The organism is Microbacterium sp. ZW T5_56, assembly GCF_044987425.1.
In the GTDB taxonomy this organism is placed as follows: Bacteria; Actinomycetota; Actinomycetes; order Actinomycetales; family Microbacteriaceae; genus Microbacterium.
Genome location: NZ_JBJDRI010000015.1, coordinates 1 through 90,655, shown reverse-complemented (window position 1 = coordinate 90,655; position 90,655 = coordinate 1). Strand labels below are relative to the sequence as shown.

The window sequence follows — 90,655 nt, the reverse complement described above, 5'->3', positions numbered from 1 at the left end:
GTGCATAAGAGACAGCAACAGCACCAGCACCAGCACCAGCACCAGCACCAGCACCAGCACCAGCACCAGCACCAGCACCAGCACCAGCACCAGCACCAGCACCAGCACCAGCACCAGCACCAGCACCAGCACCAGCACCAGCACCAGCACCAGCATCAGGCGTGCCGACCCAGCACCGATACCTCAGCACCTCAGCCTCAGCACCTCAGCACCTCAGCACCTCAGCACCTCAATAACAGCGACGCCGGCCTCTGCACCCGAGCCACAGCGACGGCGCCCCCGCTTCCGTCGCCGCACCAGCGCAGCACCGGCACCGCGCCTCAGGCACGCCGGCTCAGAGTGTGATGGCGTACTGCACGAATCCCGTGTCTCGTGCGACGCGGTTGTACAGCGACCGAGCCGTGGTGTTCCCCTCAGCCGTGAGCCAGTACACCTTGTGACACGAGTTCGAGCGCGCCCAGGTCGTCACGTGCTCGATCAATGCCGTTCCCACGCCCCCGGCGCGCGCTTCGGGCGAGACGAACAGATCCTCGAGATAGCAGTAAGGACGCACCGACCAGGTCGCAGGGTGCGTGAGCCAGTGGACGAGCCCGACGGCGGTGTCGCCTTCCCAGGCAATCGCGCCGTTGATGTGGCGCCCATCCACAATGCGGGCGAATGTCGACGCCGTGGTAGGTTCATCGATCTCGGTCTCGTAGAACGAGAGGTATCCCGCCCACAGCTCACGCCAGACCGGCTCATCGATCAGAGACACCGCACGGATCTGCACCATGCCCTCAGCATAGGCACCTCAGCGCGTGAGGATGAGCGCTTCGCCCTGTCCCCCGCCGCCGCACAGACCAATGGCGCCGGTGCCCGAGCCGCGCCGCGCGAGTTCGTGCGCGAGGTGAACGACCAGCCGCGCGCCGCTGGCTCCGATCGGGTGTCCGATCGCGATGCCGCCGCCGTGGACGTTCACTCTGTCCTCGTCGACGCCAAGTGCACGCTGCGACGCCGCGACCACGGCACCGAACGCCTCGTTGATCTCGAACAGGTCAACCTCATCCGCCGTGATCCCCTGCTTCGACATCGCCTTCGCGATCGCGTCAGCGGGCTGCAGCTGAAGGGAGTTGTCGGGCCCGGCCGTCTGTCCGCTCGCCCCGACCACAGCGAGGATCGGCCAGCCCTGCGCCGCGGCGTGCTCGCGAGACGTCAGCACGAGAGCCGCGGCTCCGTCGGAGATCGGGGACGAGTTGCCCGCCGTGATCTGCCCGTCCGCGCTGAAAGCGGGACGCAGCCCGCCCAGGGTCTCCATCGTCGTGGCAGGACGAACACCCTCGTCTGCGGTTACCTGCACCGGTTCGCCCTTGCGCTGAGGAACCTCGACGATCACGAGCTCGTCGGCGAGGACACCGGACTCGGCAGCCGCTGCGGCACGCTGGTGCGACAGCATCGCAACGCGATCTTGCGCCTCACGATCCACACCGAAACGTGGGTTGTGGCGCTCGGTCGACAGGCCCATGCTCTCGCGATCGTATGCGTCGGTGAGGCCGTCGAACGCCATGTGGTCCAGCACCTCGACGCTCCCGTACTGCCACCCATCGCGCGAGCCCATCAGCAGGTGCGGCGCACGGGTCATCGACTCCATGCCGCCAGCCACCACAACCGTGGCGTCGCCCGCGCGGATCATGCGAGCAGCATCGATGACCGCCGTGAGGCCCGACAGGCAGACCTTGTTGACGGACGAGGCGTGGACGTTCCAGCCGAGACCTGCACCGACCGCGGCCTGCCGCGCTGCGTTCTGCCCCGATCCGGCGGCGAGAACCTGGCCCATGATCACGGCGTCGACGGCCGCAGCGGGAATGCCGCCCTTCTCCAGCGCGCCCCGGATCGCGTACGACCCGAGCTGCGGAGCGGTGAACGCCGCGAGCTGACCCTTGAGACGCCCCTGCGGGGTGCGTGCGGCGGCGACGATGACGACATCGGTGGGGTTCATGATTCCATCCTCACGGACTCAGGCGAACAGGGATCAGACAGACAGACATTCAGACCAACAGCGATTCAGAGCAACGCGGATTGAGACCAACAGAGTTCAGACCAACACAACTTCAGACCAACAGGCAATCAGACCAACGCGGATTCAGACCAACAGCGATTCAGACCAACACAACTTCAGACCAACACACGTTCAGACCACAGAGACCGCTCACGCACGTGTTCAACCCTCCAGCCCCGCAGGCACGATGAGCCGAGGCTCCGTCGCCGAGACGACGTCCCCCACCGACACCCCCGGCGCCAGCTCCACGAGCACGAGCCCCTCGGCAGTGACGTCGATCACCGCGAGATCCGTGATGATGCGATCCACCACACCTCGACCGGTCAGCGGCAGCGTGCAGGAGTCCACGATCTTGGCCGATCCGTCCTTGGCGACGTGTTCCATCAGCACGATCACCCGTGCGGCACCATGCACCAGATCCATCGCGCCACCGGGGCCCTTGACCATCTTCCCCGGAATCATCCAGTTGGCGAGGTCGCCGGTCGCGGACACCTGCATCGCCCCGAGGATCGCGGCATCGATCTTGCCTCCGCGGATCATCCCGAAGCTCGTGGCCGAGTCGAAGAAGCTCGACCCGGCAAGGACTGTCACCGTCTCCTTCCCGGCGTTGATGAGGTCGGGGTCGACAGCCTCCGCCGTCGGGTAGGGGCCGACGCCGAGGATCCCGTTCTCCGATTGGAGCACCACGGTGACGTCGTCCGGGACGTAGTTCGGCACCAGCGTCGGGAGCCCGATGCCGAGATTCACGTAGGATCCGTCGGCAAGCTCGCGTGCGGCGCGCGCTGCCATCTCCTCGCGTGTGAGCGCCATGTCAGTTCCCTCCTCGGACCGTGCGGCGCTCGATGCGCTTCTCGATGTCGGTGCCCACCTCGAGCACGCGGTGGACGTAGATGCCCGGAAGGTGCACGGCGTCGGGATCGATGTCCCCGGGTTCCGCCAGACGCTCCACCTGCGCGATGCAGATCCGCCCCGCCATGGCGGCCAGCGGATTGAAGTTGCGGGCGGCCTCGTGGAACACGAGGTTTCCGTGGCGGTCGCCGACCAGCGCATGGACGAGAGCGAAGTCCGTTGTGATCGCCTCCTCCAGCACATACTCGCGCTCGACGCCGTTCGGAGCGAACACCCGCACCTCCTTCGCGGGAGATGCCACCGCGATGCTGCCGTCCGCGTTGTAGCGGCGCGGAAGTCCACCTTCCGAGACCTGCGTTCCCACCCCGGTCTGCGTGAAGAATGCCGCGATCCCGGCGCCGCCGGCGCGCAGCTTCTCAGCGAGCGTCCCCTGTGGGGTCAGTTCGAGTTCCAGCTCGCCCGTGAGGAACTGACGCTCGAACTCCTTGTTCTCCCCCACATAGGACGAGGTCATCTTGCGGATGCGGTGCGCGTTCAGCAGCACGCCGAGGCCCCAGTCGTCGACGCCGCAGTTGTTCGACACGACGCTCAACTCGGAGGTCCCCTGATCGAGCAGTGCCTGAATCAGGGCGATCGGATTGCCGGAGAGCCCGAATCCGCCGACCGCGATACTCGCACCGTCCGTGATATCCGCTACCGCTTCCGCGGCCGACGGCACCTGCTTGTCGATCACCGGGCCTCCTTGCCTCACGCCGCCAACCGCGACCCCTCCAGAGTGCGCCCGTGCCAGCCGCGGCGGAAGAGCGCCGCCTGCCATGTGGACGTTTTGGACGCTAATGTCCACATTATGAACACGGAGAGAGTCATCCCCGGAACGCAGGCGATCGCACGAGCGGCACGCCTGCTTCGCCTCGTCACCGCGGCCGGGGACGACGGAATCAGCGTCTCCGACGTGGCGCATGCCGCCGACCTCACTCGATCGACGACGCATCGTCTGCTGTCCGCCCTCCAGGTCGAGGGACTCGTGGACCGTCATGAGCAGACCGGCGCGTGGCTCTCCGGCCCCGAACTCTACCTGATGGGTACCGTCGCAGCCGCTCGATACTCCGTGCCGGCGCTCGCCCGCGACGTCGTGCGATCGCTTGCGGCACGCACCGAAGAGAGCGCGTTCCTCTCCGTCCGCCGAGGCGACGAAAGCGTCTGCCTCGTGCGCGAGGATGGCAGCTTCCCGATCCGCAGCTTCGTGCTGAGCGAGGGCGTCCGCTTCCCGCTCGGCGTCGCATCCGCCGGGCTCGCCATTCTGGCGTTCCTGCCTGCGGACAAATGCGAGGCATATCTCAGCTCGGCGAGCGATCTTCGCGAACGCTACGGCGCCGCGCACAGCATCGCCCAGCTGCGAGCGCGCATCGCCGAGACGCGTGATCGCGGCTACGCCCTGAATCCGGGCCTGATCGTGGAGGGCAGCTACGGGATCGGCGCCGCCGTGTTCGATTCCGAAGGTCGTCCGGCCTGGGCGTTGAGCCTCACGGGCGTGCAGTTCCGGTTCGGAGCTGACCGCCTGCCCATGCTGGGACGCGCGCTGCTGTCCCACGCACACCAGCTCACGGGGATCCTGGCCAGCCGTCCGCGTCCATAATCCATACCTGAGTTATATATCTCTGGTATGATTTAGGCATGAGGAACACGCAGGACATCGTCCGCATCGTCAGTGCGGCCACCGCGCTCGGCCGCATCGCGGCTGTCACGACGAAGAACGAGACGCCCGCCGCACAGTGGCGCACCCTCGCGATCCTCATCAGCGAAGGCCCGCAGCGCATCGGCGAACTGGCCCGTCTCAGCCGCGTCACTCAGCCGGGCATGACCCGGCTCATCGGCACGATGACCGAAGCCGGCCTGTTGGCGCGCGAAGAGGATCCGTCCGACTCCCGCGCGCACCTCATCTCCGTCACCCCCGACGGGCGCAGCGCGCTCGAAGCCTGGCAGACGCAGCTCGGTGAGGCCCTCAGCCCGTTCTTCGCTGATCTCCCCGACGAAGACTGGGAGACGCTTCGCCGCGCCTCCGAGATCCTCGCCTCCCGCATCGCATCAACTCAGGAGTCCCATCGATGAGTACTGCCCACAAGCAGTCCCTCCTCAAACAGCCCGTCACCGTCTGGGCGGTCGCCTTCGCCTCGGTCGTCGCCTTCATGGGCATCGGCCTGGTCGACCCGATCCTCAACTCGATCGCCACAGATCTGCAGGCTAGCCCGGTGCAGACCGAGCTGCTGTTCACCAGCTACCTTGCCGTGACCGGTGTGGTCATGTTCTTCAGCTCCTGGGTGTCCAGCCGCATCGGGGCGAAGATGACGCTGCTGATCGGCCTGGCCGTCATCGTGGCGTTCGCCCTCGCGTGCTCGCTCAGCGGCACGGTGGATCTCGTGATCGGCTTCCGCGCCGGGTGGGGGCTGGGCAACGCCCTGTTCATCTCCACCGCACTCGCCACGATCGTGGGTGCCGCAGCCGGCGGCAGTGAGGCGGCCATCATCCTCTACGAGGCCGCACTGGGCGTCGGCATCGCCATCGGCCCACTGCTCGGCGGACTGCTCGGGCACCTCTACGGATGGCGCGGCCCGTTCGCCGGCGTCGCGATCCTCATGGCGGTCGCCTTCATCGCGATCATCACCATGCTGCGCGGCGATGTGGAGAAGCCGAAACCGGTGAGCATCGGCGCTCCCTTCCGAGCCCTGGCCCAGCCCGCGCTCGGCCTGCTCGCCATCGCCGCCCTGTTCTACAACATGGGCTTCTTCATCCTGCTGGCCTTCTCCCCGCTCGTGCTGAGCGCGCTGGGCATCGAGACGATGCAGATGGGGTACGTGTTCTTCGGCTGGGGTCTGGCGCTCGCCATCACCAGCGTGTGGCTCGCGCCGCGCCTGCTGGAGCGCTTCCGCCGCACCACGGTGCTCATCACCACGTTCGTGCTGCTGGCGATCGATCTGGCCGCCGGAGCGCTGGCCATTCAGAGCTCCACCGGACTCATCGCGGTGATCGTCGTCGGCGGTCTCCTGCTCGGTATCGTCAACACGACCCTCACCGAGGCCGTCATGGAGGCCACCGATCTCCCTCGCGCGGTGGCATCGTCGTCATACTCCGGCGTGCGCTTCCTCGGCGGTGCGGCAGCTCCCCCGCTGGCGGCCGCGCTCGCCGGCGTTGCCGGTGATTGGCTCCCCTACGTGTTCGCCGGAGTCGTGGTGATCATCGCCGCGCTGGTGCTCGTATTCGGACGCTCTCGCCTCACTCGAGTGGACATGCGCGGTGCCGACACCGTCGAGGAGGCGGAGGCTGTCGCCATCGGCGACGCGAACTGAGGCAGGGACGACGCCCCTGGCGGAGTCGCCGTCAGGGGCGTCGTCGGTTCAGAACCGCGCCGCACCGCACCGGCGCGGACGCCGGAGGGCGGCCGATGACAGCATGGAAGCATGATCACCGCGGAGCAGGCCACCGTCACCCTGGACGGGATCACCCTCCTTCCCCCGACCGACCTCGATGTCCCAAGCGGGAGCGTCTGCGTCCTGCGCGGACGCAACGGCTCCGGGAAGACCACACTGCTCACCCTGGTTGCGGGGCGGCGTCGTCCCACGCAGGGATCGGTGCGAGTGGCTCACGAGGAAGCCGACGATCGCTCGCGCGCATTTCGCACACGGGTCGCCGCCCTGCTGGACCCGCCGCCCGTCGCGCGTGATCTCACGGTGCGAGAACAGCTGACCCTCATCGCGCTCACCTGGGCTGCGACCGCCCCGGAGGACGCGGCCGATGCCGAGCTCGCTCGCTGGGGCATCGAGGAGCTGGCCACGCGGTTCCCGCACGAACTCTCCAGCGGGCAGCGACGTCTCTTTCATCTGGCCACCACCTGGATCCGCCCTGCGGAGATCGTGATCTTGGACGAGCCGGAGCAGCGCCTCGATGACGAGCGTCGACGCCGGCTCATCACGAACATCGACGAGCGCCGACGGGCGGGCACAACGTTCCTCATCGCCAGCCACGATGACGACGTCGAGGCGGCCGCAGATGTCGTCGTGAGGATCGCGGCATGAACAGCTCCAGCGCTCATCCGATGACCGCGCGCCTCCGGTCGGTCCTCCGCCGCGCACGGAGCCGCGAGCGGACCGTCGGCGACCACCTCTATTCCGGGTACCTGGGTGTTCTGGTCGTCCTGGTGGTGGCCGCGCCAGCCGTGCGCGCCGTGTGGGTTCTGCTCGTCGATCCGGCCGTGCTGCCGATGCGGGCGGCAGCACAGGTCAGCGCTGTTTCGGCGGCGGGCCTGCTCGCCGTGGGTCTCGCGCTGATCATCGGAGCCACCGCAGGACCAGCCGCTCGAACCCCCCTGCTGACCGCGATCCTCGCGGACTCGCCGTTCTCGCGCGTTGGCGCTTTCGGCGGCCCGGTGCTGCGCGCCTGCGCCGCCGGCGGCGCGATCATCGGCGTGGCTGCCGCCGCCTGGGCCTGGCCGCTCGTGTCCGCCGGCGAACTGCCGCTCGTGCCGGCGATCGCATGGACCGTCGTGGGAGTCTTCCTCGGAGCGACCGCGGGCGTCTCCGCGCTTGCAGGTCAGCGCTTTCCGCGCGCAGCGCCGCTGATCGGTGCTGCGCTGATCAGCGCCGCCGTCGGGATCGGATTCGTTCCCGCGCCGCCGCTCGCTTCCGCGGGCAGCGATCTGTGGATGGCCACGATCGCCGTGGCCGCGGTGGTCGCGATCGTCGCACTGATCACGATCCCGGCGCTGCTGAATTCTCTGCACTCGGCGGCTCTCGTGAGCACGGCTCAACGACGCGAAAGCGCGATCGACGGTGCGGTGATGCTTGACACGGCGATGGTAGCGGATGTTACGCGCGGCCTGCCGTATTCCGGCCGGCGACGGCGCGCTGTGACTGGCGCACCCGGGTGGAGCGGACTGCCATTGCGCTTCCTTCGCCGCGACGTGGTGGGGTGGACGCGCACTCCGGGGCGTCTGGTCGTCGCCGCGGTGGGGCTCGCGTGCGCTGCGGTGCTGGGGATGTTCGCGCTGTCCCTACCAGGGATGGGATGGCTGGCCGTGCCCGGCGCGGTGATCATCTACGCGGCCGCAGGTCCGTTCACCGACGGCGTGCGGCTCGCCGCCGAGGCCTCCGACGCTCCGGCGCTGTACGGGGCATCGCCGCTCGCGCTCCTGGCGCTGCATCTTCTCGCCCCCGCTGCCGTCCTGCTCGCAGCGGTCGTCGTTACCGGAGCGCTGGTAATCGCGGGGATCGTCGCTGTCACGGGGATCCTGGGAGTCGCGATGCTCGGTGCGGCGGCGATCGCCGCGCGGGTGGCGGATGCACGAAAGCCGCCGCTGCCCGTGGCGATGCTCGCACCGATCGTCACGCCGTTCGGCGACATGGCAGCAGCCAACCGCGTGGTCTGGACTCTCGGACCGGTGCTCGCGACGGCAGCTGTCGGGCTGACCGCGACCATTCCCCTGCTCAGTGCCGCGATCTTCGCCGCGGTTGTCCTGCACGCCGCCTCACGCTGGCGCACCGCACGACTGCGCCGGTAGAGGCCGCGCGGGGGCGCGGAATGCCAGCGGTGCCGAAGGGGTTCGGCGCGGCTCGGGTTGCCGGGCGCGTCTGCACGACGACAGTCAACACTTCACGCGTGAGCGCAGTCCGAGCCGTCACTGACGGACGAGCCTCGAATCAGCGGGGCCAGACGACGAGAATCAGAGCCTCACGGGTGTCCGCGAGCCGAACCCATCCCTCACCGAAGAGGTAGCTCATGCCGTAGCCGTCGGCGTCCGTGATGAGGGCGCCGTCGCGGGGTTCGGTGACGAGCACCCCCGAGGGGTCCTCCTCCGTGGTCCACCCCTGGGCCGCGAGGTCGGCCTGCGCCTGTGTCGCCAGCTCGGGCGTCAGCGTCCCGTAGCCGAACACCTGCGCGATGTCGTTACCTTCGCCGGCGTGGTTGCCCCACGTGCACGACATGCCGTCGGGAATCAGCGTCGAGCCGATGTAGAGCGGATTGCTGACGGCGGTCCAGCCCTGCGCGGCGTATCCGGCCACCAGGCCCGCAGAGAGCATGGATTCACATGTCAGCTCGACGGGTTCGGCGGGGGGTTCACTCGATCCCGGCGCCGTCGCGCTCGGGTCGCTCGAAGCCGGAGGGGTCGCGGCGGGCGCGCCGACCGTCGCGGCGGGAGCGCATCCCGCGAGCACCGCAGCGGCGGCCAGCATGACACCGACACGCAGCAACCGCGCCGCCATCAATCGGCGCTTCCGAGGAGGTCGAGGAACGGCTCGTGCAGTGCCCCATTGGTCGCCAGCACGGAACGCGACGAAATGGAGTCGACGCCATCGATGTCGGTGATCCGACCGCCCGCTTCGCGGACGATCGGCACGATCGCCGCGATGTCGTACTCCTTGACATCGAACTCCGCGACGAATTCGAGTCGCCCCTCGGCAAGAAGCATGTAGGGCCAGACGTCGCCGTAGCCACGGTCTCTCCAGACGGCCCGCGTCAGACGCAGCAGGTCGTCGGCGCGACCGACCTCGTCCCACTGTGCGATGCTCTGGAAGCTGACGCTGGCGCGCTCGATGTCCTGGACATCCGAGACGTGGAGCCGGCGATCACCCTCCGCCGTGGCCGTCCACGCGCCGTGACCGGTGGCGGCCCACCACCGTCGCCCGAGCGCGGGCTGGCTGACGACGCCCACCTGCGGCACGCCATCAACCGCGAGCGCGATGAGCACACCCCACATCGGAATGCCCTTGAGGTAGTTGTGGGTGCCGTCGATCGGATCGATGATCCACTGTCGCGACGAGGTTCCGCTGACGCCGAACTCCTCGCCGAGGACGCCGTCCTCCGGCCGCTCCGCGTCGAGGATGCCCCGAATGGCGCGTTCGGTGGCGATGTCCGCATCGGTGACGAAGGTGGCGTCTGGCTTGGCCTGCACGTCCAGATCGGCGGAATCGAACCGCGACATCGCCACGCGATCCGCGGCATCGGCGAGGCGGAGCGCCAGACGAAGGTCGGCGGCGAACGCCTCGGATTCGGACGCGGGTGTGGTGGGGGTCGCAGACGCAGTCACGGTTCTCACCCTACCCGTCAGTGCCGCGCGGATACCCGCCGATCGGCTGTGCAATGCACCAGTGTTCACACAGGATCGACGGGTCTCCGGGCGGTGGCGCACGTGATGGTGCGCGGCTGACCGAACGGGGGTCAGTCGGCGGCGACAGCCAGCTCGTTGGGGGCGTGATCGAGCGTGGTGGTCGCGATCGTCTCACCAGTGGCGAGGTCGACGGCATGCACGGCGCGAGCAGCGGGTTCGGTCACATACGCGATGTCGCCGTCCACCCTGATCGCGGGGTGCGGATCCTGCCACTGCGCCGGGCCCTGCCATGGAGCGACGACGGAGAAGGCGCGTACGATCTCGCCGCTCACCGGGTCGAGCACGTGGATCTGACCATCTGTGCTGAGGATGTACGCCAGATCGTCCGGGCCCCGAGCGATGTCACGGAACGTGTAGCGCACCTCGGCGGGCAGGTCGACGACCCGGAAGCCACCCGTCGCGGTGTCGATCAGCGTCACGGCTTCGAGCAGGTAGCCCTCGGCGTCGGGATCGTTCTTGTAATCGCCGACGACGATGGGACTCGTCTCCGACACGAAGGCGTTGCCCATGCGGCCGTATGCATCCGGCGCCGTCAGCTTCTGGAACGCACCCTGCGAGTAGACCAGCGCGCCGTCCTCGCAGCCGAACACGACGGTCTCATTCTGCGCGGTGCCCTCACCGTGGATACCGGGGCACTGATCAGTGATCGCGATCTGCTCCCAGCTGTCCCCCTTCGGGGCGAGCGCGACGGCACCCGTGCGCCCGCTGTCGTCGCCCACCGTGGTGAGCAGCGTCCCGTCGGAGAGCACGATCGAGACGCCGTGGTGCGCGGCCGGCGCAGTGTGGCCGGTCGACTCCGGAAGCGTGTCGTAGCCGGCGTCGAATGCCGCCGTATCGAACACGGTGGTGGTTCCCGTGCCATCGTCGAACAGCACGGTCTTGCCGTCGTGCACCACCACGTGTCCGGCGGCGGTTGCGGCAACGAGCGGATCGGAGAGCACACCTTCAACTGTGTCGAGGAAGCGGAAGCCTTCGGTGGTGGTGACGGCCACCGTCCGCCCGTCCCCGAAGGAGTTGACCCGTGTGAACGCCTCGGTGGGGATCTCAGCCAGGGTCTCCAGCGTGTGGGGGTCAAGCACCGCGATCCCGTTCTCATACGTAACGACGACCCGACCCGTTGTCTCGTGCGCGTGGTCCGCGTGATCGGTCGCTTCTGTGGCGGCGGGCGTCGCCGTGACGGGCGCGGATTCTGCCGATGCCGTTCCGGCGCAGGCCGTGAGTGCCGTGATCAGGGTTGCTCCGAGCGCCGCGACCGCGACGCGCGTGGAGTGTTTACTGTGCATTTTCTTCTTTCTTGTCAGGCCTCAGCGAGTGAGGCCGTGGGTGATGCGATCGGTGTTGACGCGCATCATCGTGAGGTAGGTTTCGGCTCCGCCACCGGGTTCGGTGAGGGATTCGGTGAACAGCTCGCGCACCTCGATGTCGAGGCCGGCTTCCGACGCGAGCACGTGAGCAAGACGGTCCGGCTGCGACGATTCGGCGAAGATCGTGCGCACGCCGGCGGCGGCGATCGCGCTCGTCAGGTCACGCAGGTCGGCGGCGCTGGGGGCCGCGAGGGTCGTCCCGCCCGGGATGATCGCGCCCACCACACGAAAGTCGAAGCGCTCGGCGAGATATCCGAAGACGTGGTGATTCGTCACCAGCGCACGCCGCTCCGCGGGGATCGTCGCGAACTCGTCCGTCATCGCGGCATCCAGGTCGACGAGCTCGTCACGATAGGACGCGATGTTGGCCGCAACCTCGGCTTCCGGCAGCCCGACGGTGTCAATCAACACCGGTCCCAGTGCATCCACGACGTCGATCACGCGTGCCGGATCGGTCCAGAAATGCGGGTCCGCTTTCCCGGCGCCTGGGCCGTCGCCGGCATAGGCCAGAACGTCGATGACATCGCCCGCAATGAACTGCGGGACGCCGACAGCGATCGATTCCTCCAGGTTGTGCTGCAGCCCCTCCTCCAGCCCGAGACCGTTGGACACGACCAGCTGTGCGTCGTGGAGCATCTCTGCCTCCTGAGCGGAGAGCTCGAACGAGTGCGGGTCGGCGTTCGGCTTCATGAGCACCGCGACCTCGGCCTCGTCCTGCACCAGGTTGCGAACGACATCGCCCAGGATGTTCGTGGTCACCACGATCCGAGGGCGATCCTCCCTCGCCTCCGACGAGCATCCCGTGAGGGCGATGGTCATCGCGGCGAGCGTGATGAGCAGGCGCCTCACCGTCCCACCTCCGCGAAGAAGGTGGGGGCGGTCGGCGTCTCCAGTGCGCGGGCGATCCGCGCGTTGTCGGCGTAGTCGATCTCGTGCACGACACCCGTGGCCGCGTCGTTGAGGTAGGCACGTTGCCCGTCGACGACGAGTGACGAACCCGCGGGATCCGCCGTCAGCGGCTCTGTCACGGCCGCCTCGGCTGAGTCGCGAAACACCCGTACCCGGCCGTCCGCATCGAGGGCGACGACGTGATCGTCCGTATCGTCCACGGCGACCACGCGCACCAGTGCAGTGGGGCTCGGCACGAGCTCCCAGCTGCGCGCGCGGGCATCAAGAAGCCAGAAGCCGACGTCGGGCGCGATCGCTGCCACCGTCGGACGTCCCTTACGCCCGTCGAAATCGGTTAGTGCCGGCGCGCCGCCCGGAAACGGAACGAGTTCCGGCGGTGCGTCCGCCGAGGCGATCACCATCGCTCCCTCGGCGCACCCGATCACGACACCGGCTCGCGTCGAGATGGAGCCTGACGGTGTCCTGCACCCGGTGCCGGTGGTGACTGTCTCGCCGGCGGCACCAACGATGTCCAGGCGTCCGCCTCGGGCGATGGCCGCGCCGTCTCCGAGAGGGGCCACGACGACGGGGGCGGCCGCATCGACGCGAAATCTCTCGACGATCTCTCCGCGTGCGAGGGCTGCGTTATCCAGTACGACCGCCTCGGCACCGCCAGAGAACACGATCGCGGTGGAGCCTGCGGTCGACAGCGGTCCGGTCGTGACCGTCGCGGGGCCGGCTCCGGGAATCAGGCCGATCACTCGCGCGGGGGCGCGGTAGTAGTGGAAGTGGTCGCCATGGTCCCAGCTCCAGACTCCGGAATCCACGATCTGCACCCCGCCCACCGTGGAGATGAAGACGTACCGGCCGTCGGTCGCGAGCGCCTCCGGACGGGCGACGCCGTCGATTCGCGCGGTGGTTCCATCCAGAAGGTCGAGAACCCCCGCTGCGCCGTCGGCATCCACGGTGAGGAGCTGGAGGGGCGGTTCGGCGGCTTCGACTGCTCCCACGATCGCTCCGTGGCCGCTTCCCGGTGTCCCGCTGGGTTCGGCGGATGTGGTGCCCGCTGAGCACGCCGTGATCATCATCGCCAACATGAGCACGGTCGAGGCGAGAACCGCGCGACGCGGCAGCTGCACGAGCCGACGCGTCATGCGATCACCTCGATTCGTGCGTGGACGGGAGCCGCCGGTTGCGTGCGCACGACGATCTGGCTCGTTCCGCGGCGGCGAAGCCTCGCGCGAGCAGCGCCGGAGAGGAACGCCAGCAGCACCGCGGTGAGGGCGATCGACGCTCCCGCGGCCGTTCCGAGGTGCCAGGAGATCAGAAGCCCGACGATCACGGCGAGCATGCCGAAGAGGGCGGCGATGAGCATCGTGGCGGGGATCGTACGGGTCCACGGCCGCGCCGCGACGGCCGGCGCCAGGAGCAGGCCGACCACCAGCAGCGAGCCCACCACCGGGAAGGACGCAACCACGGCCAGCGTGACGAGGCCCACCAGTACGACGTGGGCGAGCGCAGGCCGCAGCCCCAGGACGTGGGCGATCCGAGGATCGAACGCGGTGACCACGAACGACCGATGGAAGACCACCGCGAGCAGGACGGTCGCGGCGGCCGCGATGACGAGCGGGATCAGGTCCGCGATTCCCACGGCGAGGATGTCGCCGAAGAGCAGGGCGGTCGCGTCGGTTGCGAAACTGCGCGAGTGGGAGACGACGATCACGCCAAGTGAGAGCATCCCCACGAACAGCAGGCCGATGCTCGTGTCGTACGAGAGACGTCCCCGGCGCTGCAGCAGACCCACGGCGGCGGTCATGACGGCGGCCGCGAGAGCGGCACCCAGCAGAACCGGAGCCCCGGTGACCGTGGCGATCGCGACGCCCGGCAGCATGCCGTGACCGATCGCCTCTCCGAGGAAGGCCATCCCGCGAATCACCACCCAGGTGCCCACGATGCCACAGACAACCGCCACAAGCGCTCCGCCCAGGAGTGCCCGCTGCAGGAACTGAGCAGACAGGGGATCGAGCAACCAGGCCACGCCACACCGCTTTCGTTGTTGATAATGAGAACCGTTCTCAACAAGCTAGCATGATGCCATGACGCTTCCGAACCGCACCCCCTCCCTGGACCTCCCGCTCGACGCCGCCGTTTCCCTCGATCGCGTCACCTTCGCCTACGACCGCGCGGATACCCTCCGAGACGCCACGCTCGACGTTCTTCCCGGGACCGTCACCGTGCTCCGCGGGCCGAACGGATCCGGGAAGTCGACTCTGCTGGAGATCCTGGCGGGTGTGCGGAGACCTCGGTGCGGAACCGTCCGCCGCAGCGGAAGTGTGGCACTCGTGGTGCAGCGGATCGACGAGCTCGTCGGACTCCCCGTGACCGTCGACGAGGTCGTGCGCATGGGCACCTGGCGCGCGGGCACGCGTATCCGCCGCTCTCACGCGCGGGGCGCGATCGGGGCCGCGCTCACGCAGGTCGGCCTCGAAGGGTGCGAGCGACAGCCGTTCGCGTCGCTGTCAGGCGGCCAGCGCCAGCGGACGCTGCTGGCTCAGGCACTGGTACAGCGCCCGGACGTTCTGCTGCTCGATGAGCCCGACGCCGGCCTCGACAGCGAGAGCACGGAGCACCTGTCGCGACTGCTCGCGGCGGAGGCAGCCCGAGGCGCCGCCGTCGTCTGCATCAGTCACGACAGCAGCGTGATCGCAGCCGCGGACCGCGTCGTCGAGCTCTCGGCGGGTCGGATCGTCTCCGACAGCGGTCACTGACTGCTCGCTACACCGCGCGGGTCATGCAGATGAGCCCGTCCCGCGTCTCCCAGCTCGACGCCTCGATGAAGCCCAGCTTTCGGTAGAGACCGATCGCGTCGACACGCCATTCCCAGACCGAGAGTCGGATGCTGTCAGCGCCCACCACCTCCGCGTGAGCCTCGACTGCCGCCAGCAACCGTGAAGCCACGCGTCGGCCGCGAAACTCCGGCGCAGTCCAGAGGCGCTTGATCTCGAGCTGCCGATCCCCCGCGTCGGTGATGACGACGCAGCCCGCGGGCTGGTCCCCCTGCTGCGCCACCAGCACGACATCATCAGCAAACGCCGTCCCCGGATCGACGACTTCCAGTCGGTATCGCGCAGGCAGCGCACCGATGACATCCACCGCGGCGCCCTTCTCCGCTTCGGTCTGGCGATGGTAGTCGCCGAGGAGCACCGACAGCGCTCGCGACTGCGCGACGCTCCCTCGATCCCAGCGACCGACGATGATCTCCTCCTGCGACGTCATGTCCCGACAGTAACCTCGATGCTCGTTTGAGGAGGCCGCAGTCCGGAGCCGCCCCGGGCGTCGGTCCCCTGACCTCCGAGTCCCCCGTCGCTCGTATCGATGACACTCCCGAGGCGATACGGATTTCACGTTGGAGGCGAGGGCCTGGTAATGTTTTCTCTGTTGCCGCGAGGCACAAAACACCAAGCACCTCTAGCTCAATCGGCAGAGCAACTGACTCTTAATCAGTGGGTTCTGGGTTCAAGTCCCAGGGGGTGCACCAGCAAGGGCCTGAGTATTTCACGATACTCAGGCCCTTTGTCGTGAGGGCCGATCCGGCGGGCTCGCAGCCCAGCGCTAGTCGGCTTCGACACTGCTGGTGTGATGCGGCACCCCCACCGGTTTGGACTCGCTCGAGCCGCGCTGGCGCAGGAAGATGCTGAACGCCACCATGGCGCCGACGGCGAGGAACTCGGACTGCCAGTTCTGCAAGGTCCGGTTCCAGAACTCGGGCGATGCAACGTACTCCAGCCAGCTCACTTCGCCCAGCCCATGCTGGGCGTTCTCCTCGCTTGCCACCACCCGGCCGGCCAGCGACTGCGCGAACCAGGACAGCAGGAAGATCGATCCCATCACCAGCAGCAGGGAGTTCGAGTACAGCCACAGGCGGAAGCCGCGCACGCGCGCCCAGCGCGGCGAGTCTGCAGCGGCGTGTTCCCCGATCAGCTGGTCCTTCTCCGACCCGATGCCCTCGTCCCCCGGCTTCTTAGACTCCGGCGAGCCGCGCTGGATGAGCCAGACGGTGGCGAGGATGAACAGGAAGAACTGCAGGAACTCCGACTGCCAGTTCTCGGCGACATCCACGAGGAAGTCGGACGAGGTCACATAATCCACGTAGCCGATCGACGGCTGACGGTGCTGCGCGAGCTGCTCGTTCGTGTACGCCAGCCCCACGAGAGACTCCCCCACCAGCGTCGCCAGGAAGATCGCCAGGAACGCCAGGCTCAGGCCGTTGTCACGAATCCAGCGCCCCATGTCAGCGACCCGCCAGCGGCAGCATGATCATCGTGGCAAGACCGCCGACGATCAGCACCAGCCACGCCCAGAACACGAACCGAGGTCCTCGCTGATCGACATCCTGCATCGGTTTGCTCCCTTCACTGCGAACCGCCAGCCTCCAACCGGCGCGCTCCGCTGGGAAGCCCCTTGACAGCGGCACACGATCGCAGCCGCCAGCGCAACGGGATCCCCTCAGTCCTGCGAGCGCTCGGCTTCCCACGCGCGGAAGTCCTGTGCGATGGTCGGCGACTGAGTGTGATGCAGATAGTGGTCGCCGTCGAGCGGGATGACGGTGCCGTCGGTGACCGTTGCGGCCTGCCGCTCATGCATCGGCAGCCAATCGTCGTTGGCCGGATTGATCTCCTGCACGAACAGCAGCAGCGGAAGGTCGTCGGGGAAGGTCTTCCCCTCGGCATCCGCGAAGTTGGTTCGGATTCGCGCCATCTCGTCGAGATAGGTCGGCTCCAGGCTGTTGCGATTGGTCAACAGCCCGATCTGCTGTCGGTCGTGGTCGTCATAGAACGGGCTGCCATAGCCGCTGTCGCCACCGACGCCCGACAGCAAGCGCACCAGCCCGAGGTTCTTCAGCGCACCGAGCAGGCCGGTCGGAAAAGCCGCATCCATGTTCGGCTGCCCTGGAACGCTGCTGTCGATCCCGACGAATGCGCGCACCTCCTCCGGATAGCGCTCGGCGAACTCGATGCCGTACAGACCCGCGATCGAGTGGCCCATCAGCGTGTAGCTCCTCACACCGAGCTCCTGGAGTGCCTCATGCACCTCGCTCACGATGTTCGCCGTCGTCCGCGGCTCCTCTGTGCCGTCGCTGAGTCCGTACCCGAACGGCTCCACGGCGATGACCCGGTGATCGCTGGCGAGATCCTCGATCAGCGGCAAGAAGTCGAGCACCGGTGACGAGGTCCCGAATCCCGGCAGCAGCACGATGTTGTCGCCTTCACCCGTCACGAGCACGTTCATGCTCTTCCCCTCGACCTCTACCTTCTGGCCGTATGGTTCAATCGCACCCGCCTCGGCGTTCGTCGCCGCAACATTGACCACCGTGGTGGTCGCCAGTCCGACGGCGATGACTGCGGCGATGCTGCCCAGAACGATGAGCGCCTTCCTCGACTTCTTCATGACGTCCTTTCCGATCGAGTTGAGTCCTTCCAGACTCACGACCACCGCCCCGCAGCGCATCGCCCGGCCGCAGACACCCGTGTACCGCGTTCGCGGTATGCCGCAATGCTCCGGTAGAGGGATACGTCCGGGGAGCTCAAGTGAAATGCTGGAGCTGTGAGCACGAATCGCGCCTCCCTCGTCCCGACACTGCTCGGCGACATCTCTGCGGTCGCCGTGATCGTGCTGTTGGGCGCTCTCCCCTTTCCCGATGAAGAGTTCCGTGCGCACGGTTGGCAACTCGTCCCCGCGCTCCTCCCGGCCCTCGCCCTGCTGCTGCGTCGCCGAGCGCCGCTCGCCGTTCTCGGCGTCATCCTGTTGTGCGACCTGCTGCTCGCCGCGACGGGCATCGTCGGTCCGAGCACCCTGATGGCTCTCGCGATCAGCGCGTACGCCGTCACCGATCGCCTCCCCCGCACCCCGGCATTGGTCGCGGTCACATCGATGGTCGGCATCGTCTTCGTCGCCAACGCGATGGTCCTCGGCGGCGAGCCCTTCGACTCGCGAGCCATGCAGTTCCTGGCCTTCATCGTCGCGGGCGCGGCCCTGGGCATCGCGACACGATCGCGTCGCGACTACACGATCGTCATGTCGGAGCGGGTGGAGCGGGCGGAGCGCTCACGCGAGGAGGAATCGCGTCGTCGCGTGGCCGAGGAGCGGGTGAGCATCGCGCGCGATCTGCACGATCTCGTCGCGCATCAGATCTCGGTGATCAGCCTGAACGCTGGTGTCGCGTCCGCCGCGGTCGAGACGAAGCCCGAGCGTGCGCGCGAGGCCCTGTCGACGATCCGCTCGGCATCGCGCACCGTGCTGGCGGACATCGGTGCGCTCCTGGCGGTGCTGCGGGCCGAAGACCCGGACGATCTTCGAACGCTGCGCCCGCAACCGGGACTTGCCGAGCGAACGGCCCTCTTCGAGCGCTTCCGGGCCGGCGGCCTCATCGTTGAGGTCGCGGGTGATGAGGAACTCCCCGCGCTGACCCCCGCCGCCGATCACGCGGCCCATTTCGTGCTGCTGGAGGGTCTCACGAACGCGCTCAAGCACGGCGATCATGTTCTCGCCGACGTGGACTTCGGGCGGACCGCGAACGGTCTCCGGATCACCATCACGAATACCGTCGCAGGCGGCGCAGGGCCCATCACCAGCGGCCACGGTCTCCGAGGACTTCGTGAGCGCGTGTCGGCCGCCGGAGGTCACATCGAGACGCACCGAACCGCACGGGACTTCGTGTTGCGCGCTGAGTTCCCCCTCCCCGCGAAAGGCGATCAATGACCACCGTGCTCATCGTGGACGATCAGCCGCTCATCCGCCGTGCCGTGCGCGAGATCCTCACCGACGGTGGGATAGATGTCGTCGGCGAGGCCGCACACGGCGAGGAAGCGGTGACCGCCGCTCGCATGCTGCAGCCTGACGTCGTCCTCATGGACATTCGGATGCCGGTGCTCGACGGCATCGCTGCGACGGGCCGGATCCGAGCGGAGGCCGCGGAGCCCATCGCACGGGTTCTGATTCTCACCACTTTCGAGGAGGACGACTACGTGCTCGCGGCCCTGCGCGCCGGGGCGAGCGGCTTCATCGGCAAAGGGGCGGAACCGGACGAGATCGTGCATGCCATCCGCACGATCCACGATGGCGAGGCCCTCCTCTCGCCTGCCGCCACACGCGCCCTCATCGAGCGAATCACCGATCCGCAGCCGAGGACGGCAGACCCCGCGGATCCGCGACTCATCTCCCTCACACCCCGCGAACGCGAAGTGCTTCAGCTTGTCGGTCGCGGCCTCTCCAACGCCGAGATCGCGGATGCCCTGACCATCTCCCTGCACACGGCGAAGACGCACGTCAATCGCACCATGATGAAGGTGCATGCGAGCGACCGCGCACAGCTCGTGATTCTCGCCTATGAGACGGCGCTGGTGCTCCCCGGCTCTGCGTGAGCGTCAGTCCGCTTCAGTCTGCGGCCGTGACCTCGATCTCGACGAGCTCCGGCGCACGATCGTCTTCCGTGGCAGCCGCCTCGAAGTCATCGTGAGTGATCGTGACGATCCGATCCACGAAGACGTCGACCTTCTTCCGATACGCCGGTTGAGCGCTCTCGAACAGCGGGTGGATATCACTCACGCCGTCTTCGCCGGACAGCGCGATCTGCTCCAGGTACGGGGGCAGCTCGATGGACACGCCGTTGGTGAAAACGGCCGAGTCCTCATCCACGGCGAGGTCGTAGCGGGTCAGGCGCGAGTTCTTCGTGCCGAACGACTGCGCGACGTACAGGTGGGTGTCATCGAACGCGAGGCCCTGGACCTCTTTCGGAGCCGTGAGCGCAAGATCGGCGAAGATGTGGTGCTCACCGTCCTCATCGATGTACGACCGGTCGGTATCGCCCACGTCCGTCAGCTCAACGAATCCCTCGTCGTCGGGCTCTGAGTAATCCAAGCTGAACACCTGGATCTGCGAGTCGTCCGGATCGTTCGTGAAGTAGCTGGCCCACAGCAGGTCGCCATGGAAGTCCAGCGTGGACACGCCCTCGAGGCTGTCGACGATGAAAGAGACGGCGTACTCGATCGGCGTCAGAGCGTGGACGTCGTAGGTGTCGATCGTGTCCTGCAGAATGCCGGAGATGGCAGCACGCCCGTCACGCGCGTCCCCGATCCACAACACCCGCGCTTCCTCGTCGTAGCCGATCCCGCCGACATGCGCCTTGTTGCGCAGCGAGATGGTCTTCACGAACGCGCCGGAGTAGTCGAACACGAAGACGACCGAGTTCAGCTTGTGCTTGTGATCGTAGGCCGACACGAACACCTGATCATCGCTCAGCGCCAGACCCTGCGGCGTGAAGCCCTTCGAGAGGACGAGCTGATACGCCGCGTCGCCGCTGCTGCGCTTGAGGCCGTACGCACCGTAGAGGCCGGGAATGGGCACCGACATATCCATCGACCGCTGCATGATCGGAAAATCGCCCATCATGTCGCGGAAGTCGTCATCCTGCAGCAGCGGATCAGTGGAGGCGGCGCCGACGGGAATGTCCCGTGCCGCGAACTCCGGATCGAGCACGAACTGCGGCGTGCAGGCCGCGAGCGTCACGAGACCCGCCGTCATCAGGGCGAACGTCATCACGCGGCGCGCACGGCGCCGCGTGAGCTGCCTGTTCAGGCGTCGACTCCGGTGTCCTTCGGGATCGGTTCCTTCGGGAGCTTGCGCACCCGAGCGCGCCGACGCCGCTCCGGGATCATCGAACGCATCTCCTCCAGCTTGCCGAAGCAGAGGAGGCGATCCTCGCCTTCGAGGATGACGTGCTTGCGGGGGTTCGGGATCACGTTCGTGCCGCGATGCAGGGTGAGCACCGTGATGTCACGCTCCCAGAGCCCCGCCTCACCGAGCGTCTGGCCGACGACTCCCGCGCCGTTATGCACGAGAAGCTCGGCCACACCGTATCCGGTGGAGACCGCGAGGCGCTGGCGCACGTCGATCTCCGGAAAGGCAACCTGATTGGCGATGTGGTCGATGATCGCGCCGGCGACGTCGAGCTTGGTGGCCGCTTCGATGCCCTGCAGTCCCGGAGACGAGTTGACCTCCATCACCAGCGGGCCGTCGACGCCCTCCAGCATGTCGACACCGGCCACGCGAAGGCCCATGATCTGCGCGGCGCGTACGGCGGTGCGCTGGTACTCCTCATCCAGTTCCACGGCCTCGACGGTTCCGCCGCGATGTACGTTGGAGCGGAACTCGTCGCCCTGCGCGGTGCGCCGCATCGCGGCAACGACCCGATCCCCCACCACGAGTGCGCGGATGTCGCGCCCGCGGGATTCGGAGATGAACTTCTGGATCAGCACGTTCTGCTTGGTGGAGTGGAGCGTCTCGATGATGGCTTCTGCGACCTTCACCTGGGGCGCGAGGATCACACCGATCCCCTGAGTCCCCTCCAGCAGCTTGATGACGACGGGAGCACCCCCCACGCTCTCGATGGCGGGGCGCACGTCCGCGCGATTGCGCACGAACGCCGTGGCCGGCAGCGCGATGCCGTGGCGGGACAGGATCTGTGTCGCCCGAAGCTTGTCGCGCGCGTTGGCGATGCCGTTGGAGGTGTTGGGCGTGTAGACGTCCATCTGCTCGAACTGGCGCACGACGGCGGTGCCGAAGTAGGTGATGGACGAGCCGATGCGCGGCAGAATCGCGTCGTAGTCACTCAGCCGGCGGCCCCGATACGCCAGATCCGGCGCATCACCCGCGAGGTCGATCGCGAAGCGCAGCGTATTGAGAACCTTGACCTCGTGGCCCCGCTGAGCGGCCGCGGTGCGCAGACGCTGCGTGGAATACGCCTGCGGCGCACGGGAAAGGATGGCGATCTTCAACGGCGTTTTCCTGTCATGATGATCGGGTGGGCTCAGGTCATTCAATCACCGTCACGGGCTGGCGAGAATGGGTGTCGCTCGCCGGCATCGATCTGCCCTGGATCAAGGCGAAGATCGACACCGGTGCGCGCACCTCATCGTTGCACGCCTTCGACATCGTCGAGTTCGATCACGACGGTCGCGAGTGGGTGCGCTTCGCCGTGCATCCCTGGCAGTTCTCCGACGCCGACGCCCAGGTTGTGGAGCTTCCGATCCACGATCGGCGCGACGTCCGCAGCTCCTCGGGGCACGTGGAGCGGCGAATCGTCGTGATCGCCGATCTCCGACTGGTGGGCATCGAGATGCCGGTGGAGCTGACCCTCACCAACCGCGCCCAGATGGGCTTTCGCATGCTGATCGGGCGTGAGGCGCTGCGCAACGGCTTCCTCGTAGACTCCGCTCAGTCCTTCGTCGGCGGCAAGCCGTCTCGCCAGATCCGACTCGCGAATCGCGGCAAGACCGCCTGAATCAGGATGTCCCCCACGCCGGAGGGGTAAGTCGAGATCGTAGGCAACGATCTCGTCGGACAGGCGCACGGTGATCTGGCTGCTCATCGGGTGGGCACCGAGTGTCGACGGCTCGAGGTATCGTGCCGACATGCCGACGAAACCTCGGGTGACCCTTCGCCCCCGCACCGATGCCGACCTCGACGCCCTGTACTCGATCGCCGCAGATCTGGAGACCTGGGAGGAGCGCAATCCGGGCCGTCCGGCCATTCCCACGCGTGAGCGCTGGGAATCGCGGATAGTCGCACGTGACGCCGAATCGGACGGCAATCTGAGCTTCGTCATCGACGTGGATGGCACGGCGGTCGGCCACATCGGCGTGTTCGACATCGACGATCTCTCGCGACACGGCGAGGTTGGAATCTCTCTGACTCCGCCAGCGCGCGGTCGAGGGATCGGGACAGAGGCGATGGCGCAGATGCTGGAGTTCGCGTTCGTACGCGCGAACCTCCGGCGGATTCATCTGGAGGTGATCGCCTCCAATGTGCGTGCGATCCGCTCGTACGAGAAGGCGGGCTTCGTCGTCGAGGGCCGTCAGCGCGAGCACGCCTGGGTGCGCGGCCACTACGAGGACCTCGTGCGGATGGGAATCCTGCGCTCCGAGTGGGCGGCGAGTCGCGCGGAGTAGGTTCCGGGAACGAAGAAGCCCCTCGATCCCGGAGTTCGTCCAGGATCGAGGGGCTTCTACTTCGCGACAGCGACGTGGTGGAGCTGGGGGGAATCGAACCCCCGTCCAACGCTGAGTCTCCACGCCTTCTCCGGGCGCATTCTGTGCAGACGTTCTGCTCGGCTCCGACCTTTGTCACAGACACCTAAGTCGACGAGCCCAGCCTGGGAAGAGTCCCACGCGGCGTCCAGACGCCACCGCGCAGCAAGATTCCTAAATGACGCCAGAACCCGTACCGGAATCACATACGGTCTGACGGACTATCGGGCTCGCTTATGCAGCGAGGGCGAAGTCAGTGCGCTTAGCGTTGGCACTTATGTTTTTGCAGGGAGCGTTCACGAGATAACCCTGCATCCTCGGCCCGCTTCTCGTGGATTCACAGGCGCTGTCGAAACCGATCAGCCCCGTGTTCCTCCGTCAGGAGGGCCGCTGTCGCACTGTGGAATTACCAGTTCCGGATCACTCCGGAGCATCCCAGCCTACAGCATTCCGACGGGTCCGGGCCGCGCTGGGCGCCGCCGATCCGCCGCCCATGGCTCATCGAGAGCCACGACCATGCCACGCCCGCGCGCAACTCGACCGGGCTCGATGTCAGAGCCCGGCGCTAGAGTCAGACCATGAGCGATGTCGTCATCTCCGTCCGCGGCGAGCACGAGACGCGGGTACCCGCGGAACTCGGCGTCGCCACCGTCTCCGTCCGTCTGGACGGCCCCGATCGTGCCGCGGTTTTCGCTCAGGCGACGAGCCTCGCCGAACGACTCGTGGCCGAGCTTGCCGACGCCGAGGCGCGCGGCACCGTCGCGCAGTGGTCCAGCGAGCGCGTCTCGGTGTGGTCCGATCGGCCGTGGAGCCAGGACGGCACGCAGCTCCCCCTTGTCCACCACGCAAGCATGAGCACGCGGAGCGAGTTCACCGACTTCGCCGCGCTCTCGGAATGGATCACCGCCGTCTCCGAGCGTGAGGGCGTGGCGGTCGATGGCATCTCGTGGGAGCTCACGCCCGACACCGCGCGCGCCACGGAGTCCGAGGTGGCACAAGCCGCCGTCGGCGTGGCCCTGCAGCGCGCCACCGCGTACGCGGCCGCTCTGGGTCTGGCATCCGTGCAGCCCGTCGAGATCGCCGACGCCGGACTGCTGAACTCCCCCGAGGCCGCCATGGGCAAGCAGGGAATGGCGATGCGGGCCTTCGCCGACGGCTCCGGAGGCGGCGGCGGGCTCCAGCTCGAGCCACGTCCCATTCGCGTGGCGGCAACCGTCGAAGCGCGCTTCCGAGCTTCATGACGGATGTCCCCCTGCGGGACACCCGTGACACGACCACCCATGAATGAACAGCACACAGGTCTCATGACAGATATCAACGTGACCGTCCGCCCCGCAATCGCGGAGCGGCTCAGTCGCATGATCACCCTCCCGACCGTGTCGGCGGAGCGGAGCACGCGCGGAGACGAGCCCTTCCTCGCCTTCGCCGACCTCGTCGGGGAGCTCTATCCGCGGCTGCACGCGGCCCTTGATCACGAGATCATCGGCGAGGGCGGTCTGCTCTATCGCTGGCGAGGAACGGGAGACGCCGACCCGGTCGTGCTGATGGCGCATTACGACGTGGTTCCGGTCGACCTGAGCGATGACTGGAAGCACGACCCGTTCGCCGGTGAGATCAGCGATGGATTCGTGCACGGGCGCGGTGCGCTGGACGACAAGGGTCCGCTGGTCGTGATCCTCGACGCGGTCGAGAACCTGCTCGCCGCCGATTTCACCCCGCCACGCGACGTCTACGTCTGGCTCGGCCCGGATGAGGAGTCGCACGGTGCGGCGGCGCGCGAGGGTGCTCGCGTTCTTCACGAACGCGGCATACGGCCCTGGCTCGTGCTGGATGAGGGTGGCGCAGTGGTGGACGCGCCGCTGCCCTTCGTCGACGGCACGGCCGCGATGGTCGGTGTCGGGGAGAAGGGCGTGCTCTCGGTGCGCCTCACGGCACGCGGGGACGGAGGACATGCCTCCGCACCGCCGAAGCTGACCGCGGTCGGCCGAATCGCGCGCGCGATCGAACGGCTCACGCCCGGCACCTTCCCCTCCCGCACGCCGCGCACCATCACCGCGATGCTCACCGCACTCAGTCAGCGCACGAGCGGTGCGCCCCGCCTCCTGCTGCGCCTGCTCATCGCGGTCCCCCGACTCAGCGCGATCGCCTTCACACGACTCGGCGGGGAACCAGCGGCCATGGTCCGCACCACGATCGCACCGACAATGTTCGAAGGCGGAACGGCCGACAACGTGCTGCCGTCCCAGGCATCGGCCACCATCAACCTCCGGCTGGCCCTGGGCACCACCATCGCGCAGACGGTGCGTCGGCTCGAGAAGCGGATCAACGACCGCAGCGTCACGGTCACCGTGATCGATGGTGACGAGCCATCCCCGGAATCCGCCACGGACAACGCCCCGTTCGCGCTGATCACACAGGCGGTGGCCGCGTCGCACCCGGCGGCGCTCACTGTCCCGTACATCGTGTTCGCGGCGACGGATGCGCGTCACTTCCACCGCTTCGCGCCGTCCGTGTATCGCTTTGCTCCGCTGTCCATGTCGTCCGAGCTGCGCGCCACGCTGCACGGCGTGAACGAGCGGGTGGCCGTCTCGGAACTCGAGCGCGGTGAACTCTTCCACCGCACGCTGATCACGCAGCTGCCCGGGTAGGGTTGACGCACCCGACTCCCCCGCGCACCCACCCGAAGCGGATGCGCGCAGCGATGCGAAGGAGCATCACGTGAAAGCACGAATCGCCTGGGCAGGACTCGCCGGCGTCGTCGGCTACCTCGCCTTCGTCGAGTTCACCAGCGGCGTCCTCCAGGGGTATTACACCCCGATGCTCACCGACATCGCCCGCCATCTCGGCATCCCCGACGCCGACGTGAATTGGCTCGAGGGCGCGCAGCTCATGCTGTCCGCGCTGGTCGTTCCCGCGTTCGCGAAGCTCGGCGACATGTTCGGGCACAAGCGCATGCTGTTGATCTCCACCGCGTTGACGGCGATCGCGTCGTTCGCGCTGCCGTTCTCCGATTCGTTCGGCGTCTTCCTCATCGCCTGGGCGCTGCAGGGCTTCTACGTGGTGTGGCTGCCCATGGAGATCGCTCTCATCTTCAGCCGCACCCGTGGAGTCGACGGGCGCGCGCAGATCACGGCACGTGCCGCCGGCATCCTGGTGGCATCACTCGAAGGAGGCGCGATCCTCGGCGCTCTCTTTGGCGGCGCGCTCATCGACGCGCTGCCGCTCACCGTCGTGCTGGTGGTGCCGGCGGTCCTGGTGGTGGTGTGCTTCTTCGTCATCCTGTTCGGCGTCACCGAGTCGCCCGAGCACGCCGGCGGTCGACTGGACACCGTGGGACTCGCACTCATCTCCGTCGCGCTCATCGCCTTCACCGGCGGTCTCAGTCTGCTGCGCCTCAACGGCCCCGGCGACATCGTCTCCATCCTGGTGACACTGGTGGGCGTGGCTCTCGTCATCCCGTTCGTGTTCTGGGAACTGCGCCAGGACGATCCGCTCATCGATGTCCGGATGTTCCGGAACCCGGCACTCGGTCCCGTCTTCGTCACGGCCGGTCTGTTCGGTGTGAGCGTGCTCGGCGGGCAGGCACCGCTGTCCACCTTCGCGCGCACCGACCCGACGGTCAACGGCTACGGACTCGGCACACAAGGCTTCGCCACCTCGCTCATCATCGGCCTCTACCTCATCGCGATGATCACCGGAGCGCTTCTCTTCCCGCTGATCGGACGACTTCTGTCACCGCGGATCGCGCTCATCGGCGCGGCGCTGCTGGTGTGCGTCGGCTTCGCGCTGTTCCTCCCCCTGCACGGCAGCTACGCGCAGGTGGTCACCAACATGCTGATCGTGGGACTCGGGTCCGGGGCCCTGGTTGCAGCTCTCCCGTCCGCAGCAGCAGCCGCGGCGCCGCCGACGCAGACCGGCGTCGCGACCGGACTCACGAACTCGGTCAAGACCGTCGGTGGTGCGATCGCGTCCTGCGTCTTCGGCATCGCTCTGCTCCACGGTGCGACAGGCGCGGTGGCGAACCCCGACCAGACCGCCGGCTCGCTCAGCGGCTACATGACTGTGTGGGCCGTGTGCTCGGCGACGGCACTCGTCGCCGCCGTGTTCCTCTGCTTCGTGCCCAAGCAGGCGTTCCGTGACCAGGAGCAGCCGGTCAGCGTCTGACCCGGATAATCGCCGAGGCCGGCCCGGAAACCCGGGCCGGCCTCGGCGTGTGAGGGATCACTCCCCCATGCGATTGCGTGTCCGCATAGCGCGGTCAGCCTCGCGCTTGTCCTGACGTTCACGCAGGGTCTGACGCTTGTCGAACTCGCGCTTACCCTTCGCGACACCGATCTCCAGCTTCGCGCGGCCGTCACGGAAGTACAGCTTCAGCGGAACCAGCGTGTATCCGCCCGCGGAGACCGCGTGAGAGATCTTGATGATCTCCTCCCGGTTCAGCAGCAGCTTGCGCACCCGCTTGGCTGAGTGGTTCGTCCAGTGCCCCTGCGAGTACTCCGGAATGTGGATGTTGTCGATCCAGGCCTCGTTGCCCTTGATGTAGGCGTAGCCATCCGTCAGGTTGGCGCGTCCCTGTCGCAGCGACTTCACCTCGGTGCCGGTCAGCACCATACCCGCCTCGTACGTCTTCTCGACGTTGTAGTCGTGGCGTGCACGCCGGTTGGTCGCAACGACCTTCTCCCCGCGTTCACGGACCATGTCACACTCTCCTCAATCACCGCGCGCACGCGCGGCAGCCGATCAGTCTATCAACCGTCGGCACCGCACGACGACGCGTCAGGTGCGCAGCCAGCGCCGAATGGCGAATCCCGCCGACAGCGCCGCGAGCACCACACCGAGACCCACGACGATGGGGATGACCACCCATACGTCGTTCAGACCGATCCAGCTCTGGATGAAGGTGACACGGCCGGTCAGATAGCCGAGCACGCCGAACTGCACCGCCGCCCACAGCGCGCCCGAGGCGAGCACGGATCCGATGAAGGCCGCCAACACTCCCTCGAGCACGAATGGCGTCTGAATGAAGCGGTTGGATGCGCCGACCAGACGCATGATGCCGATCTCCTTGCGACGCGCCACTGCGGACAGCCGGATGGTCGTCGCGATCAGAAGAATGGCCGCGATCAGCATGAGCGCGGCGATCCCGACCGCGAGGTAGGTGGCCACCTGAAGCGCCTGGAACAGCGGTTCCAGGTACTTCATCTGGTTCTTGACCTCCTGAACGCCCTTCGTGGAGTGGAACGCCTCCTCGATCACGGTGACCTGCGACTGATCCTTCAGATTCACGCGGAACGAGGCGTTGATGCTGTCGGGTGCGAAGACGCTGGCGTACTCTTCGCCGCGCTGGTCGATGATGCTCTGGTAAGCGTCGGCCTGCGTGATCTCCTGCACGTTGGCGATCAGCGGCCCCAGCGTGCCACCGCCCAGCTGTGCGCGGACGTCCTCGATCTGCTCCGGTGTCGCATTGCCATCGGTGCAGTTATCGCCGATCGCCGTGGAGGTGCACATGAAGATCTCGACCTGCGCGCGGTCCTCCCAGTAGTCGTGGAGCTTGCCCACCTGCGACTGCGTGAGGATGGCCGCGCCCACGAAGGTGAGCGATACGAACGTGACGAGGATCACCGAGATGACCATCGAGACGTTCCGACGGAAGCCCTGGAAGACCTCCGAGAAGATGAGTCCCAGCCTCATGATGTCGGACCCACCTCGTCGTTGTCGTCGTACTCGCTCAGTCCCAGCCGGTCGGCGACGCCGAGCTCGGCCACCTGGACATCCGGCAGCGCGATCGGTCGCGTCATCGGCCGGGCCTCTGCGTCGGCGACCGGCTCAGCCAGTGCCGGACGCATGATGGCCGGCTCGACGCTGTCACCCTCCGGCTCACGCTCCCCCGTGCCGAACGGCGCGTCAGCATCCGCAGCGACTTCCGCCTTCTCTGCGACCGGAACAGCCACGGCAGCGGCGACGACCACAGCGGGATCGCCCGCGTCAACGGCAGCCGCGACTTCGCGCTGTACTTCCAGGACCGCCGTCAGCGCGGCAGCAGACGCCGCACCGCGTTCGGTGAACGCCTCGAGGCGAGGAATCGCGGACGTGTCGCCGTAACCACCGTGCCGGTCGTCGCGGATGATCACGCCGTCGCGCAGTTCGATCACACGACGCTGCATCTGGTCGACGAAACCGGCCTCATGCGTCGCCATCACCACGGTGGTGCCATTCGCGTTGATGCGCGCGAGGAGCTGCATGATATCGGTCGACGTACCCGGGTCCAGGTTTCCGGTGGGCTCATCGGCCAGCAGCACCTGCGGACGGTTGGCGATGGCACGCGCGATGGCCACGCGCTGCTGCTCACCACCGGACAGCTCGGTGGGCATGCGCTTGGCTTTGTCCTGCAGGCCGACCAGCTCCAGCGCCTCGGGCACGGACTGCTGGATCAGCGCTCGGCTGGCCCCGGTCACCTGAAGGGCGAACGCGACGTTCTGCGCCACGGTCTTGGATGACAGCAGTCGGAAGTCCTGAAACACGGATCCGATGTGGCGGCGGAAGTAGGGAACCCTTCGATTGGACATCTTCCGGGTATCGCTGCCGAGCACGAGAACGCGGCCGGCAGTGGGGACATCCTCGCGGAGGATGAGACGAAGACACGACGACTTCCCGGATCCCGACGCGCCGACGAGGAACACGAACTCACCGCGTTGAATCTCGAAGTCGACGTCGGAGAGCGCGGGACGGGGTGTGCCGCGGTAGCGCTTGGTGACGTTCTCGAACCGAATCATGGCCAAATCAGCCTACGTCGGGGCCATTGCAGGACCGCCGAGCGACACCCGACCCGGCATATTGTTCTCGGGGCGTCACGTGCACAGCGGCTCGCCGAGGTCGATCTCCTCTCCGCCCAGTGTCATCGAGGCGACAGCACACAACAGGTCATCGCCAGGCCGAACGAGCAGAGGGGTGTAGACGCCGTTCACATCAGAGGCGGTGGCCGTCTGACGATCGGCCGAGTCCGGGTTCATCTGCGGGTACAGGCTCACGGTGATCGAGTTGCCCATCTGCTGCTCGTCGTATCGTGTGGCGCGCGCCCACGCCGCGGTGCACTTGTTCGACCACTTGATCTCCAACAGCGTGTTGTTGGTGCGCTTTGATGCCACAACGACCTTCGAATCGTCCACGCACGCGGTCTTCGCCGGATCCAGACCGTTCTGGACGGCGATCTGGGTTCGCTCTGCGAGCGGGGTCGCCGCCATGTTGGCCGCGCCCACACCGAAACCGACACCCCCACCGATGACGAGACCAGCGACAACTCCGGCAACCGTGAGAAGCGCGGCGGTGCGTGCACGGACAGTGCGGCGGGGCTGCGATTCGACCGCGGGTTCGGATTCTTCTGACGACGTCGACACTCCGTTCGCGGCGGCCAGTCGATCACGACGTTCGAGCCACGGCGCCGGATCGGCACCCAGGTAGCGCACGACACGATCGATCGTGCGCGCCGACGGCAGGGCCTTGCCGTTGAACGTCTCCGACAGGATGGTTCGCGAGATTCCCGCCGCACGCGCGATAGTGTCGAGCGTGGGCTGATCAGCCGCGAGCCTCAATCGACGAAGATCCACAGAGAAGGCGGCAGCAGAATCGTTCTCGGGCTCAGCAGGTTGGGGGTTCGCAACGGATTCGGGTACGGACATCGGTGCTCCCAGCGGGACGGTGCGGTCGTTCGGGTGAAGGAGGGGACACAGCGTGAAAACTGTTCCTCTTCCTATCAGTCCGGATGTTTCCGATGCCAACCAGTGACGTACGAATTACGTCACTGAACGTTTCCGAAAGCCCTCAGACACCACGAATCGGCGGGTCAGCGCCGAGGCGCCGCTCAGTCTTCGATCTTGCGCTTGCGCCAGCGGATTCCCGCGGAGATCAGGCCATCCAGGTCGCCGTCGAAGACGCTCGCGGGGTTTCCGACCTCGTATCCCGTGCGCAGATCCTTCACCAGCTGCTGGCCATAGAGGAAGTATGAGCGCATCTGATCGCCCCAGCTCGCTGTGATCACACCGGCGAGCTCTTTCTTCTTCGCGGCTTCCTCCTCCTTCTTCAGGAGAAGGAGTCGCGTCTGCAGCACGCGCATCGCGGCGGCACGGTTCTGGATCTGGGACTTCTCGTTCTGCATCGACACCACGATGCCCGTGGGGATGTGGGTGAGGCGCACGGCCGAGTCCGTGGTGTTGACCGACTGACCACCGGGGCCCGAGGAGCGGAACACGTCCACACGCAGGTCGCCTTCGGGGATGTCGACCTCGACGGCCTCCTCCATCACCGGGATGACTTCCACTGCGGCGAAGCTGGTCTGCCGCTTGTCTGCGGACCCGAACGGGCTGATCCGCGCCAGGCGGTGAGTGCCGGCTTCGACGGACAGCGTGCCGTAGGCGTACGGAGCGTCGACCTCGAAAGTCGCGGACTTGATACCAGCGCCTTCCGCGTAGGAGATGTCCATGACCTTCACGGAGTACTTGTTGCGCTCCGCCCAGCGCAGATACATGCGCATCAGCATCTCGGCGAAGTCGGTGGCGTCGTCGCCGCCGGCACCCGAGCGAATCGTGACGACCGCGCTGCGTTCGTCATACTCGCCATCGAGCAGCGTCTGCACCTCGAGCTGGCTCACCACGCCTTCCAGAGCGGCCAGCTCGTCACGAGCTTCCTGCTCCGCATCGGCGTCTTCCATCTCATTGGCGAGTTCGACGAGGACATCCAGGTCGTTGAGACGGCGCTCCACCGCCTCGACGCGGCCGAGGTCTGCCTGCTTGTGGCTGAGGGCGCTGGTGACCTTCTGCGCGGCATCCGGGTCATCCCACAGATCGGGCGCACCGGCTTCCTCGCTCAGTCGGGCGATATCGGCGCGCAGCCCGTCGACGTCAACGACGGCACGGATGTCATCGAACGTGGAACGGACGGCAGCGATCTGGGAGGTGAATTCGTAATCGAGCATGGCCTCCTCAGCCTAGCGGTCGCGGGCACCTCTCCGCGGCGTGGGACGAGCGGCGTAGGGTGGATGAGTCCCCTGCGAGGCGACGGAGAGCGAGCACAGTGACAGACGCACCCTCCACGGGCGAGATCCTCAAGCGTCTCGCTCCGATGATCTACGGCCCCACCGTCCTGTTCAGTCTGGGCGAAGGGGCCGTCGTGCCTCTGCTTCCCGTGCTGGCCACGAAACTCGGGGCGGACATCGCGATGTCTTCGCTCATCGTCGCCGCCCTCGTGGTCGGTCAGCTGTGCGGCAACCTGCCCGCGGGGTGGGCGGTGGCCCGCTTCGGCGAGCGCCGCACCATGATCAGCTCCGGGCTGCTCGCGCTGGTCGGCGTCGGCCTTCTCGCGTTTGCCACCGGCGTGGCGATGCTGATGGCAGCGGCACTCGTCATCGGGTTCTGTGCGGCGGCGTTCGCGCTGGCGCGGCATTCGTTCATGACCACCCGCGTCCCCCTCTCCTTCCGCGCACGCGCGCTGTCGCTGCTGGGCGGGTCGTTCCGCTTCGGGATGTTCATCGGTCCGTTCGTGGCCGCCGGGCTCCTGTGGGTGTTCGGGGACGAGCGCGCGAGCATCTGGTTCCTCGGACTGTGTCTGCTGGCGGCGGTGGCGCTCGTGGTCTTCGGACCGGACCCCGAAGCGGTGGCGCCGCTTCCCACTAAGCCCACGGCACGCGAGGCCTCACCCGCGGACACCGGCGAGCCGATCACCGGCGGCATCGCCATCATCCCGCAGCACGAAGGCGTCTTTCGCACCATGTGGCGGTACCGCGGTGTTCTCGCGCGACTCGGAGTGGCGGCGGCGTCGCTGTCGGCGGTGCGATCCGCGCGTCAGGCGATCCTGCCGCTGTGGGGCGTCTCGATCGGACTCGATGCACAGAGCATCGCGCTGGTCGTGGGGCTCTCCGGCGCGATCGACTTCGCTCTGTTCTACGCCAGCGGTCAGGTGATGGACCGCTTCGGACGACTGTGGGCAGCCCTGCCCGCGATGCTTCTCATGGGGCTCGGCTTCGGCGCGCTGGCGCTGACACACGACCTGCCCAGCTCGACGATGTGGTTCGCCGCCTTCGCGATGGTGCTCGGTGTCGGCAACGGCCTGTCCAGCGGGATTCTGCTGACGCTCGGTGCCGATGTCTCGCCGCAGCACGACCCCGCTCCGTTCCTCGGCTCGTGGCGGACGCTCACCGATGCCGGCGGCGCACTCGCACCGGTGCTGATCTCTGCGATCACCGCCCTACTGTCGCTGGCGTGGGCCACGGGGCTGATGAGCATCGTGGCCTTCGCGGGGGCCCTCGGCTTCATCCGCTGGGTGCCGAAGTTCATCCCGCGCGCGCAGCTGGGGCCTACGGCTCCGAATCCCGGCGGGGATGAAGGCTAGCCGATCGCGGTGCGAGCGATGGCCGTCGACCGCAGCGTCACTCCGTCAGGAACCACGATGCTGAACAGCGGTGGATGCCAGGTCGTCTGCACCGTGACGACCGCGCTCGAGCCGTCCGGGGTGTCGGATTCGACCAGCACCGCCTCTCCCGGCGTCGCCTCGAGCAGCAAGGCCGCACCTGCCGCTACAGCCGGTGCCGTCAACACGGCACGGGGCTCGCCGTCGGTCACCCTCAGTGTGAAGGTATCCGCGGCAGCGAGCGCGGCGGCCTCTGCGATGGCATCGAGTCCCCGTTGCGCCACATTCAAGCTCGCAAGGTCGATGGTTGTGATCATGAGCACGGCGGTCAGGGCCCCGTAGCCGATGACGAGCGGCAGCAGGCTTCCCGCGTCGTCGCGGAGTCTCATCAGGGGCCGTCCGGCATGCGATGCACCAGAACAGATTCCAGCGGAATCGCCGTGGACTGCGCAATATCCAGGACTGCCGGGGCAAGCGGGAGCACCGCGTCCGCTGTGACACGCACCGTGACAAAGGCACCCGGAGCCGGGCACGGGTCCGCGACGGGACGGCAGGAGATCTCCACCCGCATCGCATCGGGATCCATTCCGTACTCGGCTGCCACTGCAGCCAGAACGGTGTCCGGCGAGCCGGATCCCGAGCTCAGGGCGCGCGCGATCTGGCGCGCGGCGGTCTGCACCCCCATCGCCTGGTTGTGCACGCCGTTCAAGGCGACGCCGAGATACATGATCGGCATCAGGAGAACCACGCCAGCCACGATGAACTCCAGCGATGCGGATCCGTCATCATTCGACCACCAGCGACTCCACCGGCGCACGCCCCACCACCTCCAACCCGTCCGGGATCCCGACGAACACGATGAGCGGCAGCACGGCGGTGACTCGGACTTCGAGTGTCGGCACGCCCAGGGCGTCGGTGTAGGACGACCGGACATCGCCGACGAGATCGGAGCCCACGGCGGAGCGCACCACATCTCGGACGATGCTCTCGACCTGGTCCGCAGTGACGTCGGCGAGTGCCGCCTCGTACGCTGCCTGAACGGCCGCGTCGTGGACGGTGTTGCGGACGTGGATCACGATGCCGATCTGGATCACGGCCACGGTCATCAGGGTGAGCAGCGTCCCGACCAGCGTGAACTCGACGACCGCGGAACCACGCTCGTCGCGCCAGAGGCGGTTCGCCACGATCATGGCGTGAAGACGACGCCCTTCAGGGCGTTATCCACCAGATTGATCAGGGCATCACCCGCAAACGCCCAGATCACCATGACCAATGCCGCGGTCATCATAGTGATGAGCACCCACCCGGGCACGTCGCCGCGCTCGCCCAGGAGTGCCGCGCTCGCCCGCATCTTCAGCTTCTTCCACATCCGCACACTGTGGCATCGCGTCGGATCATGAGAATTCACCAATCCACATGCACCCGGCGCACCGCGGCAAGATGTCGATTCGGCAACGCTCGTGCCCTGTGCGCTCGCCGCAGGACTACTCTCCGACCATGAGAAGCCGCTTCATCGCCCTGGGAGGTCTGCTGGTCGCGATCACGGGCCTGACCGGGTGTTCCCCGGCCGTCGTTGGAGCGATTGCGCTGACCGGCTACGACCTGCGCGAGCGGACCCTCTCGGTCATGCTCGTCGTATGTGAGGGCTACATCGACGAACTCCTGGTGTTCGAACCCCAGATCTTCGCCACACCGTCGGCTTCCGTGTCCGCACGGCCTGGCGAGCGGGACGACTTCTCCCTCGGCATACACACCGCGGGAATATCCCGCCTCACCGTCGACGATGTGGATCTCTCCGATGCGGGTGGGGGGTTCAATGTGAGTGGTTACGGTGGGAACGGCAGTCTCTTCTTCCCTTACGATGCACGCACACCGTTGATTGAGAACGTCATGATGTCACAGCTCGCGTCCCTTGCCCCGGGCGAGGTGCTGAGCGGGGAGAGCCCATACGGCGGCAATGTCACGGTGATGACCGAGGAGGCGTTCGAGGCCACCGCCTGTGAGTAGTCGTCGCACTTGGACGCGGACACGCACCCCAGCCCGTTCACGGCTCGGGGAAGATGCGCCGGTGCGGCTCGCACCAGCCGCTGATGCGGTCGATGACGACCTCAAGTGCGTCCCGCACGAGATCGTCGTCCTCGTCGGCCGCGGAGAGTGCCCGGTTGAACAGGGTGAACATCGTGCGCTGATCCATGCCGGACCGATCACGCAGGTCCACCGCAACCTCGGCGAGGCGATCTGCGAGATCCCGGTACTCGGATTCTGCTAGCACGGCGCTCAGACGTGCGGTCGGGTCGTCGGAGGCCACGTGTCCATCGTCGCAGATGCCAGGCCGCCCGACGTCACGACCGCTGCAGCCACGTGATCACGGCTCGCACCCGACGATTCTCGGCCGACGACTCCTCGAGACCGAGCTTCCCGAAGATGCTGCGGACGTGCTTCTCGACTGCTCCTGTCCCGACGAACAGGCGCTCGGCGATCGCACTGTTGCTTTGCCCCTCCGCCATGAGCACCAGGACCTCACGCTCACGAGCGGTGAGCGCCTCGAGCGGGTCACGCTGCGCCGCGAACAACTGCGCCACCACCTTCGGATCCAGCACGGTGCCGCCGTCCACCACGCGCGTGATCGCATCGTCAAGATCGTCCACCGACGTGATGCGGTCCTTGAGCAGGTAGCCGACGCGGCCCTCCCCGGATGCCAGCAGCTCCCGCGCGTAGACACCCTCGACATACTGGCTGAGCACTAGCACGGCGATCTCGGGGCGGTCACGCCGGAGCTTCTTCGCCGCCACCAGCCCCTCGTCGCGGAAATCGGGCGGGAGGCGGACGTCTGTGACCAGAACGTCCGCCTCCAGCGAGCTGCCGTCGCCGAGGGCTGCCGCATCACCCCAGGCCGCGACCACCGTGTGGCCGAGTTCCTGCAGCAGCAGGACCAACCCTTCGCGGAGCAGAACCGAATCCTCGATGACGGCGACGCGCAGCCCTGACATGTTCCTCAACCTACCGAGCAGCGAACGCGGTCACCGGGACCGTCACGCGGATCGCCGTTCCCGACGTTGCCGGCTCGATCTCCAGCTGACCGCGCAGGCCGCGGAGGCGCTCCTGCAGGCCGGCGAGACCGTGTGCGCTGCGGACGACAGCGCCGCCGATGCCATCATCCGTGACACGGAGCACCACGCTGTCCCCGGTGCGTGCCACCGAGACCGCGGCGCGACCGGCATCGGCGTGCTTCACAACGTTGGTGAGGAGCTCTGCGGTCACGAAGTACAGGCTGCGCGCCGCCTCGGACGAGAGCAGATCGTCGATCGATCGGTCCAGCTCGAGGCTCACCGGGATTCCGGCCACCTCGGCGAGCGATTCCACCGCGGCCGCGAATCCACGATCCTGCAGGAGCGGCGGCGCGACCCCGGCGGACAGCGCGCGCAGCTCGGCGAGCGTCTCCTGAGCACCGGCACGAGCACGCGCAGCCAGTTCGGCGGCGGCGTCGGCATCGCCCGACTTGGCCCGGCGCTCCAGCAGACCGAGATCCATCTGGAGGCGGATGAGCCGCTGCTGAGGGCCGTCATGCAGATCCCGCTCCAGGCGCCGCAGGTCGGAGTCCTCTGCGTGCAGGGCCGCCTGCCGTGCTTCACGCTCATCGTCGATCTGCGCCTGCAGATCGTCGCCCGCCCACGGCCCGAGCATCGCTCGCGCTGCGCTCCACTGCATCCGCACGAGCCCGCGCAGCACCAGCGGAAGGGTCGCCAGCGCGATCAGGCCCGCGGTTGCCAGCACGATCATCACCACGGCGGAGGGACTCCAGCCGGACAGGAACGGAACGTTCTCGATCAGCTGCGCCGCCCACGCTCGGTTGCCGACGCCGGAGAACGGCTCCCACAGCGGCGTCAGGGGGCCAAGGATGGCGAGAGCCACCCAGGGCAGCGCGACGCAGAAGCTGACCGTCGACAGCACGAAGCTCACGATCAGTCCGTGCACCAGGGCAGCCCAGTCGTGGGTGCTGCGGAGCTCTTCACGCGCCGCGCTCCAGGAGGAGATGCGCGACTGGGCATGGGCTCGATACGGCTCGGGGATGGTGGGCAGCCCCGACCGCCGCAACATTCGCACGTGCACCTGACCGAGATTCCGGGCCACGATGAGCGAGAAGGCCATGAGGACCAGGCCGACGCCGAGGATCGTCAGCGCCGCGCCAGTGAAGAAGAGGCCGAACAGGGCGACGATCGTGCCCATCCCGAGACCGAACGTACCCGCGATGGCGACGAACGTCCCGGGCGCACGGCGCCACAGCTCGAGATATCCCCGACGTTCAGTGGGGGTGGACGGGCTCGTCAGGGGCGGGCTCTGCATCATTTGTGTCATGTCTCCAGGCTCCCGAATCCCGCACGCTCACGACATCCGAGAAGCGTACGAACTGATACGGGGGTTATCCCCCATCCTGCCCGAGCAGAGGCACCCGCACACTGCCGCTCAGCCGAGGCGCAGCAGATGGATGCCCGGGAACACAGCGAGCAGCACGGAAAGCGGCAGAATGAGGAAAACAAGCGGGAACAGCATCGTCACCTCGTTACGTCCCGCCTGGTCGAGCATCGCCTGCTTTCGATCCTCGCGCGCATCCGACGCCTGATCGCGCAGCACCGCCGCCAGCGGAGCGCCCCGCTCCAGCGCCGACAGCAAGTGATCGAAGGCCCGACTCACACCGGGGACGTCGATCCGCTCCCCCGCCGTCGCGAGCGCTGTGGCGAGGTTGGAACCCGTTCCGGTTTCGAGCGTGACGGCCCGCAGTTCGCTGGCGAGTGCCCCAACGCCGACGGAAGCGGTCCGCTTGACCGCATCGTGCAGGCTCTCCCCCGCGGCCAAGCACAGGGCAAGGAACTCCAGCACCGTGGGCAGCTCATCCTCGATGCGCTGCCGACGACGTCTCACCGCCTGCGTGAGCCACATGTCGGTGCCGATGAAGCCCGCCGTTCCGAAGGCGACGGGAAGCAGAAGCGCGGGGATCGAGAATCGTCCGGTGAGTGCCAAGCCGACGGTCACGAGCGCACCGAGTGCTGCCGCGCCCAGCGCGATCGCGAGCTGGCGTTCCCGGAATCGCTCGGCCCCGACGTCCCAGCCCGCGCGCCGCAGTCGCGCCGTCAGCGCGTCGGTCCCGCCGAGCAGCGGCACCAGGCGTCGGCGAAGCGTCCGCCATGTCGCCCGCAGCAGCGCTGTCAGCCCGGCAGCCGGGTCGATCAGGGATGGCCCGGGCAGACTCGTCCCCGCCGGGTCGGTGACGTCGCGGACGTAGGGCGCGATCCGACGCATCAGCTGCGGAGCCGACCAATGCGGGAGCGCGGCGAGGATGGACCAGAGCCCACTCCCCAGCACCGTGCCGAGCAGCACCGCGATTGCGGCGTCCGTGAGCGCCGTGGTCATCGAAACCACCGCCTCGGCTCCGGCAGTCGGCCGATACGCAGCATCAGCCGATACGCGATGAACGACACCCCGGCAGCCGCGGCGATCAGCACCACACCCATCGGCGTGGAGTAAGCCGCCGCTCCTTCGGGACGCGCGACAAGGAGCCCGAGGATCACCCACGGCGCCACCACCCCGACCACTGCCGCTCCGCGGATCCACGATTGGCGCGCGGTGACCTCACCACGCACGGCGGCCTCGGCACGGACCGCCGCTGACAGCGAGCGCAGCACGCTCGGCAGCTCGGTGCCACCCACCTGACGCGCCATCCGCAGCGTCTCCACGATGCGATCGGCGGTCGGATCGGCGAGCCGCTCCTTCAGCGCGAGGACGGCCGAGTCGAAATGGCCGGAGGCGGCGAGATCGGCCCGGAACTGGCGGAAGTCGGCCCGTACCGGCGTCGGTGCCAGGTCCGCGAGCGCCGCGACACCGTCCGGGAGGCTCTGCCCCGCTCGAACCGACGCGACCAGCAGATCGCACACGTCGGGCCACACCGATCGGCGATCCTGCTGGCGACGAGCGCGGCGGGAACGCAGCACCGAGAACGGCACAACGGCACCCGCGATGAGGGCCAGGACGACGAGCACTGGCAGCCGCGTCAGGATCCACGCCGCCGACGCTGCGACGAGCGCCGACACCGCCACGACAATCATGAGCGCCCCGGGCGACAACGAGGAGGCGCCCGCCTCGGCCAACAGCGTGCGCATGGCGGACGTGGGGCGACGGACGACCGCGGCAGGCCCCTCCCGTCGGGGCCACAACCACACGGACGCGATGCAGAGCACTCCCGCCGCGAAGCAGATCGCCCAGAGCGCCGTCATGCCGCCCGCTCCGCCCGGTAGAGGACCAGCGCGGCCGGCTCACCCGTGGCGTCGATCTCCGGCGCGAGCACCTCGGCCACGCGCCGGGAGCCGTCGGCACGCCGCTCACAGTGCACGACCAGGTCGACGCTGCGAGAGATCGCCGGTGCGACAAAAGCCCGATCCACGTTGCGCCCCGCCAGCAGAGTGAGTGACATCAGCTTGTCCAGCGCCTCTGCGGCGCTGTTGGCGTGGATCGTGGCGGCGCAGGGCACACCCGTGTTGAGCGCGAGGACCAGATCCAGCGCCTCGGCGTCGCGGACCTCTCCCACCACGAGGCGATCCGGTCGCATGCGCAGGGCCTCCTTCACGAGACGGCGAAGCGGAATCTCACCGGTTCCCTCGAGCGACGGCTGACGGCCCTGCATCGCCACGACGTCGAGGGCGTCGACCGCGAGTTCGAAGGTCTCCTCCACCGTGATGATGCGGTGCGCCGGTGGCTCCGCCGCGATCAGCGCGCTCAACATCGTGGTCTTTCCGGCATGGGTCGCGCCCGACACGAGAACGCTGGCTCCCTGCGTCATCGCCTGCGTCAGGTTGTACGCCAGTGACGGCGGCAGTGCGCCGGCGTCGACCAGTCCGTCCAGGTCTCGGAATCGGGCGAGGAACTTGCGGATGTTCACCGTCCAGTGTGCGCGAACCACATCCGGAATCACCACGTGAACTCGTGATCCGTCCACCAGCGAGGCATCCACGAACGGCTGACTCAAATCAACGCGACGGCCGGTCGAGTTGAGCATGCGCTCGACGATGGAGCGCACCTCCTCCTCGGTGAGAGTGAGTGGCAGCCGCATCGGCAGACCGTCGCGGGCAGCGAAGATCCGATCGGGCGAGTTGATCCAGATCTCTTCAATGGAGGTATCGGCAAGATAGGGCTCCAGCGCGCCGAAGCCGGCCACCGACGCCAGCACCTGCGAGACGCACTGTGCCTCGTCCTCGATGACCCCGCTGCCGCGCGCCAGGGCCCGATCATTGTGCCGACGGATCTCCGTGCGCGCCACCTGCAGGGCCCGATCGCGTTCGCGCGCCGGGTCGATCTGCTCCTCGCGCAGGCGATCACGCACCCGTTCGACGACATCGGACACGGCGACAGAGGCGGACGACATGGCGACATCCTGGCGGGAGTGGATGCGATGCCGCGTCCCCTGTCCACAGTCGCTCGCGTCTGGTGAATCGGCACCACGACCATTCATGGCAGGATCACAGCTTCTCCCCCGGCACTTCCCCAGAGTGCGGGCGGGGGTGAACGGATAGAATCGGTACTGCGCGGGTGTGGTGGAACTGGCAGACACGCAGGATTTAGGTTCCTGTGCCTCAGGGCGTGTGGGTTCAAGTCCCACCACCCGCACGGCCAGACGGCCTTTCTTGCCGCCAGACCAGAACAGGAATCCGCCAGTGCACCAGCTCGGACTCATCCCGTGGCTCGACCCACAGGTCATCATCGAAGCCGCGGGGCCGTGGGCACTGCTCGTGGTGTGCGCGATCATCTTCGCGGAAACAGGGCTGCTCATCGGCTTCCTGCTGCCCGGCGACACGCTGCTGATCATCTCGGGCCTGCTCACCCACACGGTCAACGTGTTCGGCCTCAACATCTGGTGGGTCAGCCTGCTGATCGGCCTCGCCGCCTTCGTCGGTGGTGAGGTGGGCTATTACATCGGCCACAAGGGCGGGCCTGCGATCTTCGAGAAGAAGGACTCGGGCCTGTTCAGCAAGCAGAACGTCGCTCGCACCAACGCCTTCTTCGAGCGCTTCGGCCCGATCACGGTGATCCTGGCTCGCTTCGTGCCGATCGTGCGGACGTTCGCCCCGGTGGCAGCCGGTGTCGGACACATGCCGTGGAAGCGCTACAGCCTGTACAACCTCATCGGCGCGATCCTCTGGGGCTTCGGTCTGACCTTCGCTGGCTACCTCATCGCCTACATCCCGTGGGTCGCCGACTTCGTCACCCAGTACATCGACGTGATCCTGATCGTCGCTGTCGCGGGTTCCGCGCTGGTCACCCTTGTGCACTACTTCAACGAGCGCCGCAAGGTCGCGAAGGAGAAGGCTGCGGCCCCGACGGAGGAGCCCACCGTCTAATCCGGTGAATCGGTGATGCCCTGCCGGAATCGGCAGGGCATCACTCGTCTCAGCCTGCCGCTGCTTCGTCGCCCGCCTGGTCCGTGCGCGCGGCGCGGGAGCGCTCCACGCTGGCGCGCAGCGCGTCCATGAGGTCGATGACCTCGCCGCCCCCGGTGTCGCCGCGCGGACCGAAGGTCTCCTCGGTGTCGACCGCGTCACCACGCTCGAGCTTGGCGTCAATCAGCGTGCGCAGCTGCGTCTGATACTCGTCGGTGAACCCGGCGGGTTCGAAATCAGAGGCGTAGGTCTCCACGAGCGCCGCCGACAGCTCCAGTTCCTTCTCGGACACGGGCTCGGCGTCGGTGAGGGACGCGAACACCGGCTCACGCACCTCGTCCGCCCACAGCAGCGTCTGCAGCACCAGCACGTCACCGCGGACGCGAAGCGCCGCGAGCCGCGTCTTCTGCCGCAGCGTGAAGCGCACGATGGCGGTGCGATCGCTGCGCTCCAGGGTCTCGCGCAGGAGCAGGTAGGCCTTCGGTGACTTGCCGTCCGGCTCCAGGTAGTAGGGCTTGTCGAGCAGGATCGGGTCGATCTGCGCGTTGGGTACGAACTCGACGACCTCGATCTCACGGCTGCGCTCCGCGGGCAGCGCATCCAGGTCGCTCTTGGTGAGGATGACTGTCTGCTCACCGTTGTCGTAGGCGCGATCGATGTCGGAGAACGGCACGATCTCGCCATCCAGCTCGCAGATGCGCTGATAGCGGATCCGCCCGCCGTCGGCGTTGTGCACCTGGTGCAGAGAGACGTCGTGGTCTTCCGTAGCGGAGTAGACCTTGACAGGGACGTTGACGAGGCCGAAGGTGACGGCACCCTTCCAGATGGAGCGCATGGCCCCAGTACACACCACGGCGGCACCCCCCTGCCACCCCGGAACGCAACGGGCGCCCGGGCGATCGATGTCCTAATCTGACCAGGTGGCAGAGGCATCGGTGAACGTGCAGGTGGAGGGGCGTTCGCTGCGCCTCAGCCACCTCGACAAGGTGCTCTATCCCGAGACCGGAACCACCAAGGCCGAGCTCATCGACTACTACGCCCGCATCGCACCCGCGCTGCTGCCCCACGTCGTCGGTCGTCCGGTGACGCGCAAGCGCTGGCCCGATGGTGTGGGCACCGCCGCGGTGCCCCAGGAACCCTTCTTCGCCAAGCAGCTAGAACCCGGCGCGCCGTCGTGGATTCCGCGCAGCGGCATCGATCACAGCACGGGGACCAAGGACTATCCGCTGGTCACTGATGCCGCGACGCTGGTCTATTTCGCGCAGTCCGCCAGCCTGGAACTGCACGTCCCCCAGTGGCGATTCGATGCTCAGGGTCAGCCGGGAATCCCCGATCGGCTGGTGCTGGATCTCGACCCCGGCGAGGGCGCGGGACTCGCCCACTGCGCCGAGGTGGCATTCCTCGCCCGCGACCTGCTGCGCGGCATGGGGCTCGAACCCTACGCGCTCACCAGCGGAGGCTCGGGAATCCACCTGTATGCGCATCTGGACGCCGGCGCATCATCCGAGCAGACCAGCGCGGTAGCCAAGGCGCTCGCTCGCGCTCTGGAACAGGATCGGCCGGATCTGGTGGTGAGCGGGATGGCGAAGGCGGCGCGGGTGGGACGTGTTCTCATCGACTGGAGCCAGAACAACGGCAAGAAGACAACGGTGGCGCCATACTCACTGCGCGGTCGCCTGCGACCCACGGTCGCGGCACCGCGCACGTGGGACGAACTGGGCGCGGTGGATCTCCGCCAGCTGGAGTTCACCGAGGTGCTGGACCGCGTAGCGGAACACGGCGATCTCCTTGCGGGCCTCGACCCCGCGCCCGGGCTGCTCGCGACCTACCTGGCCAAGCGCACTCGCCCCACGCCGGAGCCGCTGCCCACTTCGCCTGATGCGCTGCCCACCGACCGCCGCCGCTTCGTGATTCAGGAGCATCACGCCTCACATCTGCACTACGACCTCCGCCTCGAACATGAAGGTGTGCTGGTCAGCTGGGCCGTCCCCAAGGGACTTCCCGAGACCAGCGAGCAGAACGTGCTGGCGGTGCAGACCGAGAACCATCCGGTCTCCTACCTGGGCTTTGCCGGGACCATCCCCGCTGGTGCCTACGGCGCGGGAACCATGACGATCTGGGATACCGGCACCTATGACCTGGAGAAATGGCGACCCGACGAGATCATCGTGACCCTGCGCGGAAGCGGACCGGCAGTCGATGTGCGCATCGCACTGCTTCGCACCGACGGCAGCGGTGAGAAATCGAAGTGGCTGCTGCATCGCACGCGGTCTTCCGTGCAGACGAAGACCTACGCCCCGCGGCCTGCTCCGACGGGCTTCACCGCTCCCATGCTCGCGGTGGGCAGCACGAGTGCCCTCGCCACCGCGGCGGCACGACGATGGGGTTCGTGGGTGGAGTTCAAATGGGACGGCGTTCGCGTCATCGGTGTGTGGTCCGAGTCTCGCCTCCGCCTGTTCTCCCGCACCGGGGGCGACGTCACGGCCCGCTACCCCGAGATCGCCGCCGAGGGGTCCGCACGCTTCGGTGCCGCCGATGCGATCGTCGACGGTGAGATCGTCGCCCTCGACGCGAACGGGCGTCCGGACTTCCCTCGTCTCCAGGATCGGATGCACCTCACGAAGGCGTTCGAGATCGAGCGCGAAGCGGCGCGCACTCCGGTGTCGTACTTCCTCTTCGACGCGCTGCACGCCGATGAGGACCTGACCGCTCGCCCGCTGCGCGAGCGACGCCGCGCGCTCGAGCGCATCGCAGCGGACGCGGGCCCGTCGATCATCGTTCCACCGGTGTTCGACGATGTCCTCGCCACGCTCGATGCCGCGTCCGAGCGCAGCCTCGAGGGAATCATGGTCAAAGACCCGGCCTCTCCCTATCGCCCCGGAGTTCGCAGCGAATCATGGCTCAAGGTGAAGCTCACCTCCACCCAGGACGTCGTGATCGGCGGGGTTCGTCCCGGCAAGGGCAACCGAACCGGCGCGATCGGCTCGCTGCTGATGGGCGTGTGGCAGAGCGATGGCACGCTGCACTATGCCGGCCGCGTCGGCACCGGTTTCAGCGAAGAGGCCGCGGCGGCACTGCTGCGCCGACTGGTTCCCCTGGGAATCGCCGAGCCGGCATTCAGCGACGTCCCCGCCGCAGATGCATCCGATGCCATCTGGGTGAGTCCGGAGCTGGTGGGCGAGGTCGAGTTCGCGGAGTGGAGTCCGAACGGACACCTCCGTCACGCGCGCTGGCGGGGCCTGCGCCCGGATGTCGATCCAGCGACCGTCGTGCGCGAAACCTGAGGAGTCACGTCCCCGTCATCAGCGGTGGACGGCGTCGTCGTGCTCGGCGTGGCCGTCCGGCTCGAGCTGGAAAGTGGAATGCTCCACATCGAAGTGCTGGGACAGGCACCCCTGGAGGTCGGCGAGCATCCGGGCGCTGCCGCCATCGCTCAACGCCTCCGGATCCACCACCACGTGGGCGGTGAACACCGGCGCGCCGCGGGTGAGCTGCCAGACGTGCACGTCATGAACCGCGCGGACGCCGGGATAGCCCAGGATGTGCGTGCGAATGTCGGGGATGTCGGTGCCCTTCGGCGCGGATTCGGCAAGCACGGAGATCACCTCGCGAAGCAGGGTGAACACGCGCGGCAGGATCATCGCGGCGATGAACAGCGAGGCGATCGCGTCCGCGCGCACCCAGCCCGTGATGAGGATCACGATGGCGGCGATGATGACCCCGACCGATCCGATCAGGTCGCCCATCACCTCCAGATAGGCCCCACGGACGTTGATCGACTTCCTCTGCGCGGCAGACAGCAGCCACATCGAGACGGCATTCGCGACGGCTCCCACCACCGCGATGAGGAGCATCAGCCCGCCCTGCACCTCCGCCTCACCGGGGTTGATGAGCCGCTGCACGCCCTCGACGCCCACCGTGATGGCGAGCACACCGAGGATGACCGCGTTGATCAGTGCGCCCAGCACCTCGGCCCGCTGGTACCCGAACGTCCGACGGTCATCCGCGGGTCGGGCGGCGACGGCGCTGGCGATCAGCGCGATCACCAGCGCGGAGGCGTCCGTGAACATGTGCGCGGCATCGGCGAGCAGCGCCAGCGAGCCCGACAGGATGGCGCCGACCACCTGGACGACCATGACGGTCGACGTGATGGTCAGCGAGATCGCCAGCAGGCGACGGTTCCCTGCGCCTCGGATTCCGGTGGACGGTGCGTGATCGTGCATGCCTCCAGGCTAGGCGGGCCGCACGGGTGCGCGGGGTCGTTTCGCCTAGTCGGGAATGAGGACGATTATCAGCGTCAGAGTTCGGCAAGCAGCGGCTGCAGCGCAACGAACGCGCGCGCCCGATGCGACTGCGCGTTCTTCTCCGCGGGGCTCAGTTCGGCGGCCGAACGGGTCCCCGGCGTACGGTCTTCGTTGTCGGGAAGGAAGACCGGGTCGTATCCGAATCCGTTCTCTCCGCTCTCGCTCGTGGCCAGTCGTCCCGGCCAGATTCCCTCCACCGCGTGCTCCTCGCCGCTCGGGGTGACGAGAGCGATCACCGAGGTGAAGAACGCCGCACGATGCTCCGGGGCGAGGTCGCTGAGCTGGTCGAGCAGGAGACGCCGGTTGGCGACATCATCCTTCTGATGTCCCGCCCAGTAGGCCGAGAACACCCCGGGGGCTGCCCCGAGCACGGCGACGGTCAGCCCGGAGTCGTCGGCAAGCGCCGGGAGACCAGTGTGCGCGGCCGCCGCACGCGCCTTGATCAGTGCGTTCTGTGCGAAGGTGGTTCCGTCCTCGACGGGTTCGGGGCCGTCGTAGGCGACCACGGTGAGGTCGGGCCGCACCGCTGCGACGATGGCCTGGAACTCGGCCACCTTGTGCGCATTGTGGGTGGCGAGGACGACGCGGTCGACGCTCATGCCAAGACCGCCGTCTGAATGTCGCGCAGGTCCGCGCAGCCGGCGACGCCGAGCTCCAGAAGGGCATCGAGCTCGCGCTTGTCGAACGGGGCTCCCTCTGCAGTGCCCTGCACCTCGACGAACAGACCGCGACCGGTGACCACGATGTTCATGTCGGTCTCCGCGCGGACGTCCTCGACGTAGGCCAGATCGAGCATCGGGGTGCCGTCGATGATGCCGACGGAGACCGCGGAGACGGAGTCGATCAGCGGCTGGGAGCGCTGTCCGATGAACTTCTTCTCCCGACCCCACTCGATCGCGTCCGACAGTGCGACATAGGCGCCGGTGATGGCCGCAGTGCGGGTTCCGCCATCAGCCTGAAGGACGTCGCAGTCGATGACGAGGGTGTTCTCCCCCAGCGCCTTGGTGTCCACGACAGCGCGCAGGGCGCGACCGATCAGTCGGGAGATCTCGTGCGTACGGCCGCCAACGCGACCCTTCACACTCTCGCGATCGTTGCGGCTGTTCGTCGCACGCGGCAACATGGCGTACTCGGCCGTGACCCAGCCCTTGCCCTTGCCGGTCAACCAGCGGGGCACGCCGTTGGTGAAGGATGCCGTGCACAGCACCCGCGTCCCCCCGAAGCTCACCAGCGCCGATCCCTCGGCGTGCGCGCTCCAGCCGCGCTCGATGGTGACGGGGCGAAGCTGGTCGGTGGCGCGGCCGTCGGCGCGAACGATCTCGGTCATGGGTCTGCGTCCTCTCGAAGGGAATGGATGCTGCTCGGCCGCCGGGTGGCGGGGAGTCAGCTGATCTGGGGAAGGCGGATGGCGGCGGTGCTGACCAGCTGGACCCGGTTGACCTCGGTGCCCATCAGTCGGCGTGCCAGCGCGACGAATTCCGCCTCGCTCGTGCCGGTGGCCTCGTACGTGCGGGTCGGCACAGAATCCGGAGAGGCGAGCTCTCCGCGCGTCACGAGCGTGCGGTAGACGTCGTTCGCGGTCTCGACGTCGCTGGACACGAGGGAGACCTCGGGGCCCATCACATAGCTGATGGCACCTTTGAGGAACGGGTAGTGCGTGCAGCCGAGCACCAGCGTGTCGATCTCGGCATCGCGCAGCGGAGCCAGATACTCCTCGGCGACACGCAGAAGTTCGGGTGAGCTGGTGATGCCCGCTTCGACGAACTCGACGAAGCGCGGGCAGGCCTGAGCGAACACCGTGAGGCGCGTATCGATGCCGAGCATGTCCTGGTAGACCCCGGATGACACTGTTCCCGCGGTTCCGATGACGCCCACCCGGCCGTTGCGGGTGGTGGCGATGGCCGTGCGCACGGCCGGGTTGATGACCTCGATCACCGGGATGTCGTAGCGTTCACGAGCGTCGCGGAGCACTGCTGCCGACGCGGTGTTGCAGGCGATGACGAGCATCTTGACGCCCTGATCGACGAGAGTGTCGAGGACCTCGAGAGAGAAGCGACGCACCTCTGCGATCGGGCGGGGACCGTACGGAGTGTGGGCCGTGTCGCCGATGTACACGAATGATTCATTCGGCAGCTGGTCCCCGATCGCACGAGCGACCGTGAGCCCGCCCACCCCGGAGTCGAAGATCCCGATCGGCGCGTCAGACATGATCCGTCCAGCCTACGCCGCCACGCGGCTCGCTCGTGTCGCGATTCCGGCTCGTCGCCGCGCGTTCCGGGCGAGGACGGCACGGTGCAGCTTCCGCGCGCGAGTAGGATTCCGTGCATGACCGGTTCCTCCGCGCTGCTGACCGACCGCTACGAACTCACGATGCTGGATGCGGCACTGCGTGATGGCACCGCCCACCGCAACTGCGTTTTCGAGCTGTTCTCTCGCCGGCTGAGCGGCGGGCGTCGCTTCGGTGTCGTGGCCGGCACCGGCCGGCTGCTCACTCTCCTGCGTGATTTCCGCTTCGGGGACGACGAACTGCGCTATCTCACCGACAACCAGGTGGTCAGCGCGGAGACGCTGCGCTTCCTCGCGGGCTACCGCTTCAGCGGATCGATCACCGGCTACCGCGAGGGTGAGCTGTACTTCCCCGGCTCGCCGATCCTGACGGTGGAGGGCACGTTCGCCGAGGCCGTGATCCTGGAGACCATCGCCCTCAGCGTGCTCAACCACGACTCCGCGGTTGCCACGGCTGCCGCTCGCATGTCGGTTGCGGCGGGCGATCGGCCGCTGGCCGAGATGGGGGCACGCCGCGCCGCCGAGGAGTCCGCCGTCGCTGCCTCGCGCGCCGCCTACATCGCGGGCTTCGGTGCCACCAGCAACCTCGAAGCCGGACGCCGCTGGGGCATTCCGACCATGGGAACCGCCGCCCACGCCTGGACACTGTTGCATGACACCGAGGAGCAGGCCTTCCGCTCGCAGATCGAGGCCTCGGGCGTCGGCACCACGCTGCTGGTCGACACCTACGACATCACCGCAGGGGTGGACCTCGCGATCCGCGTGGCCGGTACCGGGCTCGGCGGCGTGCGCATCGATTCCGGCGACCTCCCGACTGTGGCCGCCGAGGTTCGGGAACAGCTGGATGCCCTGGGCGCGGTGGACACACGGATCACGGTGACCAGCGACCTCGACGAGTACGCCATCGCGGCGCTGGCCGTCTCCCCCGTTGATGCCTACGGTGTCGGTACGTCCGTCGTCACAGGCTCCGGCTACCCCACCGCGAGCATGGTCTACAAGCTGGTCGCGCGTCAGGGCGACGATGGCGGCTGGGTTGCGGTGGCCAAGAAGAGCGCGGACAAGGCGTCCACCGGTGGCCGCAAGGCCGCATTCCGCCGCCTGGAACGCGGGAAGGCGACCACCGAGCTGGTCGTCGTCTCGGACGGCTTCGAGCGGGTCGAGACGGCGAGCGAGCACCCCGATGCCCGAGCCCTGCAGGTTCGCCTCGTGGATCACGGCGAGATCGACGCCACCTTCGAAGGACCCGCGGGGACGACGGCGGCGCGCGAGCACCACGCGATCGTGCGCGAAGAACTCCCGGTGCGCGGGCTCGCCCTCAGCAAGTCCGATCCGATCATCCCGACCGTCTTCGTGGACGCGGAGTAACTGCTCGACCGACGACGAACGGCCCGCCGAAACCGGCGGGCCGTTCGTGCGAGTCAGCTCATCAGCGACTCATACACCTTCTTGCAGTCGGGGCAGACCGGGAACTTCTCCGGGTCACGGCTGGGCACCCACTTCTTTCCGCACAGCGCGCGGATAGGCTTGCCGGTCAGCGCGGACTCGAGGATCTTCTCCTTCTTCGCGTAGTGCGAGAAGCGCTCGTGATCACCGGGCTCGATGTGCTCCTCACGCAGGAGCTCTTCGAGCTCGCGGTCGAGGGTGGCGATGCCGCCCTGGTCGGGGTGGTCCAGCGGAGTGCTCATTGCCCCATCGTACCGTCCACATCGCGCGATGGGACGGTGTAGGAAGGACTGAGCGAGCTCAGATCGCCTCGGCGAACTCCATGATGCGCGAGCCCTGCCGTTCGAACAGGAATGCGCCCAGCGCCACTCCGACGGCGAGAACACCCACGCCCATGCCGAGCCCGATCCAGAGCGTTTCCATCGCCGCGGGAAGGTCCCCGTCGATGGCGCGCAACGCGGCTGCCAGGGCAGGGCTGCTCAGCAGGATCGCGCCGATCAGCACCAGAGCCTGCGCTCCGATTCCCGACCCGGCGCGTTGCGGCTGTTGGAACGGGCTGTCTCCGGGTCGGGTCACGGGGTACGGCGAGACGACCGAGGAGATGGAGGAGAGACCGAGACCGGTGAGGAACAGACACAGCGCCACGCCCACCAGCGCGGGAAGCATCGACCACCGTCCGTAAAGCGCGATGGACACGGTGATCGCGATGGCCAGCAGCGGCAGGGCGATGAGAACGATGGGAACCAGTCGTCCGATGCGATCGGCGAGACCTCGCACACCGCTTACGATGTGCAGCCAGATGGCGGTGGAGTCATAGGCGATGTCGTTGTGCGGCATCCAGCCCAGGAAGAGCGCCATGATCGGCACCGGCACCAGGGCCACCACCTGCGGAGGAACACCCGCGACGAGGAGCGGGAGGGCCGCGATGACCGACGCGATCGGCACGACGGCGACGTTGACGATGTAGCGGCGATCACGCGTCCAGTACACGAGCGAGCGCGCTGCGACAGCTCCGATCGCGTTGCCGGGCAGCACGCTGAACCACCCGAGACCACGCTCCCGACCGGTCTGCGGTCGCTCGGTGGTGCTCAGCGCGTGCCGCACGACGAGGAACCACGCCCCGACCAGCAAGATGAGCGTGCCCACCGCGATGAGGACGCCGGCCAGCAGAGCGCTGTCCCCGCGCAGCGCGTTGCCCGCAATGCCCCACGGCGCACCGAAGGGCGTGCTGGCGAGGATCTCGGTGAGCGTCACGAGTTGGCTCGGCACAACGCCCCGCCACTGCAGGGAGCCGAGGAAGACGACGACCGGCACGATGACGATGACGAGCGCCAGCACGAGCAGGCCCGTCATCTCGCGGCTGCGTCGGTCGCGTCCGAATCGGGCTGCCACCGCCATGCTGAGCCGTGACACGACAAGGCACGACAGATACGCCACCAGCATCGTCACGACCGCCACGGCGGCGGATACGCCCTGGCTGGTCCACATGATCATCAGCGAAACGGCCACCGCGAGCAGCGCCAGCGATGGCAGCGAGACGAGCATGCCCAGCAGCAGTGCGCCCGCGAGCGGCACAGAGGATATGCCGAAGACTGCGAAGCGTCGAGGAGCCAGCTGGTCCTCCACTCCTCCAACGGCGGGTCCGACCGCTGCGCCGAAGGCCAGCGCCGATCCGGCGAGCACGGACACGACGTGCGCGACCTCGCCGCTGTCGGCGCGCAATGACAGGATCGCGGTGCAGACCGCGACCGTCGCGGCGATGAGCAGCAGAGCGCCGATCACGTTGCGGATGCTCTGAGCACGATCCCCGCGGACCGCACCGAACAGCAGCGCGAGCCTCAGTCGGAGAACGTGTGCAACCACTCCAGCCCCTCCACCTCGGTGAGTCCGCCCGAAAGCTCGACGAATCGCTGCTCGAGGGTGAGATCGCCCCGCACCTCATCCACCGTGCCCTCCGCGAGCACCTGCCCGGCAACCACCACGGCGACGCGCGAGCAGACGCGCTCGACCAGCTCCATCGTGTGGCTGGACAGGATGACGGTGCCGCCACCGGCGACGTACTGCGAGAGGATCTCGAGGATGACCGCCGCAGAGACGGGGTCGACGGCTTCGAACGGTTCGTCCAGGACCAGGAGCCGGGGACTGTGGATCATGGCGCCCGCGAGCATGACCTTCTTCGTCATGCCGGCCGAGTAGTCCGATACCGCACGCCCCAGGGCATCGGTCAGATCGAAGGCACGCGCGAGGTCGGCCGTCCGTTGATCGACAACCGACGATTTCAGCCCCCGCAGCAGGCCGTAGTAGTGCAACAGCTGGCGGCCCGTGAGGCGGTCGAACGTGCGGAAGCGGTCGGGGAGCACGCCGATGAGCTTCTTCGCCGCTCGCGCGCGCTGCCGCGCGTCGATGCCGGCCACCGTGATGGTGCCGCGATCCGGACGCAGCAGGCCCGAGATCATGGACAGCGTGGTCGTCTTGCCGGCACCATTTGGACCCACGATGCCGTAGAAGCTGCCGGTCGGCACGGTCAGATCGATCTCATCGACGGCGTGGGTGCCGCCGAAGTCCTTCACCAGTCCGCGGGCCACCAGCACGGCGGTTGCCGGATCCACCGGCTCGGACGTCTCGGTGATCGCGGCGGGCCGGATGCGCGGAGGGGCACCGACGAGCGGGGCAAGCAGATGCGCCTCGGGGTGGGACAGAGCGTCGCGGGCCGACTCATCGGAGACGGCATCCGCCTCCGAGCCGTTTCGCTCGTCGTCGGTGGCACCACCGTCGGTGGCGCCGTCGTCGGAGAGCGCAACGTCATCGGGGTCCGGCGCGATGCCGAGAAGCTCGTTCATGTCTGCGTCGGTGTCAGTGTTGGCGTCGTCGTCGTCAGCCTCCGCCTCAGCCTCAGCCTGGTCACCAGCATCGCGCGTCGGCACTTCGTCATCGATGCCTGCCTCGTCATCGATGCCGGAAGGGTCAGGCGTCGCATCGTCGTCACTCGACGCAGCCTCGTGTGGGGACTCGGCGTCGGGTGTGAGCTCGGCGTCGTCATCCGACGCTGGACTTTCGGACAGCGACTCGCCCTCCGTTTCCGCGTGGCCGGACGAGGATCCATCGTGCGAGACCTCATCGCGCGGTCCCGAGTCATCCCCGGGTTCGTCGTCTTGCACCGTCTGCTCGGACGCGGCGGCGTCGCGCTCCCCCTCGGACGCGGTGTGCATCGACTCGTCCTCGGACGTGTGCGCGCTCGACGGCAGCTCTGCTGCCTCTGCGCTGACGACCCCCTCTGCGGTCTCGGCCGCGTCATTCGTCACGTCAGTGGTCCCCCTGTCCGAACCGACGCCCGCGATGACGGCGTCTTCGGACGATGCTACGGAATCCGCGGCTCTCAAGCCACCGACACCGGTCGAGGGGGCAGGCTCGAGGGCCGGCGCAGACCGAGGTGTCGCCTTCTTCGGCCGCTGACGCTTCGTTGAGCGGGGCACGGTGGCTGATCCCGCTGCGGACTTCGCGGGTGGCTCAGATGCGGCGGCCTTCGCTGCGGTGGCCCTTGCGTCCGTGGTCTTCGCGGCCGTGCTTCTTACGGCCGTGCGCTTCACGGCCGTGCTCCTCGCTGTCGCGGTCTTCGCTGCCGCGGTGATCCTCGGTGTCGTGCTCTTCGCGGTCGCCGCCGTGGCCGCGTCGGAGCTGGCCGCCGCGGCTGTCTCCACGGTGGTCGACTTCACGGACGTGGATCTTCTGGGCGCTGTCTTCGCTGCTGGCACCTTTTCCGCACCGGAGTCCGCCGCCGTCGTCTTTGCGGTCGTTGACCTCCCCGCGGTGCTCTTCGGGGCGGTGCTCTTCGCAGCGGTGCTCTTCGCCCCAGATGGCTGTGCGGCGGCGGCACCCTTCGCGGCCGACTTCGCTGCCGTCGACTTTGCTGCCGTCGTCCGTGCGCTCGCGCTGCTCGCTGCGGTCGTCTTCGCAGCGCGGGCCGATGCGCTGCCGGCAGCCGCCGTGCGTGAGCGGCGAGGCGCCGGAGCTGTGGGTGCCTCATCCGGAGCAGGGGCCTGCGCGTCCACACTCGCTTGCGCGGCGTCAGTGAGCTCATCCGCAGCCCGTGCTGCGGCGGTCCGGCGAGGCGCTGTGGCCTTCTTCGCCGCCGGGCGTCTCGCACCCGTTCCCGCGGTGCGCGCCGGAGACGTTCGCTTCGGCGTCGTCCGCGGTTTCTCCTCGGCGCCCTGTGGTTCATTGACATCGTCAGGGGAATCGGGCGCCGTGCTCATCGTCTCAACGTATCAACCGGATCCTGACCGTTTCCGTGCCGGGCGGCGATGCGTGAAAATGGGGTCAGAGATCTGTGGAATTGGGGTCACACGATCTCGTCCGCCGCCTCGCCAGCACGAGACAGAGCGGGTTCACAGCCATATCGCGCGAAATCTTAGTACCATGGTCGAGACACGAGGGTGTGTCCTGCCGGTGAACCGGTAGTGAACACCGTATCGAGGAGCGATAAGAGCGTGAAGATTCAGACTGTCATTCTGGCTGCCGGCATGGGTTCGCGTCTCGGTCGTTCGCTGCCGAAGCCGCTGACCGAGCTGTCCGATGGCCGCAGCATCATGCAGCAGCAGCACGACAACATTCGCGCCGCCTTCGGCTCTGCTGCACGCATCACCACCGTGGTCGGCTACCGCGCGGAGACCATCGTCGAGGCGTTCCCGCAGGTCGATTACGTGCACAACGATCGTTACGACCAGACCAACACGTCGAAGAGCCTCCTGCGCGCCCTGCAGGCCACCGGCAAGTCGGGCGTGCTGTGGATGAACGGCGACGTCGTCTTCGACCCGCGCGTGCTGGGGCGCACCATCACTCTCCTTGAGCGCGAGCAGTCGTTCGTCACCGTCAACACCTCCAAGGTGAGCGACGAAGAGGTCAAGTACACGCTCTCCGCGGACGGCGCTGTTGCCGAGCTCTCCAAGACGGTGCGCGGTGGCGTCGGCGAGGCCGTCGGCATCAACTACATCTCCGCAGCCGACAAGAAGGCGTTCATCCGCCAGCTCACGCGCGTCGATGACCAGGACTACTTCGAGCGCGGCCTCGAACTGGCGATCGCCGAGGACGGCATCCGCATCGAGGCGATGGACATCTCCGACCTCTACGCGGTGGAGATCGACTTCGCCGAGGACCTCGAGCGGGCGAACCTCTTCGTCTGATAATGCCGCGGAAGGTTCACACGATCCATTCCCTGCCGGCGGACTCACCGTGGCAGGGCGGCGAAGCCCCGCAGGCTGACTCCGGCGCCTCGTACACGTCTGCCCTGATTCGCGCGATCGACAGGGCGCTGCGGGTACAACGCCCGGCAGTCATCGCGCACCTGCGAGGCATTCGCCTGCGTCATCCGGAAGCTACGCCCGACCAGCTCATCCGAATCCTCGAACGCCGCTACCTGGCGGCGGTCACGACCACGGGTGCCGCGGCCGGCGCAACCGCCGTGGTCCCGGGCGTCGGGACCGGTATCGCTCTGGCGATCTCGGGTGCCGAGACCGTCGGGTTCCTTGAGGCCACCGCGCTGTTCGCGCAGTCGGTGACCGAGGTGCACGGCGTCCGACTCACTGACCCCGACCGGGCGCGCGCGCTCGTCCTCACGCTCATGCTCGGCAGCGAGGGCACCGCGCTCATCCGTCAGTTCGCGGGCGAGGCGAGCGGGCGAGCCACGCCGCGAGGCACGTTCTGGGGCGACCTGATCACCAAGACGATCCCGCGCGCCGCGATGGGCCCGGTCCTCGACCGCCTGAAGCACCTCGCCGTCACGCAGCTGGCCAAGATCGGTGGCGCCTCCGTGATCGGCAAGGTGATGCCGTTCGGGATCGGCGCTGTCGTCGGCGGCGGCGGGAATCATCTACTCGGCCGACGCGTGGTGTCCTCTTCCCGCACGGCCTTCGGCCCGGCACCGGTGATCATGCCCGCCGAGATCGAGCCCAAGCCCGGCTCGCTGCCACTGGAGTCGCATCTGGGCCACGCCGCCCGTGGAGCAGTCCGAACGCTCGGCATGGTCGCGTCGTCGGGTGGTCGCGCCGCGAGTCGTGCGGGTGCGGCAGCCATCGGAGCGCTGCGACGGCCACGAAAGTCGGGTCAGAACTCCCCTCCTCCCGAAGTCACGACCGGCGACGACCCGCGCTGAGCTCGCACGAACACACCGCTCGCTGCAACGCCGTCTCCCGACCCGGCTGACGCAACGCAGCAGCCCGCCTCAGTCGGGCTCGACCTCGTCGGGGTCGTGCTCATCAACCGCCTCGGCGCGACGAGCCGAGAGTTCGGCGTCGTTCCAGTCCTGCCAGCGTTGCATGAGCAGTTCGACGGCCTCGTGGAAGCGCTGTGTCGACGCTCCGGGTGTCGTGTCGCCGAAGTAGTGCCGCGACCAGAGCGCGAGGCGTGCCGTCGCTGTCTCATCAAGCTGGACGCGCTCGATCTGGGCGACGATGTCGTCGGCCTGATCCATCGTGAGCCACTCGCAGTCGCTGAGATATCCGGCGGTGTCGATCTCCGCGCGCGGGTCTGCCGGACGCGTGACGAACAGCGGCCGTCCCGTGGCAAGACGGTCGTAGACCATCGCGGAGATATCGACGATGGCGACATCCGCGGCGGCGAGCTGCCAGCCGAGGTCGGGCCCGTCGTCATAGATGTGCTGCGCGGAGGGATCGGCGGCGTTGGCTGCGGCGAGAGCCGCGATGATGCGCTTGTTGGCGGCACCAAAGGCGTCGTTCTCCACTCCCGAGCGGGGATGCGGACGATAGATCACCCGGTGTCGTCCGGTTGCGAGCAGCGCTGACACCAGCCTCTCGCCGTGTGTGGCGACGGAACCGTAGAAAGCGGTCGGCCGGTCGCCTTCCCAGGTGGGCGCGTAGAGGACGACGGCACGATCGTCGGCGGTATACGGGAGCGTCCCGCTGAAGTGATCGGCTTGGGGCCGACCGATCTCCAGCGCGCGACGATCCAGGTCGTAGTCCCACAGCACTCGCCCGAGCCGCTCGCGAGCCGCTTCGCCCGCGATGAAGGCGTAGTCGTACGCCTTGTACTGGTTGGTGGTCATGTACATCTTGTCGGACTCACCGTGGTTGATAAACACGTGCCAGCGACGCCCGTATCGGAACATCTGGAAATTGCGGGTGTTCTGGTTCACGTACAGCACGATGCGGATGTCCTGCTGCGCGATCACCGTCTCCAGGTCGCCGACCTTCGGCACGAAGGCCACCGGCAACCCGCTCTCCTCCAGCAGCGCGGCCGCGCCGGGCGCGTTGCGGGCGAGGATCAACACAGGCCACCGCTGCGCCAGCTGCTGCAGCGGCTTGTACCACTGCCGCATCTGGTAGAGGTTCACGTCGCTGTCGGCGAAGTACACGGCGATCTGGAAGCGGTGCGGCGCCAGAGCCCCCTCGATGCGCAGACGCTGACGCACCTCGATGACCGCGCGGCGCGACGCGATCGCGCGGCGGACGAGGGCGACGGCCTTACGGGCATCGGAAAGCAGGGGCATCCCTCCAGAATACCGGAGCGGCCCGTCACACCGCCGGGCCGTGTGCATGGGATGATCGAACAATGCGCGACAGAGAGCCGGTGGTTGATCCTGCCGACGGAGTCTCGTTCGTGATGCCGGTGCTCAATGAGCTGGACTACCTGGAGCGCGCGGTGCGCACCGTGCTGGAGCAGCAGGTCGACGGTCCGATCGAGCTGGTGCTGGCGCTGGGTCCGTCGACCGATGGCACCACGGCGCTGGCGCATCGATTGGCGGGCGCTGATGAGCGCATCGTGCTGGTCGACAATCCTCAGGCGGACATTCCGATCGGGCTCAATCTGGCGATTCGCCAGGCTCACTTCCCCATCATCATCCGGGTGGACGCTCATTCGGAGCTGGCCCCCGGCTACGCCAGTCGTGCGCTGGAGACCCTTGCCCGCACGGGCGCTGCCAATGTAGGCGGCGTGATGCACGCGGACGGGCGCACCCCCTTTCAGGGTGCGGTCGCGCGCGCCTACAACTCTCCCGTCGGCCTCGGCGGGGGCAGCTATCACGGCGGTGGAGAGGAGGGCGAGGCCGAGTCCGCGTACCTCGGCGTCATGCGTCGTGCCGCCCTCGAGGAGATCGGTCTCTTCGATGAGAGCATCCGCCGCGGCGAGGACTGGGAGCTCAATCTTCGCCTCCGTCAGGCCGGCCATCGCGTGTGGTTTGACCCGAAGCTGTCCGTCACCTACTGGCCGCGCGAAAGCTGGTCACGCCTGGTGCGGCAGTTCTTCGCAACCGGAACCTGGCGTGGCGAGCTCGTCCGACGATTCGGTCGGCGCAACTCGGTGCGATTCTTCGCGCCACCGCTGCTGGTGCTGGATGTGGCGCTCTCGCTGGTCATCGCCACGCTGCAGGTGACCGGGGTCCTGACGGGGGTGACAAGTCTTGTGCTGTCCGTCGTCCACGTTCCGGTGATCGCGTACATCCTGATCGTGCTGGCGGCTGCGACCACACAGCTCGGAGGCAGCAGTATCCGAGACCGGTTATGGACGCTGGCGGTCCTGCCCACGATGCATCTGTCGTGGGGCGTCGGCTTCTTCGTGGGCTTCCTGCGCGGCGCTCACGCCAGCGTCGATACGTCTCGACTCGGCGGCCGCAACACCCCGCTGCCCTGACCGGAGTTGGCCCTGACCGGAGTTGGCCCTAACCGGAGCTGGCCTTGACCGGAGCTGGTCAGTCGGGGTTGATCCACCCGCGATCGATGATGCGGGCGACGACGCGCTCCGCGGCACGGCCGTCGTCTCGATCGTTGAAGCGCTGCTGCCAGCGGCGGTATTTGTCGGCGTAGCTGTCCGGTGTCGAGGCATCCGACAGCGCCGACACCAGGTCACCCTGCGTGCGGACCACCGGGCCCGGTGCCTCACGTTCGAGGTCGAAGTAGAACCCGCGCAGTTCGCCGCGGTAGTGCTCGATGTCTGGCACGAAGAACGCCATCGGCTTGCCGGTGGCCGAGAAGTCGAACATCACGGACGAGTAGTCGGTGACCAGCACATCGGCGGCGAGCAGCAGTTGAGACGTGTCGGGGAAGCCGGTCACGTCGATGACCCGCGGTCCGCTCGTGTCCTCCCCCGGGAGCAGGGTGCGCGAATGTCCGCGCACCAGGACCACTGCGCCCAGCTCATCGGCGAGCGCAACCGGGTCCAGGAAATCGACGATCCGCTCCCGGTCATCGCGCCATGTCGGCGCGTAGAGCACCACGCGCTCCTCCGCGGCGATGCCCAGTCGCTCGCGCACCGCGGCGCCCGAGCCGGAGACCAAGACGTCGTTGCGCGGATAGCCATCCACCCACAGCCCGCCGCGGAATACATATGCCGCTCGCAGGATACGTGCGGCATAGGGGTTCTGCGCCAGCAGCGCATCCCAGCGACGCGCTTCCCGCCAGACCGCCACAGCACGACGCGGATCGAACCCGGGCCGATGCAGTGCGAGACGCTTCAGCGGCGTGCCGTGCCAGGTCTGCAGCACCCTCTGCCCGCGCCGGCGCGCATACCGGCGTCGCAGCCAGTCGTTCACGACGAGCAGACGCGCTGCCGCCCGTGCACGCCACCACTCCGGCGTGCCCTCCACCACCGCGATCGCTCCCTGCGGCACCTCGACGGAACGGTCCACCACGCTCCAGTAGCGGGTGACGTGCGGCGCGCGCTGGGCGAGCTCGCGGTCGATGGCGAGCGGGTTACAGCTCGCGTTGCGTCCATAGAAGCTCTCGAAGAACACGGCGTTCTCCAGCGTGTCTCCCGCCTGCGAGACGTAGCGACGCTCCAGCGCCGACTGACCGTCGCCCGAGTCGTACACGGGATCGATCGGCGGCGCGATCACGACCTCGTCCGCGTTCATGCGAACGCGCAGAGTCGGGAGCAGCGTGGCGGGCAGGTGCAGGCCCGTGGCGACGTCAGCGGGCTCGATCCGATAGCTTCCCGAGGGCAGCGGCAGCTCCGGCCCGCCGAGGCGGGAGGCGGACAAGGGCAGCGTCGCCCGCCAAGAGCCCTCCGACGCCTCGATGACAGCACGCACTCGCGCACGTGCCCCGACGAGCTCGACCCGCTCCGGGGCATCGCCGCTGCCGGAGAGAAGGAGGAGATCCTCCCCCAGCTCAACCTGGGTCATCGTCGTCCTTTCCGCCGGGCTGCGGCGCGCCGGCGTTCGATTGCGCGATGCACGCGCTGGGTGTTTCCGCCGTCGCGGAAGGCATGCACCTTCGCCGACAGCCGCTCGGCGCGCGCCACCCGCGCGGCGAGCACGTCGGGATCGGACAGCATCTCATCGATCTGCCGCACCACGCCGTCCCAGCTGCGCTGGTCATCGTCCGCGGCGACGTCGCGGAAGCGCGCGTAGAAGCCGCGCCGCTCCGCATAGGCCTCGAGATCCGGCACGAGGAAGAACACCGGCATCGGCACCAGGCCCGCGTCGTACGCGAGTGACGAGTAGTCGGTGATGAGCCCGGTCATGGCAGGAAGTGCCGGAGTGACGTCGCGCAGTGCATCGCTGCCCAGCAGACGGACCCGTTCGGTCACGTCGGCCGATGCGTAGGCCCCCGCGCCCAGCGGATGCGATCGAATGAGAAGAGCGGCGTCGTGGCGCTCCAGCATCTGCGTCAGCGCGCGCCAGTCCGCCGCGCTCGGGACCGCGGGGTCCGGTTCCCCATCGCGCCACGTCGGCGCATAAAGCAGAACCCGTTCGGGAAGCTCGCCGACGGTGGCCTGCAACAGCGCGCGCGCGTTCGCGGCGCGCTCCTCGGCGGTGCCGCGCGACAACACGTCGACGCGCGGTTCGCCGCTGACCACGATCCGCTCGTCGGGCAGACCGAACGCCGACTCGAGCCGGCCACGGATGAGGTGCGACGCCGCCGGAAGCAACGAGATCCGCGACTGCGCGTAGCGGTACATCCGGGCAAGCACACGCGAAACGAGCGCTGAGCGTGGAAGGAAGCGACTACGCACGGTCTCCGGCGAGTCCAGCCCGATGCGCTTGAGGGGGATGCCATGCCACAGCTGCACGATGAACGCTCCGCTCACCGCGTAGGGGTTGACGTCGCCGAAGCCGTGACTGACGACGATGACGCCGGCACGCGCCGTGGCGAGGAATCCGCCCATCGAGTGCTTGCGCCGGGTCGGAATGCCCAGCGCAGCGGCGTCGCGCGCGTCGCGATCGTTGTCCACCAGCCACACCGCTCTGACGCCGTGTCGCTGCTCCTCACGCCAGAGTTCCAGGGGGCCGTCGCCGATGCCCGCGCCACAGCCGAACACCCAGGAGTCGGTGCGCGGGATGACCAGCGTGGCCAGCCGCCCGAGCGCGTAGAGCGGGATACGCGCGAGCTTGGCCGCGTTTCCCGCGCCGAATGAGAAGGACCCCACCCGGCGAGCCTATCGCGCGGTGGGGTCCTTCTCTTCGTCTGGCGAGCGTCCGGCCGGTTACTTCAAAGTTCCCAGGGTGACGGTCGTCTCCTCCGCCTTGCCGTCGCGGACGTAGGTGACCGGCACGGACGCTCCGGCAGCTGCTGCACGCACCTGCGCGGTGAGGTCGACGCCGCTGGTGATGGGCACACCGTTGAACTTCGTGATGATGTCACCCTCCTTCAGCCCGGCGGCCTCAGCCGCGCCTCCAGCCACGATGCCGGCCTCACTCGAACTGCCGGACGAGATGACGGCCCCCTCGATCGTCGCGCCCTGAACGGCCGATGCATCGCCGACCATCGCGCCGAGCAGACCGTGCGAGGCCGAGCCGTTACTGATGATCTCCTCGGCCACACGCTGGGCAACGGAGGCCGGAATCGCGAAGCCGACACCGATGTTTCCCGACTCGCTGGACGCAGACGACGAACCCGCGGAGGCGATCGCCACGTTGATGCCGATGAGCTTTCCCTCTCCGTCCACCAGAGCGCCGCCGGAGTTTCCGGGGTTGATGGCCGCGTCGGTCTGGATCACCGTGATCGAGATCGAGCCCTGCGACTGCGTCTGGTTCTGCTGGCCGGGAAGGTCGAACTGGAACGGGCTCTGGCCGTTCTGCTGCTGGTCCGGCTGAGACTGATCGGCGGTGGTGTCCGGAACGGCCGAGGACTGGATCTGGATGGACCGGTTCAGCGCCGAGACGATGCCCTGCGTGACCGTGTTGTCCAGTCCCAGCGGCGCTCCAAGAGCCACCGCCGTCTCGCCGACGTTCAGCTTGGTGGAGTCGCCCCACGTCACCGGAGTCAGGCCAGAGGCGTCGGTGAGCTTGATCACGGCGAGGTCGTACAGCGGGTCGAGTCCGACCACGGTGGCCGTGTAGATGTGTCCGTTCGAGGTCGTCACGTGAATGGTGCCGTCTGCCGTCTGCCCGCCGAGGGTGACGACGTGGGTGTTCGTGAGGACGTAGCCGTCGCTGCTGAGCACCACCCCGGAGCCGGTACCCCCGCTCTGACCCGCATCCACCGAGATGGTCACAACGCTGGGCAGCACCTTGGTGGCCACCGCAGCCACCTGGTTCACGTTGTCCGGGTTGTTGATCGTCACGGTCTGCGGACCGCTCGCAGACTGTGAAGCGCTCGTCGCGAACAGGGACTGCCCGGCCCAGGCGCCACCGAGACCGGCGGCTCCGCACACGAGAGCACCGACCACCAGGGCGCCCACGAACATGCCGGTGCGCGATTTCCGCTTCGGCTCGGTGGCCACGCCCAGCGGCGAAGGTGCGGCGTAGGACGCGCTCGAAGCCGTGGGCGAGCCGAACGCGGCTCCGTACTGCGGGTGGTGCGTGTGTCCGCCGAAGGTGCTCTGCGCGGGATTCGTCATACCGTACGCGGGAGCGGAGGTGCCCTGCGGTGCGCTGGGGTAGGCGCTGGGCGCGGGGAATCCGGTACCGGTCGCCTCGGCGAGCGGGGTGGTGGGCGCGGTCTGTGAGATCGGCGCTGGTGAGACGATCGACACTGGCGAGGCAATCGGCGCTGCCGGGATCACGGGCGTCGTCGGCGCGGTCTGGGAGAGCGGCGTCGCAGGTGCGGCGGGCGTGGTCGGTGCAGGCTCCGAGGTCAGCGGCTGCTGGTTCTCGGGAGCGCCGACGGCCGGCGACACGGGCTGGTTCGTCTGGTACGGGTTCGACACGTCGTCGTGACGGTCATCGCGGTTGTCGCTCATGATTGCTCCTTCTCCGAAAGCTCTTTCAGAGTGCACCGGGTTTCTGTGCGTTTCTTATGCTGCGGGTGGATTCCAGCTATGCGACTAACCTGGGCCGCATGCGAACGATTCCCGGTGCCTGGCGTCGAGCGGCTCGGGGTGCCGGTCTGCTGTCTGCCGACGGCGCACCCTCCCCCACCATCTTCGCCGAGATGTCGGCCCTCGCGGCGGCGACGAATGCCGTGAACCTCGGTCAGGGCTTTCCCGACACCGACGGACCCGCCGAAGTGCTGGACGCCGCACGAGACGCGATCTCGCGCGGGGTCAACCAGTATCCGCCGGGCCGTGGCGACGCGGACCTGCGCCTCGCGGTGGCAGAGCACCAGCAGCGCTTCTACGGACTGACTCCCGATCCCGCAACCGAGATCATCATCACGGCCGGGGCCACGGAGGCTCTGGCGAGCGTTCTGCTGGGGCTGTTGGACGGTCCGGACGACGAGGTGGTCGTGTTCGAGCCGCACTACGATTCGTACGCGGCATGTGTCGCCCTCGCGGGGGCGCGGCTGCGAACGGTCCCGCTGCGCTGGCCGGACTTCCGTCCCGACCTGGAGCAGCTGGCCGCGGTCGTCACGGACCGGACGCGGGTGATCCTGGTGAACGATCCCCACAACCCCACCGGTATCGCCTTCGACGATGAGACACGCGACGAGATCATCCGCCTGGCCGAGCAGCACGACGCCATCATCGTCACCGACGAGGTGTACGAGCACCTGCTCTTCGACGGCCGCGCGCATCATCCGATCGCGACCCGCCCGGGGGCCGCGGAACGCACCCTCAGCATCTCCTCCGGCGGTAAGACCTTCCGCACCACGGGGTGGAAGGTGGGGTGGGTATCCGGACCGGCCGATCTCATTGAAGCTGTCCTGTCGGTGAAGCAGTTCCTCACCTTCTCCGGTTCCGCACCGTTCCAGCCCGCGATCGCCGCGGGTCTGCGCCTCCCCGACGCCTACTTCGACGCGCTCGTCGGCGACATGCAGCACACGGCGCGCATTCTGGGCGACGGCCTGCGCGCCGCGTGGCTGCAGACACATGCGCCGGATGGAACGTACTTCACCGTCGCCGATGCCGGCGCTCTCAGCGTCCGTGACGCTCACGAGTTCTGTCGCGCCCTCGCCGTGGATGGCGGTGTCGTGGGCATTCCGCTAACCGCATTCGTCACCTCAGGCGATCGTCAGTGGAACTCACTCGTGCGTTTCGCCGCCTGCAAGCGCCCGGAAGTAGTGGAAGAAGGCATGCGACGCCTCGCGGCGTACACCGCGACGCTCTAGCTCTTCGGCTCCACGCGGTACCGTCGCAGCTCAAGCGCGGGATTCACCTGTCGCACCCGCTCGAGGTCGGCGCGGTCCAGCGTCGCCACCGCGATCCCCTCCTGCGTACCAAGTGACGCCAGCACGATGCCGGACGGATCGACGATCATCGACCGTCCCACCCCAATCGGCGGCGTCTGGCCGGCAGCGAGGACGAACGCGGTGTTCTCGATCGCGCGAGCACGAACCAGGGTGCTCCAGTGATCCTCCTTGAGTGGGCCGCGCACCCATTCGGCGGGGACGACGATGACGTCGGCTCCGGCGTCGAGAAGCATCCGCGCGCTCTCGGGGAAGCGAAGGTCGTAGCAGGTCATGAGACCGAACGTGAGATCACCGAGGCGGAACGTCTGCGGTGCCTCCAGCGCCCCCGGGGCGATGCGGTCGGACTCCCGATCCCCGAAGGCGTCGTACAGGTGCTGCTTCCGATATGCCGCCCGCAGGCCTGTCGCGTCGACGGCCACGACGGTGTTGTGGACGCGGGTGCCTTCCGCCCGTTCGACGAGCCCGGCCACGATCCCGACGCCGAAGCGCTCCGCCAGCCCGATGAGTTCGCGCACGAACGGGCCGTCCAGCGACTCGGCATGCTCAGCAAGCGCGTCGGTGAACGGCGTCTCGAACCACGCGGAGTACTCGGGAAGCACGATCAGTCGAGCACCGCGTCCGGCAGCATCCTCCACGAGTCGTGCGATCGTCGGGAGGTTGTCCTCCGCCCCGGGCGCGAACTGCGCCACGGCCACCGTCGTCACTGTCATCGCGTCGCTCCTGGTGTTCGGCTGTCGTTCACGTCGCCGCCAGCCTAGCGAGGCGTCGGATGCGGTAGCGCGAATCGCCCGGGAAGCGCCTCGATGCACCCCACCCCTCCACCGCGTGTTAGGCTATTGATGTGCCGCGGGGTGGAGCAGCTCGGTAGCTCGCTGGGCTCATAACCCAGAGGTCGCAGGTTCAAATCCTGTCCCCGCAACAATGAGAAGGCCCCTGATCAACTGATCAGGGGCCTTCAGCTTTTGCCGCGGGGAGGCCTTCGAGGCGTGATGTTGTCCTTGGGTTGGTGTGGTCGAGGTAGGTGAACACGTGCCCGGCCTGCGCTGCTCGGCACAGGATGCCCAGGCCTTGCGGAGCTTGTCGTGGGTGCAGCCCCAGTGACGACGATCATGGCCCAGGTATCTGTTCGAACAACGCCTCCCACGCGCCTGTCGACTCGAGGGCTGCCCGCTTGCCATCTGAGGACGTGGTTCGTGCTGCTCAGTGCGATCACCAGAACCCCAGGACACGGTCCAGACGCCATCGAAAAGGACCCGTCATAGACCTCACCGATGATCGGCAGCCGAGGCTCCAGGGCCTGGCGGCACGCTGTTGCTGCGCGAAGCGGCCTACCCGTCCCGCGAGCTACTTCGGCCTGCGAGTGCTTCCCTGTCAGCGAGCACGGGACGCCTGAACTTGCGAGCACCGAGCAGACTCGATGGACGTCGTCTAAGTAGGCCTCACCCGCCGCACCGATCCGACATCGACGACGCCACTCGTGGGCGGACGTTCGTCCGCCAAGACTCGCGAAGAGCTCGACGCGTGCATCTTTCAGTTACTCGCCCGATGTCCCCTCAGTCAGTGCACCCGCGCCAACCTATGACGATAGCCGCCGGTTCCGATGAGCGCACACTGGTCAGTCAGTGCGTACGAGATTCTTCAGCGGAGAAAGAATCGCGCGACATGTTCCTGCGCCAACTGCCCAGTGTGGGACCCACTACTCATGGCAGCCGCTAGCCAGCCTGGCCCCTTCGCCACGGCTACATCAGGGGCAAGTGATTCGAGCTCTCCGGATCGGACGATCACGACGCCCTGCGTATCGAGCAGGTCTAGAAGTTTCCGGACATCCATTCCGGCCTGACCCATGAACCTGGCAATCCCGTACGACTTCGCTTCCTTCCAGAACGAGCGAGAAACTCGCAAATGTGCATCAATCTCCTTGCGCCGCGCCGTTGTCAGCGGCGCAGAACTGTAATCCTTCATCGCATCAGCGACCGCTTGCAACGCCGCACCGACGGTGATTGGCTCCTGTTGTTCACGTGCAATGGATGTCGCAGAGCTCCAGAGTCTGTTCATCTCATCAGTCCACTCACCACCAACTGCCCGAACGAGACCCTCGAGCATTTGGCGATCGGCAAGCATGTCGATGTCGGCGGTGGCGACAACTCGAACAGAGGCAGAAGAAAGTGCATGGCAGGCTTTGGCTATGGCAGCCTTTCCACTCGTCGGCACCATATGGACATCGACCATGGGAAGTCTATCTCGCATGACGTGGTCGATCGAGGCCTGATAAAAAGCGCAGTCACCTTCAGCTTCGGCAATCACGGAAATATCATGGAAGAGGCCGTCTAGAACTCCGCTGTATTTTAGAACCGGATCTCCCCAAACCTCGGTCAAATGATCGGCGTCCAACTGCTTGATCGAATTGGTGGTCCCATCGCGCATTATCCGAACGACTGAGACGGGAGCCGCCGACTCCAAAAGTCCGACCAACAGGTTTCGGTCATGCGTAGCTAGGATTACTTGCGTACCTGATTCGCCGCTTATTCGCCCAAGCTCTCGCCCAAGCGCGCGTGCCTGAGGTGGATGAAGAAACGCCTCGGGTTCGTCGAGCAATACGACCTTGTATGACGAAGTAAGGAGTGGAAGCATCTGACCAATGAAGCTTTGCATACCATCACCCTGTTCATCGAGGGCACGCAGGGCCGCCATTTCGTCACGAAAGGCCTTTGAAACCTCGTTAACAAGCGGGGTGGGGCTAAGAATTGTGCCAACGCGAAGCCGAACAGTTGTGCTCAGAGTATCGAGCGTAAGCGGCATCCCAAAGACTCTCTGACTGATCGCGCTCAACCGGTCCATGAGTTCTTTCGAGTCTTGAAGTCGGTGAAGGGGATGAATCGGCGGCGATGAGGATTCGTCTCGCCCCTGAACACTACCTGCAATTCCAAACCGTCCGCGAGCGTCACCATACAGGGCGACCAGATCCAGCACAGAAGCAGATTGGCGATCACCCTCTCTTTCCCAAGCGGAAAAGATATGAGGGCTAAACTGGCTCCCTCCATCTCGACTGAATCCTTGACCAATCGGAGGCGGAGAGAATGTCAGATTGTTTGCAGCCCAACAAATTGCGTCCGCTGTTGACCCACTCTTGCTTAATGCAACGTCCGCGACGATACGACGCGCGGCGAGTTGATCCTGCCAACTGCTAGTTAGCGTTTGATGAATCTCGCGGAGGAGTGTGGACTTTCCAGCATTGTTGGGTCCAACGATAGCAGTCACGCCACTTGGTTGTGGCAAGAATGTGCTTCCGCTTCGCAAGGTGACCTGACGAATACTCACGCCAAATTGACTCGCGTCACCGTTCTTTATCCCAAGTTCGTTTCCATATGCCGCCTCGTACTGCGCCTGCCATGCTTCGCTCATCAACTTAAGGATGTCACTTTCTCGCCCTGTTGCTGTCACCCGGGTCATATCGGCGCGCCGTGAGGCGCCCGCGAGGATGAGCCGAGATCGACAGTGGCTCGGATCTGGTAAGCTGAATCTCGTGCCGCGGGGTGGAGCAGCTCGGTAGCTCGCTGGGCTCATAACCCAGAGGTCGCAGGTTCAAATCCTGTCCCCGCAACAAGAAGAAGGCCCTCATCGCGAGATGAGGGCCTTCTGCCATGTCAGGCTTTGCGTACCGTGACGTCGATCGGTGTCGGGTTGGCGAACAGGTCGAACACCGGGCAGTGCTCATCCACGACGCGACGCAGCTCCTCATAGCGCTCCTGCGACTCCGGGCCCTCCAGCGACACGGTCAAGCGGACGGCAGTGAAGCCGGGACGCACGGACTCGTCGATACCGAACAGACGACGTGCGTCGAGGTCGCCCTCCGCATCGACGCGGATGTCGTCGACCTGGATGCCGAGCGCGTGCGCGTAGAGGCGGTACACCACGACCTGGCAGGAGATCAGGGCTCCGAGCGCATACTCGACCGGGCTGGCACCGGTGTCGTCACCCGCGAGGGCGGCTGGTTCGTCAACGACGAACTCATGCCCGCCGGCGCGAACCGCTGTGGCAACCGCTCCCGCGCCCGTCCCGCGAACGCGGTAGGTGAGCCGGGCCGTCGTCGGGTCGGTGTCGATGCGCTGCGCCCAGGCCGAACCCGCGGACGCGAGGCGGTCGGCGCGTTCGTCAGCGGTGACGTCGGGGATGGACTCGGTGATCGTAAGCGAGGGGAAGGCTGTCATGTGGGCGAGCCTAGGCAGTTCACACCCCCGGAGAAGCGGAGCGCGGTAACGCGAGGCAACGCTGCGACGCGCGGCGACATTCGACGCCGCCGGCACGCCTGACAGGATGGGGACATGCTGCCTTCACTCACCCTCCCGACCACGCTCCCCATCCGCGCCGGTGAGATCGATCTTCGGCGGGCGGACCTCGCCGACCTCGATGACCTGATGCGGCTGATGTCGGACGACGCGGTGAGCGCCTCGCGTGGTGACCGCAACGACGCAGCGGACAGGGGCCACTACGAGCGGGGACTTCGCGCGATCATCGAGGAGCCCGCGAACGACATCGTGGTCGCGGTCGATGCCGACGGGCGCGTGATCGGGACGCTTCAGCTCACCCTGATTCCCGGCCTGGCGCGCCGCGGTGCCACACGACTTCTCGTCGAGGCGGTACGCGTTGCCAGCAATCTCCGCTCACGAGGCATCGGCGAGGCGATGATGCGCTGGGTCATGGACATCGCGACCGCGCAGACCGGTGCAGACCTCGTGCAGTTGACCTCCGACCGCGCGCGCGTCGATGCGCACCGCTTCTATCTGCGGCTCGGTTTCACCGACTCGCACGTCGGCTTCAAGTACCGGGTGAGCGACGAGACCTGAACGCGAAGGGGGCGCCTGCAGCAGCAGGCGCCCCCTTCGCGTAGCTCACTGACCGTCGAGCGCGATCAGCTTGTCGAGAGCTTCAGTCAGCCGCTTATCGGCCTCACCGTACTTGGTCCAGTCACCCGCCGACATCGCCGTCTGGCGGTCACTCAGGGCGGTCTTGGCTTCCTGGAGGAGAGCGTCGCGCTGACCCTCCACCGTCGACGTGTCGATGGACGGCGCTGGGGTGGGCGCGGTCGTCGTGCCCGGACTCTGCGTGGGTGTGGGTGTCGGCGTCGGTGTCACCGGCGCATCGGGATCCGTCTCCACCGGCGTCACGTCGGTGTCACCGGTCTGCGCACCGGAGTCGCCGCCGAACAGGCTGTCCAACGCCTGGCTCAGCGTGTCCTCGAATGCGACACTGTCACCGAACGACACCAGCACCTTCTGCAGACGCGCGAGCTTGGTGGCACCCGTCGACTGGATGTACACCGGCTGCACGTACAGCAGACCGCCACCCACCGGGAGCGTGAGGAGGTTTCCGTAGAGGATCTGCGTTCCACCACCGACCTTGCGGATGTTCACCCACTGGGTCACCGCGTCGTCTGTGTCGAACGAGTTCTTCACCTGCCCGGGGCCGGGGACGGTGGTGTCGCTGTCGATGACGAGCATCCGCAGGGTGCCGTAGTCCGGGCTCTTCTTGCCTGCCTCGGTTCCGGCGTCGGCATCCACGGCAAGGTAGCCGGTGAGGACGTTGCGGGCGTTGGCCGCATCGATCGGGCGCGGGATGAAGCTGGAGAACATCGAGAACGTCGGCTCGTCCTGGCCCGGCATCTTCATCGTCAGGTAATAGGGCAGCTGCAGCTTCTGGTCGGTCTCCGCCGCGTTGGGGTCGGTGGGCGTGGACCAGAGGTTGTCACCCTGGAAAAGCGACGGCGCCTTGTCGACGTGGTAGGTGCCGAGCACGCTGCGCTGCACCTTGAAGAGGTCCGTCGGGTAGCGCACGTGGCTCATCAGCTCGCCGCTCATCTCGGTCAGCGGCTTCAGGGTGTTGGGGTAGACCTTCTGCCACGTCTGCAGCACCGGGTCCTCCTCATCCCACGCGTACAGCGTCACGTGGCCGTCATAGGCGTCCACGGTAGCCTTGACCGAGTTGCGGATGTAGTTGATCTTGTCCGGGATCATCAGCCCGGTCGCCTTGGTGTCGCTCGTGGCATCCGTGAGGCTCACGCCCGACGAATACGGGTACGTGGCGCTGGTGGTGTAGCCGTCCACGATCCAGACGATGCGCCCGTCGACCACGGAGGGGTACGGGTCGTTGTCGAGCGTCAGATACGGCGCGACCTTCGACACGCGCGTGGCCGGGTCGCGGTCGTAGAGGATCTGCGACTCGTTGTTCACGTTGTTGGAGAACAGGATGTCGCCAGCCTGGAACTTCATCGCGTAGATGAGCTTGGTGAAGATGTTGTCGAGCTTCGGGCCACCGTTGCCGTCGAACGTGGTCTTGGTGACAGAGTCCCCATCGGTCGCGCGCGGGTAGTCGATCTCCACCGGCGTCGACTCCTTCGGCGCCCCCACGATCGAGTACAGCGGCGAGTACTCACCGAAGTAGATGCGGGGCTGGAAGTCGGGGTTCTGCTCGGTGAGGAAGCCGGTGGCGGGAATGCCCTGCTCCAGGAACTTCGGGCTGCCGTCGTCCGTGCGCTGGTTGCCCGCCGCCGCGACCATGCCGTAGCCGTGCGTGTAGATCAGGGCCTGGTTCTGCCAGTTGGACGGCGCCTGCGACATGTCGAGCTCACGGACCGAGACCACGACGTCCTGCGTCTTGCCATCGATCTGGTAGCGGTCGACGTCGAGGGTGTCGCGGAAGCGGTAGTACGGCTTCACTTGCTCCAGCTGGCGAACCGTCGGGTTGATGATCGCCGGGTCCATAATGCGGATCGAACCGGTGGTCTCGGCGTCTGCGCGCAACTGGCCGGCTTCGGCGGTCGTCTCGGCCTGGAAGTCGGTCTTCACGACCGAGTCGATGCCGAATGCCCTCTTGGTCATGTCGAGGTTGCGCTGGTAGTACGTGCTCTCCGACTCGATCTGGTTCGGCTTCACCTGGAACGTGGTCACGGCCCATGGCATCGCGACGTTCACGACCAGTGCGGCGACGATCAGCACGGCGGTTCCAGCCAGCGGGAAACGCCAGCGGCCGATGACCGCCGTCACGAAGAAGAGGATCGCCACGATGATCGCGACGATCGACAGGATGGTGAGTCCCGGAATGGTGACGTTCGCGACGGTGTACGTCGGGCCCGTGATGTTCAGGGCGTTCGTGGTCACCGACGCGTTGGAGTCGGCCAGCGTCGCGTAGCGGTCGAGCCAGAGGCTCACACCCTGCACGAGGAGGTAGAGACCGGCGACCACCGCGAGCTGGATGCGCGCAGCTTTGGAGATCCGAAGCTCTCCCCCGCCGACGCGCACGGCGCCGTAGAGGTACGACACGAAGGCCGTGACCAGCAGCGAGAGCAGCAGAACGGCGGATGTGAACGCGAGAGCGGCCTGGTAGAACGGCATCGCGAACATGTAGAACCCGGTGTCGAGCCCGAACTGCGGATCGACATCCGAGGTCTTCACGCCGGCGAACCACAGTGCGGCGGTCTGCCACTGGTTCGCCGCGGACAGTCCCGCGAACACGCCGAAGAAGATCGGCACGCCCCACATCGCGAGACGACGCAGCGGCTCGATGACTTCCTGGTAGCGATCGAGCTGCGAGCTGAGTCGCGCATACACCGGACGCATCCGGTATGCCAGCTGGATCACCGTCCAGAGCGGGACGGCCATTCCGAGGAATCCGACCGCGAACATCGCGATCCGCGCGATCCACTGGGTGGTCAGCACGCCCGTGAAGCCGAGCTGGCCGAACCAGAGGAAGTCAGCGAAGACGCTGGAGAACAGGAAGAAGGCTGCGAGCAGGACCGCGACGATCACGAGTGAGATGACGACGACGCGTCGCCCGGTGCTGGGGGTGGCCTGATTCGGCGCTGAGGCTGTGGTCACCTCTTCATCCTAGGCGCGCCCGGCTGAGCATGATCCCTGAGGATGCGAGACCGATCGATCTGCGTTATCCGGCGCACCCCGGCAGCGCATCGATACCGGTTCCCGAGGCGATCGTCTCCAGGGCGTCGACCGACTCGCTCAACGTGGACGTGCTGATCACCGTCAGCCCGTCGGGAATATGACCGACGACGTCCTGGCAGTTCGAGGCGGGAGCAAGGAAGTACTCGGCACCAGCGTCGCGCGCTCCATGCATCTTCTGGGCGATGCCACCGATCGCGCCCACGTTCCCCGCCGCGTCGATCGTCCCGGTGCCGGCCACGTTCTTTCCGCCGTTGAGCTCTCCCGGCGTCAGCTTGTCGATGATGCCGAGAGCGAACATCATGCCGGCGCTGGGTCCGCCGATGTCGTTGAGCTTGATGTCGACCTCGATCGGCGACTGATACGACTCCGAGAGCGAGGCACCCACCAGCCACCGGGTCTCGCCGTTGACGGTTCCCTGCCGGGGCGTGATCGTGTAGTCGCTCTCGACTCCGTCACGCAGCACCGTGAAGGTGACCGGCTTGCCTTCGCTGCCGGTGACGGCGGCGATCACGTCCTGCGAACCGGTCGGTGCGACACCGTTCACCTTGGTGATCACATCGCCCGCCTTCAGGAGCCCGGCAGCCGGTGCTCCCTCCGCCGGATCCATCGGAATCGTCACCGTGGTCTGCACCGGGTGGCCCAGCTCCGTCATGGCCGCGGCCGTGGCTGCGGACTGCGAATCGGTCATCATCTGGGCGTCCTGCTGCTGCTTCTGCTCGGTGGTCACGCCCTGCGGGAACACCGCGTCCAAGGGGAGCACGGCCTGCGACGAGTTGAACCAGGCGGCGGCCAGCTCGAACCAGCTGGGCGTCGACTGCCGGTTTCCGCGCACCGAGACCGTGGTGAGAGAGAGGGTTCCAGCCGTCTCGTAGGTGGTCTCATCCGGGATCGTGATGAGCGGAATCTCCTTGCCGTCGGACTCCTGAGAGCCCAGGGTGTTCACGACCGGTCCCGGCATCTCGATGACGTAGCCCGACGGGAGGATGCTGAGTCCGAACATGCACACCAGCGCCACGGCGAGCGCTCCGTAGCCGACCAGAGTCCGCCGCGACGGGCGCCAGCGCTCCTCGGAGTCGCTCGTCGTCGGCATGCTCTGCTGCGGCACGTTCGGGTCGAAGAACGTCACGATTTCCTTTCCGGGAGGGACGTTCGCGAGCGGCGTACAGCCGAATGCACGAACCCGCTCGTCGGGCTCCGTCCGGCGACTAGCGTAGAACGCAACCCCAGCAAAGCGCTGAAAGGCGGCTGACGTGACAGACGAGGACCGTTCCCCGGAAGACGACTTCCAGGACCTGCTCCGCCAGCTCTTCGGAGCGGGCGGCCAGATCGATCCCGAGCAGATCCAGAAGCTCACCGGCATGAACATCGACCCCACCATGCTGGCAGGTCTCATGCAGCAGATGCAGGGTGCCTTCGCGGGCGCGGACGGCGGGATCCCGTGGGATTCGGCGCGCACGGCGGCGCTGCACATCGCCAACCAGGACGGATTGAGCGTGACCAGCGGCCAGCGTGCCGATCTGGATCAGGCGTTCGCCCTGGCCGATCTGTGGCTGAGCGGTGTCACCAGCATCAGCGCCCTCGCGCAGCCTGCTCGTTCCCTGACCCGCGGCGACTGGGTGGAGCAGACCATGCCCGTGTGGCAGGAGGCCGCGGAGCCCGTGGCCACGAGCATCACGGATGCCCTGCTCGACGCGCTCGGCCAGCAGGCTCCCGAGGAGATGCGTGGCGTCGTGGAAGGTGCCGGGCGCATCATGCGCTCCGTGGGCGGTTCGCTGTTCGCCGCCCAGCTCGGTCAGGTGATCGGCCGGCTCAGCAAGGAAGTGGTCTCCGGCGGTGATGTCGGCATCCCGCTGCTGCCCGTCGGCGAGGCGGCGATCCTTCCGCAGAACTTCGCCGACTTCGGCCAGGGGCTGGAGGTTCCCGAGGATCAGCTGGCGCTGTATCTCGCGACGCGCGAGCTGGCTCACGCTCGGTTGTTCCGGCACGCGAAGTGGCTGCACCTGCACGTGCTGTCCCAGCTCACCGATTACGCCCGCGGGCTCGAAGTCGACACCAGTGCCCTGGAGTCGATGGCCGATCGATTCGACCCCGAGAACCCGGAGGAGTTGCGCGCGGCCCTGGAATCCGGAGCGCTCATGCCGCCCCGCTCCGAGGCACAGCAGGCCGCCCTCACGCGGCTGGAGAACGTGCTCGCGGTGATTGAGGGGTGGGTCGAAGTGGTCACCGAGGAGGCCACCCAGCGTCTGCCCGATGCCGGACGTATCGCGGAGGCGGTGCGGCGCCGCCGCGCGGTCGGGGGACCAGCCGAACGTGCCCTCGGAGCCCTGGTCGGACTGGAGCTTCGTCCTCGCCGCCTCCGCGAGGCAGGCGCCATGTGGCGAGCGATCACCGCTGCCGTTGGCGCGGAGGCACGCGACGGTCTCTGGGACTACCCCGATCTCCTGCCCACGCCGGAAGACATCGACGACCCCACGGCCATCATCGGGCGCCTGCAGGCGGCCGCACGAGGCGAGGCGGCACCCCGGGACGAGATGGACGACGCGCTGGAGCGATTGCTCTCCGGTGAGGACTTCACCGACACGGACGACCCCGCGGACGGCTCGGCAGGTGACGCGGAGGGTCCCGAGGGTCCGCGCCCCGTCTGAGCTGTGATCCATCGGCCATCGCTGCACGCATGTGCGGCGGTGGCCGATCGTCATCTGTCTTCTCCTCCCCAGGACGACGTCTCTGCGCAACACGCCGGGCGCCCTGTGCACAGCCGACCGAGCAGCCAGCGAGAGCTTCAGGATGTCGTCATGACGACCGTGATGCTCCGCCTTGACGATGACCGACCCGCCCTCTGGCGGGACTCTCGAACGCTGCAGCTCGGACTGCACGCCGAGCCCTCGCTTCCCGATCCGCCCGGCTGGCAGGAGCGGGTGCTGCGAGCGTTGGAACACGGGATCGCGGAGCAGGACTTCTCGCGGATAGCCCAGGGGCTCGGCGCACCGCTGGATGATCTGGACGGCTTCCTGGCTCGCATTGATCCCGCACTCCGGCGGGTGGACACCAGTCTGCTCATGCCACGGCTCCAAGTGGCACCGGCCCTGCGCGGACTCGACATCGTGGACTTCGTCGCCGCCGGCCTGTCCGCGTTGCCGGGACTCCCCCGTGACGATTTCCGCGGGCGTGCGCCGGTGGTCCTTCTCAGTGCGCACGCCGCTCTGCCGGTGGCTGCCGCGCCATGGATGTCAGCCGATGTCGTGCACGTCCCGCTCGTCATCGAGCTCGATGCGATACGGGTGGGTCCTGCGGTGATTCCCGGCATCACAGCGTGCACGTCCTGCATCGCGCTCGCCGAACGAGACGCGGATCCTGCGTGGCCCCACCTGGTCGCGCAACTGGCCGAGCGTGATCCGCCGATCCCCGATCCGGTCGTTTTAGGTGAGGCCATCGGGCTCATCCGCGAGCTGCTGCCACTGACCGGTGTCGCCGCGGTGGGCCGCACGGGCGCAGCCCATCGGCTGCGGGAGGGTACGAGTCGCTCCGTCAGCGTGCGGAGCGAGAACCGGCGACTCTGGCGGACACACCGGCCGCACGAAGACTGCGGCTGCCGATCTCCTGCAGGAACCGCGAGGGCTTACGCGTGATCCGTCCGCTCCCCCGAGCCCACGAGAGCGCCAGCGTTCGCGCGGCGCGGGTGACACCGACGTACGCCAGCCGTCGTTCTTCGTCGACCGCCTCGAAGGAGGTCGCGTACGCGATCGGAAGCAGGCCCTCGGCCCAGCCGATGATGTGCACGTGGTCCCACTCCAAGCCCTTCGCGGCATGAAGGGTCGACAGGGTCACGGTGTTCAGCACCGGCTCATGCTGGTCCTTGGTGCGAGCAAGCAGCTGTTCCGCGAACTGTCGGATCGTGGTGCCTTCTGGCGCCGCCTCGGCGAGGCGAAGCAGGGCGGCACGCGCTTCCCACGCGTCGCGCAATGCGCCTCCGGCGGGCGGCGGCTCATCGGTCAGCCCGATCTCTCGCAGTACCGTGCGAACGTTCGGAAGGAAGCCGCGATCGCCGGGAGCCACGGCCGCCGCCCGCAACGCGAGCACCGCCTGGCGCACCTCCGACTGATCGAAGAACCGCTTGCCACCCAGCACGGTGGTGGGGATGCCACGAGCCGCGAGCGCGTCCGCAAGCGCGGCGGACTGGATCTGCGCTCGATAGAGCACCGCGATGTGCTGCGGGTCGGCGCCCTTGGCGATCTGCTTCTCAATGGCGCGGGCGACTCCGGCGGCCTCATCGCGCTCGTCCTCGTACGTGGTGACGACGGGCGTCGGAGACTCCGGCGGCCGCTGTGGTGCGAGGGTGAGCGCCCCCGGGCGTCCGCGCATCAGATCGTTTGCGACGGCGATCACCGACGGATCGGATCGGTAGCTGCGCTCCAACTTCACCGTCACGGCTTCGGGGTAGGTACGGGGGAACTCCAACAGGTACTTCGCGTCGGCACCGGCGAACGAGAAGATCGTCTGGCTGGCATCGCCCACAACGCAGATGTCCTTGCGATCGCCCAGCCAGAGCCCCAGGAGGTGGTTCTGCAGCGGCGAAACATCCTGGAACTCATCCACGGTGAAATGTCGGTACTGTTCCCGGACGGCCGTGGTCACCCGAGGCTCGGCCTCCAGCATCCCCGCGCACGCGAGCAGGACGTCCTCGAAGTCCAGTTGCCGGCGCTCATCCTTCAGCTTCTCGTAGGCGTGCTGCAGGGCGACGACTTCGGAGCTGGACAATCGCCCCACGGTGCGCCCGGTGAGGGCGTACTGGTCGATGCTGCGCATCGCGATCTTCCGCCACTCGATCTCGGAGGCGACGTCGCGCAGAGTCGGGGTGTCCAGCGAGAGGCGCAGGCCGTCGGCCGCGTGCGCGAGCATGCGCACCTTGTTGTCGATGATGCTGGGGGCCGGCTCACCCGTCACCTGCGGCCAGAAGAAGTTCAGCTGTGCGAGGGCGGCCGCGTGGAACGTGCGCGCGGCGACCCCGCTGATACCAAGATTACGCAGACGACCACGCATCTCCCCGGCTGCCTTGGCCGTGAAGGTCACGGCCATGACCCGGCTCGGCGAGTAGGCGCCGGTGTCCACGCCATGGGCGATGCGGTGCGTGATCACGCGGGTCTTGCCCGTGCCCGCACCCGCGAGCACGCACACCGGACCCCGCAGCACCGAAGCCGCTTCCCGCTGCTGTTCGTCGAGTCCGTCCAGCGCGCTCACGCGCGCTCACCCACCGGCGGGTTCGGCTCGCCCTCGTCCGGTTCGGCAGCCCAGCTGGAGATGAGTTCGTGCGCGATCGAGGGCTTTCCGGGCAGCAGGAGGTCGGACTCGCCGGCATACGCGGCGCGGATCTCGGTGCGGGTGAACCAGCGCACGTCGAGGATCTCCTCGCCATCAGGGTGTGCCGTTCGCGCATCCTGCGCCCGGGCCCGGAAGCCGAGCATCAGCGAGCGCGGGAACGGCCACGCCTGCGAACCGGCATACGCGACGTGCTCGACGTCGATCCCGGACTCCTCCTGCACCTCGCGGCGCACCGCCTCTTCCAGCGATTCACCCGCCTCAACGAAACCGGCGAAGCACGAATATCGGCGCTGCTCCCAGAGTGCGTTGGATCCGAGCAGGATGCGGTCGCCGTCGGTCACTGCGACGATGACCGCGGGATCGGTGCGCGGAAAGTGCTCCCGGCCGCAGGCGGTGCAGCGTCGCGCCCATCCGGAGGTGGTCAGTTCTGCCTCGGCCCCGCAGAATGCGCAGTGCCCTGCGTCGAGGATCCAGCGTGCGAGGCTCACGGCTTCGAGGAGCAGCGCGCCGTCTGCGCCGGCCAGGCGAGGATGCAGCACACGCAAGGACGCCCACGTGGCGAGGTGCCCGAGCGCCAGCTCGGCCGCACCGGGGACGGCCGAGAGCAGAATCGCGACACCGTCGCGACGGCCGAGGAACCCGAACCGCTCCCCCGGTGACGCCGTATCGCGCGCCGTCGAGCCAGCATTCGGTGCGTCACGGGGGACCTCGGCGGTGGTGATCGCTGCGGTGGCCAATCGCGCAGCGACATCACGCGCGACGGACACCGGCACGAGCGCCAGCTCGCCGTCAGCGTCGACGGGCGCGCGGTCAGCGTCGATGAGCAGGACGCGCGTCTCCGGGTCGGCGATGAGGCGAGTGATCAGATCCGGGTCGGTGCGTTCGTCGGCGCTACGGTCGAATTCGATGACCACCCCGGGAGCTGACGCGTCTTCCATCTACTCCCCTTCTCGCGGGCGTGGCGTGTGCGGGGGCCGCGATGGCCGACCTACGCTGAGCACATGGCACGCTCTCCTCTCACTCTAGCCGCGGCGGCCACGGCCGCAGTCCCCGGAGTCGAGATCGTCGGCACCACGGCACTTTCTGCGCACGGGGAGGGCCGAAATGAGTCCGCGGTGATCACGCTCACCGACGGGGCGCGCGCAGTCGTTCGCCTCCCGCGCGATGAGGCCGTCGACGTCGAGCTCGCTTCCGAGGCACTCGCGTTGCGCGCCCTCACGGACGGGGTGCGAGCCCTCCTCGGTTTCGAAGCACCCCGCTTCCTCGGGGTGGGACCGCTGGATGGTCGACGCGTGTTCGTCACCTCCTACCTTCCGGGCTACCAGGTGGATGCCGAGGAGATTCCGCCCGGGCGCGGCGTCGCAGCGTCCATCGGCGAGACCCTCGCGGCTGTGCACGCGTTGCCCGCCTCCTTCGTGCGCAATGCCGGGCTCCCCCACCGCACGGCTGAACAAGTCCGTCAGGACGCTCGGCGCGTGCTCGACGAGTCATCGGCGACGGGTCGGGTGCCGGTGCGCCTGATGGTCCGCTGGCGTGACGTCCTGGACGACGACACCATGTGGCAGTTCGAGCCTGCCGTCACGCTCGGGGGCACCGCAGCATCGGCCTTTGTGTACGAGGACCGCGACGGCGTGCCGACCGTGTCGGGCGTCATCGACTGGCACGCGCTTCAGGTCACCGATCCGGCTGTGGATCTGCAGTTCCTGATGTACGCCCCCGACGCCATCGATTCGGTCTACCAGTCGTACATCGCCGCCTCGCACCGTGCCCCGGACGAGATGATCCTCGCGCGCGCTCGCCTGCATTCCGAACTCGACGTCGCACGGTGGCTGCTCCACGGCCGCGACATCCGGGAGGCGAACGTGGTCGACGACGCCGCCACCATGCTGGATACGCTCGCCGAGGACGTCCGCGACGATGACCTGCGGCCTCGCACGGCGAAGGCCGACATCGATGACGCGCTCGCCGCGCTGCGCACGGTACCGCAGACGACCCCGCATGGGGTGGACACGTCGATGCACACCGACACCTACGACCCGACCGATCTCGCCTTCCTCGGCGCGAACGCCACGGAGACGGCGGCACTCTCCGGCGGCTTCTTCGCCGACGATCCCAACGCCACGCAGGCTCTGGACCCCTCGTACTACAACGACGAACGACGCCGTGTTGAGGCGGTGGAGATCGACGCCGATCCGAACGCCACGCAGGCCCTGGACCCGTCGTACTACGACGACGAGCGCGTGCGAGTCAATCGTGTCGAACTCGGCGACGAGGGGAATGCAGAGCGACGCGCCTCCGGCCAGACCGGCGGCGAAAATCCCAGCGCTGCGGACACCGCTTCGGGTTCGAATCACCGGGATTCACACGTGGATTCGGATCGCACCGACCCGCGGCATTCTGACCCGGCGGGCGCCGGCCCGGCGGGCGCCGGCTCTACGGGCGCCGGCTATACGGGCGCTGACTCTGCGGGCGCTGACCCGAACGACACGCAGGCTCTCGATCCGTCGTTCTTCGACGAGGCAACGCGGCCGCTGTCCTCACGCGCTTCAGCGCAGGAAGCTGAGAGCGCCCCGGCATCCGCGCTGGCTCCGGTCTCGGAGGAGTCCGCCACCGGCACCGTCGCCCTGGTCTCTGACGACGAGGTACTGACCGACGCCCGCGAAGCTAACAGACTCACCGATTCGGGTCCGCTGATCTTCCCGCCGGACGCCGCCGACCGCGTTTCGCGTGACCTGGAGGAGGCGGAGCGCGCCGCACAAGCAGCCTTCCGCCGCTGGGCCCAGGAGGACTAGGACCCAACCGGGTCGTGCGCGGCAGAGCCCCCGCACGTCATCGCCATTGCGCAACTGCCTCGCCGGTCACGTCGTGACGGCGGCGATGCCGTCGGCGGCTGCCGCCGAAGCTTCGTCCCACAGCACAGCAAGCTCCTCTTCGGTGTAGACCTGCTCGGGGCGCAGCACCAGATCATGGCCGACGTAGAACAGCGCGACGTCGATGTCTTCCAGCGCAATCCCGCGCGCGTGGTGGTACGCCACGCGGTAGTGCGCCAACTGCAGCAAACGCTCCTGCCGCTCCCGCGGTGTCGCCGGCGGCCGTCCCGTCTTCCAGTCGACGATCTCGATGCGTCCGCCCCGATCCTCGCGTCGGAAGACGGCGTCGAGCTTGCAGATCATGATGTGTTCGCCGCCCGCCGGGGTGCGCATCACGTAGTTGACCTCGCTCTCGACCTCCAACGGCCGCAGCCCCGCCCATTCGGAGCGCAGGAAGTTCTGCTGGTGCCGGGCGAGCTCAGAGTCGTGCTCCGCCTCCGCATTCGATTCGCCGCCGGCTCCGTGGATCGTTGCCGAGTCTCGACCGCCCGCGACGGCGCCTGTCGCCGAGGGGTCCCCATCCGAGAGCTGGTCACCGACTGCATCGCCGAAGGAGCCGTCGCCCGCGTATTCGCTGTCACTCTCCCACAGCGCATCGTCCAGCGACGTGCCGGAGCCCACCATCTCGTACAGGTGCTCGATCCACGCGTGAAAGTCGGTGCCGATACGCGTCTGCGGATAGGGCCGTTCGGGCAGCGGACGCACGAGAGCGTCGGTGGTGCGACGGAACCCGGTGACGTAGTCCTTGAACATGGATGCGGGAATACGCGTCGGGGCAGGAGCTATCGGGATCTGCGCGCGCAGCTCACGCTCGCGCAAGAGCCGTGCAAGCTCCGGGGACGGCTCGGCTGGCGCCGTCGCCGCCACGAGAGCCGCAGCCTCCTCCACGGCGACGCGTCTGCCCCCGAGCGCGTCCAACGGCCAGGCTATCGTGCGGCCGCCGTGCTGGACCGGGTTCTCCCCCTCCGCGCGTTCGGTCGGCAGCTCCTCGGCCCCGATGGCCTCGAGCATCGTCTGCAGGTATCGGCTGGGAACGCGCGCGCGCGTCTGCCCTCCCCACGCGGCGCCGGTCAGCAGCAGGCGGGAGCGGGCCCGGGTGACCGCGACGTACGCGAGGCGCCGTTCCTCTTCCTCCTGGTACGCCTTGTTCGCTTTCTTGAACTCGTCGATCGCCTTGTTGATGTGCGTGCGCGTGACACCCTCGCTCGTCGGGATCACAAGCTCGGGAAGCGCGTCGCGGTCACCGCGGAAATCGAAGGGCAAGGTGCCGAGGGACAACCAGCCCATCGTGGTCCGCGGGCTCTTCGGCAATTCGTCCTCGACGAGGCGCACCACCGCGGCGGCATCCCACTCGAGACCCTTCGCACCGTGGATGGTGAGCAACTGGACGACTCCGGGTTGCGGAGGCTCCGGGCGCGGCATGAGCTCGTCGGTGTCTTCGGCATGGGCGAGCCAGGCGAGCAGACTGCCGATCGTGCCGCGCTCATCCGCGTCGAGGAAAGCTCGCACTTCGTCACCGAATGCACGCAGTTGTGTAGACGCGACACGTGCCGGGCCGCGCGATTCGTTCGCGGCCAGCTCGATGTCCAGGCGCAGCTCCGCTTCGATCAGTCGAATCAACTCCGGCGCGGACTGACCGCTGGAGCGTCGGAGACGATCGAACATGTCGCCCGCTTCGCGCAGGCGCTCCCGGCCCGTGTCCGTGAAATCAGAGAGCAGCGGGTGGTCTGCGCGCAGGGATCGCAGGACATCCAGCGCGTCGACGATCGACAACTGCTCATCCGCCCCCGCCGATCCGCGCAGGCGAGCCAGCATCTCCTCGGAGAAGCGCCTGCCGTCGGCGCCGCGTCGTGACAGCGTGGAGGCGAGGGCGTGAAGCGCGGCCATATCGGCGACGCCGATGGCGAAGCGCGGTCCGACCAGCAGGCGGATGAGCGAAGAGCCGGCGGCAGGGTCATGCACGACCCGCAGCGCGGCGACCACATCGGTGACCTCGGGCGTCGACAGCAGCCCGCCGAGGCCGAGGATGCGATGCGGGATGCCCCTCTTGTCGAGGGCATCCGCGAACAGCTGCATGTGCTTCTTGGCGCGGAACAGAATCGCCCCCGTGTGCTCGCCGCCGCCGTTCCCCTCGGTGTGTTCTGCCCGCACCCGCTCGAACCACTCCGCCACCGCCTCGGCCTCATCGTCGATCGTCTCGGCCCAGACGTGGTCGACAACGCCATCGCCAGCGCCCGGGCGCGGCTGAAGTTCGCCGACCTCCAGACGCCCCGGTCCGCGCAGGGGGCCGAGAAGGGCATTGGCCGACGCGAGAATCGACACGTCATTGCGCCAGCTGATCATCAACTCATACGTGCGGTGGGCGACCTCCTGCGAGAACGCGGACCCGAACGCATCGAGGTTGTCGGCGCTCGCCCCGCGCCAGCCGTAGATCGATTGGTGGGGATCCCCGACGGCCATCACGGCGTGGTCGTGGAAGATCGAAGACAGCAGGCGGGTCTGCAGCACCGAGGTGTCCTGATACTCGTCCAGCAACACGACCCGGTACTGATCCCGCAGTTCCGCGGCGATCTGGGGGCTGGTCTCGATGATCTCCAGCGCACCGGAAACCTGATCGGCGAAGTCGAGCACGCCCTGGGCCCGCTTGGCGAGCGCATAGTCCTGGGCGAGACCGGCGATGATGGGCAGCCCACGTCCGGCCGCCCACGCGTTCTCGGTATTGGCGGGAGTGACGTCTGTCTTGATGTAGGGCTCCAGCCGATCGGCGAACGCCGATCCGTACGCGGCCACCTCGTCCAGATCCGCGCGGTTGTCCAGAGCGTCTCCCGCCAGCTTCTGCACCGCATCGATCATGGTCGACAGCGCGTTGTCGCGATCGGCCAGACGCGGATCCGCGCTGCGGATGACAACGGAACGCGCGAGCAGCCACGAACCGGACTGACTGAGCAGCGAGGCTTCCGCATCGCGTCCGATCCGGGCCGCGTGCTCACGCACGATCGCATCGGCGAAAGCGTTGTAGGTGGCGACCCGCGGCCGCAGCAGCTCCTCCCCGCTCACGAGCCCTCGCGCCGTGTCCCAGCCGGTTCCGTATCGACGGGCCAGGCGATCGAGGAGGACGGGGAGCTCATCCGCGGGGGTCTGCGCAAGAACACCGGTGGCGACGATCTCCTCCAGATGCGGGAGCAGGCCGCGACGGCCGAAGGCGTCGATGCGATGGAGCCGCGTCATGATGCGCTCGGCCAGCTCTCCTGCGGCCTTGCGCGTGAAAGTCAGGCCGAGCACCTCATCGCGACGGACGTGCCCGTTGGCGACGAGCCAGACCACGCGGCCAGCCATCGTCTCGGTCTTTCCCGACCCGGCGCCGGCCACCACCAGTGCCGGAGAGGGCGGCGCCTCGATGACCTCCTGCTGCGCGGGTGTCGGTGTGGGAAGTCCCAGCGCTGCGGCGATCGTCGCTGCCGACAGCCCCAGCGGCCCGGACCAGTCTGTGCCGGCTGCTGTATCCAGGAGCGTCATGAGGCGCTCACCGCCTTCACGGTGTGAATGCCGCAGATCGCGAAACGATCGACTCGGCAGTGCTGATCGATATTGGCCGTGAACGCCGCAGACGCCATCCCCCGCGCATCGGCGATCACGCGCTGGACGAAGGCATCGGCCGTCTCGGGTCCGAGCGGCGCCTGATGTGCGATCCGCCAGTGGGTGCCCTTGAGCGTCTGGCTGAGGACCAGCAGGCGTGCGCCCGCTGCATCGTCCGGGTGTGCGCCCGCGATGGCACCCGCACCGACGGCGAGCTGGTACGCCGCGAGCTGCGCGTCATCCTCGACCAGATCGTTGCGCACGCGGCTCTCGCTGCGCCCCGTCTTCAAGTCCACCACGATGGCCCGAGGCGTGCCGGGACGATCCGGGTCCTGCGGGATGTCGTCTCCTGCCCCCGGCGGGTAAACCTCCACGCGGTCGATGCTGCCACGCAGCACCGCATAGGGAACGCCGGGCGAGAGTTCTGCACGCTCCGCGTCGAGAGGACGGACGATCACGTGCTCGGCTCCCGCCTCCTCGTCGAGCGGTATCGCCAGCTCGAACGGCGCTTCCGCGCCCACGCGCTGCGCTCCGACGGAGCGGAAGCGCAGCAGATACAGGTGTAGACGCTCCACCAGGGTGCGCGCCCACCGCTTCTCCTTCGTGGAGAGCCACTCGGCCTCGAACTCGAGCTCACCCCATCTCTCGTCCACGACGCGCTGCAGCTCGGCGAGATCGCCGTCGGTGACCTCCTCCATCGCGGCATGCAGGATGGTCCCCAACCCCTGGGAGGATGTTCGGGTGTCGCCCCCCAGCGAGCGAATGGCCCAATCCACACCACAGGACTCGAAGTTCTCCATGCGCGAGGGAGACACCGGAACCGGCGCCTGGCCAGGGTCTCGCAGGGGTGCCGCGCTCGACGTCGGCGCGAGCCCGTACCACTGCGCCGGCGCGGCGCCGGGAACGCCTGCGGCCGCAAGAGCGCCGAGCTGACCGGCAGCGACGAGGCGCTGCGGTGACGAGGTGATCGGCGCGGTGAGGTCTCGTCGATAGCGGGCGACCAGACCACGCAGAGTCAGCGGATGACTTCCCGCCCGATCGTCGTCGGTGCGGCTCGGCTCGGGCAGAAATCCGAACAGAGCGCTCGGCCCGGTGTCGTCATCGTCGACGGCGGTGACCAGCAGATGGGTGCGAGCGCGAGACACCGCTCGAACGAAGAGTCGGAGTTCGTCGTGCAGAGCCCAGCGTCTCCGTTCGGCGACCGGCGGGACGCTGGTGGACGTGTCGCCGGCGCGCGCGGCGACGACGGCGTCGGCCAGCAGCCAGCTGTCCAGCAGACCACCGCGCAGGCGGACATTCGGCCAGACCCCGTCCTGCACCCCCGCGATGACGACGGCGTCGAACTCGGTACCGAGTGCCGTAGCCGGGGTCATGACCGCCACGGTCTGCACACTCTCCGGCGCTGCCAGGGTGTCTTCGGGCACATCACTGCCCAGCAGATTGCGGATGAAGGCGGCAGGATCGGCATCGGTGCCGCGTTCCACGGCGCGTTTGGCCGCCTCGAATAATGCGACCAGCGCGTCGAGCGCTCGTCCTGTCTCAGCGGCGAAGGGACCGGGGGTGGTGGCGATGCGCCGCCAAGCGTCGGCGAGACGCTCACCCCCACGACGGGATCGGTCCCAGATCAGCCACAGCAGCTCGTGCACGGTCTCACCGCGCTGATACGCCTCGGCCACCCGCATCAGAGTGGTGGCGAGACGCTCCGCCGCGAATGCCTCCGCCCCTTCCAGCAGAGCGAACTCCAACGGATGCTCGAATGCCGAACGCAGCAGCTCCCCCGCCGCCGTGGTGCCGCCATCCGCGAGCTCTCGATGGCGAAGTGCCGCGCGCAGACGGCGGAGGCCGACGGCATCGAGACCGCCGAAGGGCGAGAGCAGGGCTCCCGCGAGCTTCTCGGGATCACGGTCCTGGGGCAGCTGGATACCGAGTTCCAGTACCTCAAGAAGCTGGCGGACGACGACCTCACGTCCGAGTGGGCGCTGCACGCCGGCCGCTCGTGTCGGCACCTCGCGAGCAGCCAACTCGGTCTCCAGCGACGAGACCTGCCGGGTGTCGTGAGCGATCACCGCCATGCGAGACCACTCGACTCCGCTCACGAGATGCCAGTCACGCAGGGTACGGGCAATCGCGTCGGCTTCCTCATAGGGGCTGGCGGCGATGAGCGCCCCGACTCGAGGATCGGCGAGTTCGTCCCCCGGCGCACGTCGGTGCTCCACGCGCCCGCCTACACCGATCGCCTGGGTGACCACGCGCATGAGCCGCGAGATCGCGGGAGTCGCTCGATGAGACTCGTCCAGGACGTGAACGTCGCCGAGGAGGACGGCCAACTGTGCGAACAACTCCGGCGTCACCCCGCGAAACGCACCGGAGCCGATATCCGGGTCACCGAATGCGACGACGGCGACGCCACGGGACCGCAGCGCCTCGATCAAGCCGATGGCCCCACGCGTGAGCTCCTGTGCGTCATCGATCAGCACGGTCTTCAATCGCGCGATCGGACCGAGAGCCGCGAGTGCCGCCGACCCCGAAGGCGCGGCACGCACGATGGCTGCGGCCTCCGCGAGCAGGTCGGCCGCGTCACGGTGCGCGGCGCGCATCCGAGCCGTCACGTCGCGATAGTCCGCGATGAAGCCCGCCGCGGCAGTCCACACCGGCCGGCTCCATCTCTCGCCCAGCAGGGACAGTTCAGCGGGGTCGAGCCCGAGCTCAGTGCACTCGTCGATCACGGTGCGCAGCTCGGAACGGAACGCCTTCGCATTGCGTGCCGCGGCGGGCAGCTCATCCGGCCACCGCGGTGATCGTCCGCTCTCCTGCGCGTCCTGTTCATCGCCGTGAAGCAGGTCCGCCACGATACGGTCCTGGTCGGCGCCCGTGAGCAGCTGCGGCGCGGGCCGACCGTCACGCACCATGGCCGCGCGGACGATCTGGAAGGCGAGCGAACCGAGCGACCGGGCCAGCGCGCCCGGCGTGGCCCGCCCCACGGACAATCCGAGATCATCGCGCAGCCGCGTGGCCGTGAGACGCGACGGAGTGAGCACCAACAGCTCGTCTGTACCGCGCTCCCCGCTGGCGAGCAGCTGTCGTGCACGGGCGAGGAGCGTTGTCGTCTTGCCCGTGCCCGGAGCGCCGATCACGACGGCATCGGCCGTCGCAGGCAAAGCCACGACGGCGCTCTGGCGCGAATCCAACTTGTGCGCCAGAGGAGCCGAATCCACCGTCGCACCGTGTTTCTCTGGCGTCGTCGGGGTGTTCGTGCTCATGTCACCACGCTAGCGGGAGGGTCAGACATCGGCGGCGGTTGGGCCCATCCGCTGCCTCCCGTACGCCATGCCGAGGGCGCGCGTCTCGACGATTCACCGCGCCGGCGTTCGCCCTGAGCGTGCACGCGGCGCGAGGCCCGACGGGTGTCATAGGCTGTGGGTGTTCGCCCCTTCCGGGGGCAGAGGAAGGACACATCGTGGAGATCCGCATCGGCATCGCCAACATCGGTCGCGAGCTCAGCTTCGAAACCTCCCAGTCCGCAGACGACGTGCGAAGCGCCGTCGCCGAGGCGCTGGAGTCGAAGGCCGCCTTCGTGAACTTCGCCGACGACAAGGGCAACGCCTACATCGTGCCCACGGCGTCGCTCGCTTACATCGAGATCGGCACCGAGGAGTCGCGCCGCGTCGGGTTCGTGGCCTGATATGTACGTCCTCCTCGCGGTCATCGGAGGCATCCTGCTCGGTGCCGCTGCCCACGCGATGCTCCCCGCCCGCGCATCCCGCGGCGTAGCGGTCAGCGGCGCGCTCGGCGGCGCGTCGGCAGCGATCGTCTACACCGCCCTGACCTGGTCGGGCGTGGCCGAGTCGAGTGTGTGGATGTGGGTGGCCAGCCTGGGCGCAGCAATCGTCGTCGCCATCGTCGGCACGCTCATCCTCACGCGCCTGCGTCTGTCGCATGACACCGCGGAGGATGCACGTCTCGGCATCGCCTGATCAGACGTTACGAAGAAGGACCCGCACCTGAGGTGCGGGTCCTTCTTCATAACGTCGGGAAGGTCGTCGATTCAGGAGGCGAGCCCGATCGCGTCCATGCGCTTCGCGTGGCTCGCCATCAGCGCCGTGAACACCGGCTCCACCTGCTTCTCCTCATCCGAGTCCAGTCGAGCGGGCCGCAGCGCAGCGCGAGCGACGAGCAGAGTATCCCCCACCAGGCGCCGTCCCCACAGCGACAGCAGCCAACGCCACTCGTCATCGGCGGCGATCGTGTGGCGCAGGATCTCGGCGATCGCCTCGCGATCGGGATCCGCGCCGAGGATCCGCACCACTCGGCGACCGGTCTCGCCGTAGCTGGAAGCCAGCGCGATGTAGAAGTCATCTAGCATCCCGGCGGTGATGTGCACGGACAGCATGGTCTCGCGCGGGCGCTTGCCGATCGTCTTCCAGCGGAATCCGTCGAGCTCTTCGCGGAAGGGGAGCATCACCTCGGTGGGTACCTCGCCACGGGAGGTGATGACCTCGCACAGACCCTGATGTTTGGTGAGGGCCGCACCGGCGGCCTTCGACAGCGCTTCCTTCTCCTCCAGATCCGGAGTGTTGCGGATCAGTCGGCTGAGCGTCTCGAAGTACCCCAGCTGCAGGTACGCGGCCTGCCCGAGGAAGGTGTCGATGTCGGGCGCGAGCTCCGAGAAGTCGACGCGCTGCGCATCGCTCAACTCGTCGCGCCCGCGCAGCAGCAGGGTGCGCCCGGCGGGTCGCCGCTTCCAGAACCAGTTCACCACGCGCCCAGCCTACTGGGAGTGTCATCGCGCACACGGAATCCGGCAGCGCCGGGCTCGAAAGCGCGTCATCCGGGGCTCTCGCAGCGGCCTCCGGTAGGCTGGGTGCGCTCCGGCGTCGGATCGGAGCGCCGCGCCTGTGGCTGAGAGAAGGGCGTGGAACCTTCATCCCGGCAGGCTCACTGCCAGACAGGCTCGAAAAAAGTGACAACTTTCGCCGATCTCGGCGTCGACCAGGACATCGTCGATGCTCTGGCCGCCAAGGGCATCATCGATGCGTTCGCGATTCAGGAGCAGACCATTCCGCTGTCTCTGCCCGGGCAGGACGTGATCGGTCAGGCCAAGACCGGAACCGGCAAGACCTTCGGCTTCGGCATCCCCGTAGTTCAGCGCCTCGGCCAGGACCCGACTCCCGGAGTGAAGGCGCTCATCGTCGTTCCTACTCGTGAGCTCGCGGTGCAGGTCTTCGAGGACATGGAACTGCTGACCTCGAACCGTTCCACGGGCGTCGTCGCCATCTACGGCGGCAAGGCATATGAGGGACAGATCGAGCAGCTGAAGGCAGGTGCGCAGATCGTCGTGGGCACTCCCGGCCGTCTGATCGACCTCGCCGGCCAGCGCCTCCTGGATCTGTCGCAGGCCGCCGAGGTGGTCCTCGACGAGGCGGACAAGATGCTCGACCTCGGCTTCCTCCCCGACATCGAGAAGATCTTCCAGCGGATTCCCGCGATCCGCCACACGCAGCTGTTCTCGGCGACCATGCCGGGCCAGATCGTCGCCCTGGCGCGGCGCTTCATGACCAACCCGATTCACATCCGCGCCACCGACCCGGACGAGGGTCTGACGCAGGCGAACATCAAGCACGTGATCTACCGCGCCCACTCGCTGGACAAGGACGAGATCATCGCGCGCATCCTGCAGGCGAACGGCCACGAGAAGGCCGTCATCTTCACCCGCACTAAGCGCGCAGCCCAGAAGCTGGTGGACGAGCTCAGCGACCGTGGGTTCAACGCCGCGGCCGTTCACGGCGACATGAGCCAGGAGTCGCGCGAGCGCTCCATGGCCGCGTTCAAGGCCGGCAAGCGCGACGTGCTCATCGCGACCGATGTCGCCGCTCGCGGTATCGACGTCGATGACGTGACGCACGTCATCAACCACACGATCCCCGACGATGAGAAGACCTACCTGCACCGTGCCGGTCGCACCGGTCGCGCCGGTCGCACTGGCACTGCGGTGACCTTCGTCGACTGGGAGGACCTGCACAAGTGGGCTCTCATCAACCGTGCTCTGGAGTTCGGCCAGCCCGAGCCCACGGAGACCTACTCGTCCAGCCCGCACCTGTACTCCGACCTGGACATCCCCGAGGGGACCAAGGGTCGCATCGTGAAGGCACCGGCCACGGCCACCGTGCGCACGCAGCGTCGCTC

82 protein-coding genes, 4 tRNA genes and 1 other RNA gene are annotated in these 90,655 nt (G+C 67.6%); 34 read left to right on the top strand and 53 right to left on the bottom strand.

What is annotated here, in order from left to right:
• Window positions 1-334: 334 nt before the first annotated feature.
• The 4 genes from ACI3KU_RS09365 to ACI3KU_RS09350 all read right to left on the bottom strand — a co-directional run bounded on the left by ACI3KU_RS09365 (window position 335) and on the right by ACI3KU_RS09350 (window position 3,617).
• On the bottom strand, window positions 335-772 hold the full coding sequence (locus ACI3KU_RS09365; protein ID WP_404922044.1) for a GNAT family N-acetyltransferase: 438 nt from the start codon (window positions 770-772) through the stop codon (window positions 335-337).
• Between the two features lie 18 nt (window positions 773-790).
• Complete coding sequence (locus ACI3KU_RS09360; RefSeq protein WP_404922043.1) at window positions 791-1,975, bottom strand: acetyl-CoA C-acetyltransferase; 1,185 nt, start codon at window positions 1,973-1,975, stop codon at window positions 791-793.
• 222 nt (window positions 1,976-2,197) lie between these two features.
• Entirely contained in the window at window positions 2,198-2,845 is a 648-nt protein-coding gene (locus ACI3KU_RS09355) for a 3-oxoacid CoA-transferase subunit B (RefSeq protein ID WP_404922042.1), read from the bottom strand.
• A 1-nt stretch (window position 2,846) separates the two neighbouring features.
• A complete protein-coding gene (locus ACI3KU_RS09350; RefSeq protein ID WP_404922041.1) occupies window positions 2,847-3,617 on the bottom strand; it encodes a CoA transferase subunit A in 771 nt (256 codons plus the stop codon).
• Window positions 3,618-3,731: 114 nt separating this feature from the next.
• On the opposite strand from ACI3KU_RS09350, the gene ACI3KU_RS09345 reads away from it, so the two are divergent.
• The 5 genes from ACI3KU_RS09345 to ACI3KU_RS09325 all read left to right on the top strand — a co-directional run bounded on the left by ACI3KU_RS09345 (window position 3,732) and on the right by ACI3KU_RS09325 (window position 8,435).
• Window positions 3,732-4,520, top strand: a complete 789-nt coding sequence (locus ACI3KU_RS09345; protein ID WP_404922040.1) for an IclR family transcriptional regulator — start codon at window positions 3,732-3,734, stop codon at window positions 4,518-4,520.
• Window positions 4,521-4,558: 38 nt separating this feature from the next.
• Complete coding sequence (locus ACI3KU_RS09340) at window positions 4,559-4,993, top strand: MarR family winged helix-turn-helix transcriptional regulator (RefSeq protein ID WP_404922039.1); 435 nt, start codon at window positions 4,559-4,561, stop codon at window positions 4,991-4,993.
• A complete protein-coding gene (locus ACI3KU_RS09335) occupies window positions 4,990-6,228 on the top strand; it encodes an MFS transporter (RefSeq protein WP_404922038.1) in 1,239 nt (412 codons plus the stop codon). The genes ACI3KU_RS09340 and ACI3KU_RS09335 overlap by 4 nt, the downstream gene beginning before the upstream one ends.
• A 111-nt stretch (window positions 6,229-6,339) precedes the next feature.
• A complete protein-coding gene (locus ACI3KU_RS09330) occupies window positions 6,340-6,954 on the top strand; it encodes an ATP-binding cassette domain-containing protein (RefSeq protein WP_404922037.1) in 615 nt (204 codons plus the stop codon).
• Window positions 6,951-8,435 (top strand): hypothetical protein, encoded by a 1,485-nt coding sequence (locus tag ACI3KU_RS09325; RefSeq protein ID WP_404922036.1) that lies wholly within the window; start codon window positions 6,951-6,953, stop codon window positions 8,433-8,435. The genes ACI3KU_RS09330 and ACI3KU_RS09325 overlap by 4 nt, the downstream gene beginning before the upstream one ends.
• A gap of 139 nt (window positions 8,436-8,574) precedes the next feature.
• Here the strand turns inward: ACI3KU_RS09325 and ACI3KU_RS09320 are convergent, their stop codons facing one another.
• The 6 genes from ACI3KU_RS09320 to aztB all read right to left on the bottom strand — a co-directional run bounded on the left by ACI3KU_RS09320 (window position 8,575) and on the right by aztB (window position 14,333).
• Window positions 8,575-9,138 (bottom strand): hypothetical protein, encoded by a 564-nt coding sequence (locus ACI3KU_RS09320; RefSeq protein ID WP_404922035.1) that lies wholly within the window; start codon window positions 9,136-9,138, stop codon window positions 8,575-8,577.
• Window positions 9,138-9,962, bottom strand: a complete 825-nt coding sequence (locus ACI3KU_RS09315) for an inositol monophosphatase family protein (protein ID WP_404922034.1) — start codon at window positions 9,960-9,962, stop codon at window positions 9,138-9,140. Before ACI3KU_RS09315 ends, ACI3KU_RS09320 begins: the two co-directional genes overlap by 1 nt.
• A gap of 131 nt (window positions 9,963-10,093) precedes the next feature.
• Window positions 10,094-11,326: a zinc metallochaperone AztD gene (gene aztD, locus ACI3KU_RS09310; RefSeq protein WP_404922033.1), complete on the bottom strand. Its 1,233-nt coding sequence runs from the start codon at window positions 11,324-11,326 to the stop codon at window positions 10,094-10,096.
• Window positions 11,327-11,347: 21 nt separating this feature from the next.
• Entirely contained in the window at window positions 11,348-12,226 is an 879-nt protein-coding gene (gene aztC / locus ACI3KU_RS09305) for a zinc ABC transporter substrate-binding protein AztC (RefSeq protein WP_404922046.1), read from the bottom strand.
• Between the two features lie 26 nt (window positions 12,227-12,252).
• Window positions 12,253-13,449 carry an ABC transporter gene (locus tag ACI3KU_RS09300; RefSeq protein WP_404922032.1) on the bottom strand — a complete coding sequence of 399 codons (1,197 nt, stop codon included), beginning with the start codon at window positions 13,447-13,449 and terminating at the stop codon, window positions 12,253-12,255.
• A complete protein-coding gene (gene aztB, locus ACI3KU_RS09295) occupies window positions 13,446-14,333 on the bottom strand; it encodes a zinc ABC transporter permease AztB (RefSeq protein ID WP_404922031.1) in 888 nt (295 codons plus the stop codon). The genes ACI3KU_RS09300 and aztB overlap by 4 nt, the downstream gene beginning before the upstream one ends.
• Before the next feature lie 58 nt (window positions 14,334-14,391).
• Between aztB and ACI3KU_RS09290 the strand changes: the two genes are divergently transcribed.
• Window positions 14,392-15,063 (top strand): metal ABC transporter ATP-binding protein, encoded by a 672-nt coding sequence (locus ACI3KU_RS09290; protein WP_404922030.1) that lies wholly within the window; start codon window positions 14,392-14,394, stop codon window positions 15,061-15,063.
• A 7-nt stretch (window positions 15,064-15,070) separates the two neighbouring features.
• Here ACI3KU_RS09290 and ACI3KU_RS09285 read toward each other — a convergent pair whose 3' ends face one another.
• Window positions 15,071-15,571, bottom strand: coding sequence for a GNAT family N-acetyltransferase (locus tag ACI3KU_RS09285; protein ID WP_404922029.1), 501 nt, complete (start codon window positions 15,569-15,571; stop codon window positions 15,071-15,073).
• A gap of 186 nt (window positions 15,572-15,757) precedes the next feature.
• Between ACI3KU_RS09285 and ACI3KU_RS09280 the strand changes: the two genes are divergently transcribed.
• Window positions 15,758-15,833 (top strand) — tRNA-Lys (locus ACI3KU_RS09280).
• A 74-nt stretch (window positions 15,834-15,907) separates the two neighbouring features.
• Here the strand turns inward: ACI3KU_RS09280 and ACI3KU_RS09275 are convergent.
• Both ACI3KU_RS09275 and ACI3KU_RS09270 read right to left on the bottom strand, forming a co-directional pair.
• Window positions 15,908-16,585 carry a DUF6766 family protein gene (locus ACI3KU_RS09275; protein ID WP_404922028.1) on the bottom strand — a complete coding sequence of 226 codons (678 nt, stop codon included), beginning with the start codon at window positions 16,583-16,585 and terminating at the stop codon, window positions 15,908-15,910.
• Between the two features lie 216 nt (window positions 16,586-16,801).
• A complete protein-coding gene (locus ACI3KU_RS09270; RefSeq protein ID WP_404922027.1) occupies window positions 16,802-17,782 on the bottom strand; it encodes an alpha/beta fold hydrolase in 981 nt (326 codons plus the stop codon).
• A 117-nt stretch (window positions 17,783-17,899) separates the two neighbouring features.
• Here ACI3KU_RS09270 and ACI3KU_RS09265 point away from each other — a divergent pair, with 117 nt between their 5' ends.
• A complete protein-coding gene (locus ACI3KU_RS09265; protein WP_404922026.1) occupies window positions 17,900-19,054 on the top strand; it encodes a sensor histidine kinase in 1,155 nt (384 codons plus the stop codon).
• On the top strand, window positions 19,051-19,716 hold the full coding sequence (locus tag ACI3KU_RS09260; RefSeq protein WP_404922025.1) for a response regulator: 666 nt from the start codon (window positions 19,051-19,053) through the stop codon (window positions 19,714-19,716). Before ACI3KU_RS09265 ends, ACI3KU_RS09260 begins: the two co-directional genes overlap by 4 nt.
• Window positions 19,717-19,729: 13 nt before the next feature.
• On the opposite strand, the gene ACI3KU_RS09255 is transcribed toward ACI3KU_RS09260, so the two are convergent.
• Both ACI3KU_RS09255 and rimK read right to left on the bottom strand, forming a co-directional pair.
• Entirely contained in the window at window positions 19,730-20,890 is a 1,161-nt protein-coding gene (locus ACI3KU_RS09255) for a hypothetical protein (RefSeq protein ID WP_404922024.1), read from the bottom strand.
• Window positions 20,891-20,925: 35 nt separating this feature from the next.
• A complete protein-coding gene (gene rimK / locus ACI3KU_RS09250; RefSeq protein WP_404922023.1) occupies window positions 20,926-22,128 on the bottom strand; it encodes a 30S ribosomal protein S6--L-glutamate ligase in 1,203 nt (400 codons plus the stop codon).
• Window positions 22,129-22,154: 26 nt separating this feature from the next.
• Between rimK and ACI3KU_RS09245 the strand changes: the two genes are divergently transcribed.
• A complete protein-coding gene (locus tag ACI3KU_RS09245; protein ID WP_404922022.1) occupies window positions 22,155-22,634 on the top strand; it encodes an ATP-dependent zinc protease in 480 nt (159 codons plus the stop codon).
• Between the two features lie 130 nt (window positions 22,635-22,764).
• The gene (locus tag ACI3KU_RS09240) at window positions 22,765-23,301 is read left to right on the top strand and encodes a GNAT family N-acetyltransferase (RefSeq protein ID WP_404922021.1); all 537 of its coding nucleotides are present in this window, start codon (window positions 22,765-22,767) and stop codon (window positions 23,299-23,301) included.
• Between the two features lie 75 nt (window positions 23,302-23,376).
• Here ACI3KU_RS09240 and ssrA read toward each other — a convergent pair.
• Window positions 23,377-23,746: a transfer-messenger RNA gene (gene ssrA, locus ACI3KU_RS09235) on the bottom strand.
• Window positions 23,747-23,957: 211 nt separating this feature from the next.
• Between ssrA and ACI3KU_RS09230 the strand changes: the two genes are divergently transcribed.
• From ACI3KU_RS09230 to ACI3KU_RS09220, 3 genes are all read left to right on the top strand, one after another.
• On the top strand, window positions 23,958-24,620 hold the full coding sequence (locus ACI3KU_RS09230; RefSeq protein ID WP_404922020.1) for an SIMPL domain-containing protein: 663 nt from the start codon (window positions 23,958-23,960) through the stop codon (window positions 24,618-24,620).
• A gap of 63 nt (window positions 24,621-24,683) precedes the next feature.
• Window positions 24,684-26,027: a M20/M25/M40 family metallo-hydrolase gene (locus ACI3KU_RS09225; RefSeq protein WP_404922019.1), complete on the top strand. Its 1,344-nt coding sequence runs from the start codon at window positions 24,684-24,686 to the stop codon at window positions 26,025-26,027.
• A 70-nt stretch (window positions 26,028-26,097) separates the two neighbouring features.
• A complete protein-coding gene (locus ACI3KU_RS09220) occupies window positions 26,098-27,543 on the top strand; it encodes an MFS transporter (RefSeq protein ID WP_404922018.1) in 1,446 nt (481 codons plus the stop codon).
• Between the two features lie 57 nt (window positions 27,544-27,600).
• Here the strand turns inward: ACI3KU_RS09220 and smpB are convergent, their stop codons facing one another.
• The 5 genes from smpB to prfB form a co-directional block, all read right to left on the bottom strand.
• Window positions 27,601-28,077, bottom strand: coding sequence for an SsrA-binding protein SmpB (gene smpB, locus ACI3KU_RS09215; protein WP_404922017.1), 477 nt, complete (start codon window positions 28,075-28,077; stop codon window positions 27,601-27,603).
• Window positions 28,078-28,155: 78 nt separating this feature from the next.
• Window positions 28,156-29,070: a permease-like cell division protein FtsX gene (ftsX, locus tag ACI3KU_RS09210; RefSeq protein WP_404922016.1), complete on the bottom strand. Its 915-nt coding sequence runs from the start codon at window positions 29,068-29,070 to the stop codon at window positions 28,156-28,158.
• Window positions 29,067-30,152 (bottom strand): cell division ATP-binding protein FtsE, encoded by a 1,086-nt coding sequence (ftsE, locus tag ACI3KU_RS09205; protein WP_404922015.1) that lies wholly within the window; start codon window positions 30,150-30,152, stop codon window positions 29,067-29,069. Before ftsE ends, ftsX begins: the two co-directional genes overlap by 4 nt.
• Window positions 30,153-30,227: 75 nt before the next feature.
• Window positions 30,228-31,055 carry a DUF2690 domain-containing protein gene (locus ACI3KU_RS09200; RefSeq protein ID WP_404922014.1) on the bottom strand — a complete coding sequence of 276 codons (828 nt, stop codon included), beginning with the start codon at window positions 31,053-31,055 and terminating at the stop codon, window positions 30,228-30,230.
• Window positions 31,056-31,237: 182 nt separating this feature from the next.
• Window positions 31,238-32,347 carry a peptide chain release factor 2 gene (gene prfB / locus ACI3KU_RS09195; RefSeq protein WP_404922013.1) on the bottom strand — a complete coding sequence of 370 codons (1,110 nt, stop codon included), beginning with the start codon at window positions 32,345-32,347 and terminating at the stop codon, window positions 31,238-31,240.
• A gap of 146 nt (window positions 32,348-32,493) precedes the next feature.
• Here prfB and ACI3KU_RS09190 point away from each other — a divergent pair, with 146 nt between their 5' ends.
• Window positions 32,494-33,759 carry an MFS transporter gene (locus ACI3KU_RS09190; RefSeq protein WP_404922045.1) on the top strand — a complete coding sequence of 422 codons (1,266 nt, stop codon included), beginning with the start codon at window positions 32,494-32,496 and terminating at the stop codon, window positions 33,757-33,759.
• Here ACI3KU_RS09190 and ACI3KU_RS09185 read toward each other — a convergent pair.
• The 4 genes from ACI3KU_RS09185 to ACI3KU_RS09170 are packed head-to-tail and all read right to left on the bottom strand — an operon-like array spanning window position 33,756 to window position 35,146.
• Window positions 33,756-34,166 (bottom strand): hypothetical protein, encoded by a 411-nt coding sequence (locus tag ACI3KU_RS09185; RefSeq protein WP_404922012.1) that lies wholly within the window; start codon window positions 34,164-34,166, stop codon window positions 33,756-33,758. The genes ACI3KU_RS09190 and ACI3KU_RS09185 overlap by 4 nt on opposite strands.
• Complete coding sequence (locus tag ACI3KU_RS09180; protein WP_404922011.1) at window positions 34,166-34,594, bottom strand: TadE/TadG family type IV pilus assembly protein; 429 nt, start codon at window positions 34,592-34,594, stop codon at window positions 34,166-34,168. The genes ACI3KU_RS09185 and ACI3KU_RS09180 overlap by 1 nt, the downstream gene beginning before the upstream one ends.
• Complete coding sequence (locus ACI3KU_RS09175; protein WP_404922010.1) at window positions 34,563-34,967, bottom strand: TadE/TadG family type IV pilus assembly protein; 405 nt, start codon at window positions 34,965-34,967, stop codon at window positions 34,563-34,565. The genes ACI3KU_RS09180 and ACI3KU_RS09175 overlap by 32 nt, the downstream gene beginning before the upstream one ends.
• Window positions 34,964-35,146, bottom strand: a complete 183-nt coding sequence (locus ACI3KU_RS09170; RefSeq protein WP_404922009.1) for a hypothetical protein — start codon at window positions 35,144-35,146, stop codon at window positions 34,964-34,966. Before ACI3KU_RS09170 ends, ACI3KU_RS09175 begins: the two co-directional genes overlap by 4 nt.
• 128 nt (window positions 35,147-35,274) lie before the next feature.
• Between ACI3KU_RS09170 and ACI3KU_RS09165 the strand changes: the two genes are divergently transcribed.
• Window positions 35,275-35,784: a hypothetical protein gene (locus ACI3KU_RS09165; RefSeq protein WP_404922008.1), complete on the top strand. Its 510-nt coding sequence runs from the start codon at window positions 35,275-35,277 to the stop codon at window positions 35,782-35,784.
• A 37-nt stretch (window positions 35,785-35,821) separates the two neighbouring features.
• Here ACI3KU_RS09165 and ACI3KU_RS09160 read toward each other — a convergent pair whose 3' ends face one another.
• The 6 genes from ACI3KU_RS09160 to ACI3KU_RS09135 form a co-directional block, all read right to left on the bottom strand.
• The gene (locus ACI3KU_RS09160; protein WP_404922007.1) at window positions 35,822-36,085 is read right to left on the bottom strand and encodes a hypothetical protein; all 264 of its coding nucleotides are present in this window, start codon (window positions 36,083-36,085) and stop codon (window positions 35,822-35,824) included.
• A 34-nt stretch (window positions 36,086-36,119) separates the two neighbouring features.
• On the bottom strand, window positions 36,120-36,767 hold the full coding sequence (locus tag ACI3KU_RS09155; protein ID WP_404922006.1) for a LuxR C-terminal-related transcriptional regulator: 648 nt from the start codon (window positions 36,765-36,767) through the stop codon (window positions 36,120-36,122).
• Between the two features lie 10 nt (window positions 36,768-36,777).
• Window positions 36,778-38,133 (bottom strand): sensor histidine kinase, encoded by a 1,356-nt coding sequence (locus ACI3KU_RS09150; RefSeq protein WP_404922005.1) that lies wholly within the window; start codon window positions 38,131-38,133, stop codon window positions 36,778-36,780.
• A 108-nt stretch (window positions 38,134-38,241) separates the two neighbouring features.
• Window positions 38,242-39,186, bottom strand: coding sequence for a type II secretion system F family protein (locus tag ACI3KU_RS09145; protein WP_404922004.1), 945 nt, complete (start codon window positions 39,184-39,186; stop codon window positions 38,242-38,244).
• The gene (locus tag ACI3KU_RS09140; protein WP_404922003.1) at window positions 39,183-40,046 is read right to left on the bottom strand and encodes a type II secretion system F family protein; all 864 of its coding nucleotides are present in this window, start codon (window positions 40,044-40,046) and stop codon (window positions 39,183-39,185) included. The genes ACI3KU_RS09145 and ACI3KU_RS09140 overlap by 4 nt, the downstream gene beginning before the upstream one ends.
• Window positions 40,043-41,191 carry a CpaF family protein gene (locus tag ACI3KU_RS09135; RefSeq protein WP_404922002.1) on the bottom strand — a complete coding sequence of 383 codons (1,149 nt, stop codon included), beginning with the start codon at window positions 41,189-41,191 and terminating at the stop codon, window positions 40,043-40,045. The genes ACI3KU_RS09140 and ACI3KU_RS09135 overlap by 4 nt, the downstream gene beginning before the upstream one ends.
• A gap of 160 nt (window positions 41,192-41,351) precedes the next feature.
• Between ACI3KU_RS09135 and ACI3KU_RS09130 the strand changes: the two genes are divergently transcribed.
• Window positions 41,352-41,433 (top strand) — tRNA-Leu (locus ACI3KU_RS09130).
• A 47-nt stretch (window positions 41,434-41,480) separates the two neighbouring features.
• Window positions 41,481-42,164, top strand: coding sequence for a DedA family protein (locus ACI3KU_RS09125; protein ID WP_404922001.1), 684 nt, complete (start codon window positions 41,481-41,483; stop codon window positions 42,162-42,164).
• A gap of 49 nt (window positions 42,165-42,213) precedes the next feature.
• Here the strand turns inward: ACI3KU_RS09125 and ACI3KU_RS09120 are convergent, their stop codons facing one another.
• Window positions 42,214-43,038, bottom strand: a complete 825-nt coding sequence (locus ACI3KU_RS09120; protein ID WP_404922000.1) for a Ku protein — start codon at window positions 43,036-43,038, stop codon at window positions 42,214-42,216.
• 85 nt (window positions 43,039-43,123) lie between these two features.
• Here ACI3KU_RS09120 and ligD point away from each other — a divergent pair, with 85 nt between their 5' ends.
• A complete protein-coding gene (gene ligD / locus ACI3KU_RS09115; protein ID WP_404921999.1) occupies window positions 43,124-45,487 on the top strand; it encodes a non-homologous end-joining DNA ligase in 2,364 nt (787 codons plus the stop codon).
• Between the two features lie 18 nt (window positions 45,488-45,505).
• Here the strand turns inward: ligD and ACI3KU_RS09110 are convergent, their stop codons facing one another.
• The 4 genes from ACI3KU_RS09110 to murI form a co-directional block, all read right to left on the bottom strand.
• Window positions 45,506-46,426, bottom strand: coding sequence for a cation diffusion facilitator family transporter (locus ACI3KU_RS09110; protein ID WP_404921998.1), 921 nt, complete (start codon window positions 46,424-46,426; stop codon window positions 45,506-45,508).
• Window positions 46,427-46,500: 74 nt separating this feature from the next.
• Window positions 46,501-47,106 (bottom strand): RdgB/HAM1 family non-canonical purine NTP pyrophosphatase, encoded by a 606-nt coding sequence (gene rdgB / locus ACI3KU_RS09105; protein ID WP_404921997.1) that lies wholly within the window; start codon window positions 47,104-47,106, stop codon window positions 46,501-46,503.
• The gene (gene rph / locus ACI3KU_RS09100) at window positions 47,103-47,834 is read right to left on the bottom strand and encodes a ribonuclease PH (RefSeq protein WP_404921996.1); all 732 of its coding nucleotides are present in this window, start codon (window positions 47,832-47,834) and stop codon (window positions 47,103-47,105) included. Before rph ends, rdgB begins: the two co-directional genes overlap by 4 nt.
• A gap of 56 nt (window positions 47,835-47,890) precedes the next feature.
• Window positions 47,891-48,715 (bottom strand): glutamate racemase, encoded by an 825-nt coding sequence (gene murI / locus ACI3KU_RS09095; protein ID WP_404921995.1) that lies wholly within the window; start codon window positions 48,713-48,715, stop codon window positions 47,891-47,893.
• Window positions 48,716-48,832: 117 nt separating this feature from the next.
• Between murI and ACI3KU_RS09090 the strand changes: the two genes are divergently transcribed.
• Entirely contained in the window at window positions 48,833-50,158 is a 1,326-nt protein-coding gene (locus ACI3KU_RS09090) for a nicotinate phosphoribosyltransferase (protein WP_404921994.1), read from the top strand.
• 53 nt (window positions 50,159-50,211) lie between these two features.
• Here ACI3KU_RS09090 and ACI3KU_RS09085 read toward each other — a convergent pair whose 3' ends face one another.
• The 3 genes from ACI3KU_RS09085 to ACI3KU_RS09075 are packed head-to-tail and all read right to left on the bottom strand — an operon-like array spanning window position 50,212 to window position 53,538.
• Window positions 50,212-50,478, bottom strand: a complete 267-nt coding sequence (locus tag ACI3KU_RS09085) for a DUF3039 domain-containing protein (protein ID WP_231089700.1) — start codon at window positions 50,476-50,478, stop codon at window positions 50,212-50,214.
• 58 nt (window positions 50,479-50,536) lie between these two features.
• Window positions 50,537-52,099, bottom strand: coding sequence for a hypothetical protein (locus tag ACI3KU_RS09080; protein WP_404921993.1), 1,563 nt, complete (start codon window positions 52,097-52,099; stop codon window positions 50,537-50,539).
• Entirely contained in the window at window positions 52,075-53,538 is a 1,464-nt protein-coding gene (locus tag ACI3KU_RS09075; protein WP_404921992.1) for an ATP-binding cassette domain-containing protein, read from the bottom strand. The genes ACI3KU_RS09080 and ACI3KU_RS09075 overlap by 25 nt, the downstream gene beginning before the upstream one ends.
• Window positions 53,539-53,710: 172 nt before the next feature.
• Here ACI3KU_RS09075 and ACI3KU_RS09070 point away from each other — a divergent pair, with 172 nt between their 5' ends.
• The 3 genes from ACI3KU_RS09070 to ACI3KU_RS09060 are packed head-to-tail and all read left to right on the top strand — an operon-like array spanning window position 53,711 to window position 56,384.
• A complete protein-coding gene (locus ACI3KU_RS09070) occupies window positions 53,711-54,694 on the top strand; it encodes a hypothetical protein (RefSeq protein ID WP_404921991.1) in 984 nt (327 codons plus the stop codon).
• A 29-nt stretch (window positions 54,695-54,723) separates the two neighbouring features.
• The gene (locus ACI3KU_RS09065; protein WP_404921990.1) at window positions 54,724-55,416 is read left to right on the top strand and encodes an NTP transferase domain-containing protein; all 693 of its coding nucleotides are present in this window, start codon (window positions 54,724-54,726) and stop codon (window positions 55,414-55,416) included.
• A 2-nt stretch (window positions 55,417-55,418) separates the two neighbouring features.
• Window positions 55,419-56,384, top strand: coding sequence for a hypothetical protein (locus ACI3KU_RS09060; RefSeq protein ID WP_404921989.1), 966 nt, complete (start codon window positions 55,419-55,421; stop codon window positions 56,382-56,384).
• Window positions 56,385-56,453: 69 nt separating this feature from the next.
• Here ACI3KU_RS09060 and ACI3KU_RS09055 read toward each other — a convergent pair whose 3' ends face one another.
• Window positions 56,454-57,737 (bottom strand): CDP-glycerol glycerophosphotransferase family protein, encoded by a 1,284-nt coding sequence (locus tag ACI3KU_RS09055; RefSeq protein ID WP_404921988.1) that lies wholly within the window; start codon window positions 57,735-57,737, stop codon window positions 56,454-56,456.
• Between the two features lie 62 nt (window positions 57,738-57,799).
• Here ACI3KU_RS09055 and ACI3KU_RS09050 point away from each other — a divergent pair, with 62 nt between their 5' ends.
• Window positions 57,800-58,876: a glycosyltransferase family 2 protein gene (locus tag ACI3KU_RS09050; protein ID WP_404921987.1), complete on the top strand. Its 1,077-nt coding sequence runs from the start codon at window positions 57,800-57,802 to the stop codon at window positions 58,874-58,876.
• A 58-nt stretch (window positions 58,877-58,934) separates the two neighbouring features.
• On the opposite strand, the gene ACI3KU_RS09045 is transcribed toward ACI3KU_RS09050, so the two are convergent.
• From ACI3KU_RS09045 to ACI3KU_RS09035, 3 genes are read right to left on the bottom strand one after another with little or no spacing between them, the layout of a single operon-like run.
• Entirely contained in the window at window positions 58,935-60,365 is a 1,431-nt protein-coding gene (locus ACI3KU_RS09045) for a CDP-glycerol glycerophosphotransferase family protein (RefSeq protein WP_404921986.1), read from the bottom strand.
• Entirely contained in the window at window positions 60,362-61,612 is a 1,251-nt protein-coding gene (locus tag ACI3KU_RS09040) for a CDP-glycerol glycerophosphotransferase family protein (RefSeq protein WP_404921985.1), read from the bottom strand. The genes ACI3KU_RS09045 and ACI3KU_RS09040 overlap by 4 nt, the downstream gene beginning before the upstream one ends.
• Window positions 61,613-61,669: 57 nt before the next feature.
• The gene (locus ACI3KU_RS09035; RefSeq protein ID WP_404921984.1) at window positions 61,670-63,367 is read right to left on the bottom strand and encodes a trypsin-like peptidase domain-containing protein; all 1,698 of its coding nucleotides are present in this window, start codon (window positions 63,365-63,367) and stop codon (window positions 61,670-61,672) included.
• 98 nt (window positions 63,368-63,465) lie between these two features.
• Between ACI3KU_RS09035 and ACI3KU_RS09030 the strand changes: the two genes are divergently transcribed.
• The gene (locus ACI3KU_RS09030) at window positions 63,466-64,674 is read left to right on the top strand and encodes an aminotransferase class I/II-fold pyridoxal phosphate-dependent enzyme (protein WP_404921983.1); all 1,209 of its coding nucleotides are present in this window, start codon (window positions 63,466-63,468) and stop codon (window positions 64,672-64,674) included.
• Here the strand turns inward: ACI3KU_RS09030 and ACI3KU_RS09025 are convergent.
• Window positions 64,671-65,465, bottom strand: a complete 795-nt coding sequence (locus ACI3KU_RS09025) for a carbon-nitrogen hydrolase family protein (protein WP_404921982.1) — start codon at window positions 65,463-65,465, stop codon at window positions 64,671-64,673. The genes ACI3KU_RS09030 and ACI3KU_RS09025 overlap by 4 nt on opposite strands.
• 135 nt (window positions 65,466-65,600) lie before the next feature.
• On the opposite strand from ACI3KU_RS09025, the gene ACI3KU_RS09020 reads away from it, so the two are divergent.
• A tRNA-Met gene (locus ACI3KU_RS09020) sits at window positions 65,601-65,674 on the top strand.
• 719 nt (window positions 65,675-66,393) lie between these two features.
• Here ACI3KU_RS09020 and ACI3KU_RS09015 read toward each other — a convergent pair.
• The gene (locus ACI3KU_RS09015; protein WP_404921981.1) at window positions 66,394-68,157 is read right to left on the bottom strand and encodes an AAA family ATPase; all 1,764 of its coding nucleotides are present in this window, start codon (window positions 68,155-68,157) and stop codon (window positions 66,394-66,396) included.
• Between the two features lie 125 nt (window positions 68,158-68,282).
• Here ACI3KU_RS09015 and ACI3KU_RS09010 point away from each other — a divergent pair.
• Window positions 68,283-68,356 (top strand) — tRNA-Met (locus ACI3KU_RS09010).
• Between the two features lie 43 nt (window positions 68,357-68,399).
• On the opposite strand, the gene ACI3KU_RS09005 is transcribed toward ACI3KU_RS09010, so the two are convergent.
• Window positions 68,400-68,963, bottom strand: a complete 564-nt coding sequence (locus ACI3KU_RS09005; RefSeq protein ID WP_404921980.1) for an OsmC family protein — start codon at window positions 68,961-68,963, stop codon at window positions 68,400-68,402.
• Between the two features lie 114 nt (window positions 68,964-69,077).
• Here ACI3KU_RS09005 and ACI3KU_RS09000 point away from each other — a divergent pair, with 114 nt between their 5' ends.
• Entirely contained in the window at window positions 69,078-69,599 is a 522-nt protein-coding gene (locus ACI3KU_RS09000; protein WP_404921979.1) for a GNAT family N-acetyltransferase, read from the top strand.
• Between the two features lie 45 nt (window positions 69,600-69,644).
• Here ACI3KU_RS09000 and ACI3KU_RS08995 read toward each other — a convergent pair whose 3' ends face one another.
• Together ACI3KU_RS08995 and ACI3KU_RS08990 are read right to left on the bottom strand one after the other, a co-directional pair.
• Entirely contained in the window at window positions 69,645-72,626 is a 2,982-nt protein-coding gene (locus tag ACI3KU_RS08995) for a UPF0182 family protein (RefSeq protein WP_404921978.1), read from the bottom strand.
• A gap of 64 nt (window positions 72,627-72,690) precedes the next feature.
• On the bottom strand, window positions 72,691-73,833 hold the full coding sequence (locus ACI3KU_RS08990; RefSeq protein WP_404921977.1) for a PDZ domain-containing protein: 1,143 nt from the start codon (window positions 73,831-73,833) through the stop codon (window positions 72,691-72,693).
• A gap of 124 nt (window positions 73,834-73,957) precedes the next feature.
• Here ACI3KU_RS08990 and ACI3KU_RS08985 point away from each other — a divergent pair, with 124 nt between their 5' ends.
• The gene (locus tag ACI3KU_RS08985) at window positions 73,958-75,352 is read left to right on the top strand and encodes a zinc-dependent metalloprotease (protein WP_404921976.1); all 1,395 of its coding nucleotides are present in this window, start codon (window positions 73,958-73,960) and stop codon (window positions 75,350-75,352) included.
• A 150-nt stretch (window positions 75,353-75,502) separates the two neighbouring features.
• The gene (locus tag ACI3KU_RS08980; RefSeq protein ID WP_404921975.1) at window positions 75,503-76,336 is read left to right on the top strand and encodes a hypothetical protein; all 834 of its coding nucleotides are present in this window, start codon (window positions 75,503-75,505) and stop codon (window positions 76,334-76,336) included.
• On the opposite strand, the gene ACI3KU_RS08975 is transcribed toward ACI3KU_RS08980, so the two are convergent.
• The gene (locus tag ACI3KU_RS08975; protein ID WP_404921974.1) at window positions 76,236-77,945 is read right to left on the bottom strand and encodes an ATP-dependent helicase; all 1,710 of its coding nucleotides are present in this window, start codon (window positions 77,943-77,945) and stop codon (window positions 76,236-76,238) included. The two genes, ACI3KU_RS08980 and ACI3KU_RS08975, sit on opposite strands and share 101 nt — an antisense overlap.
• Window positions 77,942-78,964: an NAD(+) diphosphatase gene (gene nudC / locus ACI3KU_RS08970; RefSeq protein ID WP_404921973.1), complete on the bottom strand. Its 1,023-nt coding sequence runs from the start codon at window positions 78,962-78,964 to the stop codon at window positions 77,942-77,944. Before nudC ends, ACI3KU_RS08975 begins: the two co-directional genes overlap by 4 nt.
• A gap of 63 nt (window positions 78,965-79,027) precedes the next feature.
• On the opposite strand from nudC, the gene ACI3KU_RS08965 reads away from it, so the two are divergent.
• The gene (locus ACI3KU_RS08965) at window positions 79,028-80,818 is read left to right on the top strand and encodes a phosphotransferase (RefSeq protein ID WP_404921972.1); all 1,791 of its coding nucleotides are present in this window, start codon (window positions 79,028-79,030) and stop codon (window positions 80,816-80,818) included.
• Window positions 80,819-80,884: 66 nt separating this feature from the next.
• Here the strand turns inward: ACI3KU_RS08965 and ACI3KU_RS08960 are convergent, their stop codons facing one another.
• Both ACI3KU_RS08960 and ACI3KU_RS08955 read right to left on the bottom strand, forming a co-directional pair.
• A complete protein-coding gene (locus ACI3KU_RS08960) occupies window positions 80,885-84,412 on the bottom strand; it encodes a UvrD-helicase domain-containing protein (protein WP_404921971.1) in 3,528 nt (1,175 codons plus the stop codon).
• Window positions 84,409-87,732: a PD-(D/E)XK nuclease family protein gene (locus ACI3KU_RS08955; RefSeq protein WP_404921970.1), complete on the bottom strand. Its 3,324-nt coding sequence runs from the start codon at window positions 87,730-87,732 to the stop codon at window positions 84,409-84,411. Before ACI3KU_RS08955 ends, ACI3KU_RS08960 begins: the two co-directional genes overlap by 4 nt.
• 197 nt (window positions 87,733-87,929) lie before the next feature.
• Here ACI3KU_RS08955 and ACI3KU_RS08950 point away from each other — a divergent pair, with 197 nt between their 5' ends.
• The gene (locus ACI3KU_RS08950; RefSeq protein WP_404921969.1) at window positions 87,930-88,154 is read left to right on the top strand and encodes a DUF3107 domain-containing protein; all 225 of its coding nucleotides are present in this window, start codon (window positions 87,930-87,932) and stop codon (window positions 88,152-88,154) included.
• 1 nt (window position 88,155) lies between these two features.
• The gene (locus ACI3KU_RS08945; protein ID WP_404921968.1) at window positions 88,156-88,446 is read left to right on the top strand and encodes a hypothetical protein; all 291 of its coding nucleotides are present in this window, start codon (window positions 88,156-88,158) and stop codon (window positions 88,444-88,446) included.
• Between the two features lie 71 nt (window positions 88,447-88,517).
• On the opposite strand, the gene ACI3KU_RS08940 is transcribed toward ACI3KU_RS08945, so the two are convergent.
• A complete protein-coding gene (locus tag ACI3KU_RS08940; protein ID WP_404921967.1) occupies window positions 88,518-89,231 on the bottom strand; it encodes a ferritin-like fold-containing protein in 714 nt (237 codons plus the stop codon).
• Between the two features lie 201 nt (window positions 89,232-89,432).
• Between ACI3KU_RS08940 and ACI3KU_RS08935 the strand changes: the two genes are divergently transcribed.
• On the top strand, window positions 89,433-90,655 hold a 1,223-nt coding region (locus ACI3KU_RS08935; protein WP_404921966.1), incomplete at its 3' end, for a DEAD/DEAH box helicase.

Excerpts from the sequence above, each read along its gene's own strand:
- ACI3KU_RS09365 (WP_404922044.1), bottom strand. The coding sequence starts at position 772 with ATGGTGCAGATCCGTGCGGTGTCTCTGATCGATGAGCCGGTCTGGCGT.
- ACI3KU_RS09360 (WP_404922043.1), bottom strand. The coding sequence starts at position 1,975 with ATGAACCCCACCGATGTCGTCATCGTCGCCGCCGCACGCACCCCGCAG.
- ACI3KU_RS09355 (WP_404922042.1), bottom strand. The coding sequence starts at position 2,845 with ATGGCGCTCACACGCGAGGAGATGGCAGCGCGCGCCGCACGCGAGCTT.
- ACI3KU_RS09345 (WP_404922040.1), top strand. The coding sequence starts at position 3,732 with ATGAACACGGAGAGAGTCATCCCCGGAACGCAGGCGATCGCACGAGCG.
- ACI3KU_RS09340 (WP_404922039.1), top strand. The coding sequence starts at position 4,559 with ATGAGGAACACGCAGGACATCGTCCGCATCGTCAGTGCGGCCACCGCG.
- ACI3KU_RS09335 (WP_404922038.1), top strand. The coding sequence starts at position 4,990 with ATGAGTACTGCCCACAAGCAGTCCCTCCTCAAACAGCCCGTCACCGTC.
- ACI3KU_RS09330 (WP_404922037.1), top strand. The coding sequence starts at position 6,340 with ATGATCACCGCGGAGCAGGCCACCGTCACCCTGGACGGGATCACCCTC.
- ACI3KU_RS09325 (WP_404922036.1), top strand. The coding sequence starts at position 6,951 with ATGAACAGCTCCAGCGCTCATCCGATGACCGCGCGCCTCCGGTCGGTC.
- ACI3KU_RS09320 (WP_404922035.1), bottom strand. The coding sequence starts at position 9,138 with ATGGCGGCGCGGTTGCTGCGTGTCGGTGTCATGCTGGCCGCCGCTGCG.
- aztD (WP_404922033.1), bottom strand. The coding sequence starts at position 11,326 with ATGCACAGTAAACACTCCACGCGCGTCGCGGTCGCGGCGCTCGGAGCA.
- aztC (WP_404922046.1), bottom strand. The coding sequence starts at position 12,226 with ATGACCATCGCCCTCACGGGATGCTCGTCGGAGGCGAGGGAGGATCGC.
- ACI3KU_RS09300 (WP_404922032.1), bottom strand. The coding sequence starts at position 13,449 with ATGACGCGTCGGCTCGTGCAGCTGCCGCGTCGCGCGGTTCTCGCCTCG.
- ACI3KU_RS09290 (WP_404922030.1), top strand. The coding sequence starts at position 14,392 with ATGACGCTTCCGAACCGCACCCCCTCCCTGGACCTCCCGCTCGACGCC.
- ACI3KU_RS09285 (WP_404922029.1), bottom strand. The coding sequence starts at position 15,571 with ATGACGTCGCAGGAGGAGATCATCGTCGGTCGCTGGGATCGAGGGAGC.
- ACI3KU_RS09275 (WP_404922028.1), bottom strand. The coding sequence starts at position 16,585 with ATGGGGCGCTGGATTCGTGACAACGGCCTGAGCCTGGCGTTCCTGGCG.
- ACI3KU_RS09260 (WP_404922025.1), top strand. The coding sequence starts at position 19,051 with ATGACCACCGTGCTCATCGTGGACGATCAGCCGCTCATCCGCCGTGCC.
- ACI3KU_RS09255 (WP_404922024.1), bottom strand. The coding sequence starts at position 20,890 with ATGACGTTCGCCCTGATGACGGCGGGTCTCGTGACGCTCGCGGCCTGC.
- ACI3KU_RS09240 (WP_404922021.1), top strand. The coding sequence starts at position 22,765 with ATGCCGACGAAACCTCGGGTGACCCTTCGCCCCCGCACCGATGCCGAC.
- ACI3KU_RS09230 (WP_404922020.1), top strand. The coding sequence starts at position 23,958 with ATGAGCGATGTCGTCATCTCCGTCCGCGGCGAGCACGAGACGCGGGTA.
- ACI3KU_RS09225 (WP_404922019.1), top strand. The coding sequence starts at position 24,684 with ATGACAGATATCAACGTGACCGTCCGCCCCGCAATCGCGGAGCGGCTC.
- smpB (WP_404922017.1), bottom strand. The coding sequence starts at position 28,077 with ATGGTCCGTGAACGCGGGGAGAAGGTCGTTGCGACCAACCGGCGTGCA.
- ftsX (WP_404922016.1), bottom strand. The coding sequence starts at position 29,070 with ATGAGGCTGGGACTCATCTTCTCGGAGGTCTTCCAGGGCTTCCGTCGG.
- ftsE (WP_404922015.1), bottom strand. The coding sequence starts at position 30,152 with ATGATTCGGTTCGAGAACGTCACCAAGCGCTACCGCGGCACACCCCGT.
- ACI3KU_RS09200 (WP_404922014.1), bottom strand. The coding sequence starts at position 31,055 with ATGTCCGTACCCGAATCCGTTGCGAACCCCCAACCTGCTGAGCCCGAG.
- prfB (WP_404922013.1), bottom strand. The coding sequence starts at position 32,347 with ATGCTCGATTACGAATTCACCTCCCAGATCGCTGCCGTCCGTTCCACG.
- ACI3KU_RS09190 (WP_404922045.1), top strand. The coding sequence starts at position 32,494 with ATGATCTACGGCCCCACCGTCCTGTTCAGTCTGGGCGAAGGGGCCGTC.
- ACI3KU_RS09185 (WP_404922012.1), bottom strand. The coding sequence starts at position 34,166 with ATGAGACTCCGCGACGACGCGGGAAGCCTGCTGCCGCTCGTCATCGGC.
- ACI3KU_RS09175 (WP_404922010.1), bottom strand. The coding sequence starts at position 34,967 with ATGATCGTGGCGAACCGCCTCTGGCGCGACGAGCGTGGTTCCGCGGTC.
- ACI3KU_RS09170 (WP_404922009.1), bottom strand. The coding sequence starts at position 35,146 with ATGTGGAAGAAGCTGAAGATGCGGGCGAGCGCGGCACTCCTGGGCGAG.
- ACI3KU_RS09165 (WP_404922008.1), top strand. The coding sequence starts at position 35,275 with ATGAGAAGCCGCTTCATCGCCCTGGGAGGTCTGCTGGTCGCGATCACG.
- ACI3KU_RS09155 (WP_404922006.1), bottom strand. The coding sequence starts at position 36,767 with ATGTCAGGGCTGCGCGTCGCCGTCATCGAGGATTCGGTTCTGCTCCGC.
- ACI3KU_RS09150 (WP_404922005.1), bottom strand. The coding sequence starts at position 38,133 with ATGACACAAATGATGCAGAGCCCGCCCCTGACGAGCCCGTCCACCCCC.
- ACI3KU_RS09145 (WP_404922004.1), bottom strand. The coding sequence starts at position 39,186 with ATGACCACGGCGCTCACGGACGCCGCAATCGCGGTGCTGCTCGGCACG.
- ACI3KU_RS09140 (WP_404922003.1), bottom strand. The coding sequence starts at position 40,046 with ATGACGGCGCTCTGGGCGATCTGCTTCGCGGCGGGAGTGCTCTGCATC.
- ACI3KU_RS09135 (WP_404922002.1), bottom strand. The coding sequence starts at position 41,191 with ATGTCGTCCGCCTCTGTCGCCGTGTCCGATGTCGTCGAACGGGTGCGT.
- ACI3KU_RS09120 (WP_404922000.1), bottom strand. The coding sequence starts at position 43,038 with ATGCGCTCCATCTGGAAGGGTGCCGTCACCTTCGGCCTCGTCAACGTC.
- ACI3KU_RS09110 (WP_404921998.1), bottom strand. The coding sequence starts at position 46,426 with ATGCACGATCACGCACCGTCCACCGGAATCCGAGGCGCAGGGAACCGT.
- rdgB (WP_404921997.1), bottom strand. The coding sequence starts at position 47,106 with ATGAGCGTCGACCGCGTCGTCCTCGCCACCCACAATGCGCACAAGGTG.
- rph (WP_404921996.1), bottom strand. The coding sequence starts at position 47,834 with ATGACCGAGATCGTTCGCGCCGACGGCCGCGCCACCGACCAGCTTCGC.
- murI (WP_404921995.1), bottom strand. The coding sequence starts at position 48,715 with ATGTCTGACGCGCCGATCGGGATCTTCGACTCCGGGGTGGGCGGGCTC.
- ACI3KU_RS09090 (WP_404921994.1), top strand. The coding sequence starts at position 48,833 with ATGACCGGTTCCTCCGCGCTGCTGACCGACCGCTACGAACTCACGATG.
- ACI3KU_RS09085 (WP_231089700.1), bottom strand. The coding sequence starts at position 50,478 with ATGAGCACTCCGCTGGACCACCCCGACCAGGGCGGCATCGCCACCCTC.
- ACI3KU_RS09060 (WP_404921989.1), top strand. The coding sequence starts at position 55,419 with ATGCCGCGGAAGGTTCACACGATCCATTCCCTGCCGGCGGACTCACCG.
- ACI3KU_RS09055 (WP_404921988.1), bottom strand. The coding sequence starts at position 57,737 with ATGCCCCTGCTTTCCGATGCCCGTAAGGCCGTCGCCCTCGTCCGCCGC.
- ACI3KU_RS09050 (WP_404921987.1), top strand. The coding sequence starts at position 57,800 with ATGCGCGACAGAGAGCCGGTGGTTGATCCTGCCGACGGAGTCTCGTTC.
- ACI3KU_RS09045 (WP_404921986.1), bottom strand. The coding sequence starts at position 60,365 with ATGACCCAGGTTGAGCTGGGGGAGGATCTCCTCCTTCTCTCCGGCAGC.
- ACI3KU_RS09035 (WP_404921984.1), bottom strand. The coding sequence starts at position 63,367 with ATGAGCGACAACCGCGATGACCGTCACGACGACGTGTCGAACCCGTAC.
- ACI3KU_RS09030 (WP_404921983.1), top strand. The coding sequence starts at position 63,466 with ATGCGAACGATTCCCGGTGCCTGGCGTCGAGCGGCTCGGGGTGCCGGT.
- ACI3KU_RS09025 (WP_404921982.1), bottom strand. The coding sequence starts at position 65,465 with ATGACAGTGACGACGGTGGCCGTGGCGCAGTTCGCGCCCGGGGCGGAG.
- ACI3KU_RS09015 (WP_404921981.1), bottom strand. The coding sequence starts at position 68,157 with ATGAGCGAAGCATGGCAGGCGCAGTACGAGGCGGCATATGGAAACGAA.
- ACI3KU_RS09005 (WP_404921980.1), bottom strand. The coding sequence starts at position 68,963 with ATGACAGCCTTCCCCTCGCTTACGATCACCGAGTCCATCCCCGACGTC.
- ACI3KU_RS09000 (WP_404921979.1), top strand. The coding sequence starts at position 69,078 with ATGCTGCCTTCACTCACCCTCCCGACCACGCTCCCCATCCGCGCCGGT.
- ACI3KU_RS08980 (WP_404921975.1), top strand. The coding sequence starts at position 75,503 with ATGACGACCGTGATGCTCCGCCTTGACGATGACCGACCCGCCCTCTGG.
- nudC (WP_404921973.1), bottom strand. The coding sequence starts at position 78,964 with ATGGAAGACGCGTCAGCTCCCGGGGTGGTCATCGAATTCGACCGTAGC.
- ACI3KU_RS08965 (WP_404921972.1), top strand. The coding sequence starts at position 79,028 with ATGGCACGCTCTCCTCTCACTCTAGCCGCGGCGGCCACGGCCGCAGTC.
- ACI3KU_RS08960 (WP_404921971.1), bottom strand. The coding sequence starts at position 84,412 with ATGACGCTCCTGGATACAGCAGCCGGCACAGACTGGTCCGGGCCGCTG.
- ACI3KU_RS08955 (WP_404921970.1), bottom strand. The coding sequence starts at position 87,732 with ATGAGCACGAACACCCCGACGACGCCAGAGAAACACGGTGCGACGGTG.
- ACI3KU_RS08945 (WP_404921968.1), top strand. The coding sequence starts at position 88,156 with ATGTACGTCCTCCTCGCGGTCATCGGAGGCATCCTGCTCGGTGCCGCT.